The organism is Planktothricoides raciborskii GIHE-MW2 (assembly GCF_040564635.1).
GTDB lineage: Bacteria > Cyanobacteriota > Cyanobacteriia > Cyanobacteriales > Laspinemataceae > Planktothricoides > Planktothricoides raciborskii.
In genome coordinates, this window is sequence record NZ_CP159837.1 from 4,903,891 (window position 1) to 5,019,233 (window position 115,343).

86 protein-coding genes, 1 tRNA gene and 1 other annotated feature (2 of these 88 only partly in view) are annotated in these 115,343 nt (G+C 43.5%); of the genes, 48 read left to right on the forward strand and 39 right to left on the reverse strand.

Features of this window, described 5'->3' with window-relative positions; translation table 11 throughout:
- On the forward strand, positions 1-1,202 hold the 3' portion of the coding sequence (locus ABWT76_RS21055; RefSeq protein ID WP_354634905.1) for a trypsin-like peptidase domain-containing protein. The gene continues 289 nt to the left of window position 1, outside the view; 1,202 of the gene's 1,491 nt are visible here — the last part of the coding sequence; its start codon lies off the left edge, out of view; its stop codon occupies positions 1,200-1,202.
- 471 nt (positions 1,203-1,673) lie between these two features.
- Here the strand turns inward: ABWT76_RS21055 and ABWT76_RS21060 are convergent, their stop codons facing one another.
- From ABWT76_RS21060 to ABWT76_RS21070, 3 genes are all read right to left on the reverse strand, one after another.
- Positions 1,674-2,024: a DUF5615 family PIN-like protein gene (locus tag ABWT76_RS21060; RefSeq protein WP_190878584.1), complete on the reverse strand. Its 351-nt coding sequence runs from the start codon at positions 2,022-2,024 to the stop codon at positions 1,674-1,676.
- A 6-nt stretch (positions 2,025-2,030) separates the two neighbouring features.
- Positions 2,031-2,360 carry a DUF433 domain-containing protein gene (locus tag ABWT76_RS21065; protein ID WP_190878586.1) on the reverse strand — a complete coding sequence of 110 codons (330 nt, stop codon included), beginning with the start codon at positions 2,358-2,360 and terminating at the stop codon, positions 2,031-2,033.
- 290 nt (positions 2,361-2,650) lie between these two features.
- Positions 2,651-3,577, reverse strand: coding sequence for a serine protease (locus ABWT76_RS21070; RefSeq protein WP_354634906.1), 927 nt, complete (start codon positions 3,575-3,577; stop codon positions 2,651-2,653).
- Positions 3,578-3,693: 116 nt separating this feature from the next.
- Between ABWT76_RS21070 and sixA the strand changes: the two genes are divergently transcribed.
- Together sixA and ABWT76_RS21080 are read left to right on the forward strand one after the other, a co-directional pair.
- Positions 3,694-4,194, forward strand: a complete 501-nt coding sequence (gene sixA, locus ABWT76_RS21075) for a phosphohistidine phosphatase SixA (protein ID WP_054466838.1) — start codon at positions 3,694-3,696, stop codon at positions 4,192-4,194.
- 90 nt (positions 4,195-4,284) lie between these two features.
- The gene (locus tag ABWT76_RS21080) at positions 4,285-5,472 is read left to right on the forward strand and encodes a citrate synthase (protein ID WP_354634907.1); all 1,188 of its coding nucleotides are present in this window, start codon (positions 4,285-4,287) and stop codon (positions 5,470-5,472) included.
- A 333-nt stretch (positions 5,473-5,805) separates the two neighbouring features.
- Here ABWT76_RS21080 and ABWT76_RS21085 read toward each other — a convergent pair whose 3' ends face one another.
- Positions 5,806-6,711 carry a hypothetical protein gene (locus ABWT76_RS21085; protein ID WP_054466836.1) on the reverse strand — a complete coding sequence of 302 codons (906 nt, stop codon included), beginning with the start codon at positions 6,709-6,711 and terminating at the stop codon, positions 5,806-5,808.
- Between the two features lie 726 nt (positions 6,712-7,437).
- Here ABWT76_RS21085 and ABWT76_RS21090 point away from each other — a divergent pair.
- The 3 genes from ABWT76_RS21090 to ABWT76_RS21100 all read left to right on the forward strand — a co-directional run bounded on the left by ABWT76_RS21090 (position 7,438) and on the right by ABWT76_RS21100 (position 9,675).
- A complete protein-coding gene (locus ABWT76_RS21090) occupies positions 7,438-8,217 on the forward strand; it encodes an HAD family hydrolase (protein WP_054466835.1) in 780 nt (259 codons plus the stop codon).
- 106 nt (positions 8,218-8,323) lie between these two features.
- On the forward strand, positions 8,324-8,752 hold the full coding sequence (locus ABWT76_RS21095; protein WP_190878592.1) for an EVE domain-containing protein: 429 nt from the start codon (positions 8,324-8,326) through the stop codon (positions 8,750-8,752).
- A gap of 131 nt (positions 8,753-8,883) precedes the next feature.
- Positions 8,884-9,675 carry a PD-(D/E)XK nuclease family protein gene (locus ABWT76_RS21100; protein WP_190878594.1) on the forward strand — a complete coding sequence of 264 codons (792 nt, stop codon included), beginning with the start codon at positions 8,884-8,886 and terminating at the stop codon, positions 9,673-9,675.
- A gap of 260 nt (positions 9,676-9,935) precedes the next feature.
- On the opposite strand, the gene rnc (ABWT76_RS21105) is transcribed toward ABWT76_RS21100, so the two are convergent.
- From rnc (ABWT76_RS21105) to acpP, 4 genes are all read right to left on the reverse strand, one after another.
- Positions 9,936-10,622 (reverse strand): ribonuclease III, encoded by a 687-nt coding sequence (gene rnc, locus ABWT76_RS21105; RefSeq protein WP_054466832.1) that lies wholly within the window; start codon positions 10,620-10,622, stop codon positions 9,936-9,938.
- 455 nt (positions 10,623-11,077) lie between these two features.
- Positions 11,078-13,081: a transketolase gene (gene tkt / locus ABWT76_RS21110; RefSeq protein WP_054466831.1), complete on the reverse strand. Its 2,004-nt coding sequence runs from the start codon at positions 13,079-13,081 to the stop codon at positions 11,078-11,080.
- A 455-nt stretch (positions 13,082-13,536) separates the two neighbouring features.
- Positions 13,537-14,787, reverse strand: coding sequence for a beta-ketoacyl-ACP synthase II (gene fabF / locus ABWT76_RS21115; RefSeq protein ID WP_354634908.1), 1,251 nt, complete (start codon positions 14,785-14,787; stop codon positions 13,537-13,539).
- A gap of 60 nt (positions 14,788-14,847) precedes the next feature.
- Positions 14,848-15,102, reverse strand: coding sequence for an acyl carrier protein (gene acpP, locus ABWT76_RS21120; RefSeq protein ID WP_054466871.1), 255 nt, complete (start codon positions 15,100-15,102; stop codon positions 14,848-14,850).
- Between the two features lie 1,211 nt (positions 15,103-16,313).
- On the opposite strand from acpP, the gene ABWT76_RS21125 reads away from it, so the two are divergent.
- The 4 genes from ABWT76_RS21125 (at position 16,314) to ABWT76_RS21140 (ending at position 22,359) form a co-directional block, all read left to right on the forward strand.
- Complete coding sequence (locus tag ABWT76_RS21125) at positions 16,314-17,237, forward strand: CoB--CoM heterodisulfide reductase iron-sulfur subunit B family protein (protein ID WP_054466828.1); 924 nt, start codon at positions 16,314-16,316, stop codon at positions 17,235-17,237.
- 336 nt (positions 17,238-17,573) lie between these two features.
- Positions 17,574-17,819: a photosystem I iron-sulfur center protein PsaC gene (gene psaC / locus ABWT76_RS21130; protein ID WP_007355303.1), complete on the forward strand. Its 246-nt coding sequence runs from the start codon at positions 17,574-17,576 to the stop codon at positions 17,817-17,819.
- Positions 17,820-18,317: 498 nt separating this feature from the next.
- On the forward strand, positions 18,318-20,231 hold the full coding sequence (gene glmS / locus ABWT76_RS21135; RefSeq protein ID WP_054466827.1) for a glutamine--fructose-6-phosphate transaminase (isomerizing): 1,914 nt from the start codon (positions 18,318-18,320) through the stop codon (positions 20,229-20,231).
- A 229-nt stretch (positions 20,232-20,460) separates the two neighbouring features.
- Positions 20,461-22,359 (forward strand): tetratricopeptide repeat protein, encoded by a 1,899-nt coding sequence (locus tag ABWT76_RS21140; protein WP_190877461.1) that lies wholly within the window; start codon positions 20,461-20,463, stop codon positions 22,357-22,359.
- Positions 22,360-22,575: 216 nt separating this feature from the next.
- On the opposite strand, the gene ABWT76_RS21145 is transcribed toward ABWT76_RS21140, so the two are convergent.
- Entirely contained in the window at positions 22,576-23,220 is a 645-nt protein-coding gene (locus ABWT76_RS21145) for a L,D-transpeptidase (protein ID WP_242052959.1), read from the reverse strand.
- A gap of 477 nt (positions 23,221-23,697) precedes the next feature.
- On the opposite strand from ABWT76_RS21145, the gene ABWT76_RS21150 reads away from it, so the two are divergent.
- The 3 genes from ABWT76_RS21150 to ABWT76_RS21160 all read left to right on the forward strand — a co-directional run bounded on the left by ABWT76_RS21150 (position 23,698) and on the right by ABWT76_RS21160 (position 27,796).
- Complete coding sequence (locus ABWT76_RS21150; protein WP_354634909.1) at positions 23,698-24,258, forward strand: hypothetical protein; 561 nt, start codon at positions 23,698-23,700, stop codon at positions 24,256-24,258.
- Between the two features lie 226 nt (positions 24,259-24,484).
- On the forward strand, positions 24,485-26,518 hold the full coding sequence (locus ABWT76_RS21155) for a caspase family protein (RefSeq protein WP_054466824.1): 2,034 nt from the start codon (positions 24,485-24,487) through the stop codon (positions 26,516-26,518).
- Positions 26,519-26,686: 168 nt separating this feature from the next.
- A complete protein-coding gene (locus ABWT76_RS21160) occupies positions 26,687-27,796 on the forward strand; it encodes an agmatine deiminase family protein (protein ID WP_199317261.1) in 1,110 nt (369 codons plus the stop codon).
- A gap of 294 nt (positions 27,797-28,090) precedes the next feature.
- Here ABWT76_RS21160 and ABWT76_RS21165 read toward each other — a convergent pair whose 3' ends face one another.
- Both ABWT76_RS21165 and ABWT76_RS21170 read right to left on the reverse strand, forming a co-directional pair.
- Positions 28,091-28,750: a Crp/Fnr family transcriptional regulator gene (locus ABWT76_RS21165; RefSeq protein ID WP_054466823.1), complete on the reverse strand. Its 660-nt coding sequence runs from the start codon at positions 28,748-28,750 to the stop codon at positions 28,091-28,093.
- 176 nt (positions 28,751-28,926) lie between these two features.
- Positions 28,927-30,015, reverse strand: a complete 1,089-nt coding sequence (locus ABWT76_RS21170) for a CHAD domain-containing protein (RefSeq protein WP_354634910.1) — start codon at positions 30,013-30,015, stop codon at positions 28,927-28,929.
- A 1,030-nt stretch (positions 30,016-31,045) separates the two neighbouring features.
- Here ABWT76_RS21170 and ABWT76_RS21175 point away from each other — a divergent pair.
- Positions 31,046-33,766, forward strand: coding sequence for a PAS domain S-box protein (locus tag ABWT76_RS21175; RefSeq protein WP_354634911.1), 2,721 nt, complete (start codon positions 31,046-31,048; stop codon positions 33,764-33,766).
- Positions 33,767-33,801: 35 nt separating this feature from the next.
- Positions 33,802-35,004, forward strand: coding sequence for an ATP-binding protein (locus ABWT76_RS21180; RefSeq protein ID WP_354634912.1), 1,203 nt, complete (start codon positions 33,802-33,804; stop codon positions 35,002-35,004).
- A 67-nt stretch (positions 35,005-35,071) separates the two neighbouring features.
- Here ABWT76_RS21180 and ABWT76_RS21185 read toward each other — a convergent pair whose 3' ends face one another.
- A complete protein-coding gene (locus tag ABWT76_RS21185; protein WP_354634914.1) occupies positions 35,072-37,438 on the reverse strand; it encodes a DUF1565 domain-containing protein in 2,367 nt (788 codons plus the stop codon).
- A 317-nt stretch (positions 37,439-37,755) separates the two neighbouring features.
- Entirely contained in the window at positions 37,756-39,225 is a 1,470-nt protein-coding gene (locus tag ABWT76_RS21190) for a DUF1565 domain-containing protein (RefSeq protein ID WP_054466819.1), read from the reverse strand.
- A gap of 118 nt (positions 39,226-39,343) precedes the next feature.
- Between ABWT76_RS21190 and ABWT76_RS21195 the strand changes: the two genes are divergently transcribed.
- Positions 39,344-39,502: a hypothetical protein gene (locus tag ABWT76_RS21195; RefSeq protein ID WP_156331797.1), complete on the forward strand. Its 159-nt coding sequence runs from the start codon at positions 39,344-39,346 to the stop codon at positions 39,500-39,502.
- A 114-nt stretch (positions 39,503-39,616) separates the two neighbouring features.
- Here ABWT76_RS21195 and ABWT76_RS21200 read toward each other — a convergent pair whose 3' ends face one another.
- On the reverse strand, positions 39,617-40,102 hold the full coding sequence (locus ABWT76_RS21200; protein WP_054466818.1) for an allophycocyanin subunit alpha-B: 486 nt from the start codon (positions 40,100-40,102) through the stop codon (positions 39,617-39,619).
- A 201-nt stretch (positions 40,103-40,303) separates the two neighbouring features.
- On the opposite strand from ABWT76_RS21200, the gene rlmD reads away from it, so the two are divergent.
- The 3 genes from rlmD to lpxD all read left to right on the forward strand — a co-directional run bounded on the left by rlmD (position 40,304) and on the right by lpxD (position 43,802).
- On the forward strand, positions 40,304-41,749 hold the full coding sequence (gene rlmD, locus ABWT76_RS21205; protein ID WP_190877457.1) for a 23S rRNA (uracil(1939)-C(5))-methyltransferase RlmD: 1,446 nt from the start codon (positions 40,304-40,306) through the stop codon (positions 41,747-41,749).
- 109 nt (positions 41,750-41,858) lie between these two features.
- A complete protein-coding gene (locus tag ABWT76_RS21210) occupies positions 41,859-42,179 on the forward strand; it encodes a YkvA family protein (RefSeq protein WP_054466867.1) in 321 nt (106 codons plus the stop codon).
- Between the two features lie 573 nt (positions 42,180-42,752).
- Complete coding sequence (lpxD, locus tag ABWT76_RS21215) at positions 42,753-43,802, forward strand: UDP-3-O-(3-hydroxymyristoyl)glucosamine N-acyltransferase (protein ID WP_054466817.1); 1,050 nt, start codon at positions 42,753-42,755, stop codon at positions 43,800-43,802.
- A 175-nt stretch (positions 43,803-43,977) separates the two neighbouring features.
- Here the strand turns inward: lpxD and ABWT76_RS21220 are convergent, their stop codons facing one another.
- The gene (locus ABWT76_RS21220; protein ID WP_156331796.1) at positions 43,978-44,370 is read right to left on the reverse strand and encodes a hypothetical protein; all 393 of its coding nucleotides are present in this window, start codon (positions 44,368-44,370) and stop codon (positions 43,978-43,980) included.
- Between the two features lie 238 nt (positions 44,371-44,608).
- Between ABWT76_RS21220 and ABWT76_RS21225 the strand changes: the two genes are divergently transcribed.
- Positions 44,609-45,025: an AbrB family transcriptional regulator gene (locus ABWT76_RS21225; protein ID WP_054466815.1), complete on the forward strand. Its 417-nt coding sequence runs from the start codon at positions 44,609-44,611 to the stop codon at positions 45,023-45,025.
- A gap of 704 nt (positions 45,026-45,729) precedes the next feature.
- Here ABWT76_RS21225 and ABWT76_RS21230 read toward each other — a convergent pair.
- The 5 genes from ABWT76_RS21230 to ABWT76_RS21250 all read right to left on the reverse strand — a co-directional run bounded on the left by ABWT76_RS21230 (position 45,730) and on the right by ABWT76_RS21250 (position 50,813).
- Positions 45,730-46,215: a hypothetical protein gene (locus tag ABWT76_RS21230; protein WP_156331795.1), complete on the reverse strand. Its 486-nt coding sequence runs from the start codon at positions 46,213-46,215 to the stop codon at positions 45,730-45,732.
- A 190-nt stretch (positions 46,216-46,405) separates the two neighbouring features.
- Positions 46,406-47,134 carry a hypothetical protein gene (locus ABWT76_RS21235; RefSeq protein ID WP_054466814.1) on the reverse strand — a complete coding sequence of 243 codons (729 nt, stop codon included), beginning with the start codon at positions 47,132-47,134 and terminating at the stop codon, positions 46,406-46,408.
- A 396-nt stretch (positions 47,135-47,530) separates the two neighbouring features.
- A complete protein-coding gene (gene bchD, locus ABWT76_RS21240; RefSeq protein WP_054466813.1) occupies positions 47,531-49,597 on the reverse strand; it encodes a magnesium chelatase ATPase subunit D in 2,067 nt (688 codons plus the stop codon).
- A gap of 169 nt (positions 49,598-49,766) precedes the next feature.
- The gene (locus ABWT76_RS21245; protein WP_197285307.1) at positions 49,767-50,504 is read right to left on the reverse strand and encodes a Fic family protein; all 738 of its coding nucleotides are present in this window, start codon (positions 50,502-50,504) and stop codon (positions 49,767-49,769) included.
- 78 nt (positions 50,505-50,582) lie between these two features.
- On the reverse strand, positions 50,583-50,813 hold the full coding sequence (locus tag ABWT76_RS21250; protein WP_197285306.1) for a hypothetical protein: 231 nt from the start codon (positions 50,811-50,813) through the stop codon (positions 50,583-50,585).
- Positions 50,814-51,178: 365 nt separating this feature from the next.
- On the opposite strand from ABWT76_RS21250, the gene ABWT76_RS21255 reads away from it, so the two are divergent.
- From ABWT76_RS21255 to ABWT76_RS21275, 5 genes are all read left to right on the forward strand, one after another.
- Positions 51,179-52,486, forward strand: coding sequence for an AAA family ATPase (locus ABWT76_RS21255; RefSeq protein ID WP_190877453.1), 1,308 nt, complete (start codon positions 51,179-51,181; stop codon positions 52,484-52,486).
- Entirely contained in the window at positions 52,486-52,785 is a 300-nt protein-coding gene (locus ABWT76_RS21260) for a hypothetical protein (protein WP_231636802.1), read from the forward strand. Before ABWT76_RS21255 ends, ABWT76_RS21260 begins: the two co-directional genes overlap by 1 nt.
- 431 nt (positions 52,786-53,216) lie before the next feature.
- A complete protein-coding gene (locus tag ABWT76_RS21265) occupies positions 53,217-55,910 on the forward strand; it encodes a DNA methyltransferase (RefSeq protein WP_354634915.1) in 2,694 nt (897 codons plus the stop codon).
- A 671-nt stretch (positions 55,911-56,581) separates the two neighbouring features.
- Complete coding sequence (locus ABWT76_RS21270) at positions 56,582-57,628, forward strand: 3-deoxy-7-phosphoheptulonate synthase (protein ID WP_190877449.1); 1,047 nt, start codon at positions 56,582-56,584, stop codon at positions 57,626-57,628.
- 25 nt (positions 57,629-57,653) lie between these two features.
- Positions 57,654-59,294, forward strand: coding sequence for an ABC exporter membrane fusion protein (locus tag ABWT76_RS21275; protein WP_190877447.1), 1,641 nt, complete (start codon positions 57,654-57,656; stop codon positions 59,292-59,294).
- A gap of 200 nt (positions 59,295-59,494) precedes the next feature.
- Here ABWT76_RS21275 and ABWT76_RS21280 read toward each other — a convergent pair whose 3' ends face one another.
- The 3 genes from ABWT76_RS21280 to ABWT76_RS21290 all read right to left on the reverse strand — a co-directional run bounded on the left by ABWT76_RS21280 (position 59,495) and on the right by ABWT76_RS21290 (position 64,167).
- Positions 59,495-60,208, reverse strand: coding sequence for a DUF1176 domain-containing protein (locus tag ABWT76_RS21280; RefSeq protein ID WP_054466808.1), 714 nt, complete (start codon positions 60,206-60,208; stop codon positions 59,495-59,497).
- A gap of 87 nt (positions 60,209-60,295) precedes the next feature.
- On the reverse strand, positions 60,296-62,245 hold the full coding sequence (locus ABWT76_RS21285; RefSeq protein ID WP_354634916.1) for a bifunctional serine/threonine protein kinase/MFS transporter: 1,950 nt from the start codon (positions 62,243-62,245) through the stop codon (positions 60,296-60,298).
- A gap of 89 nt (positions 62,246-62,334) precedes the next feature.
- Positions 62,335-64,167 (reverse strand): serine/threonine-protein kinase, encoded by a 1,833-nt coding sequence (locus tag ABWT76_RS21290; protein ID WP_054466806.1) that lies wholly within the window; start codon positions 64,165-64,167, stop codon positions 62,335-62,337.
- Between the two features lie 256 nt (positions 64,168-64,423).
- On the opposite strand from ABWT76_RS21290, the gene ABWT76_RS21295 reads away from it, so the two are divergent.
- A complete protein-coding gene (locus ABWT76_RS21295; protein ID WP_354634917.1) occupies positions 64,424-69,931 on the forward strand; it encodes an AAA family ATPase in 5,508 nt (1,835 codons plus the stop codon).
- Between the two features lie 153 nt (positions 69,932-70,084).
- Here the strand turns inward: ABWT76_RS21295 and ABWT76_RS21300 are convergent, their stop codons facing one another.
- Positions 70,085-73,336 (reverse strand): type ISP restriction/modification enzyme, encoded by a 3,252-nt coding sequence (locus ABWT76_RS21300; protein WP_354634918.1) that lies wholly within the window; start codon positions 73,334-73,336, stop codon positions 70,085-70,087.
- A 353-nt stretch (positions 73,337-73,689) separates the two neighbouring features.
- Here ABWT76_RS21300 and ABWT76_RS21305 point away from each other — a divergent pair, with 353 nt between their 5' ends.
- Positions 73,690-75,093, forward strand: coding sequence for a cytochrome ubiquinol oxidase subunit I (locus ABWT76_RS21305; protein WP_054466804.1), 1,404 nt, complete (start codon positions 73,690-73,692; stop codon positions 75,091-75,093).
- Positions 75,094-75,376: 283 nt separating this feature from the next.
- Here the strand turns inward: ABWT76_RS21305 and ABWT76_RS21310 are convergent, their stop codons facing one another.
- Entirely contained in the window at positions 75,377-75,994 is a 618-nt protein-coding gene (locus ABWT76_RS21310) for a TetR/AcrR family transcriptional regulator (protein WP_054466803.1), read from the reverse strand.
- Between the two features lie 303 nt (positions 75,995-76,297).
- Between ABWT76_RS21310 and ABWT76_RS21315 the strand changes: the two genes are divergently transcribed.
- The 3 genes from ABWT76_RS21315 (at position 76,298) to ABWT76_RS21325 (ending at position 82,947) form a co-directional block, all read left to right on the forward strand.
- The gene (locus tag ABWT76_RS21315; protein WP_054466801.1) at positions 76,298-78,250 is read left to right on the forward strand and encodes an HlyD family efflux transporter periplasmic adaptor subunit; all 1,953 of its coding nucleotides are present in this window, start codon (positions 76,298-76,300) and stop codon (positions 78,248-78,250) included.
- A 687-nt stretch (positions 78,251-78,937) separates the two neighbouring features.
- Complete coding sequence (locus ABWT76_RS21320; protein ID WP_054465492.1) at positions 78,938-82,276, forward strand: efflux RND transporter permease subunit; 3,339 nt, start codon at positions 78,938-78,940, stop codon at positions 82,274-82,276.
- A gap of 281 nt (positions 82,277-82,557) precedes the next feature.
- The gene (locus ABWT76_RS21325; RefSeq protein WP_054465491.1) at positions 82,558-82,947 is read left to right on the forward strand and encodes a 6-carboxytetrahydropterin synthase; all 390 of its coding nucleotides are present in this window, start codon (positions 82,558-82,560) and stop codon (positions 82,945-82,947) included.
- A gap of 22 nt (positions 82,948-82,969) precedes the next feature.
- Here the strand turns inward: ABWT76_RS21325 and recJ are convergent, their stop codons facing one another.
- Positions 82,970-85,459 carry a single-stranded-DNA-specific exonuclease RecJ gene (gene recJ, locus ABWT76_RS21330; RefSeq protein ID WP_354634919.1) on the reverse strand — a complete coding sequence of 830 codons (2,490 nt, stop codon included), beginning with the start codon at positions 85,457-85,459 and terminating at the stop codon, positions 82,970-82,972.
- A gap of 358 nt (positions 85,460-85,817) precedes the next feature.
- Here recJ and ABWT76_RS21335 point away from each other — a divergent pair, with 358 nt between their 5' ends.
- The 5 genes from ABWT76_RS21335 (at position 85,818) to ABWT76_RS21355 (ending at position 92,525) form a co-directional block, all read left to right on the forward strand.
- The gene (locus ABWT76_RS21335; protein ID WP_190877433.1) at positions 85,818-87,446 is read left to right on the forward strand and encodes an NYN domain-containing protein; all 1,629 of its coding nucleotides are present in this window, start codon (positions 85,818-85,820) and stop codon (positions 87,444-87,446) included.
- Between the two features lie 89 nt (positions 87,447-87,535).
- Positions 87,536-88,771 carry a ribonuclease III gene (gene rnc / locus ABWT76_RS21340; RefSeq protein WP_354634920.1) on the forward strand — a complete coding sequence of 412 codons (1,236 nt, stop codon included), beginning with the start codon at positions 87,536-87,538 and terminating at the stop codon, positions 88,769-88,771.
- A gap of 187 nt (positions 88,772-88,958) precedes the next feature.
- The gene (locus tag ABWT76_RS21345) at positions 88,959-89,471 is read left to right on the forward strand and encodes a helix-turn-helix domain-containing protein (RefSeq protein WP_072160701.1); all 513 of its coding nucleotides are present in this window, start codon (positions 88,959-88,961) and stop codon (positions 89,469-89,471) included.
- 209 nt (positions 89,472-89,680) lie between these two features.
- On the forward strand, positions 89,681-91,654 hold the full coding sequence (gene ftsH / locus ABWT76_RS21350) for an ATP-dependent zinc metalloprotease FtsH (protein WP_054465488.1): 1,974 nt from the start codon (positions 89,681-89,683) through the stop codon (positions 91,652-91,654).
- Positions 91,655-92,123: 469 nt separating this feature from the next.
- Positions 92,124-92,525 carry a Fur family transcriptional regulator gene (locus tag ABWT76_RS21355; RefSeq protein ID WP_054465504.1) on the forward strand — a complete coding sequence of 134 codons (402 nt, stop codon included), beginning with the start codon at positions 92,124-92,126 and terminating at the stop codon, positions 92,523-92,525.
- Between the two features lie 160 nt (positions 92,526-92,685).
- Here the strand turns inward: ABWT76_RS21355 and ABWT76_RS21360 are convergent, their stop codons facing one another.
- Entirely contained in the window at positions 92,686-93,240 is a 555-nt protein-coding gene (locus ABWT76_RS21360) for a plasmid pRiA4b ORF-3 family protein (RefSeq protein ID WP_054465487.1), read from the reverse strand.
- 135 nt (positions 93,241-93,375) lie between these two features.
- Entirely contained in the window at positions 93,376-93,633 is a 258-nt protein-coding gene (locus ABWT76_RS21365) for a hypothetical protein (protein WP_156331607.1), read from the reverse strand.
- A 116-nt stretch (positions 93,634-93,749) separates the two neighbouring features.
- On the opposite strand from ABWT76_RS21365, the gene pdxA reads away from it, so the two are divergent.
- The 3 genes from pdxA (at position 93,750) to ABWT76_RS21380 (ending at position 97,327) form a co-directional block, all read left to right on the forward strand.
- On the forward strand, positions 93,750-94,817 hold the full coding sequence (pdxA, locus tag ABWT76_RS21370) for a 4-hydroxythreonine-4-phosphate dehydrogenase PdxA (protein ID WP_354634921.1): 1,068 nt from the start codon (positions 93,750-93,752) through the stop codon (positions 94,815-94,817).
- Positions 94,818-95,656: 839 nt separating this feature from the next.
- Positions 95,657-95,788 carry a hypothetical protein gene (locus tag ABWT76_RS21375; RefSeq protein WP_255353163.1) on the forward strand — a complete coding sequence of 44 codons (132 nt, stop codon included), beginning with the start codon at positions 95,657-95,659 and terminating at the stop codon, positions 95,786-95,788.
- A 222-nt stretch (positions 95,789-96,010) separates the two neighbouring features.
- Positions 96,011-97,327 carry a D-alanyl-D-alanine carboxypeptidase gene (locus ABWT76_RS21380; protein ID WP_354634922.1) on the forward strand — a complete coding sequence of 439 codons (1,317 nt, stop codon included), beginning with the start codon at positions 96,011-96,013 and terminating at the stop codon, positions 97,325-97,327.
- Between the two features lie 92 nt (positions 97,328-97,419).
- Here the strand turns inward: ABWT76_RS21380 and rplL are convergent, their stop codons facing one another.
- The 8 genes from rplL to rplS form a co-directional block, all read right to left on the reverse strand.
- Entirely contained in the window at positions 97,420-97,812 is a 393-nt protein-coding gene (rplL, locus tag ABWT76_RS21385; RefSeq protein ID WP_054465484.1) for a 50S ribosomal protein L7/L12, read from the reverse strand.
- A 284-nt stretch (positions 97,813-98,096) separates the two neighbouring features.
- Positions 98,097-98,642, reverse strand: a complete 546-nt coding sequence (rplJ, locus tag ABWT76_RS21390) for a 50S ribosomal protein L10 (protein ID WP_054465483.1) — start codon at positions 98,640-98,642, stop codon at positions 98,097-98,099.
- A 58-nt stretch (positions 98,643-98,700) separates the two neighbouring features.
- Positions 98,701-98,863: a sequence feature (ribosomal protein L10 leader region), on the reverse strand.
- 70 nt (positions 98,864-98,933) lie between these two features.
- On the reverse strand, positions 98,934-99,653 hold the full coding sequence (rplA, locus tag ABWT76_RS21395; RefSeq protein ID WP_054465482.1) for a 50S ribosomal protein L1: 720 nt from the start codon (positions 99,651-99,653) through the stop codon (positions 98,934-98,936).
- An 82-nt stretch (positions 99,654-99,735) separates the two neighbouring features.
- Positions 99,736-100,161 carry a 50S ribosomal protein L11 gene (rplK, locus tag ABWT76_RS21400; protein WP_054465481.1) on the reverse strand — a complete coding sequence of 142 codons (426 nt, stop codon included), beginning with the start codon at positions 100,159-100,161 and terminating at the stop codon, positions 99,736-99,738.
- Between the two features lie 17 nt (positions 100,162-100,178).
- Positions 100,179-100,817, reverse strand: coding sequence for a transcription termination/antitermination protein NusG (gene nusG, locus ABWT76_RS21405; protein WP_054465480.1), 639 nt, complete (start codon positions 100,815-100,817; stop codon positions 100,179-100,181).
- Entirely contained in the window at positions 100,817-101,041 is a 225-nt protein-coding gene (gene secE, locus ABWT76_RS21410; RefSeq protein ID WP_054465479.1) for a preprotein translocase subunit SecE, read from the reverse strand. The genes nusG and secE overlap by 1 nt, the downstream gene beginning before the upstream one ends.
- Before the next feature lie 244 nt (positions 101,042-101,285).
- Positions 101,286-101,358: transfer RNA gene (locus ABWT76_RS21415), tRNA-Trp, on the reverse strand.
- 108 nt (positions 101,359-101,466) lie between these two features.
- On the reverse strand, positions 101,467-101,829 hold the full coding sequence (rplS, locus tag ABWT76_RS21420) for a 50S ribosomal protein L19 (RefSeq protein WP_054465478.1): 363 nt from the start codon (positions 101,827-101,829) through the stop codon (positions 101,467-101,469).
- Positions 101,830-101,867: 38 nt separating this feature from the next.
- On the opposite strand from rplS, the gene ABWT76_RS21425 reads away from it, so the two are divergent.
- The 10 genes from ABWT76_RS21425 (at position 101,868) to ABWT76_RS21470 (ending at position 112,089) form a co-directional block, all read left to right on the forward strand.
- Positions 101,868-102,083 (forward strand): hypothetical protein, encoded by a 216-nt coding sequence (locus ABWT76_RS21425; protein WP_190877427.1) that lies wholly within the window; start codon positions 101,868-101,870, stop codon positions 102,081-102,083.
- A gap of 694 nt (positions 102,084-102,777) precedes the next feature.
- A complete protein-coding gene (speY, locus tag ABWT76_RS21430) occupies positions 102,778-103,992 on the forward strand; it encodes a deoxyhypusine synthase (RefSeq protein WP_054465503.1) in 1,215 nt (404 codons plus the stop codon).
- 383 nt (positions 103,993-104,375) lie between these two features.
- Entirely contained in the window at positions 104,376-105,728 is a 1,353-nt protein-coding gene (locus tag ABWT76_RS21435; protein WP_231636686.1) for an inorganic phosphate transporter, read from the forward strand.
- A 301-nt stretch (positions 105,729-106,029) separates the two neighbouring features.
- The gene (locus ABWT76_RS21440) at positions 106,030-106,512 is read left to right on the forward strand and encodes a type II toxin-antitoxin system antitoxin SocA domain-containing protein (protein WP_354634923.1); all 483 of its coding nucleotides are present in this window, start codon (positions 106,030-106,032) and stop codon (positions 106,510-106,512) included.
- A 3-nt stretch (positions 106,513-106,515) separates the two neighbouring features.
- A complete protein-coding gene (locus ABWT76_RS21445; RefSeq protein ID WP_354634924.1) occupies positions 106,516-107,124 on the forward strand; it encodes a type II toxin-antitoxin system PemK/MazF family toxin in 609 nt (202 codons plus the stop codon).
- A gap of 237 nt (positions 107,125-107,361) precedes the next feature.
- The gene (locus ABWT76_RS21450; RefSeq protein WP_354634925.1) at positions 107,362-109,827 is read left to right on the forward strand and encodes a dynamin-like GTPase family protein; all 2,466 of its coding nucleotides are present in this window, start codon (positions 107,362-107,364) and stop codon (positions 109,825-109,827) included.
- 226 nt (positions 109,828-110,053) lie between these two features.
- Positions 110,054-110,398: a KGK domain-containing protein gene (locus ABWT76_RS21455; protein ID WP_354634926.1), complete on the forward strand. Its 345-nt coding sequence runs from the start codon at positions 110,054-110,056 to the stop codon at positions 110,396-110,398.
- A gap of 338 nt (positions 110,399-110,736) precedes the next feature.
- Complete coding sequence (locus ABWT76_RS21460) at positions 110,737-110,919, forward strand: KGK domain-containing protein (protein WP_354636432.1); 183 nt, start codon at positions 110,737-110,739, stop codon at positions 110,917-110,919.
- Between the two features lie 187 nt (positions 110,920-111,106).
- On the forward strand, positions 111,107-111,340 hold the full coding sequence (locus tag ABWT76_RS21465) for an HNH endonuclease (RefSeq protein WP_054465473.1): 234 nt from the start codon (positions 111,107-111,109) through the stop codon (positions 111,338-111,340).
- Positions 111,341-111,405: 65 nt separating this feature from the next.
- A complete protein-coding gene (locus tag ABWT76_RS21470; protein WP_072160699.1) occupies positions 111,406-112,089 on the forward strand; it encodes an HAD hydrolase-like protein in 684 nt (227 codons plus the stop codon).
- 230 nt (positions 112,090-112,319) lie between these two features.
- Here the strand turns inward: ABWT76_RS21470 and ABWT76_RS21475 are convergent, their stop codons facing one another.
- The 3 genes from ABWT76_RS21475 to recO form a co-directional block, all read right to left on the reverse strand.
- A complete protein-coding gene (locus ABWT76_RS21475) occupies positions 112,320-113,519 on the reverse strand; it encodes a glycosyltransferase family 4 protein (protein WP_054465472.1) in 1,200 nt (399 codons plus the stop codon).
- Positions 113,520-113,684: 165 nt separating this feature from the next.
- A complete protein-coding gene (locus ABWT76_RS21480) occupies positions 113,685-115,232 on the reverse strand; it encodes an MFS transporter (protein ID WP_082348784.1) in 1,548 nt (515 codons plus the stop codon).
- A gap of 96 nt (positions 115,233-115,328) precedes the next feature.
- On the reverse strand, positions 115,329-115,343 hold the final stretch of the coding sequence (recO, locus tag ABWT76_RS21485) for a DNA repair protein RecO (protein WP_054465471.1). It continues 885 nt past the right edge of the window; the window shows 15 of its 900 coding nt (coding positions 886-900); its start codon lies beyond the right edge, outside the window; the stop codon is at positions 115,329-115,331.

The window sequence follows — 115,343 nt, forward strand, 5'->3', positions numbered from 1 at the left end:
CTGTGCCCAATGTGGATTTAGGGGTGTTGACTTTTACCAGTGACAAAAGTTACCCAGTGGCGAAATTGGGAAATTCGGAAAAGATGGTGGAAGCAACTAGCGTTCTTGTGGTGGGTGCTCCTGGGATTATTGGAAGAATTAAGACTCGGACTCTGTTGTTTAATTGGGGCAAAATTATTGGGAGAGTACCGCAACCCAAGGATGGTTATAGTTTAATTTATGATGCGAATACTGAACCAGGAATGAGTGGCGGACCGGTGCTCAATAACCGAGGGGAAATTGTCGGGGTTCATGGACAAGGAGACCGGGATGAAAATAATATTAAAACTGGGTGGAATTTAGGGATTCCGATTCAGATATTTCCCAAGGAAAAGAAAAATGATGATGATTATATCGGTAGATTAATCACTCGGATCAACTGGCAAAAGATCGCTATGCTGTTAGTAACAATAGCTAATTGGGGAATCATTTTTGTTATTGTTGTGCGGGTTTTTGTTTGGATATATATATATACTATCATTCACTTATTTCCCGGTGATTATATCGATAGATTAATCACTCTGCTCGACTGGCAAAATATCGCTATACTGTTAATAACAATAGCTAATTGGGGAATCATTAGATTAATCACCCTGCTCAACCGGCAAAAGATCGCTATGCTGTTAATAACAATAGCTATTGGGGGAATCATTTTTGTTATTGTTGTGCAGGTTTTTGTTTTGATATATATTATCATATATACTATCATTCACTATAACCGGCGGGTGGAATATAAAAAACCAGAATTTAAGTCAGCAGCAAATTCTACCAAATCTATAAAAACAGATAATAAATCTGCTGCGGATTATTATAATCAAGGATTAAGAAATTATAACTTAAAAAAATATGATTTAGCGATCGCTGATTACAACCAGGCGATCGCACTGGATCCGAACGATTCTGCGGCTTACTATAATCGGGGTATTGCCTACTCTGACTTAAAAAAATATGATTTAGCGATCGCTGATTACAACAAGGCGATCGCACTGGATCAGAACTTTGCTAACGCTTACTATAATCTGGGTTTGATTGCTGAGATTACTGGAGATGTTCAAACGGCGATAAAGAATTATGAAAAAGCTGCCGCATTGTACCAGCAACAAGGGGATGATATCTGGTATCAAAATGCGATGAATAATTTAAAAAGATTGAGAGGAGATTAGGTTGTTGTTCCGAAAAACCCATAAAATTAATCCCATCCTGTAGGGGCGAAGCATGACCGCAGGAGAAACCGGGTTTCTGCAACAATTTATGCTTCATACCGAAAACTTGATTAAGAAACCCGGTTTCTGAAAACCATAAATTTAATCCGGCCATGCTTCGCCCTAACCCCGACGATTGATTCATGGGTTAATCTATTTTTTTATGGCCTAAATATTCGGGCGAAGCATTCCGGTATAGAGGTTATCTTTTAAAACCATAAATTTACTGCCGGAATGCTTTGCCCCTACATTCGACGGTTGATAGCAAGAAAGAAACCGGGTTTCTGTGGTGAATTATGTAGGGGCGAATGGCCATTCGCCCCTACTGTGTAAGCAAGAAAAGAAACCCGGTTTCTGTGGATTTAACCACAAAGACACAGAGGACACGAAGAGGAAAGAAGAGAGGTGATAGGCGATCGCACCCCGGATATTTTATAGGGGTAAATAGAGCACAATTCCTTGCCACTCTACTGGCTGACTACAGCTTACAATTATTAGCAGATCATCGATCGCTTGTCTAATCGGCATCCGGTCATTAATCACAAACAAACCGGACATTTTTTCCCCGTTCAAGATGCGGTGATATGCAAAATCAGGCATCGTTGCTCGATCGTGGGTTAAAACAATGCGATCGTGATTTGCTGCCCAGTCTAAAATTGCTGGGTCATCAACCTGCCGCAGTCCAACCTCTTGAACGCGGATTAAATCCAAATTGGGTTCACGGAGAAAAAGTCCGCGAATAATGTCCCGATTGAAATTCTCATCGCTTAAAAAAGATAACATGACTAATTATGATTGTTTTTGCTGCAATAAGCGCGATCGAATATGACTCAAATCCGGTTGAATATCCGATAGCTTTTCCTTGACAGCTTCGGCTACTTTTTCCCTGCGATTTAGATAAGCATCGAGGGAATCTCGGTGGCGAAGATAGTAGCCAATTGTCACATAAACATCAGACAATGACAAGGTAGAATATCTCTGGACAATTGACTCAGGAGAGGCTCCATCCTGAAAAGCTCGAATAACTAATTCTAGCAATACCCTTGAATTGCCAACTCTAATCGCTCCGGTTTCATCCTCTTGAAGCGGAGGAGTTTCACATTCTAGAACTAAACTCATTCATTAATCTCCGATATGAAATATTTGCTGACTATATTATAGCTTAATAATAGCAGCAAAGAAACCGGGTTTCTGTGGTGGATATTACAGCGTTTTTATATTAAATATACCACAAATCCCTGTAGGGGCGAAGCATTCCGGCAGACAAATTAAGTAGGTGAACATAATTAATTGCACTTTTCGTTCCCCGCCGATAGGCTGTGGATTCCCGCCTTCGCGGGAATGACAGTTTTTTTCTGATATGGTATGTGGTGCATTTATTTCTGCCCGTCTACTTATTGCTGAAAATATTAACCCAAATACCGGAAGGCTTCGCCCGATCGCGGTTTAGTAAGAAAGAAAACCGCTGTAGGGTTAACTGTTGGTGGCAAAAAAGAAACCCGGTTTCTGGGTTTCTCAGAATCAAGAAACCCCAATACGGTTTCTATGGGAATGCCCCAACTTAATCGTTCCATTTGCTTAAACTCTGACCAACGGGGAAATTTACCATCAGTAAATTTAAAAGTGTCAATCCCCCCTAAAGGATATTTTAACCGACCATTAATTCCCACTAAATAACCATGCTGATTTAAAATCGGGCCGCCACTCATTCCTGATTCAATCTCATTAGTATAACCGATTTGATATCCTTCTTCTAGGGGACGGTCTAATTGCATGGCTAATCTGCCGGTGGTTAACCGAAATGCTTTTAATCCCCAGTCGCGAGTATTGTTAATTCTGGTTTGGGTTTCGTCATGCCATTGCCAATTAGGAAATCCGGCAGCGTAAAGCAAATCTCCGACCCAAAGTTGCCGATTTTCCAGTAATTTAACTACGGGATAAGACCGGGAACTGCTAAATTTAACTAGGGCAATATCTAAGTTGCCAAATTTCTCTGGAGAAATCCATTGGGCGGGATGAATTGCCCCATCTTGGGTTAAAATATGATAGTCAGTACCCGTTGAATCTTCTACTACATGGCGATTGGTTAATACGGTATATAATATGGTAGAATTATGCTGTTGCTGTTGAATAATTACCCCGGAACCAGCACTATCTTTGGTGAAAATTCTGACGGTGACTTGTTGGGCGATTTCTGCGACGCGATCGCTGCCTATTGGTGGTGATATAGTTGGTAAATTGATGCTGAGTTTAAATTCGGTAATTTCTAGGAATAGCCAGAAGATAATCGAGAGGAATATTCTGATTAGTAGCCGGATGGCAAATTTTCTGGTCATCGGGAGATTGTCACAGTGATTTGATGATTTGGATATTTGTGATATTTTCTTCACATAGATTATCAACAGATGCCAATAATTTGTATCATGGGTAAGTAACAAAGAGGTAAGCACTGATGCAACTGTATATGATTCGGCATGGGATTGCTGCAGATGCGACGGAATTTGTCAAAGACGCAGACCGAGCATTGACCCCAGAAGGCGATCGCAAAACGGCAAAAGTCGCCAAACAATTACATAAAATGCAGATTCACTTCGATCTGATCTTAACCAGTCCCCTACTGCGAGCCCAACAAACCGCAAAAATACTTCAAGAGGCTGGTTTGTCAGCAAAAATTGAAGAATCTCCTCACCTAGCGCCCGCAGGAGAAATCAAAGATTGGTTAAAGTGGCTAGAACCCAAGAAAGAAAAAGGATGTAACTCTTTGGCGATCGTCGGGCATCAGCCAAATTTAGGCCACTGGGCGGAAATTTTACTCTGGGGAGAAACTGCCGATGCTTTAGTGGTGAAAAAAGCGGGAATTATCGGCTTAACCTTGCCAGACCTGGGTTCGCCGATCGCTCGGAGTGAGTTATTTTGGTTCACTTCGCCAAAATTGTTAATTTTTGATCCGTAAAAAGCAAAAAGATCATTATGAAATCAGAGATAGCCAAAAGTTTCTGGTAAGTTACCTTCATATTCAATTAAAGATGAAAGAGATTTAACCATGACGGGCGACAACGCTAAAAGAAATCTCGAGTTCAAACCTGGCCTAGAAGGTGTCCCAGTTACTCTCTCCGGTATCAGTTTCGTGGATGGACTTAATGGGATTTTGGAGTACCGGGGAATTCCCATTACAGACTTGGCTAACCATAGTTCGTTTGTCGAAACTTCCTATCTATTAATTTGGGGGCATCTGCCCAACGAGCAAGAACTCAAGGATTTTGAGCATGAAATCCGTTACCACCGACGGATTAAATACCGGATTCGGGACATGATGAAATGCTTTCCCGAAACTGGTCATCCAATGGACGCACTGCAAGCTTGTGCCGCCGCCCTGGGCTTATTTTACTCTCGGCGAGCCTTAGATAATCCCCAATATATCCGGGATGCGGTGGTGAGACTATTAGCCAAAATCCCGACAATGGTCGCCGCTTTTGACATGATGCGGAAAGGGAACGATCCCATCCAGCCCCGTGATGATTTGGATTATTCCGCCAATTTTCTCTATATGTTGACGGAACGGGAACCAGACCCACTCTCCGCCCAAGTATTTGATATTTGCTTAACCTTGCACGCGGAACATACCATTAATGCTTCTACGTTCTCCGCTAGAGTCACCGCCTCTACCCTAACTGACCCGTATGCGGTGGTAGCCTCTGCGGTAGGAACTTTGGCAGGCCCATTGCACGGTGGGGCGAATGAAGAAGTGCTGACAATGTTAGAAGAAATTGGTTCGGTGGAAAATGTTCGCCCGTATGTGGAGAAATGTATCGAAACCAAATCTAAGATTATGGGATTTGGACACCGAGTTTATAAGGTGAAAGATCCTCGTTCCACGATCTTACAAAACTTGGCCGAAAAATTGTTTGAAAAGTTTGGCCATGATGAGTATTACGAAATTGCCCTGGAACTGGAAAAAGTCGTTCACGAAAAAATGGGACAAAAGGGCATTTATGCTAATGTGGACTTCTATTCTGGTCTGGTTTATCGCAAATTAGGAATTCCATCGGATTTATTTACCCCGATTTTTGCGATCGCCCGTGTCGCTGGTTGGTTAGCCCACTGGAAAGAACAACTGAATGAAAACCGGATTTATCGTCCGACCCAAATTTACACAGGTTCTCATAATGCCGAATATGTGTCACTGCATGAACGCCCAACAGGGAACGATCGCGATTCGGTCAATTTTTGAGGCAGCATCATCGAGGTGACTCTGACCAGTCATCTCGATTCTGGTAATCTGCCGATCGCCAAGAGATATTTGTCTTAAACACCTATATCACCAACCGGGTTTCAGTTGGCAAAATTAATATCATTCAGTGCCGAAACTCATCGGCATTAGTCCGTTGAAATCCGGTTTGTTAATCGTCAGGATTTTTTAGCAACAATCAACCGACAACGATTAACAATTGTTTGCTTTTTATCCAGACACGCAAAAGGCAGGCAAAAGGCAGGCAAAAGGCACGCAAAAGGCACGCAAAAGGCACGCAGTGAAGATTCAATTGTCAACAGTCAACCCGATTAATTAGCGGTTTCCTGTTGCTTTGGATTTATCCGGTGCTTTTGGTTTTCGGGCAGTTTTCGTAGCGGGTTTTGTCTGTTTAGTTTGACCAGTTAAATCCCCAGTCGAACTCTGTCCATCTCCGGTATCACCGGCGATCGCATTGGTTGCCGTTCTTCGGGTAGTGGTTCTGAAGGTGACATTCACTCCTTCATTAGATTGCTCCAATACCAACAAAGGTGTAGGTTTGGCTTTTTGATCCCAATGAATATAAGCAACTCGACCTTGAATTGTTGGCTGCCAAGTATCGTGATCTTCTTTAGTAGTTAAATAGGTTTCCAAGCAATCAATAATTTGACTAATAGTTTTGGAGGTAGCTTGAGTTGGCAGTTTAGTTAGTTTAATTTGTACGCGGAATAATACTCGCTTTTCCGGTCTTTCAATTTCTCCGGCTTCATATTCCACATCAAAAGTTTCCTCAACCAAACGTCCAGCCCCTCGATTGTCAATATTGGGACGTAAAGCCAGGGTAATTTGCTCTTTAACTTTCACTTTAATTTGGTTGACAATGGCAAAATGGAAATTTTCTTCCTCCATCCGCAACCGTAAATAATCTAAGTTAAACTCTCTAGAGTGTATGAGGTCTGGATTTTTCTCCATTTTACTAATGGTAGAAAGAGCCATTTTCATCTTTTTGTTCATTTCTTTATTTTTAAAATCTTCAAACTGCATCTTTTTTTTCATGCTTTTTATTTGCATATTTGCATATAAAAAAGATAGCAGCATCAACACGAAAAACACTCCAGAGGTTCCCATCCAAATTCGGTAGTCCGTGAAAAGATTATTCACCGGAGCTTCTGCGGGGGGTTTGCTGGTCTGGGCTTTGGTCTGGGCTAATATTGGTTGAATTGGGATAAGAGAGTTTGACATAGGTATAATCTTTAAAAAGTGACTGGTCAGAGACTCGGAGAAAAGTTACCAATTTTACTTAAAAAATCCGGTTTAAAAAAGGCGGACAGCTATCAGCCATCTATCACCAGATAGTTTGTGCCTAAATTGGCATTTTACTGGCAAATCAGAGATTTTTTGGCTCGGAAAATTTAACATAATAATCACTTCGCTCCTTTTTGTCTATTTTTACATCAATTTTTGATCGATGCCCAGACCCAAAATATCCATGATTTTTTTAGGATCGGCTCTTTTCGCTCAGAAATCTCGATCGCCTCTAAGTTTTTATGGGAGAGAAGACCATCAAGCACCTGACTTCTATGATATCAAATTCCGTTGCATAGTTGCAATTAAAAGTGAGAATACCCATCACTGAGCCTTTAACGGTTATTTGTTGTTAGTTATTTGTTGTTAGTTGTTTGTTTTTAGTTATTGGTTAGTTGTTTGTTATTTGTTATTTGTTAATTATTGGTTATTAGTTTATTGTTATTTGTTATGCGTGATTAACAACAAAGAACCAAAGAATCCCTACCCAAAGAATCCCTACCCAAAGAATCCCCCCAACCCCCCTTCAAGGGAGGGACAACCAACCAACAACCAACCAACAACCAACAACCAACCAACAACCAACCAACAACCAACAACCAACAACCAAATTTGTTAAGGTTAAATCTGACCAAAGTCAATATTTCTAGTAGATTCGACCTAATGACCTGTTTACCTTTATCGGCAGCGATCGCCTGTAATTTTCATCACGATGTCCGTTTAGTGGCAACGGATTTTGATGGCACTTTGACAAAATGCGGGAAAATTACCGCTGATTTACTCCAAAGTTTAACAGATTTGGCCGATGCGGGATTTTCGGTTTTGATTGTCACGGGGCGATCGGCTGGGTGGGTGAATGGGTTAGCAACTTATTTGCCCGTCATAGGGGCGATCGCCGAAAATGGCGGAGTATTTTTTTCCCACCGAGACACGGATCCGCCAGTGATTTTAAGTGCGATCGCTGACCTGTCAGAACATAAACTCAAGTTAGCCCAAACTTTTGCCAGTTTGCAAGAGAAATTTCCCCAAATTCAAGAAAGTGCCGATAATCGGTTTCGTTTAACCGATTGGACATTTGATGTTCACGGACTTAGCTACGAAGATTTACAAAGAATCAATGCATTCTGTCAGCAAGCTGGTTGGGGATTTACCTACAGTTCTATTCAATGTCACATTAAACTCGCTACTCAAGAAAAAGGCAGCGCTTTACAAAAATTATTATCCTTACATTTTCCCGAATATTCACCCCAACAAGTTCTCACCGTGGGGGATAGTCCCAACGATGAAAGCTTATTTAATTCGTCGTTATTTCCCCTTTCCGTTGGGGTGGGGAATTTGTGGGAATATCTGCCTCGTCTCACCCATACACCCGCCTATATAACTCAGGAAAAAGAAGTGGAAGGATTTCGGAAGTTAGTGCGATGTTTAACTAATGCTTCTTAGGTTTTGTTGCCGATAAAATCCCAAATAGTTTAAAAAATTGGCAGCAAATGGTGAGATAATGGTGAGATAATTAATTCTAGCAAGTTTTGATCGGAGTATTGATGTTATGGCTTACTGGCTATTTCAAGGAAATCCTAAATATTATAAAGTGACTCAGGCGATTCAAGATTTTGAGGAAATGTTATGGTTAGTGACTCGTTACGGGAAAGAAATTGCCGTGGGTGATGAGGTGATAATTTGGATGGCGGGAAACGATGCGGGAATATACGCGATCGCCGAAATTATTGAACCTGCCCAATTCCGTTCTGAAGTGAGCGATCGCGACTATTGGCTGGATAAAACTCGCATAGGAATTAAGCCCCAAGCGAAAATTCGTTTCACCAAAAAATTCTTAGAAAAGCCTCTATTACGCAGTACATTAAAAGAAGACCCACTATTGCAAAAGTTATTAGTTATCCGTGCCCCAAATAGCACCAATTATAAGATTAATTCCGACGAATGGCAAGCAGTGATGAAGTTACTTTCTGTTAAATAATTGTTAATTGTTGTTGGTTGATTGTTCTTGGTTATTGGTTCTTTGTTATTTGTTCTTGGTTCTTACTGTTCGCCAACCAACAACCAACCAACAACCAACCAACAACAACCAACAACCAACCAACAACCAATATGCTAATTCGCCTATCCCAAACTTATCTCAATCATTTAGAAACTTGTCCAAGAAAATTTCAGCTAATTTATCTAGAACAACTCAGTTCGCCTATTAGTCCAGACCAAGAAGAAAAGTTAGCTTGGGGAAAACAATTTCACTTGCTAATGCAGCAGAGAGAATTAGGTTTATCCGTAGAACTTTTATTTCAGGCTGACCCAAAAATGTGGGAGTCTTTTCAGGCGATCGCCCAAGGGGCGCCGGAGATTTTTTTACCCAGTCCTAATTCTGCCACTTTTCGCCAAGCTGAACATCTCAGAACCTGGAAAATTGAGAATTTTTTATTAACAGTGGTTTATGACTTATTAATTGCCGAAGAAAGCAGCGCCCAAATTATTGATTGGAAAACCTATCCGCGTCCCCCAGTCCGGCAAAAAGTGGCGGAAAATTGGCAAACTCGTCTCTATTTATTGGTGTTAGCAGAAACTAGCGATTATTTGCCAGAACAGCTATCAATGACTTATTGGTTTGTGGAGTCGGCAAGAGACCAAGGCAGTGAGAAAAATCTTCACGATCATCGTGATGGGCGATTCCCTCCGGGATCGCTGCGCGAATCGCGGTCTAGCCAATGTTTAAAATTTATCAGCGATCGACAACAACACGAACAAACCAAACAAGACCTCAGCCAACTTTTAACCAAGTTACAACGCTGGTTAAAAGACTATGAAAACGGCCAACCATTTCCCCAAGTTCCCGAAAATTCCGGCAAATGTCAAAATTGCCAATTTTCTGTCATTTGTAAGCGCGATTAAGTTCCTGTATGGGCGAAGCATTCGGGGTAAAATATCGGGAAAAAATGTTTACTTTTTCCCATACATACCTCTCAGGGCGAAGCATACTCTTCGAGAAGGCTTCGCCTACGGGTACAAAATTTTGATTACTTCCCATAAATTATTTGCCCAAATGCTTCGCCCCTACAGCCGCAAATAACCAACAACCAATAACCAACAAAAGAATCCCTACCCACCAATAACCAACAACCAAAGAATCTCTACCCAACAACCAACAACCATTAACCGTCAACTTTCAAATTTTTCAGGGCATTTTCTGCGGCATTTTTTTCCGCATCTTGTTTACGACGACCTATTCCCGACCCATAAACCTTACCCTTCACCCGCACTTCCGCCGTAAATTCCTTAGCATGATCAGGCCCTGACTCTTTAACAATCACATACTCAGGATTTTTCCCAAATTTGTCCAAAGACCATTGCTGAAACCGATTTTTAGGGTCAATCAAATGTTTGGGATTTTCATCAACTTGGGGCAAGGCAATGCTTTTTACTACCGGAGTAAATAGCCGTTTAACATAAGCCCGAACGGATGTAATATTAGAGTCCAGATAGTAAGCGCCGATCATCGCTTCAAACGTATCACAAAGTAAAGAAGGATTATCCCTGGCTCCATCTTTAATTGCCCCTTGACCCAGGCGCATCTTTGACCCTAATTTTAGTTCCCGTGCTAAGGTCGCTAATTGCTTTTCCTCCACTAAAGCGGAACGCATCCGAGTTAATTGGGCTTCGCTCATATCGGGATAATTTTTGTACAAAAAATCGCCAATCAGAAAACCGAGTACCGCGTCACCGAGAAACTCTAGCCGCTCATTATCTTCCGCAATTTCCGGGTGTTCGTTCACATAAGAACGGTGAGTCAAGGCTTGATCTAATAGTGACTGATTGTTAAATTTAGGCAGTTCTGACATTTTTAGTGCTTCTGTTTTAGTGCTTTTGTTACTGAATAGATTAAGCGATCGCCAATGATAGCAAATTTATCCGCGTTGCATATATCCCACATTCCGCACTTCAAAATGTAGTATATGAGACTAATAATTCAAAGCTTGTTATTATAAAAGCTTTGAAAACTATAAGTAAAAATACATCATCAATTATTGACATTACTTGTCAATAGCCGAAGCTGTAACCCAATTCGTTGAAAAACCTCTTAGTCGTGCGGAATATGGGGTGCAAAGCCGAAAATTTTGGCAGTTGTCAATAGTTATTGGCAGAAATTTTGTCACTAAAAAAAACACAAAAGACACAGAGAAAATCTCTTTGTGTCCTTTGTGTTTTTATCACAGCGTTTCTGTGGTATTTTCTGTGACGCTAAATTAATTAGCTGGTAATTAGCCTGGCTTCAAACCCAGCTAATTACTAAGTTTTAGAGAGCCTTAGCTTTCGCCACCACATTATCCACAGTGAAGCCCATTTTGTCCATGATAATATCACCAGGAGCGGAGGCACCGAAACCATCAATAGTCACGGTAGCACCGGCAGAACCCACATAACGACACCAGCCAAAGCTAGAGGCAGCTTCTACCGCCAAGCGCTTGGTCACGGCCTTGGGCAGGACGGATTCGCGATAAGCTTCGTCTTGCTCGTCGAACAGTTCCCAGCAAGGCATAGAAACCACGCGAACTTTATGGCCTTCAGCGGTTAACTTCTCAGCAGCATCCACACAAAGGCTGACTTCGCTGCCAGTGCCGATCAGGATAATGTCAGGGGTGCCATCGCAGTCCACGACGATATAAGCACCTTTAGCCACACCTTCAATAGAACTGCCAGCCAAGTTGGGCAGATTTTGCCGGGTCAGGGCCAACAGGGTGGGACGCTTGCGATTTTCGATCGCCACCTTATAAGCGCCAGAGGTTTCATTACCATCAGCGGGACGCATCACCAACAAATTGGGAATCACGCGCAGGGAGGCAATGGTTTCTACGGGCTGGTGGGTGGGGCCATCTTCACCCAGGGCGATGGAGTCGTGGGTCATCACCCAAATCACGCCCGCTTCAGACAGGGCAGACAGACGGATGGCGGCCCGCATATAGTCAGCAAACACCAAGAAGGTAGCACCGTAAGGAATTAACCCAGAGTTGTGCAGGGCTAGACCATTACAAATGGCACCCATGCCATGCTCGCGGACGCCAAAGCGGAGGTTACGATTGTGGTAGGCACCTTTTTGGAAATCTCCAGAGACTTTCATTAAAGTCAGGTTGGAGTGGGTCAGGTCAGCGGAACCACCAATCAGTTCAGGAATTGCCGGGGCTAAAGCATTCAGAGTAATTTCCGAATGTTTGCGGGTGGCCACTCCCTTGTCTGCGGGGGTATAGGTGGGTAGAACTTTTTCCCAGCCTTCGGGTAACTTGCCAGCGATCATGCGCTCGAATTCGGCAGCATCAGCAGCATACTTGGCTTTATAAGTGGCAAAAGTTTGACTCCACTCAGCTTCGGAGGCAGCACCCCGCTCGATCGCCTTACGGAAATGGCTCAGTGCATCTGCTGGCAACTCAAAGGGTTCGTATTCCCAACCGAGGTTTTCGCGGGTAAATTTGACTTCATCGGCACCGAGGGCAGCCCCGTGAACGCCAGCGGTATTGCCCTTGTTGGGGGAACCGTAGCCGATGGTGGTTCTGACTTTAATTAAAGAAGGCTTGTCGGTGACGGCTTTAGCGGCGGCGATCGCTTTTTCAATGGCGGCCAGGTCGGTATTGCCATCGGCGACTTCTTGAACGTGCCAACCATAAGCTTCAAAGCGCTTACCCACATCTTCGGTAAAGGAGATACTGGTATCACCGTCGATGGAGATATGGTTATCATCGTAGAGGGCAATCAGTTTGCCCAGGCCGAGGTGTCCGGCCAGTGAGCAAGCTTCTCCAGAGACACCTTCCATATTGCAACCATCACCGAGGATGACATAGGTGTAGTGGTCTACAATAGTGCAATCTGGCTTGTTAAACTTGGCGGCTAAATGAGCTTCCGCCATTGCCAAACCCACGCCGTTGGCAATTCCTTGTCCCAGGGGTCCGGTAGTCACTTCCACCCCAGGAGTTTCAAAGTTTTCTGGGTGTCCGGGAGTTTTGGAACCCCATTGACGGAATTGCTTAATGTCGTCAATGGTTACGCTGTCGTAGCCAGTGAGGTAAAGCAAGGCGTATTGCAACATACAGCCATGTCCGGCAGACAGGACAAAGCGATCGCGGTTGAACCATTGGGGATTTTTGGGATTGAACCGCATAAAACGATCCCAAAGCACAAATGCCATAGGAGCGGCACCCATTGGCAGACCTGGGTGGCCTGACTTCGCCTTTTCTACCGCGTCAATGGCCAGAAAGCGAATTGAATTAATACAAAGTTCTTCGAGTGATGGTTTAGTTGCAACGGCCATAATATCTGATTGGTAACGACGATTTTAACATAAATAAGGTGGGCTGATTGCCAAAATTTGTCTTTCAGCACACCAGGGAACAAATTCGCCCATGTTCTGAGCGAAGATTAACAGATAAAGGGATGCCCCCCATCGGTTAACACCATGATCCCACTAGGGGTATTTCTAAGCAAGGGGTAAAAAATAAAAATACAGAGAAGCAGGGGTGCGGGGGTGCGGGGGGGCGGGGGGGCAGGGGGGCAGGGGGGTCTGCCATCGGCAGGGGAGCCGGGGGGCGGGGGGGCGGGGGAAAGTGAAAAGTCGTAGGGGATTTCTGGCCAGAAAGCCCGTACAAAAGAATTATCACTATTCACTATTCACTATTCACTCTCCCCTCTGCTCCTGAAGCTCCTCATCTCCTGAAGCTCCTGAAGCTCCTGAAGCTCCTGAAGCTCCTCATCCCCTCTGCCACACGATCACTGGTACTTTTTAAACACCAGGGTGACGTTGTGACCGCCAAACCCAAAGGAATTAGACAGGGCAACGTCAACTTTCATCGACCGACTTTGATTAGGTACATAGTCCAGGTCGCATTCGGGATCTGGATTGTCCAAATTAATGGTCGGTGGGACTTCATCCGAGGCGATCGCCATTGCCGTAGCCACCGCTTCTATACCACCGGAGCCCCCTAACAAGTGGCCGGTCATAGACTTAGTGGAACTAACAGCCACTTTTTTGGCGTGTTCCCCTAAAGCGGTTTTAATGGCTGAGGTTTCGGTGGGATCGTTAGCGGGGGTACTGGTGCCGTGAGCATTGATATAGCTCACTTGGTCTGGGGTAATGCCCGCATCTTTCAGGGCCAAATTAATCGCACGACTGGCGCCTTCGCCTCCGGGAGAGGGAGAAGTAATATGGTGAGCATCACAAGTCATGCCATAGCCGACGATTTCCGCATAGATTTTGGCACCACGGGCTAGGGCATACTCCAACTCTTCCAAAAGTAAAATGCCTGCACCTTCGCCCATGACAAAGCCATCGCGATCGCGATCGAAAGGACGACAAGCTTTTTTGGGGTCATCATTGCGAGTTGACAAAGCGCGGGCAGAGGCAAAACCGGCCACAGACAAGGGAGTCACCGCTGCTTCGGCGCCGCCGCAAATCATTGCCTGAGCATAGCCTCCTTGAATCAACCGAAAGGCATCGCCTACCGCATGAGATCCGGCAGCACAAGCAGTCACCGTGCAAGTATTCGGGCCTTTTGCCCCGGTGTGAATTGCCGTCAAGCCTGCGGCCATATTAGCGATCATCATCGGAATCATAAACGGACTACATTTAGACGGCCCTTTATTCAAATAAACCGTTTGCTGATCTTCGAGGACCTTAATCCCGCCAATGCCGCTGCCAATAATCACACCCACCTGTTCCGCGTTCAGGTCATTGATCTTGAACTGTGCATCAGCGATCGCCTGCAAACTGGCAGAAACCCCAAACTGGGCAAATCTGTCCATCCGTTTAATTTCCTTGCGATCCAAATATTCACCTGGATCAAATCCCTTCACCTCACCGGCAATGCGGCAGGCATGATTAGATGGATCGAACAAGGTAATTCGGTCAATACCATTACGCCCTGTCAGTAACCCTTGCCAATACTCTTCCAGGGTATTCCCAATGGGCGTAATCGCACCGAGACCCGTAACAACAACACGTTTCCGTTCAAAATTGGTCATAATTCAGATTCAAGAGCTTTCATACCAAAAACGCAGAACATAGGTGTCGGAGGGACAGAATTATGCTTTGGCTGCCACTTGTTCTTTGATGTAGTCAACTGCTGCTTGCACCGTGGCAATTCCTTCCGCTGCTTCGTCGGGGATTTCGATGTCAAACTCTTCTTCTAAGGCCATCACCAACTCAACCACATCCAGGGAGTCGGCGCCGAGATCGTTAGCGAAATTAGATTCTGGCTTGATCTTGTCAGAATCTTCAATTGACAGTTGATCGGCGACGATTTCTTTTACTTTTGCAAAAATGTCATCTTGACTCATTAGCTGGGTTCCTCTTTGCGTGCCGCAGTTATAATAAATTAAATCCGTACCTTTGCATTGATTCATTTTCATCAAGTCGCAAAGGATTTTGCCTTAACCAATCGCTCATATCGGCCATAAATTTACTCACCAACGCTTCATTCACCCAAAAAGTTAGGGTGATGACCGCTTCGGTCAGAAACCGGGTTTCTTGGAAAAATCTCGGCTCGATGACGAGAAATCAAGGGTAGAAACCCGGTTTCTATCCCGCCGAAGTCTGTCTTGGGTTGCTGTACCCGCATTTATAAGTAAGTGTCCGGTGGCAGCACCGGCATGACTGTTCCCGACTAGGACTGACTGAGGCATTTACAAATCAAGGCTTTGAGATTTTAGCATTGCGGACACACTGTCCCAATGCCCTTTCTCAAATAGGGAAAAAATTTCACAGACTCACTCTCGTCAGCCCTATTAGATGATCCTCAGAAGCCACTGCAGTCTTGGGGTCTCCCCAAGTAGAGAAGCCACTGCGGTCTTGGGGTCTCCCCAAGTAGAGAAGGCACTGCGGTGAGCCAGTGTGGTCTTGGGGGTTTCCCCCATGAACAACTGGCGAACCATGAACGGGTCTTGGGGTCTCCCCAAGTGAAGAAGCCAGTGCGGTCTTGGGGTCTCCCCAAGTAGAGAAGCCAGTGCGGTCTTGGGGTCTCCCCAAGTGAAGAAGCCACTGCGGTCTTGGGGTCTCCCCAAGTAGAGCAAGTGGCACCAAGTGGCGTCAACTGGCGTCAAGTGGCGTCAAGTGGCGTCAACTGGCGCCAAGTGGCATATGTTTTCGCTTTTAGAGAGGGATTCGGGAAAATACCTGCGAGGTAAGTGATATTTTTAGGACTGTTTTATCTTATCTGATAGGGGTGACAGATTTAGCAATGTGCCTGGTTTTTTCTCCAGTTGCGTTGGTCACGGGCTTGTGTTGCGAGTTCTTCTGGATCGCTGCTGACCCAGGATTCAATTATTTTCAGTTGCTACGTCTCAATGGGTTTCTGTAGAGGGTTCGCGAAAGTGGCAGCAAGTCAGCAACTATAACTATTAAGTAAATACAACAAATTCGGTCTTGGGGGGGTGTGATAAGAGATGATATTGCCATGAATGAGTTTGTGCGTGAAGCTTGCGCCCCAAAGCGCTGCTTGAATCGCGATGATGGCTCATTCTAATGCAAACGCTCTGTAAATAAAGCTGCTATGCCATCTCCAACCTTGAAATATGCCTATTTTCCCGGCTGCGTTTCCCAAGGGGCAGCCCGAGAGCTTTATCAGTCTACTGCCGCACTGACCGAAGCCCTCGGTATTGAACTAATTGAATTAAAAAAAGCTTCTTGCTGCGGTTCTGGCACCTTTAAAGAAGATTCTCGGTTGCTCGAAGATACGGTCAATGCCCGCAACATCGCTTTAGCCGAGCAACTTAAACTGCCCCTATTGACTCATTGCAGCACTTGTCAAGGGGTAATCGGTCATGTAGACGAACGACTGAAAGAATTTCAGAGTACAGACCCCGCTTATGTAGAAAAAATTAACGGTTTACTAGCTAAGGAAGGCTGTGCCCCCTATCAAGGCACTACAGAAGTCAAGCATCTACTCTGGGCTTTAGTCACAGATTACGGACTCGAAGAATTACAAAAACGAGTCAAGCGATCGCTCGTAGGGGCGAACGGCCGTTCGCCCCTACGATGTGCCGCTTTCTACGGCTGCTATCTCCTGCGGGCACAAAAAACCCTGCCCTATGACGATCCTTATGCACCGGAATCTATGGAAAATGTGTTTCGAGCGATCGGGGCTGAACCTATTTATTACCGAGGCCGAATTCAATGCTGTGGCTGGCCAATTTCCAGCTATGCCCCGGAAAAATCTTTTAAAATGGCCGGGACTCATCTGCTAGAAGCCTTGGAAAAAGGCGCTGATTGTATCGTCACTCCTTGTCCTTTGTGTCATCTCAACCTAGACTCCCGTCAACCAGAAGTGGCTAAGGCGATCGGACAGACCTTAGATTTGCCCGTATTACATTTGCCGCAATTGGTCGGACTGGCGGTAGGAATTGAACCAAAACAATTAGGCTTAGACCGTCATGTGGTTTCCACCCGGTCAGTTTTGGACAAGCTAGGCTTCTAGAATTTGACCCATCTATAGATTCCCGCCTTCGCGGGAATGGGGAATAGTTCGCGGGAATGGGGAATAGTTCGCGGGAATGGGGAATAGTTCGCGGGAATGGGGAATAGAGGATCCAAATCCGCTGCCCTAAAAATATATTGAATTGGCCATCTGGCGCCCCGTTTTTCTAAAAAACTATTACGAACTTTTAAGTTATGTGCGGTTTTATGAGAAGACGGGGAACGACTGCGATAAACTAAGCCAAGATTTCTGAAACCGGAACGGTAAACGCTGCCGTGAAGGGAGCAAATTGCAGATCCTACATACTGTCGAGAACACTTTGGGAGCCTTTATAACATGTCTCATGCCGTAAAAATCTATGACACCTGCATTGGTTGCACTCAGTGCGTTCGTGCTTGCCCTCTAGATGTTTTGGAAATGGTGCCCTGGGATGGCTGTAAAGCTGGCCAGATTGCTTCATCTCCCCGCACAGAAGACTGTGTTGGCTGCAAGCGGTGTGAAACTGCCTGCCCGACCGACTTTCTGAGCATCCGCGTCTATCTAGGAGCCGAGACTACTCGCAGTATGGGTCTGGCTTATTAATATCATAACTGACATTGTACTGTCAGTTTTGTCGCTCATGGCATTTTGATATTTTTTGGGATTGAGGGGGTTGAATCAACCCCCTTATTTTTTTGTTGGGTGTGGGGTCTAGGGTGTAGGGCCGCCATCGGTGTAGGGTGTAGGGTGTAGGGAAGAGTGAAGAGTGAATAGTGAAGAGTGAATAGTGAATGTTGAATAGTGAATTGTGAATAGTGATATTTCTTTTGTACGGGCGAATGCGCTCGTCGCCCCTACGACTTTTGTACGGGCGAATGGCCATTCGCCCCTACCACTTTTCACTTTTCACTTTCCCCCCCCCACACCCTGCACCGATGGCAGCCCCACACCCTTTCTTTCCCCCACACCCTGCACCGATGGCGGCCCCACACCCTAGACCGATAACCTGTAAAAAATACTGAGCGCTATCCTAATAATTGAATAGTTTTTTTAAACGAGTAAAAATTAGATCAACCCTGTTAAATAAGGAGTGATGAAAAAATGTGTGGGATTGTTGGTTATATCGGCACTCAAACCGCGAGTGATATTTTAATCGCCGGATTGGAACAACTGGAATATCGGGGTTATGATTCTGCGGGGGTGGCGACGATTTGGGAAGGAGAGGTGAGTTGCGTTCGGGCTCAGGGGAAATTACGCCATCTGAAAGAAAAGCTGAAGCTGTTGGAAAACCCTAGCCAAATTGGGATTGGACATACCCGCTGGGCAACCCACGGGAAGCCAGAAGAACGCAATGCCCATCCCCATTTGGATATGGCGCAGCGGGTGGCGGTGGTGCAAAATGGGATTGTGGAAAATTATCGTGAGTTGCGAGAACTGCTCAAAAGTAAAGGGTATGAGTTTCGCTCCGATACGGATACGGAGGTGATTCCCCATTTGATTGCTGATTTTTTGGCTGAGGAGAAGAAAGAAACTACACCCAAGACGGCGGCTGGTTTTGCGTCTGAGTTTTTGGAGGCAGTCCGAAAGGTGGTGAATGAGTTACATGGGGCGTTTGCGATCGCGGTGATTTGTGCGGATTATCCCGATGAGCTTATTGTGGCGAGACAACAGGCGCCCCTGGTGATTGGTTTTGGCCAAGGGGAGTTTTTCTGCGCTTCGGATACTCCGGCGATCGTGGCTCATACTCGTGCGGTGTTGCCGCTGGAGAATGGAGAAATCGGCCGCCTGACTCCGTTGGGGGTGGAGATGTATAATTTTGCGGGCGATCGCCTGAAAAAATTGCCCCACCTGCTAGACTTGAGTCCCACCCTGGTGGAAAAACAAGGGTTTAAGCATTTTATGCTTAAAGAAATCTATGAGCAACCGTCCGTTGTCCGCTCATTTTTGGAACAGTATTTTAACCATGATTGGCAACCAGGAACGGAAGGGTCAAAACCAGTGAATCTGGGAATAGCCCCAGAACTTTATCAAAATTTGCAACAAGTGGAAATTTTGGCTTGTGGCACCAGTTGGCACGCTGGTTTAGTGGGGAAATATTTAATTGAACAGGTAGCCGGAATTCCCACATCAGTCCATTATGCTTCAGAATTTCGTTATGCTCCTTCACCGATTACGCCAAATACTTTAACTATTGGGATTAGTCAGTCAGGAGAAACTGCGGATACTCTGGCGGCTTTGGCAATGGAACAACAGCGCCGATTTGGTTTGTCGGCGGAATTTCAGCCGCGACTTTTGGGGATTACTAATCGCCCTGAGTCATCGTTAGGTCATTTGGTGCCAAATATTATTAATACCTTGGCGGGCATTGAAATTGGCGTGGCGGCTACGAAGTCGTTTATGGCTCAGTTGATTGCTTTTTATGCCCTGACCATTGAGTTAGCTTATTACCGGCAAAGTGTGCCGGTAGAAAAGCTGAAAGAATTGGTGAAAAGTCTGCATCAATTACCGGGACAAATGGAATTAGTTTTGACCAATCAAGAAGGAAAAATTGATGAGTTAGCCCATCAGTTTGTGGATACTCAAGATTTTATCTTTATTGGTCGGGGAATTAATTTCCCTATTGCTTTGGAAGGGGCGCTGAAACTGAAGGAAATCAGCTATATTCATGCAGAAGGATATCCCGCAGGGGAAATGAAGCATGGCCCGATCGCGCTTTTGGATAATAAGGTGCCGGTGCTGGCGATCGCTATGCCAGGTTCTGTGTATGAAAAGGTGATTTCTAATGCTCAAGAAGCGAAAGCCCGTGATGCTCAATTAATTGGGGTGACATCATCTAGTGATGGGGAAGCTGGGGACATTTTTAAGATTATTTTTTCCGTGCCAGCAGTCGATGAGTTGATTTCTCCACCTTTGGCGGTTTTGCCGTTACAATTGTTGTCTTATCATATTGCCGCCCGACGCGGTTTGGATGTGGATCAACCCCGAAATTTAGCTAAGTCTGTGACGGTGGAATAGTTCCATGTTTGATTAATAAAAAACCAATTTTATTTAATAATAAAGAACGGTTTTTGATTAAAATCCCGGTTTCTTCAAATCCGGGATTTTTGTTTATTGTAGCCAGAATAATTATTACAATTAAATAAAAATTATTTGAAGATAAGTTAATTTTTTAGTATAAAGGATGAATATAGAAGTACAATAGACAAGATAAAAACAATTAGATGGGAGCAATCATTTAAGTTGTATGGCTGAAGCTACTTCTATGCGCGATCGCTATTTGGGGTTAATTGAGAAGATTGTCGAGACAACCCTGAAGGGAAATATTCGCTCAAAAGAACAGGTTTATCGGATGTTAGTCCGAGACGTGACCCCAGGGACGGGGGAAATTTTTGAACGCTGTCTGAGCGAAAGACTGACAACGACTCAAGAGCAATTGAATCAGGAAATTGATGAGTTGAAGCAAGCGAAAGTGAATCGCATTTTGCGAGCGTTACAAACGATCGCGGGAGAGTGGGAACGTTGGCAGCAAGAAAATCGGGTAACGGAGGCGATCGCCCAAACCAGTCAACAAATTATCACCGCTGAACCAGGAGAGCGTTTAGGGGTTTTGTTGCGAGCGATCGATCCCAACCAACCACAACCTTTAACCCTGGAACAATTACAAGAACTGGGGAAAAATTTGGCCGCTGCTAAGATTAATCAGACGGAAACAGATCCAGAAATTGCCCAACTGGTAGAAGGGATTCAAAGGGGTTTAAAATCCTGGGAAAAATTGGCCCCGGATTTAGTGAGTTGGATTTATGACCAAGGGCGATCGCCACTGGGATTTGAAGGGACTTCAGCACAGGGAGGCCCTTGGGGGGTTTGGGCAAAACAATTAGATCCGTCTTGGGCAAAAACTTTGTTTCAAACGATTGCAAACAATCAATCAGTGATTGATTTGACTCGACAAACATCGGCGATTCAAATCAGTGATTTACTAGAAGTTACTGTGATTTTACAGTGTTTACAGCGGGGTTTAGTCACTTGGTTTGACCGACTAATTTATGATGCCAAAGTGGGGGCTAAGTTATCAATTTCTACGTTTTTAACTTTTGCGGTGATTTGGTCGCAATTGGCGAATGGGTTTAATCAATCTTCAGAAGGACGCTTATTTAGCGATGCTTGTTTTCAAGGGACGTTACAAATTTTGCGGACTTTTTCTCAGCAGTCATATTTTCCTTTATATGGCGGAATTTTTGCGTTGTTTGGGGGCGAATATTTACGCAATGCTTTGTCCTATTTAGATGAGCCATTAAGCCGAGTAGAAGGCACTGAAGAAAAAGCCCGAATTTTGACTATGTTAGGCTATTCCCTGCGCTCGTTTGGTGAATATAACCGGGCGATTCAGTTGCACCAAGAAGCGTTGGAAATTGCCCAAAAAGCCGGGGATTCTCTGTGTGAAATTGCTAATTTAAATCATTTGAGTCGGTCTTATTTAGGGCAGAAAAATTATGAGGAGGCGATTAATGCGAGTCAGCGGGCTTTAATTCTGGCTCGACAAGGAGGCGATCGCTTGGGACAGGCGAATGCTTTGGCCAATCTTGGTTATAGCCAAGTGTTTCAAGCGCGAGAAATGACACAAGTGGATGCGGATATTTATGAAACTTATGAAACGGCGATCGGGTATTTAGAACAAGGGTTACAATTATCTACAAATTTGGCGGATTTACCGGCAGACGCTTTTACTTATCGGCAGACCGAGGCACTTTGTGCCAGTAGTTTAGGCATTGCTTATGTATTATTAGATAAACCCCAAAAGGCGCTGCCAAACTTAGTAGTCGGATTTAAAGCGGCTGAATTTTCAGGAGATTTATATTTACAGGGTTTAAATTACGCTTATTTGGCTCAAACTTATTGGAGTTTGAACCAGTTTGAACCGGCGATGGTGACGGGATTTTTAGGGATGTATATGTTAGAACAAATTGGCTCTAATGAGTGGCGACAACCGGCTGCTTTGCTGACAATTTTACAAGGTCAATCTGGAGCAAATGCTTTTAATGATTTTTTGCAAGAACATCGGAAAAACTTTATTTCGGTGATTGGCGTAGATGGTTTCGATCATCTTGGGGTATTGTTAGAAAAGTATCAGCGATCGCTGTAATTTTAGTCTCCCTATGTCACCAGAAATACCCGGATTTAATCGATTAGAAAAGAAAGCTTTCCTACCTTAGAGATACCCCCAAACCCCCTTAAAAAGGGGGGGCTTTGTAGATCTAACCTGGGAAAATTAGGACAAATTTTCCTCTCTGTGTTACTTTGTGCCTCTGTGGTAAATTTTCATTAGCCTCCTAAGCAGATGAAACATTCGCTGATGCTTTTATTTTTCTGCTATTGGCTCATTTTTCACAATCACAGTAGTGCCGATTTCGACTTGTTCAAATAAGGCCACTACATCGTCATTTTTCATGCGGATACAGCCGTGGGATACAGCTTGCCCAACTAGGTCTTCATTGGGGGTGCCATGAAAGCCAATAAAATTGGTGCCATCAGTCCAAAAACCTATCCAACGAGTTCCCAAGGGATTATCTTCTCCGGGGGGCACAATTTCTCCCGTCCAGGGATGTTCCCAATAAGGATTTGCCAGCATTTGTAAAACATTAAATTGACCTGTGGGGGTTTCCCAGCCTTCTTTACCGATCGCAATTGGATAACTGATTTTTAATTCTTCATTTTCATAGAGATGAACTTGGCGATCGCTTAAAGAAATGACCAAATATTTGCTCTGAGTAATCGGTGCTGGTTCAACTTGATGCAGAGGAATATAGTTTTCTAAACTGCCTAGGGGAGGTAGTCGGACTGCGTTGTCTGCTGAGACTTTGATCGGTATGATGGGATTGACCGGCTGAGGACTCGATGCTTGAGAGAGTTGCTGGACCGACAACAAAAACATCAAAATACTAGAGGTCGCCAGCATGAGGCGTTTAGTAAGCGATTGCGATTTCGTTTTGAGTTGCCGCATCATGGGAAGATTCTTGGCCACCGTAATTGTACAAAGGATTAGATATGGAATATTATAGCGGGTCGAGCGGGGTTATGTGCAGATTTGGGATCGTCAAGCCAATCAGTTTAATTTTTCGTCAAATACTTTTCCTGATTTAAAATTTGTTAAGAAATGTTGAATGTTAAGATGATGCCTATTTTCGGCGGATTTTGCTGGATTATATAGTATATACGCTTAGGCTGTTTTTTTGTGGTTCCAGAACCGATCGCGGATGGGACTCAATGATGGTTTCTGGTAGAGAGGCAAGGAGATATGAGTAATTCTCTAGTAATTCTTTGGACTTCTAAACACCAAGCCGAAACTCTTTATGCTATTTTGTGAAGAGTCTTGTCAGTGCATCCGGTTCAAGAGACACTCGGTTTTTGCTAGAACAATTCTATAACAACGTGAAATCAGTGTCTTCGTCTATTTTTCAATCAAAATATGTGTGAGGTAAATATGCGGTTTGGAACACTGAAAGTTTTTACGGGAAGCAGTTTGTTTCTGCTGCTCTGCGCGATCGGCTCCCCTGCGAGCATTGCTCAAGAAATGCAGTTGGCTCAAAGACCGCCGATGAATCGAGCAAATTGCTCAGAAGCCTACCGAGGGAACGTGGTTCGGATTAATAATGACCGGGTGGCGATCAAAATGCCCAATGGGGAAAGAAGACTGCTGAATGTTCCCCGTACCCAACAAGCATTGCTGGGAGTAGCCCTAGGGAATGAGTTGGTGGTTTGTGAAGATGGGACGGTGACGGTTCCTGTGGAAAACATGGAAGCGATGGGTGATGATGGAGGCTTGCGCGATCGCATCGCTGAGACTTTCCGCCGTTTGGAACAGGAAGAGGCAGCACGTCGTGAAGCCGCCGCACGGGAGCTAGAACAAATGCGAATGGAGCAGATGCGAACTCAGCCCGTCCAGACTGCCCCCGCTACGACGCCGATTCCCATGCGCGAACCTGTGAGAGTGGAGCCAGCGCGACCGGCTCCCGCGCCTCAGCCAGTTCGGGCTCTGTGGTAGTTTATGTTGATGAGTGATTGGTGATTCCTGGAATTTGGGAAGTATTAATCATCAATCAGTGTAACCAACAGGTTTGGAGGGCGGACAAGATTTTGCCCGCCCTCCAAATCACAAGTAACTTATGACTTATGATAAATAATGATAAAAATCCTCGACTGTCCCCAATCAGTTTATATTATGTGTGATTATCTTTGGAAAACACATCCGTCTGGTTTAGGGAGGGGCAATGAAACATCACGCAGGGATAATTATTGGGATTAATCATTATCAATTTTTACAACCTTTAAGTTTTGCACAACAAGATGCCCAGGAATTACATCGATTTTTGGTTGAGGAGGGGGGTTTTTCGTCGGATTTATGTGTAGAAATGACGGAAACTTCACCAAATTTGGTCGATCGCTCCACCTATCCCACGAAAGCGAATCTTGGTTGGATCATCGATCATGTTTGTCGGCATCAGTTGCAACCCGGTGATGTGTTGTGGTTTTTTTTCAGTGGTTATGGTGTGACCTGGGAAGGTGAAGACTATTTAATGCTGATCGATGGCAATCCCAATGATATTCGAGAGACTGGGTATGGGATGCGATCGCTTTTAGAAACGTTAAAAAAATCCGGGGCAGAAGTGTTTGTGCTTTTGGATGTTAACCGGGCTCCGGGCTGTGTGAATGGGGAAGGAATGGGTCAACGAACTATTGAGTTAGCCAAGGAGTTGCAAATTCCCACGGTGCTTTCTTGTCAAATTGACCAATTTTCCCGCGAAACCGCTGCTTTGAAATTGGGATTTTTTACTAGAGCTCTTTTGGATGCATTGCAAACCGGATCTAAGACTCTGGAAAGTTTAGAACAGTATTTAACTAATTATCTTCCTCAATTAAGTGAACAAAATTTTCGACCGCGACAAAATCCTTTATGGGTGGTGTATCCGCCAGGGAAGTTAGCCCAAGCGGTTTTGCCGGCAGAAATTCCGGCAGAAATTCCGGCAGAAATTCCGGCAGAAATTCCGGCAGAAATACCGGCAGAAATACCGGCAGAAATTCCTTTTGTTGAAGCATTTAACCCAGAGATGTCAGCAGATATGTCAGAGGCGATCGCCCCCAATCAACCGAGTCAACCCGATGAAACCCGTGAAACCGAGGCGCAAATACCAGACAGTCAAACCTCAGAAGCAATCTCAGAAGTAATCTTAGAAGCAGCTTCAGAACCAGCCTTAGAACCAACCTTAGAACCAGCCTTAGAACCAGCCTCAGAAGCAGAAACAAGAGACGAAACAACCACGCGGGAAGCCAAGAATGAAATAGTCAGTTCCCCAAGCACTTCTGATACGGTTCCCCGTGGGAAGAAGTCACAGAGTCTTTGGGATGATGAAAGCAAATTATGGCTGCCGATGGTGGTTGTGGGGGTGGTGATTATTTTGGCGGCGGGAATTGGTTTAGCCAAGTTGAATCAATATTTGGACGAAAAAGACCCCCAAACGGCTCCGTCTGGGAACAATACCACGGAACCCGCGAATCAGTTAGTGTCGGAGGCGTCTGGATCGGGGGGTTCTGCCGCGACTCAGCCTACACCAGGAAAGATCGAGGCAACAGGGGCGGCAATAGCCACCGAACAGAGTGATAGTGAGAGTGAGACATCGCTGGTGGCAAATGGGGTAAACTTGACGCCATCGGTGACTGAGGTGAAACAGCCAGATAATAATCGGATGGTGGCGATTTCTAATGCTCAAGCCTCAACATTTTTGGCCGCTATTCAGCAAGCGCGGCAAATTCGTCCCAGCGATCCGAACTATTCACAAGCACAAGATCAAATTAAGGGTTGGAGTCAGGTGATTTTAGAGATTGCTAAAGTGCGGGCAGTTAAGGGGAATTTTGCGGAGGCGATCGCCGCTGTGAAAATGGTTCCCAATGATGCCTCGGATGTTTATGCCCAAGCCCAAGAATTGCAGGGTTATTTGACTGAGCAATTAGCTTTGAAAAATAATTATCAAAAACTGTTGGATCAAGCGGATAATAGTGTCAGGTTAGGAGATGCGTCTTCTTACGTTCAGGCGATCGCCAGTCTTCGTCAAATCAAAGCAGGACAACCCCTTTACTCTGAATCTCGGGCGCGGATTGAATGGTGGAGTCAGCGGATTTGGGAAATTGCCAGCGATCGCGCTCGTAATGGACAAATCAATTTAGCCATTCAAACTGCACGTTTAGTCCCTGAAGATAGCGCAGTTTATCCTGAAGTACAAAAAGCGGTGGAACAGTGGCAGCAGTAAACTTAAATATCTCATCCCCAATCTCATCCCCAATCTCATCCCGAACCCAACAATTTTTTAGTTAGGGAAAACCAAGATCGGCAGAGAGCAATCCGCACAATTAACGGGTTGCTTCTCTATTTATTACGTTATTACGGATTATTGATCGCTCAAAAAAGGAGGAAATCATTGACTACCCCAAACCATCAAATCAGTGAAAAATTAACAGGAAATCATTGGCATCAACCGGCGGAATGGGAACGCCATGATGCTTGTTGGTTGGCATGGCCAAGTCACGAAAAAGAATGGCTTAATGATTTGGAACCAGCGCAACAGGAATTTATCAATTTATGTTGTGCGATCGCTGGTCAACCTGTTGAACAGAAAAATCTGATTTTTTATCCCGCGACCATGCAAAACAATTACCAAAGTGAACGATTAGAAATTCTGGTCTTGAATGAAGCGGTGAAAAATACCGCCGAAAAAGCCTTAAAAGGAATTAACGCCAAATTACATCTGATGCCATTTGGGGATATTTGGCTGCGGGATATTGCCCCAATTTTTGTCAAAACTAAGCAAAAAAAATTAGCCGCTTTACGGTTTAATTTTAATGGCTGGGGTGGCAAATATATTATGCAGGGAGATGATGGAGTTGCCCGCAATATTATCGAAGAGTTAAATTTCCCCGAAATGTATTTTCCTATTTACTTGGAAGGAGGGGCGATCGAAGTAGATGGTCAAGGCACTTGTTTAACCACTCGACAATGTTTACTGAACGAAAATCGGAATCCGGGGGTGAGTCAAGAGGAGATAGAAACCACCTTAGAATCCGCTTTTGGAGTTAGCAAAGTTCTCTGGTTAAATCAAGGGTTACTTAACGATCATACCGACGGACATATTGACACCATTGCTCGATTTGTCGCCCCTGGGGTGGTGCTTTGTATGCAGGCAGTTGATCCGGACGATCCTAACCGAGATGTGCTGGAAGAAATTGCCAAAGATTTAGCCAGTTTTACCGATGCCAAAGAACGGTCTTTAGTGGTACACCGGATTCCTTCTCCTGGGAAAATTTTGAACAGATACGGGGAAATTATGCCCGCCAGCTATCTGAATTTTTACATTAGCAATACTACGGTAATTGTGCCGATTTACGGTTCTCCCCATGATCGCAAAGCTGTTCAATTAATTGCGGAATATTTCCCCACTCGTCATACAATTGGACTCTCTGCCAAAGCAATTTTAACCGGGGGCGGTGCGTTTCATTGTATTACCCAACAACAGCCCGCTGTGAGGAATTAATTAGTTTTTTAATTAGTTTTTCCCGTATGGGCGATCGGGGCAATTATTACAGCGGTTTTCAGATTACTAAACCACCCTAGGGCGAAGTCCAAGCGGTATTTAATTTAATATTTTCAGTATTGTAGGGGCGAATGGCCATTCGCCCCTACACTGCCGGAAAGATCACGCCCCTACAGGTATTTGTGGTTTACTCGCGGAGAAAATTGCTGTAAATTGCCCCGACATTGGTATATTTCCTACAAGTAAATAAAAGCCTATTCCTGACCCGCCGATCGCTGACAAATAATGGTTGACTTAACTCGCATTGGATTGGAATGGGTCAAAATCAGAAGATGGGATACAAAGGCTTAACTTTCCATGTCGAATAATCAGATGACGTTGACTGTCAAAACTAATCACACCTTTTTTCTTGAATTGTCCCAAAAGTCGGGTGACGGTGACGCGACTGGTGTTAATCGCGTTGGCAATATCTTGATGGGTTAAACGCACAATTATCCGAGTCCCTTCGGCAACATTTTGGCCGATTTCTTGCTGCAATAATAATAAAAGTTGCCGCAAACGTTCTTCGACTCTTCGGTATCCCGCGATCGCCAACATTCCTTCTACTTGTCGGAGTCTTCGGGTCAACTGGGGCAATATTTCTTTGGCCAAAGTAGGCGAATTTTCAATTTCCCCGATAGAATACCAGATTAAATAAACATCGGAGAGAGCTTTAGCTTGATAAGTCTCCAAACTCGTTAACCAGAGACTAAAACACATCCCAGAACCGACCCACCCTAGCAAACCTTCTTCCCCATTGGGATACAAGGTACTTAATTGTACAATTCCCTGACAAACGCGCCAAACTCCTTGAGATCCGGTGGGAATATTTTCGCCTTTGGCATAAAAATGTAATCGGCGTTCTTCACGATTCAAATGAGTGTGAGGGATTAGTGTGGTTAAACTAGGAGTCATAGTTTTGGGTGTTGATCTCGATAAGGTCAAGCAAACTTGACCTATATCTAACTCCACAAGGTAAAGCCCAGGTAATCTTTCGATTACCCTTGGGCTAAAATTGACAGATAGAACTTACAGATAGATCGAAAATTAATTTCGGCAACGATCGCCAATTAATTTTCCTGGGGCTGTTTTTAATCGGAGGTGTCTGATGGGCGATCGCTTTCATCCCCATTCTCTGTTTTGCCTTCCAGAGATTCCTCTGGGGTCGTATTTTCGACAGCAGTATGACTCTGTCGATGGTTAGCGATCGCTGAGTTAGGATGAAGCAAAGTTAGCCGAAATCCTTGACGAGTTTCCGGCTGAAGATAGCGATCGCGCAACGGTGCCCAATCTTGCCATAACTGATAACGAGTAGCAGCCAATTGTGCCGCTAAATTTGGCAGAACCAGGTCAAATTTTTCTCCTAACACATTGGTCAAAGTTGCCCCTAAAACTTCCGTATCTTGGATATATCCCAAAATATCTTGGATCATTTTCATATCTGCCAAATATGCCTGATAATCTGGATCGTAAAATTCCGTAAATAGGCTCATTTGGTAGCGAACCCGTTTCGCTTGCTTGCGTAAATTATGCAGATTTCTGCCTTCAGCGGTTAACGCTTGTTCGACTTTTTCCTGATCGAGTTCTATATGAAAACCTCCGTCTCCTGGAGTCACCGTTGCTCCCACCATCCAACCGGCTTGTAAGAAAAACCGATTCACTTCTGGTAAGAGTAAATCCGGCAAAACATCATAAATATCCATCACTGCCAGGGGTTTATATGTGGGTTCTTTCAACCACTGGTTTAAGCTTTCTTTAAAGTGAAAATAGCGATCGCTTTTTAGGGTTTTCTTGATTTTTTTAAAGATGGTACTACGATGTTTTGCCAAAGTTGTCAAAGCCGCCTCAAGGGTGGCGCGTTCTTTTTTCGGCGATATGGGTGCATATTGGTCGGTTAATGCTGCCATCAGCACATCCAGGTCTCTCAGTTCTCCTAAAGTTCGGGCAATTTGACCAATCTTTTTTTCTTGAGCCGGTTTTGGCAATTCTAAAGCTGGGGCAAACCCGGTGGCAGCGGAACGCAAACGGCGCATTCCCACACGCATTTGATGCAAATTTTCTGGATCTTGGTCTTTAAGGACATCGTTTTCATATTTGATGGTTTTGTAAAAATGTTTTTCAATGGCTAAATAAGCCCAGTCTCCTAATGTTTTTGCGTTGTTTTGGGTGACGTTTTTCATATTCATTAAGCGAATGGTTTAATATTTACATGATTTGACCGATATACACCGTTTTAATTAGGCTGGCTTTACCGATGATCTAGTATTTTCACCTGAACCCCTAGATTGTTTGTTAAAATTTCCCTAATTTATGACCCTGGGGCAATCTATAAATAACCGCTATTTTTACCGAAATAATCTATTGTCAGCCTCTTTATTATACCATATTATTGGCAGAATAAATAAAAAAAATCATTTTTACTCCTGGAATTTATTGATTAATTTATAGATTCAATCAAATATCAAACATTCTCTGGTTAATTAATAGCTAGACCAGAAACCTGATGCGGTCACGGTCATAATGTCGCCCGGAGCAATTTAGCCGCGATCAAGAATAAAAGCCACCTCCCGGCGCCCGTAGCGCGATCGTTTTTCCTTAAGAGAGTCTTTTTACCAATATGAGTAAGAATATCAGTGGATCCCTGGAACTGGTCATGGGTCTGTGAAAGTCGTTGTCGATCTCAGGCAGTTAAGTCATCTGCTTCAAATTTGCTAAGATGCTAGAAAATGGCGATCAGTCTACCCGTTAATCTAACTCGTTATGCTTAAAATTAGGTTAAGCTGAGTGAAATTAGCCAATTATCAACAGTTTCGAGCTTAAGTTTCGAGCTTAAGTTTCGAGGCTATTAGAGTACAAACAACCCAAGTCAGATCAGTGCCGTTGGGAAAATTGCCGCACTCTTGTAAAAACAAGGATTCACAGAAAATAACTACCGCTATTCAATAAAATTTGCTCAGAAAAAAATTAAGTATAATCTAAACTAATAATTCAAGCAAGCAATTCTCAGGCGATCGCTTAAACCTTCCCGGAAAAATCTGGATTGGCTGGATGGTTATATCAACCACTTACGGAAGCATAACCAATCAAATTAAAAAATCTTGGCTTTGACTAAGGTTCAGCATTCAATTGCAGAAAATATTCACACGGTTATTCACACGGTTAGTCCAAAAAACAGCGATCACCCAAAACAACCCATAAACAGGTTCAGACATGATCAAACAACAGTCAGAAATCTCAGCGAAGAAAGCGATCGCGCAAAAACTTTTTTCCCAAATTTCCAATCTCTGCTTCCAACTCAACCTGGATGGCAAAATTATTGGCTGTTATCTAGAAAATGAGGCGGATCTGCCCATATCACCCAGGGATTTTTTGGGGTTATCGATTTCGCATTTATTTCCCGAAAGCATTTGGCAAGAACTTTTAAAAGAGATATTCCTGATGAGTCAAAATCAGCAATTAAGAATACTGCGATATTCTTTAAATAGATTACATGGTTTTGACCCCACACCACAAAACTATGAAGTGAGATTAATTCCCGGTATGGGCAGTGAATTGTCAGAATGGGTGAATTTGAATACAACTGAACATCCTTCAGCACTCAACACCGGTGGCAAAGACTATGTGATTGCCTTCATATCTAATATTACAGAACAACAGCAAGCAATTAAAAAAATCCAACAAAATAACCAAGATTTAGAAAAGGCTCTCTCTGACCGTACTTATGCATTGCGCCTTGCTAATGAACAACTATGGGAAACAATTTTTGAACTACAAAAAGCTCAAATTGCTTTGGATATTCAAGCAGAGCAATTCAATCTGAGTAGTTATAAAGATCGAGTAGGTTTGTGGGATTGGGACTTAAAGGAAAATATAATTTACATGGATCCGATATTAAAGTCTTTGCTGGGTTATCGGGATGAGGAAATCGGCAATAATTGGGATGATTGGCAAGCAAAAATTCATCCGGAAGATGTCGATCGCCTCTATGGTGCTTTATCTGACTATGGCTTGGGTGAAACTGACCAGTTTGAAGTGGAATATCGAATGTTTCACAAAAATGGCACAATTCGTTGGTTTTTATCGAGGGGCAGCGCGATTAAGCGGGACAAACTTTTGCCCGATCGCCTGATTGGAAGTAATACGGATATTACCGATCGCAAAGCGATTGAAGAAGCTTTGTCTGAAAGCGATCAACGATTTCGCAGCATTTTTAACCAAGCCGCTATTGGCATTGCCCAAGTTAGTTTAAATGGACAATATTTGCAGGTTAACCAAAAGTTATGCGAAATTTTAGGCTATTCCGAGGAGCAATTGTTAGGGCAAAGTTTCTTAAAGTTTGTTTATAATGAAGATGTAGAAAAAGGAAAACATCAAATCAAGGCAATGGTCAGGGGAGAGATTTCTACTTACTCGTTTGAGCAACGTTATCTCCATCGAAATCGTCAGGTGGTTTGGACAAATATTACGGTGTCTATCGTCCGGGACGTTTCTGGGCAACCGAAATATTTTATTCAAGTCGTCCAAGATATTAGCGATCGCCGCAAAGCGGAATTTGCCCTGGAATATAGCGAAAGTCGTTATCGGGCGATCGTGGAAGACCAAACAGAACTGGTCTGTCGCTTTTTCCTCGATGGCACCTTAATATTTGTGAATGATGCTTATGCCAATTATTTTCATCAGTCTTATAATGAACTAATCGGCACCAGTTATTTTTCTTTACTTCCCGATGCCGAACTGCAACTTCATCAACAAAGTTTAGCGGAAATTACCCCCGAAAATCCGATTAAAACTCTGGAATATTCCCTGAATCACCCGAACGGTAAAGTTTGTTGGCAACAGTGGAATATTCGCGGTTTTTTCAGTCCAGAGGGAGACCTGCTGGAATTCCAAGGAGTCGGACGAGATATTAGCGATCGCGTGCAAGCGGAAGCCGAACGCGATCGGTTTTTTAGTTTATCTTTAGATTTGCTATGTATTGCCAGTTTTGATGGCTATTTTAAGCGGCTCAATCCCGCTTGGACGACTACCCTAGGCTACAGCATTGAAGAGCTTTTAGCCAAACCTTTTGTTGAATTTTCTCATCCCGACGATCGGGCTGCGAAATTGGCTGAATTTGAAAAATTAAAACAAGGAATTAGCAGTGCTTACTTTGAAAATCGTTATTTATGTAAAGATGGATCTTGTAAATGGATCGCTTGGAGTACGGTTCCCTTTCCCGAAGAAGGTTTAGTCTATGCTGTCGGTCGGGATATTACGGAGCAAAAAAAAGTAGCAGCGCAAATTCAAGCATCTTTAGAAGAAAAAGAAGTGCTACTGAAAGAAATTCACCATCGAGTCAAAAATAACTTACAAATTGTTTGCTCTTTGCTAGAACTCCAGTCTCAGTTTAGTCGGGATGCACAAATGATTGCCATGTTCAAAGAAAGTCAGGCACGCATTCGTTCCATGTCTCTGGTTCACGAAATTCTTTACCAGTCTAATGACCTGGGAAATTTAAATTTTAGTGAATATATCCGAGAAATTTCTCTAAATTTATGTATTTCTTACGGCTATAGTTCAAAAAATTTGCAGATTCAGTCTCACCCAGAGACAATTTTTATTAATCTTGACACGGCGATTCAATGCGGCTTGATTCTGAACGAATTATTAACAAATGCTTTTAAATATGCATTTATTGAAAAACAATCTGCTAAAATTAAAATAGAACTTTATCTTTTAGATTCTGGTAAAATGTTGTTAGTTGTTGAAGATAATGGCATCGGATTACCGGGAAGTTTTAATGTTGAAAATACTCAAACATTAGGGTGGCAGGTAATCCGTGCTTTGGCTCGAAAACTGAAAGGAGAGCTAACAATTGTATCAGAAAAAGGAACAAAAATTATTTTAAACTTTTCAAAAGTTCAACAAAGATCCGCCAAAAGTATTTCTTAACCTCAGTCTAACTTATCTCTTAGGAATCTCTAAAAATGATTAATTCAAAAATTTTAGTTGTTGAAGATGAAATGTTGGTAGCAGAAGATATTGCGGGACGATTAAGACGTTTAGGATATGAAGTCACGGATATCGTTGAATCGGGAGAAGAAGCGATTCTCTCTGTGTTAAATAATCCCCCGGACTTAGTGCTAATGGATATTGTCTTAGCTGGGGATATGGATGGGATCGAGACGGCGGAAACCATTCGCCAACATAAACAAATCCCGATTGTATATCTCACTGCTTATGGGGATAAAAAAACCTTAAATCGTTCTAAAACCACCGATCCTTATGGCTATGTTGTTAAACCTTTTGACGAACAACAGTTAAATACCACCATTGAAATTGCTTTAAATAAATATCAAGCAGAAGATAAAATTCGTAAATCTTTGGCTGATTCAGAATCCGCCCGTAAACTGGCGGAAGAAATCGTCGAACTTAAGAATCAGTACATTTCTATGATTTCTCACGAGTTGCGCCAACCCATTTCCCAAATTCTGCTGTCCGCAGAAACCTTAGAGTTAAGCCACGAAAAATTTGACGATCGCAAAAAAGCTCAATACCTTCAGTTTATTCAAAATGCCGCTGAGAACATGGAAGAAATGGTGCGGGATATGCTCTTTCTAGGTCGTTCAGAAAGTGGACATTTTCAGGTAAAACGGCAAATTATTAATCTAGAAATTTTCTGCCAAAACCTCATCAAGCAACTGCAAATTAGCCCTGATCAAAGTCCCGCTCAAGAGTCTCAGATTATTTTGGCGATCGCCCCGGATATTTCTTCTCATCTATTATTAGATAAGCAATTACTCGATCGCATTCTCACCAACTTGCTCTCCAATGCCATTAAATATTCTCCTGATGGAGGTAATATCTCCTTAGTATTTTATCTGGAAAAAGTGGCTACAACCGCAGATTTTTCCAGTTTAATTAATCCTGATTATTCTCATAAAAATAGCATTTATGAACAACTAATTATCCAAGTTCAGGATAGTGGTATCGGCATTCCAGAAGCAGACATTGAGCGATTATTTGAACCCTTCCATCGATGCAGTAATGTGCAGCAAATTAAGGGGAATGGTTTGGGACTCTCGATTGTGAAAAAAGCAGTGGAATTGCAAGGCGGAAAGATTAGCGTTCAAAGTGAAGTAGGATTGGGTACGACATTTACGGTCAGCTTACCTCTAATTCGGGGATAAATGATTATGCTTTGTAAATGCTTTTTGAGTAATAAAACAGGCATATAAAAATCATAGTTAAGATAAATTATGGTTTGACAAACCACAACCCTGGGGGTGATTGTAACCGTTCACTGAGAAATTGCAAAGGCGCGATCGCCTCTTCTTCTAATTGTTGCACCGGATTTCCTTGTTGGGCTATGGGAAAAACCAGTAAATCCCGGAGTCGCTGAATCCGATTAATTCTCTCCTGATTTATTTGCAGGGGAAATAGCATATTATTCGCTTGACAATTAGACTGCCAGTCGGACACCCAACAAACCACTAGGGAATTATTGACTCGACCAGTTTTTAAGAATAAATTGTCTAAAGGATTTTCCACCTGGGCAACAATTCCATTTAACTTACCCGCTACACTTTGGCAACGGTTCGTGGGTTGGAGTAATTCCGGTGGCCACAGAATCATCGGTTGCGGAATGGAGGTGTTGCCATTGCTTACCCAAGTGGCTAAACCCGCGTCATATTCTAAACAACCAAAGACTAAAGATGGGGATAATTCCGCTGGTAATGGTAAACCCCATTCATGGTTTTTCACGGCTAATTTATTACTTAGGGGGTTGCCCCGAATTTGATTATTACTGGCAATTTCTGGGTCAGCAGCAGACAAACTAAGTACGCCATATTCTCGATTATTTTCAATGATATTACTGTTTAATTTAGGATGAGCTTGTTCCGTCAAAATCAAGCCAATGCGATGGCCGTCAAACTGGTTTTGGGTGAAAAATGGTGCCGCATTGCCCGCGATCACAACCCCAAATTCACTATTTTTAAATATATTGCCATGAATTTCTCCACCGGCTTCATTGCTGATAGAAATTCCATTGCTGATATTGTCAATAAATTGATTATTGGCGATCGCTGGACTGGCGTTATCTCCAATAAAAATTCCTTCGCGATTATTTTTACTGAAAATATTATCACGAATTATGGGATTGCCTGTTTCCACCCAGATACCTGTGCCATTTCTCAGAGGATTACTCACCGTCACGCCACTAATTTGACTGCGATCGCTGGCGACAATGGTCACATTTTGCTGACCCCAACTCCGAGTCGTAGTAAAGTCACCCCCAACAATTAAAACTTCTCGGATAGCTTCTCGATTATCTTGATTTTGATTCCCGGATTCTGGCATATTGCCTTGCAAAATCACCCCTGTGGGTAGCTTGAAGGGAAAGGTTTCATTACTACTATTATAAATCCCTGGGGCTAAGTTAATTACTGTACCCGGTAGCAATGAACTTTGCAGCAGATAGCTAATACTTTTAACCGGAGTTTCTGGAGTTTTCCCCGCCGTGGCATGATTGGTTCCGGTCTGGGGATTGACATAATAAACAGGCGAGGATTTCTGGGCATTCGCTGCTGCGTTCATCGGATTGCCGCTGTCATTATTTGCCGCATTAACCGAGGTAGAATTGATGCTGGTTTCGGGATTAGGCAATGCTAAGGTTGCATCAAAATTTGGGTTAATTACGGTTCCTAAAACTGTTAATGGCCATCGATCGCCCTGGATGCGATCGCTCTGCCCGCGATACCGTAAACCATATTGAATTATTTCAATACTTACAGGATTTTGATTTAATGGTAAAGAGATTTTTTGGGCAGCAATTTGCGGCAATAAGGGGAAAATTGGCATTCCACAACTGTGGTTTAAATTCATTTCTGGACTGCTGCAACGATTTTCAATGCCGCGTCCTCTGCCATGAATGCCAATTAATTCTCCATCGCCGTTAAAAATTGGCCCGCCACTCATGCCGGATTCGGTTTCATTGGTATATAAAAAACTGTAACCGCCATCAGCTTGAGGCGGATTAACAATTTGACGCAAATTGCCAGAATTGAACAGGCGATCGCGCTGAATATTACCTAAGTTTAATGGGTTTGGCCAACCATTAATAAAAATTGGTTCTCCGGGGTTGGGTGGAGTTGTGGCAATGGGGGCAACCGCATAATCGCGATCGCTGACAAATTTGAGAATGGCTAAATCTAAACCCTCAATAGTTTGACCCAACTCACCAACAAATTTTCCCAAGGGAATAATCCGATCACTCATGGGATTTGCCTCTACATAATACACCGCCCCATCGGGCATCGCGATCGCATGAAATCCCCCTTTTTTGGCTACGACGTGCAATGCGGTCAATACATAATAAGTATTGCTATAATTATCGCCATTTAAATTCCGTTCTCGACCAATAATCACCCCACTGCCTGTTTTGCTACCCGGAATTAACAATCGATCTCCTTTCGCGGTCAAATTCGGACTAATTAATACGGAAACTTGCCACGCGATCGCTTCTACTTCTGTCGCAGTCAAAGCGATAGTTTTAATCGGCGGTAAAGTAATCACTAATACCGCCGTGGTACTCAGTAAAAAACGTAAAAGCGATTGAAGCATTTTTGTGATTAGTTGTTGGTTGGTGGTTGTTGGTTATTGGTTGGTGGTTGGTGGTTGTTAGTTGGTAGTTGTTAGTTGATGGTTGTTAGTTGTTAGTTGTTAGTTTTTAGTTGGTGGTTGTTGGTGGGGAGGGATTCTTTTGGTGGTCGGTGGTTGTTAGTTGTTGGGTAGGGATTCTTTGGTTGTTGAACAAACAACCAACAACAATCAACAATCAACAATCAACAATCAACAATCAAAGAATCCCTACCCAACAATCAAAGAATCCCTACCCAACAACCAACAATCAACAATCAACAATCAACAATCAACAAAAATTACGGTAATTCAACAAACCATAAACCTAATTCTGGCTGTAAATTTTCACTGACTGGACGCAGAGGGGCGATCGCTTCTGGGCCAACCTCCTGCACCGGATTCCCACCTCCTTGAATAGTAAAACCAATCAAACGTCTCAAAACTTCGGCAGAATTATCGGCATTTTGCTGACTCAGTTTAAACACCATATTTTTCGGCTGACAACTTTCATAAACATCTGTCACCAAACACACCGCTTTATCATTATTCACTCGTCCGGTGGCAAACATCATCTTGTCTAATTTTCCGCCATTAGCAACCACTAACTGATTTAATTTTTCCGTACTTTGGATGCAGCGATTTTCTGGAGCATCAAATTCATAGGTTTTCCAGATGATCATTGGCTGAGGAATTGATGCCATTGACCCTTGAGCGATGGTAGCAAATCCATCCCCATAAGGCTGACAAGAAAAAAAAGTCGCAGCGGTGGTCATTGTAGTGCCGTTCCAACTGTTTGTGGTGCCGTTTGTGCTGCCGTTTGCTTCTGGTAACGGGGGCATTCCTTGTGGTTGCCGAGACACTAGCCAATTTTCCCGTTCATTATTGCGAAAAATGTTATTAGCGGCTACTTCTGGTTCCGCTTGGGCAATTACTGCCATACCATATTCGCTATTATTTTCAATCAAATTACCCTGCAAAGTTGGCCGAGCATTTTGCGTAATTACCAAACCAATGCGGTTTTGCCGAATTTGGTTATTTAAAATTAGTGGGGTAGAATCATGGCCAATTGCCAGAGCAAACCCAGTATCGATAAAAATATTGCCTTTAATTTCTCCACTGGCTTGACGAGTGACGGAGATGCCATTGCCGCCATTGTACATAAACTGATTATTTTCAATTACCGGCGCCCCGGTTCCTGAAACAAAAACTCCTTCGCGATTATTATTGACAAAAGTATTATTCCGAATCAGCGGATTGGTATTTTCCACCCAAATTCCCGTGCCTCTGGTGTTAGGGTTGGTGACAGTAATGCCGCGAATTTCTGTATTTTCATCGGCTAAAATCGTCACATTTTGGGCAGCCCAAGACCGGCTAATATGTTGCCCACCTCCCGTAATCACCACGCCTTCTCCGTGATTGGTTTCCTCGCCGCGAAGTATCACCCCAGGTTTGAGGTTTAAAGGAAACATTTCTCCAGCACTATAGCGTCCGGGGGCTAGTTGAATTACTGTCCCCGGTTGGGCTTGTTCCAAAGCAGCGGTAATCGTTTTTAAAGGATTATTCTGGTCTTTTCCGCTGCTGGCTGAGTCAATCCCCCGCTTCGGATCGACATAGAGAATGGTTTGCTGGGCGACTAGCTGAATTGAGGACAAGTTTTCGGAATTTTGGACAGGGGGAACTGCCCCGGATTGACTCTGTTGAATCTGGAAAGCGGCTATATTGATCAGAGCAAAGCTGGTTCCAAGGAGTCCATATAAGTATTGTTTCATTGAAACGATCTCCTGACTATGGCTAAATGATTTAATAGCAATTTAATTAAATCTTTTGCCTACATTAACTGGCAGTTTTTTCCCGATCAGGATTTTTTGCCTGGAAAAGATATTAATTATGCTATCAATTCATCAGAATTTCTGGGCATTTCTGGGCATTTCTCGGCGATCGCATGACAAAAAAAGCAGTGAGCTTTCCGTAGCAGAAATTAAAATAAACTGGCTCAAAATTTTAAGTTTTGTAAAGATTAATGACATTTTGAAATATATTCAGTAATCGCCTCCTAACTGCTCAAAAAGCACCATAAGCAAATATACTTAATAAGTCAGCGGAAAAAAATACCCCCCAGGAAATTCCCAGGGGGGCTGCGGGTCATGTCGTTACAAAATGTTAAGACATGTACTGAGCAATATAGTCAAAATAAGGGCCTGCGATCGCGGCTTGGGATTCATTCAGTAGTTGTAAGGATGCGTCTTTTAAACAGCGGATTGATTCCACCATTCCGGGCATGGGGACGCCAAGGGCATTGTACATTTCCCGTGCGCCAATTAAACCAATTTTTTCAATGGGATCGGTATCACCGGCAATTAGACCGTAAGTCACCAGACGCAAATACCAGCCAAAGTCCCGCAGACATTGGTTGCGCTGCTTTTGCCCGTAGGCATTTCCCCCAGGAGCAATGAAGTCAGGGCGTTTTTTCCACAGACTCTTACTGGCGCGATCGACAATCTTTTTTTCGTTTTCCGCAAGCATCATGGCAATCTCTAGCCGCATTTCGCCGGTATTAAAAAAGTCTTTGATGCTTTGGAGTTCCCCACTGCTGGGGTAACGCAGATCATCATCTGCTTTGAGAATAACTTGGCTAACTACAGTCATAATTTATCGATGAGGTCTAAAAGATATCTTATGTAGTTTACCGATTCTAGGGAACATAAAGAAAGAGTAAATCAGAGAATCTGAGATTTTTTTTATTTATTGGTTATTTGTTGCTTGTTATTTGTTGTTTGTTACTTAAACTAAATTAAATAACGTATAATTAATGACAAATAACGAACAATAAATCACGAATCAACACAAATGAACAGTACAAATCAAGATTGGCAAGCATCTGGGCAAGCATCTGGGCAAGCATCTGGGCAAGCAGATTGGCAACAGGGTGCTTTGGTGGAAGTGACGGTCACGGATCTGACCGATCGCGGTGAGGGAGTGGGTCGAGTCGGGGAACGAGTGGTCTTTGTCCCGGATACAGTCCCCGGCGATCGCGCTTGGGTCAGACTGCTGCGAGTCAAAGCGAATTATGGCGACGGCAAATTGCACGAACTCATTGAAGCTTCCCCCCACCGTTGCCGTCCCCATTGCATTGTGGCGGACAAATGTGGCGGCTGTCAGTGGCAGCATATCGACGCGGCTTATCAACGGCAAGCCAAACAAAACCTGGTGATTCAAGCGCTGCAACGCATTGGCGGCATTGCGGAACCCCCAGTCGATCCCGTCCTCACGGAAGCGATCGATGGTTCCCCCTTGGCATCTCTGGGTTATCGCAATAAAGCCAGTTATCCCCTGAGTATTTCCGCTCAAGGTCAGGTACAAGCGGGCTACTACCAAAAAGGCAGCCACTCCTTGATTAATCTGAATCGTTGCCCGGTACAAGACGATCGCCTCAATCCCCTCTTGGCAGAAATCAAACAAGACATTCAGCAACAAGGCTGGTCTATTTATAACGAAGCCCGTCACACCGGCTTACTGCGTCACTTATGTATCCGCATTGGGCGACGTACCGGGGAACAACTGCTCACTTTAGTTAGTACCAGTGAGAAATTGCCCGGAATCAAAGCCCAAGCGGAAACCTGGTTGCAACGCTATCCCCAATTAGTCGGAGTTTGTCTGAATCTGAATTCTAGTCGTACCAATGTCATTTTTGGCCCGGAAACTCGTTGTTTGGCCGGATTGCCTTACTTAAAAGAGAAATATGCCGGTTTAGAGCTTCACTTAAAGGCCGATACCTTCTTTCAAATCCATACGGAAGCCGCCGAAGCCCTATTGCCAATTATCCGCAGAGAATTAAATTTACAAGGCCATGAACTGTTGGTTGATGCCTACTGTGGAATTGGCACATTTACCCTGCCTTTGGCTTCACAAGTGCAGTTAGCCATTGGTATAGAATGGCAATCCGCAGCGGTGGAACAAGCGGAGAAAAATGCTCAGTTAAATCAGGTGAGTAACGTTAAGTTTTATCAAGGTAAAGTCGAGACATTGTTGCCGGAATTGCAGCTTAACCCCGATGTGGTTTTGCTGGATCCGCCCCGAAAAGGGTGCGATCGCGCCGTAATAGAAACCCTGTTAAAAACTCAACCAGAACGCATTGTCTATGTAAGTTGTAAACCTTCAACCTTAGCCCGAGACTTGAAAACTCTCTGTACTGGTGGCTATCAGTTAATTCGCGTACAACCTGCGGACTTTTTCCCCCAAACCTCCCATGTGGAATCCGTGGCTTTTTTGCAGCGATCCACCGGCAGCAATTAATTTTACCGAAACTCCCCAGTAGCATTCTCCCGACTAATTTAGGGAGGATATCTCCCCTGACAACTTGGCGGAAAATTTGCCACGATTAGAAAAAGTCGAGGTAATACTGATGAGCTTTTCTATCCAGTCTCTTTACAATTGGTATCGCAACACAGTCCGCAATCCTAAATACCGTTGGTGGGTTGTCCTAGCTACCGTAGTTTATTTGTTAAGTCCCTTTGACATTTCCCCCGATTTCCTGCCAATTGTGGGACAAATTGATGATATTGCCTTGGCGACTTTACTGATTTCTGAACTATCCCAGATGGCGATCGAATACTTTAAATCCCGTCAGAGTCCCCTGGGGAACAATAAAGTTCCTGGTGTCCATGAATCAGAAAATCCCACCACCAATCCTACCGTCGATGTGGAAACCACTCCCATAGAATAGTTCAAAGGCCAAATCCTGCCGATCTAGAAACCCGGTTTCTTCAAGAAACCGGGTTTCTGCATCAAGAGTCCCCGGAAAAGTTGGATCGGATTGAAATCAGAACCCCTCTAAAGGAGAGAGCGGATGGAAACCAGAACCCCTCAATGGTTGCTACCGTAGTCGCAGGCTTGTATAGAAGTAAAAAATTTATCGCTGCTGACTCTATATATTAATAGTGTCACCACAAGAGTTAGCCCCCAGCCTATCACCCCAATCCCCTGGGAGTAAACCCAGAAAATTTATCCGAGTCAAATCTTAACGATCTTTTCTTATTTTAATAAAAGTGGTATTTTAAGTAAGTATTGACTGCCATCATCTTGCTGATCGTCCACCAAGGGCTTATTTTCTTTTCAAGTAAGACCATTGGTGACTTTTTGCCAATTTCCCGAGAAACCCGGTTTCTTAGAGAAAGCTGGTTTCTGTGATGCCCACCTCATGCCCCCCTTCTGCTGAAAAAAATCAGAATTTTTAGGTCAAATTCCTGGATCTAGAGGTTTTTTTGGTCGAAGGGTCCTATGAAAAAAGACTTAGATAATGAAATTTAACGAAATTTTACAAAAATTAGGCGATGCGGCCAACTGTAATAGCTTGAGGAATGATCCGGCTGTCAATCCAGAAATTACTGGAGTGGCTCCCATTGATGATGCCACAAATGGAACATTTAGTTACATCGAAGGTGACAAATTTGTTCCCTTTGTTGCTACCACGGATGCGAGTGCTTTAATATTGCCGATGCTTCCAGAACTGCAAACACAAGCCAGTGCCAGAGGAATGGCTTGGATTGCTAGTGAAGAACCTAGATTATTATTTGCTAAGGTGATTAGTCTTTTATATCAACCTTGGCGACCAAAACCAGGAATTGATCCCACCGCAGCGATCGATCCATCAGCCCAAATTGGTGCAGATGTTTATATTGGTGCAAATGTGTCGATCGCCCCTGGAGTCACCATTGGACAAGGGGTACAGATTTACCCCAATGTGGTAATTTATCCCCAGGTATCCATTGGCGATCGCACAATTTTGCACGCCAACTGCACGATCCATGAACGCTCTTCGATTGGTTCAAATTGTGTGATTCATAGTGGGGCGGTGATTGGTGCCGAAGGATTTGGATTTGTTCCTTCCCCAACAGGTTGGATCAAAATGGAACAATCGGGTCACACAATTTTAGAAGATGGTGTAGAGGTGGGTTGTAATAGTACAATTGACCGTCCTGCTGTCGGACAAACTCGGATCGGTGCCAATACAAAAATTGATAATTTAGTCCAAGTTGGTCACGGTTGTCAGATTGGCAAAAACTGTGCTTTGGCCGCTCATGTTGGGTTAGCCGGGGGAGTTAAAATCGAAGATAATGTTATCCTCGCGGGTCAAGTTGGTGTGGCTAATCGAGTCACAATCGGCTCAGGGGCGATCGCTACCGCCAAGTCAGGAATTCATAGCGATGTTCCCTCTGGGGCGATCGTCTCAGGATATCCGGCAATTCCCAATAAAGTTTGGCTGAAAACTGTGGCAATCTCCAATCGGTTGCCGGAAATTTATCAAGCCTTTAAGCAACTGAAACGCCACTTTAGCGATCGCACCTAAATCCTTTCCCTTGGGTTTTGGGGGTTAACTTTTCGAGCGTTCACCAGTATTCACCCCAGTCTTTCACCCCCTCAGTGCCAAACATAAATCACCCAAACTAGATATCCCATGATTAATCTATACATTGGGCATAATCTTGGGCATATTGGGCGATCGTTCGGAAAATTGTCCGCCTCTATGCAAAGTCCCAAAAAATCCTAGGTAAACCATAATCATTCCGGCTTGAGCCAATTTGAAGGGAGATAATTACACAGATTTCTTCCGCCGATTCGTCAGCAATTTTCCCAAGCCCACGGGAGAGGCGGAAAATTTTGACCCGGATCCGTTGGATTCTGACTGCAACAATTCCGCCTATTTTTTCCCGGCAATTTTTCCCGGCAATTTTCCCCGGCAATTTTCCCCGGCAATTTTCCCGGCAATTTTCCCGGCAATAAAACCCCTCCGTTGGCGATCGCAGTTCTTTTCTGAGCAGTGAGATTTTCCTCCTCGGACATTCTCCAATGCTCAGACCGGAGAAATTTTCTTTTTCCCCGGATAGGCGATCGGCTTTCTTTCCGCAGATGTCCATCAATCTATTTGGGGTCTTTTATACGGAGATATGCCAAAAAGGGCTGATTTTAGGGACTTTTGTCAGGCAGATACCCCGACCTTAGACCAATAAAATTAACTCATGTCAGCCTTCGATCTAAAAATATTCAAAAAATTTGTTCAAATTGACAAATTTAAGGGTATATTTTTTACAAGGCCGAAAATGAATATCGGACTCAAATTACATTACTATAGAGTGAAGTAACTTCACTAAGACAATGACTGAAACTACAACTCAACCCCTAACGGGTAAAGCACTGCTTCAAAAAGTAAAAGAACTATCACATTTACCACGGCGTGAAACAGCAAAGCGCTGCGGCTACTACACCACCACAAAAGGCGGCCAAACTCGCGTCAACCTGACCGATTTTTATGATGCGGTCTTAGGAGCGAAGGGCGTTGCTTTAGACCCAGAAGGAGCCAAAGATGGTCGCGGGCGTGAACCCACATATCGGGTCAGCGTTCACAAGAATGGTCAAATTGTGATTGGCTCAACCTATACCGCCGCGATGAACTTGAAGCCCGGTGATGAGTTTGAAATTAAACTGGGCTACAAGCATATTCACTTAATCCAAGTGGATGAAGATAAAAAACTAGGTGGAGATTTTGACGAAGGGGATGATAATGAGGATTAGTTTGCCCCTGAAAGCAAACTTTTTGTGGATTTTTAAAATTGCCTTTAAAAATGGGCACCACTCAAGCTTATCCTCATTTTCTCTTTCCTTTATGGTTGTCTAGTTGGCCCACGATCTCTTGGATCTCTTGGGCCAAAGTACAACCTTTTGAACTAAACCAGAATTACCTAAAAAAGCCGGGGTTATGCTCACTTAAGTGAACATAACCCCGGCTTTTTGCATTTTTAAAAACTCACTCAAGTAATTTTAAACTTATGTGAGATAAAGGATGGATGATTGTTGCAAAATTAAATAAAACTTAAATAAAACTCACTATTTATACCAAATACGGTTGTCATAGATAGACTGACTATGATCATCACCTAAAACGCTTGTGGATTCCCGCAGGAAGTAAACCCCCGCGAAGCCTGCCCCCATGCAGCCTCCCCCCGCGAAGGCGCGAAGTCTGCGGGAAGTGCGCTTAGGGGGGGAAGGCGGGGGGCAGCCATCAGCGGTTCGGGACAGATGACCTTATAAACGGGTTTTGACAACCGGATTTGGTATTACAGCACACGCCCTAGTAATACATACCCTGAAAAAAATACGCAAGAAAAAGCCAACCCTCCCTGCTGGAGCCGGGAGGGTTGGATGAGGTTCTCACCCCAAGCATTTTACATTTCCAGTCAAAACGCTATATATCGTATAAAGGATGATTTAGCTAACTACTACTCCGCAGTTTCATCATCATCACCAGCGTCAGCGTCATCACCCGCGTCATCACCCGCGTCAGCGTCATCACCCGCGTCATCACCCGCGTCAGCGTCATCATCAGCGTCATCACCAGCGTCAGCGTCATCATCAGCGTCATCACCAGCGTCAGCGTCATCATCAGCGTCATCATCATCACCCGCGTCAGCGTCATCACCCGCGTCAGCGTCATCACCCGCGTCATCATCAGCGTCATCTTGCGCCATGATCGGATCGGTTTCCCTGAGAATGGGTAATGAAATCCGATGTTTACCTGGAGTTGGAATATAGGCTTGAGTATTTTCCTCAGCCTGGATATTTTCCACTTGACCAGTTGCTTCAATTCCATTGCGATCGGCAGCAGCATTCGCGGGAGCCTCAGTTTTTAGCACCAACAGTACCGCCACAAATAAAACTGTGCCAATGATTTGATGAGGAAATAACTTTTGTATTGCTGAAAACATTTTTATGATCAAATCTCCTGAAATGAAACAATTAATTGCCCTGACTGAATGTAGCACAGATTTTTTTTGCCAGTCAATTAGGATAATACTTAGGATAATACATCGAAATATATAGGCGATGCGTTGAGGCCAATTAACCGTTAGAAAATACTTTTCCGGTGGGCATTTGCCCACCGGCTTGATTGATAGTTTATTTGCTCATTAGAGGAAAAAACTCTTTGGTTTCTGGGGAGTAAGTCCAGGCAACTCCAGCGGGATCCTTTTTCCGAGTCCAGGAGATAAAATCTGGTTTGGTTTTGTTTTTGCTGATGGTGGTACTATGCACTCCTAACCTTTCCGCGAGTTGGGATTGGTTCACGGGTGAAAGTCTGGAGGCGGAACTTTGGGCAGGGAGTTGTTTGGGGGTGTTTTGAAGGGGTTCGCGGAACGATCCGCTTTCACGAAATCCCCACGATTCATTATTCCCAGAATGATTGTTTTCCGCTTGGGACTGAGACTGGGACATAGTAATCGAAGTAAAACAATAGAGAATTCCCCCAGCGTCGGTGATATCAAATTCTGCCCCAAATTCTTTCGCCCTTTGTTGCAAAAATTCTTGGGCTTCCACTCCCGTAATATTCGCCGCGATCGCCAAATCTAAGGTAGTAATTTTACCCTGATGTTTTTGTAAGGTTTGATAGAAAATTACATTTAACCACTCTTGGCGTTCCTGCTGTTTTTGTTCATAATATTTCCACAGTCCTCCCAGGGCGGATAAAACCCCAAATACAATTAACCAGCGCCATGCATAGACGATTAAGCCTAGACACAAAGCTATGGGGAAAAGGAGCACCAGACTGGATGGGCGCTCGCTTTTGGCTTTAGTCTTAGCGAGCGCGCTTGTTTGAGTTTTCAACTGCTGTTTCGTCATCTGACTCATTAGAATAAATTGACCGTTTTTCTGTTTAGTTTAGGATACTTTTAATCCTAATCAAAGGCGGATTAAAAAAACCACAAAGACACAAAGAACACAAAGGATATAAAGATAACCATTCAATTAATGGCTAACTAGGTTTATTTTGCTCTTTTGGGTCATTGTGTCAAAAAACTAGGCTCATTGTTATAGCAATTTTCATAGTTATGAATTACAAAAAAAACTGTCATTCCCGCCGATGGCGGCCTTCGCGGGGGTAAAGGCGGGAATCCGCCGTGAGAATGGCCTAATTAAATTTTCATGGTTATTTTCAGGGCATATTAAAACCACAAAGACACAAAGACCACAAAGAAGAGATAACTTTGTGTTCTTCGTGTCTTTGTGGTGAGTTTCCCGAATTAATTACCGAGATTTGATATCCGCGATCGCACTTTGGGCCATAGCCGCGATCGCCTGATCCGTCGCTTTGGGTAAATGATAATAAGTACCGCCCGCATTTTTCGCCATTTCTTTGGCAAATCCGGTGGAAACAAACTTATTCTCCGTATCAATTACTAAAAGCTGGATGCCTAACATTCTAATTTTGCCGCAAACTTCCAGCAATTCTTCCTTAATATTGGGCTTTTCCCCATCAATATCCGGTTCACCCAGGGAACGGGATAAGGGAATATTCCCCCGACCGTCGGTGATAGCCACAACTACCACCTGACCAATATCCCCGGACTGCATGGCATTGAGTCCCACCCGTACCGCTGTAGTCAGCCCGTGGGCTAGGGGGGAACCGCCGCCACAGGGCAAGCGTTCTAACCGTCGCCGCGCCGTAGTAATGGAACGAGTGGGGGGCAATAAGACCTCCGCTTGTTCCCCTCGGAAGGGAATCACGCACACTTGGTCGCGGTTTTGATAGGCTTCGGTGAGTAACCGCATCACCGCACCTTTGGCGGACTGCATCCGGTTAAGGGCCATTGAACCCGACGCATCAACCACAAACACCACCAGGGCACCGGCTTTTCGGGCTAAACGCTTCGATCGCAAATCTCCCCGTTCCACAATTACCTTGCGGTTGGGTTGCCGTTCTCGGCGGGCTTTCTGATAAGGCGCCGCCGCCCGTAAAGTCGCATCGACCGCCACCCGCATTACCTTGCCTTTGGGTAACATGGGCTTCACATACCGTCCGCGATCGTCGGAAAAAATTACCGTCCGGCTGCCAGACTTCCCTTGCCGTTGGGCGCGTTGGGCAAAATAGAGGATTTCCGGATCCATAATCACCCCTTCCGGGTCGAAAATAAACTCCTCTGGGATGGTGGCTTCTTCTTCCTCTTGTTGTTCCGGGGGTTCGTCTTCCGGTTCTTCCTGGTCTTGGTCGGAGTTGTCCTCTGGGGGCGGTGGCGGCGGTGGGGGTGGCGGTGGCGGCTGTTGTTCTTCGGGCGGCGTCTGAATCACTGTGGCGCGAGGCACAATTACCAGTTGCACCGCATTGCGTAAATCATCGGCGTTCACCGTGGTGCGACCTTCCAGGGCGGCGGAAGCTTTGGCCACTCGGACGGCAAAAAGTTCGGCGCGATGGCCTTGAACCCCGCCCCGTAGGGCTTCTTGTACCAGGTAGCTAATCTGGTCTTTGGTAATTTCTACATCTTTCAGCCATTCCCGCGCCAAAATAATCTGGGTTTTCAGACTTTCGATATCTTCCGCATATTGTTCGAGAAAGTCTTGGGGGGAGGAACTGTAAGACAAGGCTTGGTCTACGGCTTGGACTCGTTGATCGATGCCCAAAACCCCGTCCGCAGAGAGGCTAATGGCAATGCGATCGAGCAAATGTTCTCTTAACGGCCCTTCCTCCGGGTTGTAGGTGGCAATAAAAATCGGTCGGCAGGGATGCTGGAAACTAATCCCCTCCCGTTCAATTTGGTTGCGACCTTCGGTGAGTACCGTTAGGAGTAAGTTGCTGATGTTGTCATCCAGCAGGTTAATTTCATCTACATAAAGGACGCCTCGGTGGGCTTGGGCAAGTAAACCGGGCTGAAATACGCTGTCACCGAGTTTTACGGACTGTTCTACGTCTACGGAACCAATTAGCCGGTCTTCGGTGGTGCCTAGGGGAATTTGTACGAAAGGGCTGGGAATGACTGCGGTGGGGACTTCGCCGATAGTCTGACCATTTTGGCCATTTAGTCCCAATTCCATTAAGAGGCGATCGTCCCACTCTTGGGGGCGTTCGGGGTCGCAGTTGCTAATAGAACCTTTGACCACTTCTATGGGGGGCAGGAGGGCATGGAGAGCACGGGCCATCACGGATTTGGCGGTTCCCCGCCGCCCAGCGATCGCCACCCCTCCCAAACCCGGATCCACCGCTGCCAATAATAGCGCTAGTTTGATGGCTTCCTGACCGACAACGGCTGCCAGGGGAAACGTGGTGATTGTAGTGCTAGGTGCGTTCGCGGTAGCGTTGCGGGGCAATATCGCAGACATGGTTAGTAGTTATGTTGAATCAACATTCAGCATACCAGACCAGTTATCACCAGAAACCGGGTTTCTTTGTTCCAAAGGCGATCGCTGCCAAACCGGGCGCTAACAATATATTAGTAATTCTTATATAGGTACTATGGGGGGTTCAGTACCTATATAATCGGCATAGTACCTATTTCTTTTGCCAACGAGCATTAGGCCCACGCCCCAGAGATACCAATCGATCTGCATCCTTTTCCAGGCGAAGAATTCGCCGAATCAGGTCAATGCCCACGGTAGGACATTTGTCCTGGATATCGCGAATCGAGAAGTCTCCAGACAGATGGTTAATCACTTCTAACACCATTGCCGTTTTTGCGCCTTTGGATGAAGCCACCAATCCGACACGCTGTTCAAACTCCCGATAAGCCGACAACAAGACTACTCCGAGAAAATATGAGTACCAAGGTAATAAACTATGCTGTTTTTGGTGCCAATTTTGTGAGGACTGGTAGAGAGTATCGTAGTAACTTTCTTTGGTGTTTTCTACAATTTTTTCCAAACTGATAAACCGACCCACTTCATAACCTGCTTGATAAAGTAATAGCAGCGTTATTAACCTCGCCATCCGCCCATTTCCATCTAAAAAAGGATGAATGCATAAAAAATCCAAAACATAGCTAGGAATTAGTAACAAAGGTTCGACTTGACCCGATTCCCAGAGATAATTAAACCGCTGATGCAAATGAGCCATAGCATCGGGAGTAGCCGACGCACTTACGGGTTTAAACCGAATAAATTGGGTGCCGTCAGGCCGAGTTTCAGTAATTTCATTATCAAGGGTTTTCCAGCGTCCCCCTTGTCCTACAGAAAATTGATACAGATCCCGGTGCAGTTGTAGCACAATATTCGGAGTGAACGGAATGTGCATTGAACTGTTATGAATTGTATTTAATACATCCCGATATCCGGCAATTTATTGTTCGGAGCGATCGCGGGGAATAGTCTTTTATGCCACCAGTTTTCTAATTCGTTCTAATGACGCAGTAATCCCCTCAATTCGGTTTGATGATTCGGTACTCTGGACGATTGCCAATTGACGGAGAGTTGCTAAGGATTGCGGGGATTGTTGTTTGAATAACTCTTGCTTACCTTTATATTCACCAAGTAAACGAATGGTTTGCAGCAACGTTTGTGTGATTGGCTGCCGCTCAATAAAATTTGCGTCAAATGAGTTCATTTTTACTCTACCTTGTCACCAATTTAAGTGACGATCGCTATTTAGATTAATATCAACATTCAGCATACCAGACCCGTCCTCACCAGAAACCCGGTTTCTTGAAGAAACCGGGTTTCTTAATCTCGCGAGGGGGGTGGCTTTCGGTGCTGGGGTGCCTTGGGGATGAGAAAAAGAGCGATCGCGCCTAGCAAAAGTCCTATATTTTGTTACAATATTGTCAGTATGTGACTGGAATGTGACTGGACATTTTATGCTGTGGAAACATATCGAAAATTTATCATATAATTGGCAAAAATTAGCTATTATTGACCTGCCACCTTTAGTCAATTAGTCAATATTTTAGATTGCCAACGGAGTCAAATACGATGATTACAGAAATAGAGTTAAAAGATTTCAAAAGTTATAAATCGGCGACATTGCACTTAGGGCGACTCACCGTATTAATTGGAGCCAATGCCTCCGGTAAAAGTAATGTCATTGAAGCCTTGAGTATTTTATCTCGAATCGCCACTGGGGAAAGACTTGTATTGCTCAGAAATCCGCAAAAAAAAGGAGATAATTTCTTTCGAGGTAATGTCGAACATTTGGGATACCGAGGAAAGCAGAATTTTCAACTAGCTTGCTTGACAAATCATCCAGATTGGGAACGTTTTGAGATTCAACTCGTACTCAGTTCATCCAACCATTTGCAGGTCACACAAGAACGGATTACCAGTTCAACTTCTAAAGTTCCGTTGTATGAAATCACCAGTGAACCGCAAGGGGCAGGAAGTGATATTTTTGTGAGTTATAATAATTTTGCTAGAGGCGGCAAAAAAACGAGCCGGGTTTGTAGTAGTCACATGGCAGTTTTTACCCAAATTTTAAGTGAAATTAGATTTAGACCAGAAAATACCAAAAGTCGAGAAATTATCCCCAAAGTTTGCGATAAATATGTGCGGTGGTTAAGTGGAATTGTGTTCTTAGAGCCAGAACCCAGCTTGATGAGAGAGTATGGTTACAAAACTGATTTTATTTTGCGAGAGAAAGGGCAAAACTTATCGGGAGTTATTTATAATTTATGCCAATCCAAGACCTCTAAGCAGGCGGTTTTAGACTTTGTTTGTAGTCTCCCAGAACAGAATATTGAGGATATTAGTTTCCTAGAAACACCTCGTGGTGAGGTGATGTTACAACTCACTGAAACTTTTGGCGGGTTAGCGACTCCTTATGATGCCGCACGATTGTCTGATGGAACTCTTCGAGTTTTATCCATTGCAGCGGTATTACTTTCTGCACCCCAAGAAAGTTTAGTAGTTATTGAAGAAATCGATAATGGTGTCCACCCCAGTCGTGCGAGTGCTTTACTGTCTCGGATGGCTGAAATTGCTCGAAAACGTAACCTCCGTATTCTGATTAGTAGTCATAATCCTGCTTTATTAGATGCGCTTCCTGATGAGGCAATTCCTGAGACTGAATTTTGTTATCGCAGCCCTGATGATGGGTCAAGTCAGTTAATTCGTTTGCAAGATATTCCCGATTACCCGGAACTAATTGCTCAGGGTTCAGTGGGTCATTTAATGACTCGTGGACTGTTAGAACGTTTTGTCAAACAGCATCCAGGATCGGAGATCAAAAAACAACAGGCCCTAGACTGGTTGACTTCGCTTAATTCGATGGTGGGGGCTCAGTAATGGCGGATGTTTCGATTGTCGATACTTCGGTTTTCTGTAATGTTCTGAATATTCCTAAATTGAATGATGAGCGAGGAGTAGTCATGGAACAACTTAGGGATTTTTTGGAAAAAGGAACCCATTTGCTGTTACCAATGGCTGTTGTTTATGAAACCGGAAATCATATTGCTCATATCAGTGATGGTCGTTCTCGCCGACAATGTGCTGAATCTTTTGTCAAGCAAGTTAAAATGGCGATCGCTGGGGAAACCCCTTGGACGGTGATGCAGGTTCCCACATTGGATGAAGTAAAAGGTTGACTGATTTCCCAAATTCAGCAACCCAAGGGAAGGGTATGGCAGATTTATCAATTATTCAGGAATGGGAAAAATCGAGGCGCTTGTTTCCCAATCGGCGGGTGTTTATCTGGTATTTAGATATTCACCTTCAGGGGTATGATTCCCATCCATAAAAGGTTTAAGAGTAAGGCAGTAATAAGAGCGAGGTTGCTAAGATGCATTGGGGATGAGAAAAAGAGCGATCGCGTTTCATATAGTCCTAATGAAGGCTGAGAAGCAATCAGAAACCGGGTTTATTTGGCGAAGAAATTACTAAAAACCCGGTTTCGCCGAATAACCCGGTTTCTGTCGTTAACAAGCCAAAAATATGAGAAAATTAAGTCTGTGCTCAAGAAACCGGGTTTCTCCAAGAAACCGGGTTTCTGAGAAAGTTTCAACCAAGGTTTCGATCTATGTCCTCCACCTCAGAAAGCCTGCAAATTTTTGTCCAGTTTTGTCAGCAACATATTAAAGGGGATGAAAAAGGAGAGACCCAGACATTTTTAGATCGCTTTTTTCGGGCATTTGGTCACGAAGGAGTATTAGAAGCTGGGGCAACTTTTGAAGAAAGGATTCAAAAAGGCAGTAAAAAAGGAAAAACCGGATTTGCGGATCTGGTGTGGAAACCTCGCGTATTAATTGAAATGAAAAAGCGCGGAACGGATCTCAGTAAGCATTATTCTCAAGCTTTTGACTATTGGCAACGGGCTGTCCCCAACCGTCCCCGCTATGTGTTGCTATGCAATTTTGACCAGTTTTGGATTTACGATTTTGATACCCAAATTGATACCCCGATCGCTACAATTTTACTGAAACATTTGCCCGATCAAGTTAGTGCGTTTGGGTTTATGGAAAAGCGGCAGCAAAACCCTATTTTCCAGAATAATCAAGTGGAAGTCACTGAGAAAGCAGCGCGGCGCATGGGTGAACTTTTGCTATCCCTAAAAAAACGCAAGATTGATGATTTGGTGGCGCAACGGTTTGTGTTGCAATGTGTTCTGGCAATGTTTGCCGAAGACCGGGGACTTTTGCCCGATAGTTTATTTATTCGCTGTGTCCAAGATTGTTTAAATGGGGAAAGTTCTTATGATGTAATTGGGCGGGGTTTGTTTCAAGAAATGAATCGTCACGGTCAGACCCAATCCGGACGATTTAAAGTGGTGGAATATTTTAATGGGGGATTGTTTGCTACGGTCGATCCGTTGGAACTGAATAAAGAAGAGTTGAAAATTCTGGAAACTTCGGCATTACTAGACTGGAGTCAGATTCGCCCCGCAATTTTTGGCAATATTTTTGAGGCAGCGATCGCATCTAAGGAACGGCATAGTTATGGCATACACTACACCTCAGAAGCGGATATTATGAAAATCGTTCGCCCGACCATTTCTCGGTATTGGGAAGAACGAATTGAGGCGGCAAATACCATTGCTGAACTAAATTCGCTAACCCTAGAATTACAAAATTATCGAGTTTTAGATCCCGCTTGTGGTTCCGGTAATTTTCTTTATATCGCCTATCAAGAGTTAAAGCAAATTGAACAAAAACTGCTGGATAAAATAGCCGAACGGCGGCGATCGCCTCGGGAACAAATGCAGATCGGATTTGTCACACCGTTACAATTTTATGGAATTGATAGTAATCCTTTTGCGGTGGAATTAGCGCGAGTAACATTAATGATTGCCCGCAAAGTAGCGATCGACCGCTTAGGGTTAAAAGACCCGGCGTTACCGTTGGATATATTAGATCAAAATATTGTCTGTAAAGATGCATTATTCACCGAATGGCCAGAAGCCGATGCGATTATTGGCAATCCGCCATTTTTGGGAGGCAAGCATATCCGATTAAACCTCGGCGATGATTACGTCGATCGCATTTTTCAGCAATATCCAGAAGTAAAAGATTCCGTAGATTTTTGTACTTATTGGTTTAGAAAAGCCCACGATCACATTCAACAAAAAGGTCGGGCTGGTTTAGTCGGCACAAATTCCATTAGCCAAGGGAAAAGTAGAATCGCCAGTTTAGATTATATTACCCAAAATGGCGGATATATTCACGAAGCCATCTCCACTCAGCCTTGGTCTGGGGAAGCAAAAGTTCATGTGAGTATTGTCAATTGGATTTATCAGGAACCGACGGCTTATTATTTAGATAATAAACCCGTGAAACAGATTAATTCTGCATTAACTTCTTTAACAGATGTTTCTAAGGCAGTGAGACTATTGGCAAATCAGAATAAGTGTTTTCAGGGAGTGATTCCGGTAGGCAAAGATTTTATTATCACCGCAGAACAGGTAGAAAAATGGATTGAGGCTGACCCGAAAAATCAGGAAGTTTTAAAGTTATTTTCAATGGGGGCAAATTTAGCCCAATATCCTCACGGATTACCAGATCGTTGGATTATAGATTTTAATGAGATGAGTCTTGAGGATGCTAGTGATTATACTTTACCCTTTGCATGGGTAAAAACTTATGTTAAGCCAGAACGAGATAAAAATCGGCGAAAAGTTACTCAATTAAACTGGTGGAAATATGGAGAAGAACGACCCTCAATGAGAAAAGCGATCGCCCCTCTTTCTCATTATTTCACCGTTCCCAGAGTTTCCAAATGGGCAATATTTATTCCTGCCCCGATCGACTGGCTACCGGGTGATTTAAATATTGTTTGTGCCTCCGATGACTTTTATATACTAGGGATTCTCACATCTCAAGTTCACAGACTTTGGGTAAAAGCGCAAAGTTCTACTTTAGGAGAAACAACTCGCTACACCCATAATACTTGCTTTGAAACCTTTCCCTTTCCGCAAACACCATCCCCTAAACTTAAACTGGTAGAAAAAATCCGCGCTGCTGCCGTCAGCCTCCATGAATATCGCCGTCAAATTATGGAGCAAAAACAATGGGGGATTACCAAACTTTACAACACCTATTTTAATGAACCCGCCAGTCAACTTTATAAACTGCACCAAAACCTGGATAACTTAGTCATGGAAGCATACCGCTTTACTGCCGAGGATAATATTTTAGAGAAATTATTAAACCTGAATCAAGAACTAGCTGAAAAAGAAAAGCAAGGTGAAGCGGTGGTTGGCCTAATGGCTCCGTTTTGATCCCACAAAATCCCCTAAAAAAGCTAATTTTGTCGTGAGTTTTTTTGTGGTAAAAATCATTATTTTATATCTTAACTTTAATTTTTTTGCCATGCTTTTTGTTCGCAAAAATTGCGAGTAAATTAAATTCGTAATTGTAGCAATTTTTTTAAATTAGTATTTAAAAATTGGGATGGTTTGATGCAAAATAATAACTACATAATGGTAAAGTTAATATAACATTTTCATATCGAGTCCGTAGGATATAAAAATAACCGAGATATCATTGAAAAAATCAATTGAAAAGAAAAGAAAAAGTCGGAAAAATTTAATCAGAAAAATTCAGTCAGAGGCGGACAGAGGCGGATTTATTTTGTGGTCACTTGATGCAATATTGATTCAATAGCGATTCCCTAGGCATCAGCCCCTCGTCCTCTGGGAAATTGTCAAGAAACCTTAACGAAAAGGTGGCTAAAATTTTGGCAGGATAAGCGATCTCCCACCGGGGGGTAGATCCACAGGCAATTGAAAGTATGTTCAACTCTCGGTCTTCAGTGGTGGGCGATCGCGGAGAAGCGAACCGGAACCAGAAAGCGATCGGCTATCCGGCCAAAATTTAGCTCATATTAGCCCATACTAGCCCATAGACGATATAATGATAAGTTGACCGAAGTACAAAAACGCCTTATGTTATGCTTAAAGAAATATTCAACACACATATTGAAAGTTCACGAGTTTTACTCACTCCCCAACAAATTAAAGAAAAGTTACCGTTAACTCTGGCGGCGGAAAAAACAGTCTTAGCCTATCGTTCGGAACTGAAAAAAATTATTTCCGGCCAAGATTACCGCAAATTTATTGTAGTTGGCCCTTGTTCTATTCACGATATTGATGCGGCAGAAACCTACGCGCAAAAACTCAAAGTATTAGCCGATCGCGTCCGGGATAAAATGCTGCTAATTATGCGGGTTTACTTTGAAAAACCTCGGACAACCGTGGGCTGGAAAGGATTAATTAATGACCCAGATATGGACGATTCTTTCCATATTGATAAAGGCTTGATTCTGGCGCGGACATTGTTGCTAAAAATTGCTGAGTTAGGATTACCCGCTGGCACGGAAGCCCTGGATCCGATTGTGCCACAATATATTGGTGAACTGATTTCTTGGGCGGCCATTGGCGCTCGCACCATTGAATCACAAACTCACCGGGAAATGACTAGCGGACTTTCTATGCCGGTAGGCTTAAAAAATAGCACCGATGGCAGCATTGAAGTGGCGATTAATGCGATGCAATCTGCTAAAGAACCCCACAGTTTTTTAGGGATTAATCAACAAGGACAAGTTAGCTTGTTTAAAACTAAGGGTAATCCTTACTGTCATATTATTTTACGGGGCGGCGGTGGCAAGCCTAATTATGATGCGGCTTGGGTCAAGTTTGCGGAAGAACGCTTAAAAGCGGCGGATTTACCGCAAAGAATTGTGATTGATTGTAGCCACGGCAATTCTAATAAAGACCACCGGAAACAAACAGCCGTGTTTGAGAATGCGATCGAGCAAATTTTAGATGGCCATGATTCAATTGTGGGCATGATGTTAGAATCAAATTTGTTTGAAGGCAATCAAAGTATTCCCAAGGATTTGAAGGATTTAAAATATGGGGTGTCGGTGACGGATAAATGTATTGGCTGGGAGGAAACGGAAAAACTGATTATGGCCGCCTATGACAAACTAAAGTAATAAATTCAATCATATTTAAGATTTTATGGGTGAGGGATTTAATAGCAATCGGCCAGAAACACCAGAAACTCAGGAACAGCCGAGTTCAACTGCTTGGTCATCCAGCCAATCCGATGCTGGTAAAACTTTAGGAGTTTTGTTTAACGGAACAAAGCGCAGAAGTTTAATCCCCACCTGGCTGATTGTATTGGTGGTCTTGGGTGCGATCGCCACTGGCGCTTTTTCTCTTTATATTCTGATCAATTCCCGATCAACTCTGGGAGAAAAGTTCTTTTCCACCCCAGAAACTTTACCTCCTTTAATCTCTGACAAATCCGTTTCTGGTTTGGGGCGAATTGAACCCAAGGGAGAAACGATCAAATTGTCAGCGCGAGGGGGTCAAGGAATGGGTCAACCTTCCGATAAGTTACAAGAATTATTTGTGGAAGTGGGCGATCGCGTCCGAGAAGGGCAAGTAATCGCTATTTTGGATAGTCGCGATCGCCTTTTACAAGCTTTGGAAGTAGCCAAACAGCAAGTAAAAATTGCCCAAGCAAATTTAGACAAAGTAAAAGCGGGGACAAGAACTGGTGACATTGATGCCCAACAAGCAGAAATTGCCCGACTGAAAGCTCAAATTCCCAGGGAGTTGGAAGCGCAACAAGCGGCGATCGCTCGTCTCCAAGCCCAACGACGAGGAGATGATCTGACCCAGGAAGCGGCGATCGCTCGCTTAGAAGCCCAACTCAAAGGCGATATCGCCGCCCAAGAAGCGACAATTCAACGTTTAGAAGCGGAACTAGAGGGAAATGTTCAGGCCCAACAAGCGACCCTAGACCGCTTAAATGCTGAATTAGAAAATGCTCAAACCGAATATTGGCGTCACGAACAACTGTATCGAGAAGGGGCTATTAGTCAGTCATTATTTGATACGAAACGACTAGCAGTCCAAACGGGTGAGGAAAGACTAAAAGAAGCTGATGCCGTACTCCAGGAAATGCTCACCACAGGTCGGGAAAAAATTAATGAAGCACAAGTTACCTTAACCCGGATTATGCAAACGGGTAATAAACAAATCGAAGAAGCTAAAGCAAATTTAGAACGAATTAAAACCACGTCTAACGCCGAAATCGCTCAAGCCCAAACCAACTTTAAACGAATTTTAGAAACCGGCAATGAGCAAGTTAATCAGGCTAGTTCGATTTTGAATAGTTTAATGGAAGTTCGCCCCGTGGATGTCACCGTGGCGCAAGCGGAAGTGGATCGAGCGATCGCCGCTGTTTCCCAAGCGCAAGTAGACCTGGATCAAACCTATATTAAATCCCCGATTAATGGCCGGGTTTTGGATATTTTTACTCGTCCCGGTGAGTTAATTAGTAATGATGGGATTGTTGAGATTGGGGAAACCGATCAAATGTATGTGGTGGCGGAAATTTATGAGACAGATATTTCCCAAGTACGTCTGGGTCAACGGGGGACAATTACCAGTGGTGCGATCGCCTCTGAATTGGAGGGAACTGTAGCTGAAATTGGCTGGAAAATTGGCAAACGAGATATTTTAGATACAGACCCCACCGCTGATGTGGATGTGCGCGTGGTCGAGGTAAAAATTCGCTTAGATCCAGAAGATAGCGAAAAGGTTTCTGGGTTAACCAATTCACAGGTTGAAGTGAAAATTGATATTTAAATGGGATATTTAAATTGCTACGCCAGAGCCAGAAACCGGGTTTGGGCGATAATTTTTGCCCCGTTTTCTATCCGAATTTTGTAGGGGCGTTGCATGACCGCAATAAATTCCGGGTTTCTCGCAATAATTCATATGCCGGAATGCAACGCCGCCCTTGATTTCCGAAAATATCCCGTGACTATCTGCCTTTACGGAAAAATTTACGGAAAAATTTGCGGATATTTTTCTGGGTCGATCGCATTGCCATCACAGGCAAATTTCGCTTGATATTTTACCAGTTGAAATTCACCGTCTTTTAGTTGATAGTTGGCCAAAGATCCACAGTCACCCACTCCTCTAAATTTGGTAAAAATAGTCAGCGATCGCGTTTCTGGATTATAGGTCGGCATTCCCCCTACAGTTCTCACATTCTCTTGAGTCGGTTTTCCCGATGGGTTTTCGTTAAATACAGTCAGAGTCATTGGCTTAAATTCACCCCCCGATGCTTTTTTCTGATAGGTCAAAAATTCAAAACTAGCTTGATAAGCGGCTAAACTACATTGTAAATGCACTAAATAAGTTTCTGCGTCTAAAGCAAAGACTTGTGATTCGGTTTGGGAATAGTTTTGATCCAAGAAACCATCGCAGAGATTTAATGCCTTTTGCTGACTATAAAGTTCCGTTAAAATTTGCTGGCGAATTTCCGGGGACACTGCTGCGGATTCCCCGGAAGTTGCTCCGGAAGTTGCCGATCGCTGATTGGCCATATCTGCCGGGGGAGTTGTGGGAACGGGTAATGGGTTACTGACCGGATTTTCTGCGGCTGGAGGGGGCGAAGTTGATGCATCCGTGCGATCGCTTTCCCCGGAATTTGAACAGGCAAATAAGCCAAGCATTAAGGGAAAAACAAGCCAAAAAGTTGCGCGGTTTTTCATAGATCAAAATTCTCCTTCTAGGGTTTTATTTGAAATAAACTTATGGACGGCAGATTTGAATGACTATTGATTATATCAGGTTTTACCCTAGGGTTTAATCAACTGCAATATATTTTTTTGATAGGTTCTAATTAAGCGCGATCGCTTAGTGGTGGGAGAAATCATTTTACCCAAACAAACGGCGATAATGATTGCCGAAAATAACATCGACCACCAGCCCCAGAGGAAGACCATACCCAGTGTTATTCCCAGACCAATAGTTAACAAAGAAAAAATCACAGACCAGGGAGGAGTAAAGTCGTCTAGGAGCAAATCACACACCACTATCCCCGCAAACGCGCTCACCAACATTCCCAGAATTAACCAGAGTGGAATTCCGATATCTACTGGAATGTAATATGTGTCATGTTTTATGTCAGAGAAAAACACAGTAAGTGCCGCCATTGTACCGGCGATCGCCCCAGCTAATACCTTGGCGATTTTCGGGGCTGGAGTTTGGTTAAACCGCCAACTAACTATTTCTGTAATTGCCCCGGAATTAGCACCCAAATAACCTGCCAATACCATCATTACCATACCTTGATTAAGGTTATTCAAAGCAAGATTACCTGTCACCAAGGCGATCGCGGCGGCCATTACTAATCCGGTCAATGCACCAATTTTTCTCCCCTGTCTTTCTTGACTTAATCTTTGTTCCAGGGTCAGCCATACCATCATAATTAATACCAATAAAAAGCCAGAAGTACGAAAAATTCCATAAAATATCATAGCCCCGAACAGATCCAAGAAACTTCGCCCACAGAAAAGAAAACTCAAGCCAAATAATGTGGCGATATGGCCGTAGGGTAGCTGACTTTGTTTGGGCAATGACGCCGTATTCACTCTCAGGGGAATTCGGTATGGTTCATTACTAGCATTAGTGATTAATAAAATTTCTCGTTCATAAGTTGAATCTGCTTGTAATTTTTTCGTAGATATGGTAAGATTACACTCAACTTGATTCTGTTTAAAATGACGAGGACTGATGTGAATCCAAGCATGACCGGGGGGCTTTACTTTTGGGTCGTTAGGATGGGGCGCGATTTGTAATCGACCCGTGAGCATCGTCCCCCGAATCGGATTCTGAATCACGATCTGAGAGTTCAATTGCTCTGAAAATTCACGAGCGGTGACTTCAACAATTTGAACACTACAATTAACTTTTGGCGTTGGCCGCACTTCTAGGGGCTTCAGGGCTTCTAAGGCAGTATTAGCATCAGGAAAACGCTCTTTCGGTTTCGGCTCCACCATTTTTTCTAGCCAGTTAATTAAATCTGGATTAATCCGCCGAATTTTAGATTTAATTTTAGATTTAAAATTAATCCGATAGTAAGCATCAATTAAATTGCCAATATCCACAGATTTGGTCTTAGTTAACAAACAAATCAGGGTTGCCCCGACTCCATAAAGGTCTGACCCCAGGGTCAATTCTTGGTTAAATAACTGTTCCGGTGGCATAAAGCCCAAGGTGCCCTTAACCATGCTACTCATGGCCACTTCTCCCTGACCAATATGGGCAAACCCAAAATCGACTAAATAAACATTTAGTTCCCCATCTACTAGGATATTTTCTGGCTTGATATCCCGATGAAATACCGGAGGTATTCTATTTTGCAAATAGGCTAATATTTCTAAGATCGCGATCGCAATTTTTTTAATATCTTTGGCTACCCAAGCATTCTCAAGCGATAAAGGTTGGGCATTCTTATATTCTTGCACTAAACAAAAACCTTGGGCGGTTTCAAAAGAGTCTAAATACCGAGGAATACCCGGATGATTTAATCCCTGCAATACTTCTATTTCTCTTTGGTAAGCGTCATAGTCAGCCCAAGAATTTACAGCATTTTTAGCAAATTGAAATTCTTTGATGACGACTTTTTCTTCAGTATCAGTTGATGCTAAAGTTGATGCTAAATAGGTGACTCGACCACCGGCATGATTATGGCCTAGTTCTTCGATAATGTGGTAGCCTTTTTGGGAAAAATCAGGGAAGTTCATTATGAATAGCTTGTATATTTGGGTTATTCTTTATTTGTTATTTGCAGATTTGCATAATAAATGCATAATAAATAAGAAATAACAAATAACTAAGATTCAATTAAATGTTGCTCCGATTGCCGATATTTGGCAAGGCGTCGCCGATCGCTCGCGGGCAAAATTAGAATTAAAGCGAGCACCGGGGCAGTGGTGGCAAGTGCTAACAGCCAGGGAGAGGCTAGTAATTGTAATTTTAAACCCAGACCGAAAGTAATGCCGCAAATTGCTGTGAGCAAACAAAGGGCGATCGCCCACCCAGTACCGAAATTTTTTCGCACTCCCGTGGCAGTTGCCAGCAAGGTTGCCGCTGTTGCCACCGTCACCGCAGCAGCGATCGCCGTTGTCCACAACCCGGTCGCAGTCGCCCCAAGTGCAACCCCAATCCCAAATCCGGCAATTCCCGCCACCACCATTGTAGTCAAAAAAGCTACAAGCACTTTCAGCCAATGGTTTCGACTGCCCAAAATCCGCGAAAGACCCGCCCAAGTCACAAAACCCGCGATCGCCACCGTCACCAAAGTCATCATGGACTCCAAAGCCACCACAGAACCACCGGCAGCCACCAAAAACAGTAATCCCAAAAACCGACGAGGCAATTTTCGCACCGCGATCGGCACTGGCGCCGTCTGCACCGTCAAGCTGACCGTCTGAGTTTCCGGCACCCCATTCGTATGTAACAACAATTGGCGATCGTAAACCTGACCCGTTCTCAGCTTGCGCGTATTAATCAAAATCTCACAAACCACGCGATTATCTGCAAATTTTGACGGACTAAAACTAATCCAAGAATGACTTAATAAAGGGGGCTGGGGGAGATCATTCTCCCCCTTTTTTAAGGGGGGCTGGGGGGGATCATTCTCCCCCTTTAATAAGGGGGGCTGGGGGGGATCGTTCGGATGCGGTGCCACCTCCCAGCATCCCGTCAGCAAGGTTTCTGGCACATAATTTTTTATTAGCACCTGCACCCGCAACATTTCCCCAACCTTGGACGCGGCTAACTCAATGGGAGACGGACTCAGCTTAACCTCTGGGGTTCGGTTAACATAAATTGGTTGCAATGCCGCCAAAGCTTCCGCCGCATTTCCATAGCGATTTTTCGGATCTGGCTCGACCATTTTTTCCAGCCAAGAAATCCAACGCCGACTCAATTTAGGCAGCAATTCTCTAAATTCAAAATGATAGTTTTCATCCAATAACTTACCCACTTCCATCGATTTAGTTGCCGTCAGCAAACAAATTAAAGACGCCCCCAAACCATAAAGATCCGATGCGGGAGTTAAGGTGCGATTAAACAACTGTTCCGGTGCCATAAAGCCCAGAGTACCTTTCACCATACTACTCATCGCCACTTCGCCTCCGCCCATTTGAGCAAAGCCAAAATCAACCAGATAAACCTTTAATGAACCTGCCGCATCTTCCGCCACTAAAATATTTTCTGGTTTGATATCCCGATGAATCACCAACGGGTTTAAACTTTGTAAATAAACTAAAATTACTAACAAGTCTAGGGCAATTTGTTTAATCTGTTCTGGCTCAAAACTGCGTAATATCCCCAGAGAATTTGCTTCTTTATATTCCTGCACCATACAAAAACCCGTGGGCGTCTCGAAAGAATCCAAATATTTAGGAATTCCTGGATGATCGAGGCTTTGCAAAACTTTAATTTCTCGCTCATGGGCTTTAAAATCTGACCAATTGGCGCTCGTTGTGGCAAACTGAAATTGCTTAATCACTACCCAGTTTTCTGAATTGTCTTGAATAGTTGATAAATTCTGGGTTAAAATCTGGTTGGCCAAATAGGTAATCCGCCCTCCGGCCACATTCCGACCCAATTCGCGCTTTATTTGATAGCCGTATTTGCTAAAATCAGGAAATTCTGCCATAATTTTATTGTTGGTTGATTGTTGATTGTTGATTGTTGGGTAGGGATTCTTTGATTGTTGGGTAGGGATTCTTTGATTGTTGATTGTTGATTGGATCAATTATTAAGATTTTTTACTAATGGAACATGGTTTAAGGATACAAGGTATTATAACTTAGTAACTGCCTGAAAGTGGTTGGATTTCATAATTTAACCTAAAATTACCCTGATGACAAATTCTTAGCCTCAATATTAGCCCCAATTCACAGGAGTTGACGATGATGATTTCTTTAAGTGGATATCAGATTACCGAGGCCATTAGCGCCAACGAAAAAAATCTCATTTATCGAGGAATTCAACAAATCAGTCAACAAAGCAGTGAACAAAGCAGTCAAATCCCGGTGATTATTAAAACATTAGCCTCTAGCAATCCCACTTTAGAAGAAATTACCCGACTCAAACAAGAATATACCTTGATGCATTCCGTGAATATTCCCGGAATTGTTCAAGCCTATGAACTGAAACGCTACCAAAATAGTTATGCGTTAATTTTAGAGGATTTTGGCGGACAATCCTTGCAAGAATGGATCGCTAATCAATCGGTGACAATTCAGCAAGGGTTAGAAATTGCGATCGCCCTGGTTAAAATTGTCGGACAGCTACATCAAGCCCGGATTATTCATAAAGATATTAACCCGTCTAACATTATTATTAACCCGGACAATAAAGAAGTCAAACTCACAGACTTTAGTATAGCCTCACGCCTAGATCGAGAAAACACTGACTTGACTAATGGCAATTTATTAGAAGGCACTCTGGCGTATATGTCCCCAGAACAAACGGGCAGAATGAATCGTTTTTTAGATTATCGCACGGATTTCTATTCTTTGGGGGTGACATTTTATCAACTATTCACAGGTAAATTGCCTTTTAACACCACGGATCCGATGGAAATGGTTCACTGCCATTTAGCCGTTGAAGCGATTTCTCCACAGCAACATCGACCCGAACTTGATGCCACTATTGCGGCGATTATACTGAAACTTTTAAGTAAAACCGCAGAAGATAGATATCAAACCGCAGCGGGACTGCAAGCGGATTTAGAAACTTGTTTATCTGAGTTACAAACTACCGGGATGATTAATTCGTTCCCCCCAGGAATGCGCGATCGAGCCAGCGTCCTCCTCATCCCGCAAAAACTATACGGAAGAGAAGCAGAAGTTCAGACTCTATTAGATGCATTTGAACGAGTCAGCAAAGGGACCAGCGAAATAATGCTTGTGAGTGGGTATTCTGGGGTCGGTAAAACCTCAGTAGTTTATGAAATTCATAAACCCATCGTCAAAACCAGAGGCTATTTTATCGCCGGTAAATTCGATCAATACGAGAGCAACATTCCTTATGCAGCAATTATTCAAGCTTTTCAACAATTAATTCGACAACTGTTAACGGAACCTTCGCAAAATCTGAAGAATTGGCAACAAAAAATCTTAGGTAGTCTCAAGCAAAATGCTCAAGTCATTATTGATGTCATTCCCGAACTCGAACTCATTTTAGGGGAACAACCTCCCGTCCCTCAATTGGGTATTTATGAAGCGCAAAATCGATTTCATCGGGTTTTTCGAGAATTTATTAATGTATTTTGTCAAGCCGAACACCCTTTGGTGATTTTTTTAGATGATTTACAATGGGCAGACCCCGCTACTTTAAAATTACTCGAATTTTTGATGACTGACCCAGACCATCAATATCTATTTGTGATTGGGGCTTATCGAGAAAATGAAGTCAGTCCCACGCATTTAACTATGCAAACCTTGGAAACCATCAAGGCTTCTGGAACATTCATTCATAATATTGAATTAAAACCCTTATCTCATCAGCATATTCGCGAATTGATTGCGGATACCCTCAAGGCCGATCCAGAAAATCACCATATTTGTCAGTTGGCATTACTGATTGAGAATAAAACCCAGGGAAATCCTTTCTTTTTAACTCAAATATTGAAAACTCTCGCGACAGAAAAATTATTAAATTATGACTTAACCTTAGCCAAATGGCAGTGGGATATTGCGAAAATTCAAGGGATTGGCATTACCGATTATAATGTCGTCCAACTGATTGCCCGTAACTTAAGTAAACTGCCCGAAGATACCCAAAAAGTTTTAAAGTTTGCGGCTTGTATTGGCAACCAGTTTAATTTAGATACTTTGGCAATTGTCAATGAGCAATCAACCACTGAAACCGCTTTAAAGCTTTGGAATGCGCTGGAGTTGGGGCTAGTCCTGCCTTTGAGTGATGCATATAAAATTCCCATGCTTTTAGACAGTGATAGTCCGTTAATTCCAGAACACCAGTGGGCAGAAAATTATCGACAAACAATCCTGGGCGATCGCCAAAATAGCTTAAACATTGATTACAAATTTTTACATGACCGAGTACAGCAAGCCGCTTATTCTCTGATTCCTGAATCGGAAAAACAACTCACTCATTTAAAAATCGGTCGTTTGCTGCTGGAAAATTTACCTCCTGACACGCAAAAAAATCAGATTTTTCTTTTAGTCAATCAACTAAATTTGGCCATTGACTTAATAGAAAATTCATCAGAAAAATACGAGTTAGCTGCTTTAAATCTCATGGCGGCTAAAAAGGCTAAGTCAGCCACGGCATATAAAGCGGCTTTGAACTATTTAAATATTGGCTTAAATTTATTAGAAGCAGATAGCTGGGATCGCTATTACGATTTAACTTTAAATCTCTACGTGCAAGCGGGGGAAATCGAATACTTAAGTGCGAATCCAGAGCGAGGAAATTTTTTAGCGGCAGTAGCGATCGCGCAAGCTAAGTCAATTTTAGATATTATTCCCATTTATGAAGTAAAAATGCAGTTCTATGTTAATCAGTCTCAGGCACAAAAAGCCCTAGAAACTGCTGAGGATATTTTGGCTCAATTAAAAATTCAATTTCCCAATAGTAAATCACAGATTTTAAAAGAGATTCGGTCGCTGAAAGAAGAATTATCCAGTAGACTTCCGGCAACTGCTGATTTAATCAACTTGCCAGAAATGACCGATCCTTATCATCTAGCAGCCATAAGAATTCTCCAAAGTGCTATAGGAGCAGCTTTTCATGTGAATTCTTTGCTCTTAGAGTTAGCGATTTTGACAATGGTTAAGCTTTGTGTTGTTAACGGTAATTCACCATTAGCGACTTATGTTTATGTCAATTATGCCATGATTTTGTCGGGATTTTACGGGCAACTTGAAAAAGCTTATGAATTTGCTCGGTTATCCCTCGCTCTGATGGAGCAATACCAGGATTCTGAGTCGAAAATTCGCTGTAAAGTGATGGACATTATTTATGTCTTGATACTTCCCGTTCATGTTCATCTTAAAGAAACTATAGCACCGTTGTTTAAAGCCTGGGAAATTGGCATGAATGACGGAGATTTAGAATATGGCTTTTATTGCATTGCCCAACACACAAATCATATGTTTTTTAGCGGCAATCCGCTCAATTTATTAATCATCCAACAAAAGCATTACTTAGAATTAATTAAAAAATATAAGCTAGAGTTTCATGTTTGGTTTAGCCAGTTATCTTATCAAATGGTGTTTAATTTAATTCATGCTTCAAAATCACCGTTGTGTTTAGGAGAATCAAGCCATAAAGAAGCCGAAATTGTTCAGTTATTTGAGGAAACAAATAACATTACTTTATTGTTTATGATTAATCATTATAAAACCATACTGGCTTATTTATTTAAATTTTGTGAACCAGCGGCAAATTTTGGCGAATTAACCGATAAATATAAAAAAGGTGGTGTAGGATCATTTCAATACTATGCTCACAATTTTTACTATTCTTTGGCACTGTTGGCTAATTTAAAGCGGATTGATGTACCGAGCAAAAAACGCTATTTGAAAATAATATCAGCCAATCAAAAACAAATGAAATTGTGGGCTGCACATTGCCCGGAAAATTTTCAGCATAAGTATGATTTAGTGGAGGCAGAAAGGGCTAAATTCCGGGGGAGAGATACTCAGGCGATCGCTCATTATGAAAAGGCGATCGCTGGAGCCCGTCAGCAAGGTTATATCCAAGAAGAAGCCCTCGCCAATGAACTAGCCGGGGAATTTCATCTGTCTCGTGGTCGAGAAAATATGGGACGTTTTTATATAACCGAAGCCCATCAAGGTTATCTTCGCTGGGGTGCGATCGCCAAAGTTAAACAACTGGAAACTCAATATCCAGAAATACTGGGACAAATTGCTATTTCCCCCAGTCAAAGCACTGAAATAACTCGCACCAGAACCACAGCGCCTACAGGTTTAAATCTGCTAGATTTACCCACGGTGATGAAAGCAGCCCAGGCGATATCCAGTGAAATTGTCCTGAGTAATTTGCTGGAAAAATTGATGACAATTCTTTTACAAAATAGTGGCGCTCAAAAAGGGGTTCTCATGCTCAATGACAACAATAACTTGACGATCGCCGTTATGGGGGAAGTGGATGGCGATCGCATCAGGGTATTGCAATCTTGCCCAAAAGAAATGAGTGACACTGTACCAATGTCAGCCTTAAATTATGTGCAAAGAACGCAGCAAAGTTTGGTGGTCAATAATGCCATTGATGAAGAAATACTTGCCCATGATACCTATATTCTCAAGCACCAACCCAAGTCTGTATTATGTATTCCGATTAGTGCCAGAGGACAGGCGATCGGTTTACTTTACTTAGAAAACAACCTAACCACCGGGGCTTTTACCAGCGATCGCCTAGAAGTTTTACAATTGTTATCATCTCAAGCCGCGATTTCCTTAGAAAATGCTCGCCTCTATAGCAATTTAGCCAATGCCAATCAGCAGTTAGAAGATTATAACAATAACTTAGAACAAAAAGTCGAGCAGAGAACCCAGGAGTTACAAGCCACTTTGAAGCAACTGCAAAAAACTGAAGCTCAACTCATTCAGACAGAAAAAATGTCTTCTCTCGGTCAAATGGTGGCCGGAATTGCTCACGAAATTAATAATCCCATTAATTTCATTGCCGCTAATTTAGACCCAGCCAATGATTACATCCAAGACTTGTTAGAACTTTTAGACCTTTATCAAACCAAGTTCCCCAAAGTTCCACCGGAAATTGAAGCAAAAATCGAAGATATTGACCTGGAATATTTAAGTGAAGACTTGACCAAAATTTTGTCTTCTATGAAAAACGGGAGCGATCGCATTCGTGATGTAGTCCTGGGGCTACGCACATTTTCTCGGTTAGACGAAGCGGAAATAAAACGGATTGACATTCACACAGGTCTAGACAGCACCTTGATGATTTTACAGCATCGATTAAATAATATTAACTTAATTAAGCAATATGGCAAACTGCCTTTAGTCCAGTGTTACGCTGGAGACTTAAATCAAGTATTTTTCAATATTCTAGACAATTCTATCTATGCTTTAAGTTTAGCCGCATCTCCAACCAATAACCAGAAGATTAACTCCGAAAACCAGACAGTAACCATGCCAACAATTTTGGTCGCCACTGAACAAATAGATCGAGACTCGATTTCCATCAAAATTCGGGATAATGGCCCGGGCATCTCACAAGCCTTATGTGAGAAAATTTTTGAACCATTTTTTACTACCAAACCTGTGGGCAGCGGCAAAGGATTAGGTTTATCAATTAGCCACCAAATTATCGTAGAAAAACACCACGGGCAACTAATTTGTCATTCCTCCCCTGGAAATGGGGCTGAATTTACGATTATATTACCCATTCAAGCCGATTAATTTTTCCCCTGATATAGCTATTTCAATAATACTTGAGAGAAAGCATCAGGGGCGATCTTAGGGGCTTTTTCGTGGCAATGCTTGCGCCCCTGGCTACGTCCAAGCGCCCCTAATGTTTTGTATCAAGCACGTTAAATTGAAATGACTATATTATTAATTAATCGGAAAACCGCCATATTCGTTAATTAGCGCATCAATTTCTTGCATCAAAGTTATGGTTTCTGCCAAAGCCGCGACGATATTTTGATAATGGGTTAAATCGTCATAATCTAAGATTTTGCCTTGGCGGTCTTTTAGCCATTTCTGACAAACTTGGTAGCCACCGATATAGAAATGCCAAACTGCTGGGGGTATTCCCTCAAAGTATTGAGTTTTGTTAAGGTAAACTCGTCCGGGCTGATTGTTTTTCGGGTCAGTATAAAAGACTTTTTCTACTTGATTATCTCCCGGTTCGGGATATGTCACCCGTAAAGAACCCGTTGCTTTCATTAAATGCAAATTGACTAAGCGATCGCCTTTTTCACATAGTCCTTGAAATAGACCAATTTGGGAAGTTAATGGAACGCGAGGAAAGTCTATTTTCAGGAATTCGGCGTAACGTTCGCGGTAAGTTGGAGAGTGAAACACCCCATAAATATAGTGAAAAATATCTTCAGGCCCAAAAGTTTTTAGCTTGTCTCCTTTACCATCAGGGATAAATGCTAATCCTAAGCGAGTTGCGAAGTCTTGGGTAAAGTTCTCTGCCAAGTTAGGATAGCGTCGCCCTGGTGCATTAGAGGTTTCTAGGTCGAAAAGGGTGGTTTGATTTGTCGGATATAAATAGAGAGGGAAAGAAGTAGATGCACCTCTTGAACAAGCAAAAGCCCGATCAATTGCAGGAGATGTACAAGCTAACACATGAGAGTATGGGGTAGCATCTTGCATTTGCCGAATCAGTAATAAACATAAATTGTCTTTTCCTGCGACATGATCGAGCAACTCTCGTCTAGGTCTATCCATTGCTACTGTACTAAAGTAGCAATAACGAGTATCAAATGGTCGATATAAACAAGATATGATTTTTGAGTCCCAATCCTCATCATTACGAATGCTTGTGCGTGCCGTATTTAATTTCCAACTATTAGTATCTTTAATTTGGTATTTTTCTGCATACTCTCTATCATTAAGATTATAATCACGCATTTCCAGAAATCTTTGATAAATCACTTTTGCATCAAATTCAATAGCAAAATTATCGCGATGAGTTTTAAATCCATTAGAGTGAATTGACATCACTTCATTTATTTTCCATCCGGTTTCATATTCTGGTAATAATTCAGCATTTTGCACTTTAAAGAGATAAAAGGGTGATTTGGGTTTTATTGTTTTCCATGCTGTGGAACTAATATCATTTTCCGCTAACCAGTGGTATTTTCCCCCGATCGGTTCTTTCCCTTCCTCTATTTCTCGATAAATTTCTCGCTTTCCCCATAAATCAGCATGATAAACCGTTGCCAATTTTTGGGGGTTATTGGCAGATTTAATAAAAATACCAATTGCCACCCCTTGCTGAATATCAAACACATTCTGGTCGGGGGTGCGATCGGGACAAACTTCTTTCTTCTTACTATTTCCATGTAGGTCTAACAGATAAATCTCATCAAAGGTTTGCATCAAACTTTGACGCATTCCTTTAAATGTAGGATTATCTAAATAACTATGATTGGTAATGAATGCTAACACTCCATAACCAGTTTGCTCAATCCGCCATTGACTAAACCGAATAAATTTCACATAATCATCATTCAAAAATTTTGGATTGTGTTCTTTTAAAGGTTCGCCATCAACTTCAAAATAATTCTCGGTCGGTGTATTAGAGGTAATATCTTTTCCTCTCAAAAGCTGTTTAATCCATTCTCCCTTATTCACCGAATGTCCCGAATAAGGAGGATTACCGATAATCACCATCACGGGATGCTCTTGTTTAACTTCTTTCGCCGCTTCAGCTTCCTCTTTGATGCGGGAACCAAAATTAATTACCTGGTCTGATAATTGAAACGCTTCTTGCAGAGTATTGGTCAGATAAATTCTTAACCGTTCATCAGAACTAAAATCATAACCCAAATCCTGCAACTGCAACCCCAATTTCATGTGAGCAACCGTATAGGGTGCCATCAACAACTCAAACCCAAATAACCGAGGTAATAAATGCTGACTCACATAACTCGACCACATCCCCTTTTGCTGTTTAAAACTCTCATAAATATGGTCGATCGCCCCATGTAAAAATGTCCCCGTTCCCACTGCCGGATCCAGAATTAATACTTGATGGATTTCTGTAGGATTTTCTCCATTAGCATTAGATACTTTAATTTTCCGCGCATCTGCTAATCCCCGACTAATGCCAAACTTTTGTTTCAGAACATAGTCAACACTACGAATAATATAAGACACCACAGGTTCAGGAGTATAATAAACCCCGCGTGACTCCCGCATTGTTGGGTCGTATTCTGCCAGAAACGTCTCATAAAAATGCACCACCGGGTCTTCTTGCCGAGTTCGCTGACCAAAATTTTTCAGAATTTCCGCCATATCCGTTAATCGCAAAATCGTCGCCAAATCATCCACCGCCCAAACAATTCTGTCATCTAAATCTGGTCCGGCAATTTGGCCAAAAATACTCCGCAGAAAAGGATTAGTTTTCGGTAGCTGAAACGCGGCAGTCTCTCGCGAAAAAGTTGCCGGATTATCAATATTACACCGTGCGGCAAATAGCCCATAACAAATGGTCTGCGCGTACATATCCGCAAACTGACTCGAAGTTAAATCTTTAATCAAAACTTTCTGAAAAGACTCTAATTGATCCCGCAACATTCCCCCTTTCTCTGTTTCTGCCAATGCGGTATTAATCGCATCGCGAATTAGTTGGGCTAAACTAGCCATCCGTTTGGCTAACTCTTTGGGACTGCTAACTTGAGGCGTAGTGATTTGCAAAAATTGGGTCAAAAGTTGCGCCAATTTATTGATTTCTGCTGGGTTGGGTTGCAGTTGATTTTTTTTGCCAACTTCAGCAATTTTTGCCGTTAACCTCAATTCTCCGTTCACATACCAGCGAAATTCTAAATAGTCGGTTAAAATTAGGTTAGGTAAGGCGTTAAAATAGCGCTTAAGTTGCTGACTTTTCGCTTCTTTAGTCAACGACACCCCAATATCTTTGGCTTCGATATGTCCTTGGGTAATTTGTCCAGCGGTAATGACAAAATCCGGGGCACCGCATTTAATCCGCTTCGGTTCATTAACCGCTATAATCCCCGAATTAAAAGACTCCAGTAAAGTTTTCAACCCAGGGCGATAAGTATGTTCAGTGGCGTTTCCTGACTGAAGTGAAGTTTCAATGGCTTTGATGTAGTTTGTGAATGTCTGCATGGTGGGCGATCGCGTATTTAGTCGTGAATGCTATAATAATTCTAGCAATTTGCGATTTATTAAATCATTAAAAAAATATTAAATTTATTTAAATCAAAAAAATAAATTCAAAGCCTATAAAAAATATCCCATAAAATTACATGGCTAACAAAATATATCTCTAGTATATCTATATATTATCTATTATTATTTATAGCCTGTCCCCTTTCCCTTTACCCAAAGCTTTGGGCAGAAAATGGCGAACCTAAACCCCATTGCCCACAAATTCGGTCAGACAAATTTTCTGTTAATTTCCCATTTCCTTATATATGTAGTATAATCCATAAATGTTGATCTAAATCATCAAGGCAATTATGGACTTTCTCTCAGACACCGTAGTGCTTTCGCGGATGCAATTTGCACTCACGGCTATCTTTCATATGCTATGGCCTGTATTGACTACAGGTATGGCCATTTATTTGGTAATTGTCGAAGGACTCTGGTTAAAAACTCGGAATCCTGACTACTATCATCATGCCCGTTTTTGGGCAAAACTATATGTGCTCAACTTTGGCATTGGGGTAGCTTCTGGAGTCCCGATGGAATTTCAATTTGGCACGAATTGGGCGCCGTTTTCTGAAGCAGTTGGGGACTTTTTTGGCAGTGTTTTGGGCTTTGAAGCTTCTATGGCATTTATGCTAGAAGCGGGCTTTCTAGGCATTATGCTATTTGGCTGGGAAAAAGTCAATCCAGCGATTCATTATTTTGCTACAATTATGGTAGCTTTTGGCGCTAATCTCTCAACATTTTGGATTATTGCGGCGAATTCTTGGCTACAAACTCCCGCTGGTGGCGAACTGGTGAATGGCAAATTTGTGGTTAGCGATTATTTTCAAGCAATTTTTAATCCTTTTATGCTGAATAGCGTCCTCCATATGTTTTTTGCCACCTTGGAGACTTCGTTATTTGTGATTGGCGGAATTAGCGCTTGGTATATTCTCAAAGGTCGCCATCAAGGGTTTTTCAGTAAGTCTTTCAAAATTGTTTTAGCTGCCGCGATCGCTGTTGCCCCATTGCAAATTTATATTGGCCATTTAAGTGCCGAACAAGTCTATCAACATCAACCGGCAAAACTCGCCGCAATGGAAGCCCAATGGGAAACAATTCCCGCTGGCAATGCTGCCCCTTGGAGTATGATTTCTCTCCCCAATGAAACCGCTGAAAAAAATGATTGGGAAATCGCCATTCCTAACGCTTTGGGCTATATTTTGGAACTGAAACCAACCCTCTCAGAACCTGTAAGGGGTTTGAAAGAATGGCCGCCGGAAGATCGCCCGCACATGGTGGGATTAATCTATTATTCTTTTCGGATTATGGTGGCGATCGGTTTTTTCTTAGTCGGGTTAATGTTTTGGACTGTAGTGCAGTGGATACGCGGTCAATTAGCTGAAGATAAAATTGGTCAACAACGTTGGTTAATGGCAACCTGGATTTTTGCCGCACCTTTAGGATATATTGCCGTAGAATCTGGCTGGATTGTTCGCTGTGTGGGACGCCAACCTTGGACACTTTACGAGCAAATCCGTACCGTAGATGCGGCCAGCAATTTGCCCCCAACGAATGTTTTAACCTCTTTAACTCTCTTTGCGGTGGTCTATTCGATTTTGTTTGTTTGCGCCTTATTTTTTGGTAGCCGAATTATTCGCAAAGGCCCAAATTTAGACCTACCAGTTCCCGGAGAAGCAGAAACAGCAGAAACCAGTCTTAAAACCACTTAAATAAAAGTAAAGACTGGTTTTTAGCAGCCTTTTTCTGATTAGAAAACCACAAATATTTGTAGGGTTTTGTAGGGGCGAAGCTTTTCCGTAAAAAATTTACGTTTCTAACTCATAAATTATCTGAAAGCGAGACGGCTATCGCCCCTACAATCTGCTGCGTTAAAAACGACCAATATCTGTAATTTATTCAATTTAATCGAAAATAGCCGTAATTTTGGTAATTTTGACAACGGTGTAAACCCAAATTCGCCATTACAGCGCTTGCTTGGTGATATATGGATTTTTATTTGCCAAAGGCTTTAAGAAAAGTTGTTACCGCCCCGTCCGCAACTCGCTGAATTTCCGCTGTTGTCGGATTGGTTTTGATGCCCAGCAATTGTTTATAAAAGAGGTCGGCTTTACAGAGTTCAATAAATTGGTCAGCGGCTAATTCTAAATCCGCGATCGCCAATTCTCCCTTGGCCATTGCCCCTGCCATCACATCCATTAAACGCTTTCTGCCCACCTCTGAACCAGAATTATAAAATGCCCGACCGAGTTCAGGAAATCGCGGGGTTTCCGCGATCGCAATTCTAAATATATTTTGGGCAAAAGGAGACAGGAGTAATTCCACAAAATGAAGGGCAATATCACGCAATAAAGTTTCTATGTCTTCCGTATCTTGATCTACCTTAAAAATCCGTTGGGTTTGCTTTTGGCATTCCCCATGTACCACGGCGATAAACAACGTCTGCTTATCTGGGAAATAATTATAGATTGTGCCTTTAGAGACTTGGGCGCGGCGAGCAATTTCTTCGACGCTTGTGCCCTCATAGCCGAGTTCCAAGAAGGCGCTTCTTGCCCCTTCCAGAATTTGACAAGCCTTGGGGCTGGTTAAATCGAGTGATTGTAAACTTTCCATGTTTTTTCTCTGACTCTTGTCATTTCCTATACTAAACGGTTCGGGAAATCTTGACAGTACCCAGTTTTTCGCTTATGATTAAAAAAATGACTGAACGGTTCGGTCATTTTTGGCAACGAGGCAACAGGGAGCCCGCCGTCGGCAGAGGAGCAGAGGAGCGGGGGGGCAGAGGGACCCGCCGTCGGCAGAGGAGCAGAGGAGCGGAGGGGCCGCCAATCGAGCAGGCAAAACAATTATTAATTATTAATTATCAATTATCAATTATCAATTATCAATAGACTAAAGTGAACAATCATCAAAACTATGAACAACCACAAATCACCCCCAAAATTATCATCGAATGGTTCCAGCAAAAATATCCATAATTATCTGATGGTGGATGAAGCCCGCCATGAGAGAAATGGTTCGGGTAAAATTGCGACTTATCCCACTGAATTGATTACAAAAAGTAGCGAATTTCCTACAGATTTAACCGACGATCCAGTCAATATAGAAGAGACTTTTACTGTTGACGATCGCCCCTTTGAAGTATCAGAAAAACCAGCGGCTAAAAAGTTTTCTGTATTCAAAATAATGCTCTGGGCTTTGCCATTATTAGCGATCGCCCTGGGTATTGGCGTGTTTGCGTCTCGGCGCATTTCCGACCCAGTGGCAGTCCCAGAACCCACCCCAGTCACCATTCCCGCAGGGGCAAGCAACGGCAACGGATCGCCCCTACCTGTGCGGGTGGTGCAAGCTAAGTCAGGGGCGATTCAGGAATGGGTGCATAGTGATGGGTCTGTGTCTGCTGTCCGGGGCAAACATTTGCGCTTTGAAGTGCCAGGAACGATTACTTATATTAAAAAGGTCGATGGCCGGGATTTGCGGGAGGGAGATTATGTTTATGAGGGCGAACTCTTGGCCCAAATCGACGATCGCAAACTCCAAGCGGATTTGGTTCAGTCCAATGCTGCTATCTGGCAAGCCCAAGAACAACAAAGCGTGGCGATGGCAAATTTAGCTCAAACGAAGGCTAATTTAGGCCAAGCCCAAGCCACGGTGGAACAACTACAAGCGAATGTGGCTCAAGCAAAGGCAAAATTAGGGCAAGTTCGGGCGGGTTTGGCTCAAGCAGAGGCCAGAAAACAAGCCAGCATCGCCAATGTTCGGGAAGCGAAAGCTAATCTGGAAGCGAGAATGGCCGATCGCGACTTAGCAGAGGTGGAACTGCGGCGACGACAAGAACTTTATGATGAAGGGGTGATTTCCGCCAGCGATCGCGACGTTTACCAAAACAAACTCGACAACGCTAAATCTGCGGTCAATGCCACCCAAAGCCGCATTCAAGCCGCTGAAGAGGAAGTAACCGCAGCGGAGAGTAACATTCAAGCCACCGAACAAGATATCGCCGCAGCGGAAAGCCAAGTGCGGGCAGCGGAAAGCCAGGTGCGGGCAGCGGAAAGCCAGGTGGAAGCCGTGCAGGGCAGTATTGCCGCCGCTGCTGCCCAAGTTGATGCCACCAGCGCGGGAATTGAATCAGCCCGGGCGCAGTCAAATCGCGCTAATGTCACCTTAGAAGATACGGAAATTAGAGCGCCCTTTGACGGCATGGTGGCTTTTTTGAATATTCGGGAAGGGGATTATTGGTCGCCGCAACAGTTAAGCAGCCAGACGGCGCAAAATGTGGTGGAAACGGTGCCAATTATTTTGATTGACCCCAACGAGTTTGAAGTCCAAATCGAACTGCCCGCTTTTGACGGCACCCAGGTCAGCCCCGGTCAAACCGCTTTTGTGGTCTTGGATGAGGACTTAAATAGCGCATATCGCGATTCTTTGAATAACGAAACTCTGATTAGTGTTGCCAGTGCTGAAGGCGAGGTGTTTTCTGTTAGTCCTTCGGTGACTCCTGGGGGTCGGGCGGTGAATGTTAAAGTCAGAATTAACCGTATTAACCCAGAAAAACGCGATCGCGGAGCGTTGCGGATGCAATCTCGCCTCCGCAACGGCGCCCGTGTTTCCGCCTGGATTGCCGTAAAAGAAGCGGCAAATACCACCGTGATTCCTGCAAATGTCATCGTTTACCGGGATCAAAAACCATTCGTCTTTGTTGTCCAAGAAAAAGACGGCAAACAATTTGTCGAACAGCGCCCAGTTACTATTGGTATTAAAGGCATTTCTCAACAAGAAATTCTGGAGGGAATAAAACCGGGCGATCGTCTTGTCACCGACGGCAAAAACCTCCTGGTCAATAATGCCCCAGTGGATGTGGTTGATTAGTTGGTTGTTGGTTGTTGGTTGTTGGTTGTTGTTGGTTGTTGGTTGTTTGTTGTTGGTTGTTTGTTGTTTGGGTAGGGGCGAAGCATTCGGGCTAAAAATATCCGGGAAAAACCGACAATTTATCTACCCGAATGCTTCGCCCTGTAACCCATAAATAAAATTTCGGAATCAATCGGCAAATATTTGGGCGAAGCATTCGCGGATAAAAATTGACGATTTTACCGAGAAATTTGGGCGCGAATGCTTTGCCCCTACAATGGGTAAACCGGGCAGAAAATTTCGGAATCAATCGGCAAATATTTGGGCGAAGCATTCGCGGATAAAAATTGACGATTTTACCGAGAAATTTGGGCGCGAATGCTTTGCCCCTACAATGGGTAAACCGGGCAGAAAATTTCGGAATCAATCGGCAAATATTTGGGCGAAGCATTCGCGGATAAAAATTGACGATTTTACCGAGAAATTTGGGCGCGAATGCTTTGCCCCTACAATAGACAATCTGAAAAAATATGGGCGAAGCATTCGCGGATAAAAATTGACGATTTTACCGAGAAATTTGGGCGCGAATGCTTTGCCCCTACAATAGACAATCTGAAAAAATATGGGCGAAGCATTCGCGGATAAAAATTGACGATTTTACCGAGAAATTTGGGCGCGAATGCTTTGCCCCTACAATGGGACACTGCTATGACTAAAACTCCTCCCTCTCCTCCTCCTTCCCCTGTGGCCAAATTCTTTTTTCTGAATACGGTATTTGGCCTATTGTTATGCTTTTTATTTGTGATTGGGGGACTGATCGGGGTTTCTTCAATGGTTAAAGAAGGCGACCCAGATATTAATATTGCGATCGCCACTATTCAAACTTTATGGCCTGGGGCTGACCCAGAAACCATTGAAAACCAAGTCACCGACAAAATCGAAACCCAACTTAAATCCCTCAAAGGGCTCAAAGAAATCACCAGCGCTTCTTTTGATGGGATGTCATTAATTAATGTGGAATTCCAAGCGAATGCCCCGATCGCCGAATCGATCGCCCAAGTTCGGGCAGAAGTAGACGAAGCCAAACCGGACTTAACCTTGGAAGCGGAAGAACCCAAAGTCACCCAAGTCTCCGTTCAAGATGTGCCCATTCTCACCATTGGTTTATATGGTGACATCGATATAGCGGTGCTCAGTCGCGCTGCGGAGGAAATCGAAGATTTATTAGAAAAAGTACCCAATGTCCGGGAAGTCAACGTCGGGGGTCAACGGGATGAAGTGATTCATGTGCAGATGATGCCCAACAAACTCACCGCTTTGGGGATTTCTCCTACCACCGTCGCCCAAGCGATTCAAAGAGGCAATATTGATATGCCTTGGGATCAAGTAGAAAGTGATGATATTGGGTCGCAAGTTCGTTTATATGGTCGCTTTCGTACCTTAGAAGATTTAAGCAATTTACCCATAACTCGGATTTGTGGCAGTGATAAATGCGAGTCAGAAGATCGGGTGGTGCGCTTAGGGGAAATTGCCGAAATCCGACGGGACTTAGAAAGAGAAAAAAATCGGGCTTTTATTAGTTTTGCTGGGGCAGAATATCAACCGGCTATTAATATTGATGTGATCAAAGTGCCAGGGTCAGACACGATCAAAGTAGTGGATGATTGTTTAGAGGCGATCGCCCAGATAAAACAAAACCCTAACATCTGGCCATACAGCATGGAATACAAAGTCATCGCCACTGACAAAGATACTATTTTGTACGACTTAAATCAGTTATTTCAAAATGGCTGGCAAGGAGTTTTATGTGTATTTTTAATCTTATTAGTAGCCCTGACTTGGCGTGAAGCAATTATTGCCGGTTTATCGATTCCTTTAACGATTTTGGCAACTCTGGCGATCGTCTGGTTACTGGGCAATACCCTGAACAAAATGGTGCAAGTTGGCATGATTTTGTCCTTGGGATTACTCGTTGATGTGTTCATCCTGATGATGGAAGGAATGCACGAGGGGTTATTTATTGAAAAGTTAACTTTTAACCAAGCCGCCCTCAAAACTGTCAGAACTTTTGCTATCCCCGCGTTATCCGGGCAATTAACAACAATCTTGGCAATGGTGCCGTTAATGGCGATAGGTGGCCTGATGGGTAAATTTATTCGCTTACTTCCCATTACGGCCATCATTTGTTTATCCATGAGTTATATTATTGCCCTATTTGTGGATATTCCCCTATCACGATATTTACTTGACAAAAAATCCCCGGCGCAGATTCCCGGTTTTTTCAAAAAACCGGGAATCTCTTGTCGCGGGAATCTGCCGCAGGGATCGGCGGTATCGAAGAGGGAAAAGGAAAAAGCCAGCTTAATCGATCGCCTCACGAAAATTGTCACCACCAAATTTACTCTCTGGCTTCAACGATTTACCATTCCCAACAAATTCATCGCCTCCCTGTGGGTTTGTGGCGCGATCGGTCTGTTTGTTTTTACCACTACTCTCGCGGGCAGCGTACCCGGAACCCTGTTCCCTGACGCGGACAAAACAGCCTTAAGCGTCAACGTGGAAATGCCGCCTACTGCCACCTTGGAAACTTCCCAAAAAGTAGCCGATGACCTGGGAGAAATTCTCCGTTGCTTTGTCGGGGCGAATGATTCGGCAATCAACTCTTCAACGAAACAAACCAGTAATTGCCCCAATGCTTCGCCCCTACTTTTTGAAAGCGTAGTTAAATTAGTAGGTCAACGCAGCAACCTAGTAGCAGAAACTGGTCTTAAACCGAGTGATGGGAGCTATTTGCTGGGTTTCTCCGTCGCCTTTGTCCCCAAAGAACAACGGGAAAAAAATTCTTTTGAATATTTAGATCAAATAAGAACTGAGTTAAATGCCGCAATGCGTAAATATCCCGGTGCATCTCTAGTGGTGAATGTCGAGAAAGCCGGAGAAGGAGGAGATCCGATCGCCATTGAAATTACCGGCACCGATATGGACGAATTACGGCGCATCTCTGGAGAGGTACAAATGGCGTTGCGAGGCGTTCTTGGGGCTGTAGACGTGCGGGATGACCTGGGTTCTTTGCGTCCTGATATCAAATTCCAGCCCAAACGGGAAGCGATGGATTTTTACGGCATTGGGGCTAATGACTTGGCCATGCAAGGACGTTATCTGATGACCGACAACGATATCGCGGATTTTCCCATTGGCGGCGGTCAGGAAGATTTGGAAATTCGCCTGAGTACCGCATGGCCTTCGCGGGGCGGCAGCGTCGGTGGCCCAACCCGCCCGGATGAACTGGCGATGGTTCGTTTGATTACTCCCAATGGCCCAATTGCGGCGGATCAAATCTTAGAACAAGTTCCGGGGATGTCCCCGTTATCGATTACTCATAAAAATGCCCAACGCACGGTGATGGTATTAGCGAAAACTAAAGACCGCACCGTAGGGGAAATTTTGGCGGATTTAGAACCAAAATTAACCGAAATGAAACGCCAATGGCCAATCGGTTATAACTACAACTTTGGTGGCGAAGCGGCAACTACCGAGGAAACGTTTGGTTCGGCCAAAAAAATGGCGGTTGTGGCGTTATTTTTAGTGTTTGCAGTCTTAGTGATTCAGTTTGGTTCGTTTACTCAGCCGTTTATTATTATGTTGGCCATTCCCTTTGGGTTAATTGGCACTTTTAGCGGTTTTTTCTTATTGTGGATTCCCATTTCTTTTCCCGCCGTGATTGGGATTATTTCTCTGACAGGAATTGTGGTGAATAATTCCATTGTGATGGTGGATACGATGAATACTTATCTCAAAGAAGGGATGGATTTACGGCAAGCGGCAGCCAGAGGTGCAAGCGATCGCCTCCGTCCCATTCTCAGCACCACCTTGACCACCATTGTGGGGGTTTTACCAATGGCCTTTAGTGACCCTATGTGGTTTCCTCTTTGTATGGCGATCGCCTTTGGTTTAACCTCATCTACTTGTATTGGCTTATTGGTGACACCGGCTTTATACTTACTCCTGACGCCTTCAGATAAAATGAGGATAGAAGAGAGAGGATAGAGGAAAGAGAAAAGAGAAAAGAGGATAGAGGATAGAGAAGAGAGGATAGAGGATAGAGGATAGAGAAGAGAGGGAAGAGAGGGAAGAGAGAGAAGAGAGGGAAGAGAGGGAAGAGAGGGAAGAGAGGGAAGAGAGGGAAGAGAGAGAAGAGAGGGAAGAGAGGAAATTTTCTTCCCACACCTCGATGGCGGCCTCCCACACTCCTATGCATCTCTTTTCTCTATCCTCTTTTCTCTTCCATTGGGATTTGCTATCTTAATTAATGCGGGAGGAAATTAATCATGCCTAAATGGAAATTAGTGACGGAGTACACATTCGACAGCGCCCATTTTATTCGGGATTATGATGGCCCTTGTGGGCGAATGCACGGCCATACTTATAAGGTACGCATTGAAGCGTCATCCCAGAAACTCCACTCTTCAGAATATTGTCCCCATGAAGTGATGGTGGCGGATTTTAAAACCCTACGTTGGGCGAAAAAAGATGTCACCAAAGGAGGGCTAGATCACTGCTTTTTGAATGACGTGATGCCCCCCGATTATGATACTACGGCGGAGATGATTGCTAAGTATATTTATGAGGAAACTAAGCGGAGAGTTCCTCCAGGAGTTGATCTAAAAGTAGCGGTTTCAGAAACCCCGAATTCTTGGGTAGAATATGAGGATGATTAAATTCATTTTAGATATTTGTTGATTAAATCTGCGCGATCGCCTCAATAGTGGAAACCGGCACCTGACAAAAATATTGCCGATAAAATTGTTCTTCTTGCAAAGCCGCAATAAAATAATCTATAGGAAAATAATTCGCGGTTATTGTGGCTTTTTTATCGGCAATCCGCCGAAAAGTTATCCCGGTTTCTAGTTCAGATGCTTCTTGGTTAAAACTAATCTGAAAACCGAGGAATGTTAAGGTATTTAAGCCAATGTCTAAGGCGCGATCGCTGATAGTTAATTCCTGGCAAAGTTCCTGACGAGAAATGCTTGCCCCGGTGTGGCTGAGATGGTCAGCAATTGTGATCAATTTTTGACATATTTCTTGGGGTTGGGGAATATTATCGGCATCATAAGCTAAGACCACAACCGGCAATTTGTGGTTAATAAATTGGGAGTCAAGCGCTAACTTTAACCCTTGTTCTAAATCTTCCCAACTGGTGGGACATTGGCGGATAAAAATGGCCGAATCGAGAGACTCATCTACTGGCAATTCTCCCCCTAGACCATTATTACGGTAATCCAAAATTTGTAAAACTTTACTTCCCGAATTTACCACAGTTATTTGCCTAGTTTCATTCACCTCTCTAACGGCAATTAACCGTAATTCATACTGTTTTTTGTAATTATTATAATCCAAAGTCGCGATCGCATCACAAAGCGCCTGAGATGGATTCTCTGCCTTCTGAGGAATATCTTCTTTATAATGTCCCCACCAAATCCCTGGAAAACCCGAATCACTGGAATCATCCTTGATATTAAAATAGGTTTTAATATAGCCCAATTTTCGACCAGTATTATCTTTAACTTTTTCATTCCATACTCTTTCAAACCAACAATTTTTAATCAATATTTGTGGCGATGGGTTGCCCATGCCGCAAGGTTCGAGGATTTTCAATTCTCGGAATAAATCTAGACCCAAATCCGCCACTTTACAAATAATGTCCGCCTGAATTATTGGTATTCCTAAGCGGTTAATTTCGCCAATTTGTTGCCGCAATTCCCGGTTAATTGCTTCGGTAAATAGGGGAATATTTTCTACCGGCAAACTCAACCCAGCGGCCAAGGGATGACCGCCAAATCGGTCTAATAAATGGGCTTGGTTTTTGACTAATTGATACAAGTCAATTTGATGTACAGAACGGGCAGAACCACGGGCTAAAACTGGGGTAGTTTCTCCACTTCCTGACGATCGCATTGCGTCCCTACTATTTTCCAGACTTTCCTGGGTTTGATCGGTGGTTAATAAAATTGTGGGACAGCCGTATTCTTGGGCAATTTGACCTGCTACTAAACCCAGGACACCCACAGACCATTGGGGGTCTTCGAGGACGATGACTTTAGTAGTAGAAAGGTCAATTTTTTCTAGTTTAGTTTTGGCTTGGGCGAGGACATTTTTTTGCAGTTCTTGACGACGGGCATTGGCTAATTCCGCTTCGCTGGCGAGTTTTTGACAAAGGTTGCGTTCGCGGCTGGTGAGTAATTCCACACAAAAAGCAGCATCCCCATGAATGCGACTCACCGCATTAATTCGCGGCCCAATACCAAAGGAAATATCTGTGGGGCGATCGCCTGTTTTCTTGCACAATTCTAATAATCTACCTAGTCCGGGACGCCGCCATTGTGACGGATGTTGTTTAAATTCTTTTTCTAAATGTTTCAGACCAATTTGGGCTAAATAGCGGCAATCTCCTTTTAATTCCACCAAATCCGCAATTAAACCAATTGCCACTAAATCTAACAACTGTTCTAAAGGTGCTTGGGGAATATTTGGCGCCGCTAAATAAAGGGCTTCAATGAGTTTATACGCCACCGCTACCCCCGACAGATAAAACATAGAATGGTCTGGGGGCAAATAACGGGGGTTAATAATTGCCACTACTGGGGGGCGATCGTCCAGCAAAGTATGATGATCCGTAATAATTACATCAATTCCTAACTCATTAGCATGGTTAATTTCTGCTAAGTTAGTGCTGCCCGTATCGCAAGTAACAATTAAACTAATCCCTTCTTTAGCTAGGCGATCGATTCCGGCAACATTTAACCCGTGGGAGTCGGTGAAACGATTGGGAATATAGTAAGTTAATTTAGTATTCTGGGGGAAAAATTCTCCCAGTCCATCCCACAACACGCAGGTGGAAGTAATGCCATCAGCATCAAAATCTCCCCAAATTGCCACTTTTTCCCCACTACTGGCAGCATGGAGAATTCTTTCCACTGCCCACTGCATTTCCCAGCCAAATTCAGAAGGACTAGAAGGCTTAAAGTTTTGGGGATCGATAAATTTGGCCAGAGTTGCCCCATCTTGAATGCCCCGTTGCCAAAGCAGTTGGGCCGCATAACGCCCCGAAGATCCGGAGGTATATGCTTGGATATATGCTTGCACTTGTTCCAGAAACCAAGTTGGAGGTTCAATTTGGGGTTGGAGAATCCATTCAATCTCAAAATTTTTTTGGGGGGGCAGATCGCTCATCAGAAACCAGGTTTTTTTAGCAGTTTATTCAATTTTATCAGGTTACAAAACTTTACAAACTGGGTTTTTCCTGGATTTTCGCCTATCTCGTTCCCTGAGAAAAACCCCGGTTTCTGAATTTCTGGAATTGTGACGAATTAACTTGTGGTTTATTTTCAGGATTATTGGTGGCCAATTCCCAAAAAAACCTAATATAGCGTTTCTCATCTATAAAAGGCACTTATTTTTCTCTGTCATTCCCGCGAAGGCGGGAATCCACAGATGTACTACACCTCACAAAATTGAAAACTGCTATATCATTTAATCACTGAGATGCTCCAGTGGTTCGTATATTGTCATTTCATCCTAAATCAGTCAAATGTCACAAAAACTCACCGTCAGTCTTTATGTTGACAACCAAAACGTCAAAGTAAATTTAGAACTCGCTAATCTATTGCTAGTATTTGCCAAAATCCAGGGCATTGTCAAGCAGGCCAAAATTTACGACTTTTGGCCGAACGGCAAAAATGCAGTCTTAGAGAGTTTAGCAAATCTAGGATTTCAGGGTATTTCGGTTACTTCACCGATTAAAGACTGTGCGGATTATCAATTAGTCTTTGACTGTTTGACTGATTTCGACGCAAATGGCTGGCCAGACCTGGTAATTTTAGTCTCAGGAGATGGTGACTTTTGTCCCTTTGTGAATCACCTGAAAAAAATCGGCATCAAAACGATCATTTTTGCCAGAAAAGGCAATGTCAAAAAACAACTGATTGACTTAGCGGATGAATTCCACTTTATCGATCAACTGCCTGAGTTAGTGGTGATTCAGGATGCCCCAGAAAATGAGGTTATCTCGGAACTTGTGGCACCAAAAATAGATAATTTATTGAATAAATTACCAGAGATTAACCCGCAAGTATATTCGTTACAGGAGCCGGATTTATCCGCTGAGTATATTACTTACGATCAAGCCATTGACTCTCTAATTAAAGCCATTAAGAGCGCATCGTTCCAAGGTCAACCTACTACTTTCAGTGTCCTGAACATTTTGATGCGTAATAATCCCGATTACTACCCCATCTATAAAGGTGTAGCTTCTATCCGCAAACCTGATGGCAGCAAATTTAGCAAATTTACTAATTTTATGGAGGCTGCGGTAAGTGATGGTAAAGTCAGAGTTCAAAAAAATGGCAATATTCAGGAAGTTTTTTTAATCGACCCAGCCCCCTCAGAAATATCCTCAGAAGTGGCTGATAATTCTGAGCATCAGACACCGGCTGATTCTATTAATACTCAAGAGAATACTCAGGGGAATACTCCAGGAACATCGGCTGATTATTCGGCTGATTATATTCCTTATGATGAAGCGGTGAATTGTCTGCTGGAAGCGATTAATACTTGCTTACTTGAAGATCACATTACCAATTTAAGCTATATTTCTACATTAATGCGGTACAACCATCGTTTTCCCAATTATCACGGGGTGAGTTCTATCCGCAAACCTGATGGTAGCAGCTTTACCAAATTTGGTGAGTTTATTGATGCGGTTGCACAAGATGGGAAAGTTCGCCGCAAAAAAACTAGCAAAATGGCAACAGTGGTTTTAGTCGAAGAAAAAGATGGCGAAAAAACTGAGACTACTTCAAGTTATAAAAAGTCTAAAAAGTCTAAAAATAAGAAAAAGAAAGCCTCTCACAACATTAGTTACCATGATGCGGTTAAGTGCCTGATTTCAGCAATTAAAACCGCATCTAAACAAGGTAAAGAAGCCGATCCAGGATCCTTGGATCGACTGATGCGAGAAAACAAGCGGTTTCCCAACTATCAAGGAGTTAAGTCTATTTTTAAACCCAATTCTTGCCAGAAATTTTCTAAATTTATTAAGTTTCTTGACTTTGTAGAGAAAGATGGAAAAATTTACACTACTAGAACCAGAAAAAAGATTACATCTATTAAGGCGATCGATCCACAAGCGGTTTTTAATTTTGCCGACTTTTGTGAATAGTAGTTATGCGTAGGTTGGGTTGATGAACGAAACCCAACCTACAATCGAAACAAATGATGATGACCAATCACTATGGAGTAATCAAACAAATGATGATGAGTAATAGAGATCGAATTAGTAAAGGTTTAGAGTTGCTAAATGAGGGATTATATCCTTATTTTGAACAGCAAATGGAACAAAAATATGGTGATAAATGGGAGGATCAGGCAAACAAACACTTGCAAAACCATACAACGATGAAAAAAACTAAGGTTAAAGATAAACTTCGTGAGGATACTGGTGAGCTATTGAAGGCTATGTCGAACGAATGGAAAAAGGTATTCAAAGATAATGAAAATCTGGATAATGGGGAAAAGGGAATTGTAGAAGAATTACTTCAATTTCGCCATAATTATTCGCACAAAAATAACTATGCCTTTTCCGCAGAGGATACTTATCGCGCTATTGACAGTATAGTGCGACTACTTAAAGCAGTCAATGCAGAAGAAAAGATTATTCAAGAATTAGAAAAGCACAAGAAAGAACTGTTTCAGATTATTGGGCAAGAGGAAAATCGCCAGAAAAATCCCCAAACTACAGCTAATTTAGAGCGAATTCGAGTTAAATTAGCTGAATTACTCGGAAAACTCCCGTTTCAGGATGTGTCTTTGCTGCAAGATGCTTTAACTCATCGTTCCTATCTTTATGAAAATCCTAAAGAAGCGAAGACTGATAATGAGTTGTTGGAGTTTCTCGGTGATGCGGTACTGAATTTTCTTAGTGGCGAATATCTTTATGAGAAGTATAAGGAAGAAAAAGATGAAGGTGATTTGACTCGGTTGCGGTCTGCTTTGGTAGAAGATAAGCAGTTGGCAAAATTTGCCGAGCAATTAGAACTCGGTAAATGGATGCGGTTAGGAAAAGGCGCGATCGCTGATGGGGCAAAAGATAATTTATCCGTATTGAGTAATACCTTTGAAGCGATAATTGGCGCTTATTTTCTGGATTCACAAATGAATGCCGTCCGAGATTTTGTGCGATCGCTGTTTGATTCGGTCATAGAGGAAATTATTGCTGTTTCGCCTCAAATCGATGACTATCAAACCGATACACCGCAAATTGCGATCGATCCGAAAAATCAATTGCAACAATGGGTACAGAAAAACCAAGGCGCAATCTTACCTCAATATCGCGTCATTAAAGAAGAAGGCCTCCCGCACGACAAAACATTTACAGTGCAGGTTTCCATCAATGGTAAAGTTTACGCCCAAGGGACAGGTTCTACCAAAAAAGAGGCGGAAAAACAAGCGGCTGGAAATGCACTAAAAAAATTAGGGCTGTTATGACAGGAAACTCCCCAGGATAACATCCCGACATAAATTTTCCTGTAGGGGCGAAGCATGACCGCAGATCCCCCAAAAAGAAACCCGGTTTCTTCGCCCTCGCAGACAACCCAGAAACCGGGTTTTTTTTATTGACATCCCCTAAAAATCCTGCTATCGTACTATTACGATGTAGAAAAGAGGCAAAAAAATGAGCAGCCCAACCAGCAATCCAACCCATATCGGCACCACCGAAGCCGCCCAATACCTAGGTATTTCCACCGTGAGACTCCGCATCCTACTCCAGCAAGGGCGGGTAAGAGGAGCCGAAAAGCAAGGCCGCAACTGGGTTATCCCCTTATTTAACGGAATGCCGGTCATCGAAGAACGCGGCAAAGGCCCGAAAGGCACCTGGTACAAGCGCCGCCGCCAAGTTGAAACCTGCATCTTGGTCAACCGGCAAATTATTGGCAAAAACGCCAAAGAAAACGAGAACGAGCCGCCGATTGTGGTCAAAGAAGGCAAAAATCAGTACAACTGCCACGAACTAGAAATTAATGGCCCATGCCGCCTGGTGTACACCCCCCATGAAACTGGCCCCTGTGGTGCTCGCCTGTGGATTGAAGCAGCGGCTCATGTGCCAGTAATCAGAAAGACTTTTGCTACCTATCAGCCGGTCAATCAGCCAGTCAGTCAGCCGGTTAAAGCCCCTTTTGAGCTTTAGTGATTGGTGATTGGTGACTCGTGTGAAATAAACCAAATAGCAATAAAAAAATAGCAAACAACAGATAGCAAATAAATATTTCATTATAAAAAAAGTCACGTTAAACTAGATGTCAAAGCGATTTTCTTTTTCACCGCAGATTCGGTGGAACCTAGTAGATAGATATTTTTCTACTGGACGGCAAATTACAGCTAAAAGGCATCGGATATATGAATGGTTTTTGGAAAATATGGATCGATAAGCTGAAGGCAACTTCGGCAGTTTTAGGCGATCGCACCTCTTCTGGGCAGAAAACCGATCGGCCCTGGGCAAACTTACCGTTAAAACGGTTGAGTTCATTGGTGGCCAGTTTAATCATTGCTCAAGGAGCGATTTTGGCAACCCCAGCCCTGGCGCAAAAAAGTGCGAAAGAAAGCCTAACCTATGGCGAACTTTTAGAAAAAATTGACGCTGGAGAAGTCCAAAAGGTCGTGCTGGATCCGGCTAAGGGCAATGCCACTGTCACTTTAAAGGATTCTGCGGAACATCAAGTCACTCTGTTTGAGCGATATCCAGAGCTATTTCAAAAAATCCGGGTTGCCAATAGAGATGGGGAACGGGTTAAGTTAGATATTCAGCCCTCAGCCGATCGCGCTGAAGCCCTGGGTATTGTCGCTAACTTATTGCTGATTACGTTATTAGTGGGCGGCTTGGTGATGATCCTGAAACGGTCATCACAAGTAGGCAACCAAGCGATGAGTTTTGGTAAATCCAGAGCTCGCTTTCACATGGAAGCGAAAACCGGGGTGACTTTTGATGATGTGGCGGGAATTGAAGAGGCCAAAGAAGAACTCCAGGAAGTAGTGACATTCCTCAAACAACCGGATCGGTTTACAGCGGTGGGGGCGAAAATCCCCAGAGGGGTGTTGTTAGTCGGTTCCCCAGGAACGGGAAAAACCCTACTGGGCAAGGCGATCGCGGGAGAAGCGGGGGTGCCGTTTTTCAGTATTTCTGGTTCTGAGTTTGTGGAGATGTTCGTTGGGGTCGGGGCTTCACGGGTCAGAGACTTATTCCACAAAGCCAAAGAAAATGCCCCTTGTATTGTCTTTATTGATGAAATCGATGCGGTCGGTCGGCAGCGTGGTGCGGGAATTGGCGGGGGGAATGATGAACGAGAGCAAACTCTCAACCAGTTGCTCACAGAAATGGACGGTTTTGAGGGCAACAGCGGCGTGATTGTGATTGCTGCCACCAACCGCCCGGATGTGCTGGATCTGGCTTTGTTGCGACCGGGACGGTTTGACCGACAAGTGGTTGTGGATTTGCCCGGTTACAACGGTCGCCTGGGGATTTTGCAGGTTCATGCTCGGAATAAAAAACTCTCTAGCGATGTATCTTTAGAGGCGATCGCCCGTCGGACTCCGGGATTAGCGGGGGCTGACTTGGCCAACTTACTCAACGAAGCGGCCATTCTCACTGCCCGTCGGCGCAAAGACGCTATTACACCAGAGGAAATTGACGATGCTATTGACCGAGTAACCATTGGTTTAAAATTAACGCCTCTCCTGGATAGCAAGAAAAAGCGGATTATCGCTTATCACGAAGTCGGCCATGCCCTATTAATGACCGTATTAAAAAATTCTGACTCCTTAAATAAAGTCACCATTATTCCTCGTTCCGGAGGAATTGGTGGTTTTGCTCAACCAGTCCCCAATGAGGAGATGATTGATAGTGGCTTAGTCACCCGTGCGTGGCTGATGGATCGAATTACTATGGCCTTGGGTGGTCGCGCAGCGGAAGATTTGGTATTTGGGGATGCGGAAGTGACCAACGGCGCCAGTGGCGATATTCAAATGGTAGCCAAAATTGCGCGAGAAATGGTAACTCGTTATGGAATGTCTGACCTCGGTCCGTTAGCCCTAGAAATAGAACAGGGTGAGGTGTTTCTGGGTCGAGACTTGATGGCGCGATCGGAATATTCCGAAGCGGTAGCCATTCAAATCGATCGCCAAGTCCATGAAATAGTCTCCCACTGCTATCAAGAAGCGCAGCGAATTCTGAACGAGCATCGCCACGTTATGGAAAAACTGGTGGAAATTCTCTTAGAGCAAGAAACCATTGAAGGAGAACAATTCCGAGCAATTGTTTCTCAATACACAAACTTGCCGAAGCAGCAATTAACCTCAGCAGTTCTTTCCTCGTAGTTCTTGCCTGGATGAGGGGCGGAGGGGGAAGCCGCAGTCGTGTAGGGTGTAGGGTGTAGGGGAAGAGAGGATGCATAGGATGCATAGGATGCATAGGATGCATAGGATGCATAGGAAAATTCTCTATTCTCTATTCTCTTTTCTCTATTCTCTATTCTCTCTTCCCCCCACACCGATGGCGGCCGATGGCGGCCGATGGCGGCCGATGGCGGCCGATGGCGGCCGATGGCGGCCCCACACCCCTGCTCCTCCGCTCCTCTGCACGAAGCGCTATATGTTTTTTCTGCGGAAGATTTCTGTTATAGTGCGGTTAAAAATCAGCCAGCATTGGGCAAGAAAAACTCCCTAAAACTCTCTAGATGAAACCTCTTTTGATTAAAAAGCGTTTCATCCCCGATATCCATCATTAGGTTACTATCGAAAGCACCGAGATTACCGATTGATTTTATTAATTGATTTTATTATTGGAATGAAAGTTAAACGCACCCGTTCTCAGGATCGAATTCTCACTCTCCTGAAAAGTCTTCAGCAAGCGGTTTCGGCTCAAGATATCTATGTGGAAATGCGCCAACGAGACCAAGCCGTTGGCTTGGCAACTATATATCGATCTTTAGAAGCGTTGAAACTTGAAGGGGTTGTACAAGTGAGGACTTTGAGTAACGGTGAGTCTGTTTATAGTTGCATTAAAGAAGATCGTCATCATTTAACTTGCTTACATTGTGGGGATTCGATCGCCATTGATGAATGTCCGGTTCACGATTTAGAAACGGAACTGGAAAAATTACATCATTTTAAAGTTTTTTATCATACCCTGGAATTTTTTGGGATGTGCGATCGCTGTCAGCTAGGTTCCAACCCCCATCAACAATAATTAATTGATATTTGTTTATTAATTGTTAGTTGTTAGTTGTTAGTTCTTTGTTATTAGTTGTTAGTTATTAGTTCTTTGTTATTAGTTTTTAATCACTCATTAAAGGATATGCATACAAAGAACCAACAACAAAGAACCAACAACAAAGAACCAAGAATGTCTAACGAATATGTTTCAACTCGTGATTGATTGCTTCGAGATCGAAAGCGTTGGGATCAAAATCTCCTAGCCATTCCACAGTGCTTTCGTATTCGGGATCTTCTGGGTTTTGCAGAATTTCTAACAAATCCTTATAACCAAGAATACCCCCACAATCTTCTGGAGGACAAGCCCGTTCTCCTTCTAAACAGAGAGGGTAATGCACTTTTGGAGTTGGGGCAAGAATTTTTTCCACCAACATAAGATGTTCCCATTCTTCATCGAGATTATATTTGTAAATAAACTCCGTGTTTTCTGTGGGAACCAGATCGTCTAACTTCGCCCGTCTTTCGGTTTTCATCTCCAAGCCATATTCTGGGTGAGATTCACCATAGGAAGTGCCATTGATAATAAATTCATGGAGATGAGAATTTTCCCAACCCATGACAATTTGCATCACACGCTGCAATCTATACAGGGTGATATGACTGGGAACTTGGATTCTTCTCCAAATCGGTGGGTCACTATCCTTTAGGGTTACTTGTATTTGATAAATAAACTCACTGTCAGTTTTCATTTTTTTGAGTTTTTACCGTTAAAATACAACCATAAAATCTTGGTTACTTTTGGAAAATTAACCAATTGACGAGAAATAACTGTCATTTATAAATCGTATCATAGTTATGGAAAAATATTAGCAAGCATTTAGCCTTCAGTTATGAGGGAACGGGGTGTGAGGGGAAGCCGCCGTCGTGTAGGGTGTAGGGTGTAGGGTGTAGGGTGTAGGGTCTAGGGTGTAGGGTCTAGGGTGTAGGGTGTAGGGTGTAGGGTGTAGGGTGTAGTGAATAGTGAATAATAAATAGTAAATAGTAAATAGTAAATAGTAAATAGTGATATTTCTTTTGTACGGGCGTCCTTGCGAAGCCCATGCCGTCAGGCTATATGGCCATTCGCCCCTACCACTTTTCACTTTCCCCCCCCCACACCCTACACCCCAAAAGCCCCACACCCTACACTGTGTTGTCCAAAGCTATCAATTTATTAAGTTATTAAGACTTTTGGCATTAAAAAAAAGGAAGTTTAGCCATGACGCCAAATATAGAGACTGCCGAGATGAAGCTGCCAGCCCCTCGACTGGCTTTGACCCTGGGGGATCCAGCGGGAATTGGCCCAGAGGTGATTCTCAAAGCGTTAAGCAAGTTGACAAAATTAGACGAAATTACCGTGGTGGGAAGTCGGCAGATTTTGCAGCAGACTTATCAGCAGCTAAGGGCTTCTACTATTACGATGCAGAAGGCGATTGATCCAGAACAGCTACAGATGATCGATATTGATATCGATGTAGATAAAATAACCCCCGGTATGGGTAATGCGGCAAGTGGGGCGGCTAGTTTTGCTTATCTGGAAACCGCGATCGCCCATACTCTAGCAGGAGAATTTGACGCGATAGTCACAGGCCCGATCGCCAAACATTGCTGGAAAGCTGCCGGTCATCATTATCCCGGACAAACGGAACTCTTAGCCGAACGCGCTGGAGTCAATCGGTTCGGGATGTTATTTGTGGCTAAGTCCCCCCATAGTGGCTGGACAATGCGGACATTGTTAGCGACCACCCATATTCCCCTGCGTCAAGTTCCGGACACCCTCAACCCAGATTTATTAAGTCGAAAATTAGACTTATTTGTGGAATGCTTAGAGCAAAACTTTGGCATTCAAACACCCAAGATTGCCATTTCTGGTTTAAATCCTCACAGTGGCGAAAACGGACAATTGGGTACGGAAGAAAAAGACTGGTTAATTCCCTGGTTGGAGGAAATGCGCGATCGCTATCCTCATGTCCAACTCGATGGCCCAATTCCTCCCGATACCCTCTGGGTGAAACCGGCACAAACTTGGTTTGGTACAGGCAATTATGGCCATGATGGTTACTTAGCATTGTATCACGATCAAGGGTTAATTCCGGTTAAATTAATGGCCTTTGATCGAGCAGTGAATACAACAATTGGTTTACCATTTCTTCGCACCTCTCCCGATCATGGCACTGGCTTTGATATTGCCGGAAAAGGGTTAGCAAATGGGGCAAGTATGAAAGCTGCTTTAGAGTTAGCGATGGATATTGTACCACATAACTCTGCAGCACAGAAAAAGGGTTGATGATGGTCTCTGTGTTTCTCTGTGTCTCTGTGGTTAAGAGGTTAATATTTCACCACAGAGACACAGAGGACACAAAGAAAACACAAACAAGGTTGATGATGGTCTCTGTGTTTCTCTGTGTCTCTGTGGGTAAGAGGTTAATATTTCACCACAGAGACACAGAGGACACAAAGAAAACACAAAGAAAGTATTAATATTATTCGTAGGGTGCGTTAGGCGCGGCAATAATTTGACGGCAAAAACCCAGAACTGGGAAGCCGCGCCGTCGTCCCACCAAAACCATGATTACAGCAATTTTATATTGCATAAACCAGAAATATCTGTAGGGGCGAAGCATTCCGGCAGAAGCTCGATGCTGAAAATATTAATGTAGGGGCGAATGGCCATTCGCCCCTACGGAATGCTTCGCCCTACGGTGGTTCAGTAGGGGCGAAACCGCTGTATTATACCCAGTATAAAAAATTATTGCTACAATAAATCAGTATTGATATTTTATGATAAATATTTTTAATAAATTTTTAGGAAAAACCTGTGCTCAAACTATTATTAGCTATGGGGATAAACTCCGTTTATAAATTGGTGATCGAATTGCTTGCCAGTCGAAAGCGATCGCAGGTCAAGAAGAAAGAGAATGGGAATTTGCTACTAGGGGTACAGACCGGCAATTAATTGCTGCCCCCGGAAATATCCTAACCAGTTCCGCCGAAAATGTTGAATTATTTAAGTCAAAAGTAAAAATCCTTGAAGGTACAACTATTACTAAGTTTGAAACCCACTATCCCGACTTAGTGTTAACTATTGGTTTTAGCAATGGTTGTGAGTTCAAACTATTCCCAAACTTGGCAGATGATTGTGATGTTTCTTTCTGGGAATTTTTTACTCCCGATAATATGCTGTTGACTTTAGAACCAGGAGGAATTTGGACTTATACCCGGTCTGATGTGCCAATGGGTGAGAAAATCAATGGGTGAGAAAATCAATGGGTGAGAAAATCAATGGGGAATGATTGACCTTGCTTCCCCTCGGTTAACTCATAGAACCAGAGACTCACCGAAATCCTGATATTAGGCTAAAATTTCCAGAAAATTGTTCACTGGCAAAGGCGCGATCGCCTACTGCTGATAAATCATCCTTCAAACCACATGGTAATTTTCAACAATCGACCAAAACTAGCTCTAATCTCCCTGACATTTTTGGCATTAATCACTGGATGTACCCCCCAAGCAGAACCTCCTCAAAATAGTTCTTCTCCCCCGCTCCCCAACTCCTCTGCTCCCCAAACTCCGCAACCAGAACCCCCGAAAGCACCGCCTAAACCCTTACTCGTATCCCCAGACAACCCAGATCCAACCACCAACGCCAAAATCCAGCAATATATCAACAATTTAGCCGCCCAAGGATTTGCCGCAACGGATCAAGGGGTTTGGATGCAGTCGGGTACAACTTTATTAGCCAATCATCAAGGAACCGTCCCCCTCTCTGCCGCTTCCGTCACCAAAATCGCCACCACGATCGCCGTATTACAAACCTTTGGCCCCGAACATCAATTTAGCACCGTAATTTCTGCCACTGGCCCTATAGAAAATGGCCAACTCAATGGAGATTTAGTCATTCAAGGCGGTGAAGACCCATTTTTTGTCTGGGAAGAAGCGATCGCCCTTGGCAACGTCCTCAACCAAATCGGCATCAAAAAAATCACCGGCAACCTAATCATCACCGGCAAATTTTACATGAACTATGAATTAGACCCCGAAGCCTCCGGCAACCTCCTCAAACTCGGACTGAATAGCAACATTTGGCCAGAAGAAGCGGAAACTCAATATCTCACCTTACCTCCAGACACCCCAAGACCCCAAATAGAAATTCAAGGGGCGGTCCAAGTCATCCCCGCACCTCCGGCAAACCTTCAGCCCCTAGTCCGCCACTATTCCAAACCCCTGGGCGAACTGGTCAAACTAATGAATATGTACAGCAACAACATGATGGCGGATATGCTGGCAAACGCCGTCGGTGGCCCACAAATCGTCGCCCAAAAAGCCGCCCAAGCCGCCGAAGTTTCCCCTCAAGAAATTCAACTCATCAACGGTTCTGGCTTAGGAGAAGAAAATCGCATTTCCCCTCGCGCTGCTTGTGGAATGTTTCTCGCCTTAGAGCGTTATCTTCAACCTTATAACATGACGATCGCCGATGTGGTTGCCATTGTCGGCCAAGACTTAGGAGTATTAGAAAGCCGCAACATTCCCAAATTTTCTATTATTAAAACTGGCAGCCTAGATCGTGTCAGTACCTTAGCGGGAGTCATCCCCACCCAAAATCAGGGCAATATCTGCATGGCAATTATGAACATCGGCGGCGAACTTGATGGTTTTCGCAATCAACAAGACAACTTACTTCAAGGACTTTTAACTCAATGGGGATCCGTCGCATCACCCCCACCAGAAGTCAGTCCTACCGCTTGGAAAAACGGCAAAAACTCAAAATCAGAAATTATCAAACCATCCGGGACTTAAACGCAAAAAAAAGAAAAAGGAGCCTTTTTTAGGCTCCTTTTTTCAAGCTTTGGTTAAAGCTTTTGTTCAAGCTTTAATAATTCAACTCAAGCTTACTTAATGCTGACCTTAGCACCAGATTCTTCCAGTTGCTTCTTAGCATCTTCAGCGGCTTCTTTAGCCACAGCTTCTTTAACTGCTTTTGGTGCAGATTCAACTAAATCTTTAGCTTCTTTCAGACCCAAGCCGGTCAAAGCCCGCACCACTTTCAGAACAGCAATCTTCTTATCAGCGGGAACTTCTTCCAGGATCACATCAAACTCGGTTTTTTCTTCTTCTGGTTCAGCAGCGGCAGCACCAGCACCGGGGGCCATCATCATCATGCCACCAACAGGGGCAGCAGCGCTAACACCAAAAGTTTCTTCAATTTGCTTAACCAGTTCAGCGGCTTCCAGCAGGGTCAAACCTTTTAGCTTTTCCAAAATTTCATCAGTTGCAGCAGACATTAGATTAACTCCTTAGATAGTAATTTTTTCGGGTAATGGTTATTAGTTTTTTGTTGTTTGTTATTTGTTGTTTGTTATTTGTTATTTGTTGTTTGTTATTTGTTATTTGTTGTTTGTTATTTGCCGTTTGTTCTTTGCCGTTTGTCTAATGACTAATGAGCAAACAAGCAAACAACCAACCAACAAAGAATCCCTACCCAACTAACAACCAACAACTAACAACTAACAACAATCAACAACCAACAACTAACAACTAACACTTAACAACCATCAACAAACAACAATTAAGCTGCATCGCTTTCTTGTTTGTTGTCTTTGTCCGCATAAGCTTGCAGACCACGGGCGATCGAAGCCGGAACTTCTTTGATGCCAATAGCAACCTTGGCGGTAACTGCATTGAGAGCGCCAGCGATTTGGGCGTAGAGTTGCTCTTTAGAGGGCAAGTCACCGATCGCCGTCACATCGGCTTCAGTCAAGAGTTTTCCTTCTAAAACCCCACCCCGAAGTTCGGTTTTTTTGGTAGTTTTTTGGAACTCTTTATAAGCCTTAATAGCCCCACTCAAATCATCTTTGAGCAGCAGGAATGCCGAAGCATCTTTGAGTAATGGTTCGATCGATTCCCACTTTTGATCACCATCAACAGCCCGTTTCATTAGGGTATTTTTGGTGATTTTGCAAACTGCGCCACTGGGTCGCAAGCTGCGGCGCAAATTGGTAATCTCAGCAACGGAAAGTCCTTTGTATTCGATGACAACTGCCATCTGGGACTCACTCAAAAGCTGTTTTAGATCGGCCACAATGGCCTGTTTATCTTCCTTTGTTCTGGGCAAATGTTTTCACCTCCTCGTCGGCTGTTTTTCAGACTTTCAGATCCCAAAATTTTATCGCCTCCAAAATCAAAAACCCCAGCGATGCTGCCAGGGTTACACATAATTCTGGTGCGATCTGGACAATCAACTCCGGATCGCGTTACCTAGAAATTCTCGCATAAACCTCGGCAGGCAATTAAGCTTTTGGCTCCTGCTTTTTTCGGCTGCTTTTATTTAATTGGAATCAAATTTTTGCTGTAATTGAACACTCCGAAAATATGCCAAAAATATGCCAACAATATGCCAACAATATTAGGCAACAGTCGCTTCTGCTTTTAGGTCACGCAAGAGGGCAATATCCACTTCAATAGATGGACCCATTGTGGCGGATACATACAAACTGCGCCAGTAGCGACCTTTAGCCCCTGAAGGACGGTTACGATCAATACAATCTTGCAATGCCTTCAGATTGACTAATAAATCCTCCGCTGAGAAGGATGCCTTGCCAAATAGAACGTGGACAATCCCCGTGCGATCGGCGCGGAACTCTAGTTTACCAGCTTTAAACTCATTAATCGCCGCCGCCAAATCAAAAGTAACGCTTCCACCTTTGGGGGATGGCATCAAACCACGCGGACCGAGTAATCGCCCTAACTTAGCCACTTGGGGCATCACATCCGGGGTGGCAATTAGCTTATCAAAGTCCATCCGGCCTTGCTGAATTTCATCAATCAGTTCTTCTGAACCGACAACATCAGCACCCGCATTCGTGGCTTCTTGGACTTTTTCCCCACGAGCAATCACGGCTACACGCACCGTTTGACCAGTTCCTTTTGGCAGGACTACAGTAGTCCGCAATTGTTGGTCGGTATATTTCGGATCAATTCCTAAACGAATATGCGCTTCGGCAGATTCAGGAAACTTGGCTGTTGCCGTTTCTTTTAACAGTTTGAGAGCTTCTAAAGGCTCGTAAGGTTGCTCCTCAACTTTTTTCTTGAGGGCTTGTAGTCTTTTAGATACTTTTTTTGGCATTTATCTCTCCTGGGGTCACTAGCGAGTCAGGGACTCTCCCCCTAAATTTTCAAGGGAATTTGGGTTGTTAACTCTGAGTTGTTTAATCAACAACGGTTACACCCATATTTCTCGCAGTACCTTCCACAATTCGGGTGGCTGCTTCAATATCATTCGCGTTTAAGTCGGGCATTTTGGTTTGGGCAATTTCCTGGAGTTGCGCTCTGGTAATTGAGCCAACTTTTGTCCGGTTTGGTTCGCCCGAACCTCTGTCAATCCCGATCGCCTTGCGAATGAGAACCGATGCTGGCGGGGTTTTCAGAACAAATGTGAAACTGCGGTCTTCATAGACACTGATTTCCACTGGCACCACTAGACCTGCTTGATCCGCAGTTCTGGCGTTGTATTCTTTGCAGAACATCATAATATTAACGCCATGCTGACCCAAAGCCGGGCCGATTGGAGGTGCTGGGTTGGCCTTTCCCGCCGTAATAGCCAACTTAATTACCGCAACAACTTTTTTTGCCATTGATTGTATTTGCTACTTTAGCTCAATTTGCGAACTTGATTAAACTCCAGTTCCACTGGCGTATCCCGTCCGAAAATAGAGAGTAGGGCCTTGAGTTTACTACGCTCAGGGCTGACTTCAATAACTTCGCCGTCAAAGTCTTTGAAGGGGCCTGAAATCACCTCAATTTTTTCTCCGGGAGCCAGGGAAGTTTTAACAACTGGCTCGGAGTCTTGCCGTTGTTTAAAGATGCGTTGCACTTCAGACGGAGAAAGGGGCATGGGTTTAACATGGCCACGTCCTCGACCATAGCTGCGCTTCTGTTCGGCTCCGACAAAGTTAATCACATGGGGGGTATTTTTGACAACCTGCCAGCTTTCATCGTCCATCGCCATCTTCACAAGCACATACCCAGGAAATATTTTTTCCTCTGTGGGCATCCGCTTGCCATCTTTACGAATTTTGACAGCAGCTACCTGCGGAATCTCTATCTGAAAAATTCTGTCACCTATATCCAGGGTTTGAATCCGCTGTTCTAAGGTGGCTTTTACCCGCTTTTCACAGCCGGAAGCGACCTGAACGGCATACCAGCGACCCTGATTGACTGGGGTCACTGATTCTTGATCCAGACTTTCCTGTTCTGGTGAATATCCTGATTCGTCCGATGCAAAAGTCATCAGAACACCTGTTTAGCTGCCCAATCGAAAAAATTATCAACTAGATATATTAAGCTTGCTGAGAGAATCACCATTAATAGGACGGCAACAGACTCACTAATGACCTGTTGACGGGAAGGCCACACTACTTTAGCGAGTTCCTCTTTAGTTTGATCAAAAAAGCCTGCTGGGTCAAAGCCGCTTTTTTGGGTATCTTGAATTTCTGCTTCGGTTTTCTTGGCCACAATTTTTTCCCTCTTCCAGTTAAGAGTCCCAAGACTTTTGGTTTTTTGTTGATTCCGGCTTGCCGTGATTCACGGCAGACTGACGGACAAATTACCCAAGACTTTTGACTTGATGATCCTTAAGTGTTTTTTGCGCTTTTGAACCAACGCGATCGCCAATCTGCCCGAAAGTATTGGTTGTTGTTGACTAGATGACCTAGCACTTAACACACTTTCGGGCAGACTTTATAGAGCGATGGTTCAGCGCGCCCTGGAGGACTTGAACCCCCGACATCAGGTTTTGGAGACCTGCGTTCTACCAACTGAACTAAGAGCGCACACGCTGAATTCAATTCAACCGTAGCTCAATGTTTCCAGTTTAGTATAGACTTGCCCGATTGTCAACGATCTAATCAATAAATTTGATCGTTTTATTTCAGTTAAGGTTATACAGGGCGATCAAAGCGCTGTTTCAGACGAGTTGCCTTACCAACGCGATCGCGCAGATAGTAAAGTTTGGCGCGTCGGGCTTTACCGCGACTCACCACCTTAATACTTTCAATGCGAGGTGAATGGAGCAGGAATACCCTCTCTACACCAACACCTTGGAAAATCCGTCTGACGGTAATGGTTTCATTAATGCCACCATTGCGAATGCCAATCACTGTCCCTTCATAGGGTTGGATTCTTTCCTTACCGCCTTCACGGATTCTGACGCCAACCCTTACGGTGTCACCGACATAAATGGTCGGCAGATCCGATTTAAGTTGCTCCGCTTCAATGGAACGGATAATTTCTTGAGCGTGCATAATCCTAAGTAAAACTCACAGTCTTCCATTATATATCGGTGAGTGACAGAAAGTCTAGTAATTTGCCAAAAGTTTTCGATAATTTCTTTAGCACCATCTCTAGCACCATCTCTAGCACCATCTCTAGCACCATCTCTAGTACCAATTTTGTCGGAGCGGATCCAGTCAAGAGTTTAAGGGCGATCGTCCCTGATTTACAGGGAATTTCCAGGGAATTTCCCGCCAAATCGAGCCAAAATGTCGTCAATCCTTGACTATATGATGTAAAATTTAAAAAATTATGCAAAAATTACCATTGCGTTTAGGAATCAGATAGAGTATATTGGACATCAATTTGTTGTTCATACAAGGTGGCAGAAACACAGTTGAAAATTGCAACGTTAATTGGCTACCCTTGGAGATCCTTATGGTATCTGGATCTTCAACTCAAGCGGAAAAGACATTTCGACCCGGCGCTCTCCTGGACGAATCGGTGTGAGGCGCCTAGTATGTGACTGATCAACCTACTAGGAAAGGTTGGTCAGTTATTAGTGCAATAGTTCCACTGGTGAGATGACTCTGAACTCAACAGCAATGCAAAGAGACGAGAGTTGATCCAGACCTAAAAATTTTCTCATTGATGCTCAAAGCCCTGATTAGCTTTTGAGTCCCATACTATGTTTTTGCTGGGGATTGCGGGTTATCGCAAACCCTGGAAAGACTCTGGCTTCATAAGTTCAAAATCACTTCAGAGCAAGCGGCAGACGCAAAAAACCGCGACTCGGAAACAAATCGGAAACGAAATGGGTGCTTGTTGACCTTTGACTACAAGGATAATTCCGTCCTTAGAGACAGTCAGCGATCAATTTTGACCCGTGATGATGAACCGTTATGAACCGGCAAAAGTGTGGATTCGCGATCGGTTTGAAACCAACTCAACTGTTTGTAGCACTATATCTGAGGTTGAATATGTCACCGAATTTTGGCTTGAAAATTGCCCCCGCTCCCATGTCGGAGCAAATTAATATTGTCGATTTAATTGACAGCTATTTTACCGCTTACAACTCTGCGCGTTTGCGGGAAATTTGCCATTTGCTCCAGCAAAAAGTATTTCGCGAAGGTGTCACCGTCGGGCTGAGTCTGTCTGGTGCCATGACTCCAGCGGGTTTTGGGGTTTCTACCTTAGCGCCGTTGATTCGTCACGGTTTTATTGATTATATCATTAGCACTGGGGCGAATTTGTATCACGATATTCATTATGGCTTGGGTTTAAGCCTGTATAGTGGCAATCCATTTACGGATGATATCAAGCTGCGGCAAAGCGGACAGATTCGGATTTATGACATTATCTTTGATTACGATGTCTTGCTGGAAACCGATGCATTTATTCGTCGCCTGCTGATGTCTGAATCTTTCCAAAAACGGATGGGAACCGCTGAGTTTCACCATTTGTTAGGCAAGTATATTTGGGAAACAGAGAAACAATTAGGAATTAAAAATTCTTGCTTGTTGGCTACGGCTTATGAATGTGGCGTACCGATTTATACTTCCTCTCCTGGGGATAGTTCTATTGGGATGAATGTGGCAGCAGTGGCTTTAGAAGGTTCTCAGTTGATTATCGATCCAGCGGTGGATGTGAACGAAACCGCAGCGATCGCCTACTCAGCGCGGGAAACTGGCACGAATGTCCCTGGTAAAAGTGCGGCGTTGATTCTCGGTGGTGGCAGTCCGAAAAACTTCCTGCTGCAAACCCAGCCGCAAATTCACGAAGTGTTGGGTCTGGAAGAACGGGGTCACGACTATTTTATCCAAGTCACCGATGCACGTCCAGATACCGGAGGTCTGTCTGGTGCCACTCCGAGTGAAGCGGTAAGCTGGGGCAAAGTAGATCCCCATGAATTACCGAATACGGTTGTGTGCTACACCGACAGCACGATCGCCTTACCGTTGATGACCGCGTATGTGATGCATCAATGCGCCCCTCGTCCGCTGAAGCGTCTTTACGATCGCCGCCCGGAAATGGTGACTAAACTGAAATTGGATTATCTGATGGCTAAGGCTGAACAGGCGAAAAAGGAAAAATCCCCAGAAAAATCTTTGGCCAAAGTTCTGCAAAATGGACACAGACCAAAGCAAGTCGCCACTTATCCTTGCGGAACCCCCATCCGTAATGGTCATACCTAGCGTTGTGATTCGGTAATTTTGATCGTAATTTCGATCTAAATAAGCCCTCTTGTCTGAAGATAAGAGGGCTTATTTTGTGATTTGGTTAACAAGGGGAATGGGAGGGTGTGGGATGTGGGGCCGCCATCGGCCGCCATCGGTGTGGGGGAACAGGAAAGAGGAAAGAGGAAAGAGGAAAGAGGAAAGAGGAAAGAGGAAAGAGGAAAGAGGAAAGAGGAAAATTCTATGCATCTCTCTTCTATGCATCTCTCTTCCCCCTACACCCTACACCCTACACCCTACACGACGGCGGCTTCCCCCTACACCCTACACCCTACACCCTACACCCTGTTGCCTTATGAGTAGTATTGTGCTGAACAGTAGACGCTTTTGAATTGATAAATATGACTGTAGATTTTTTGACTTTATCGTTGCCAATGTTGCCAATGTTGCCAATTTTATTGTTAGGAATTTTAGCCTTTTATGTGGCGGCGAATTTGGGCGCCAATGATGTGGCTAATTCAATGGGTACGTCGGTGGGTTCTAAGGCTTTAACCCTAAGACAAGCGTTGATTGTGGCGGGGATTTTGGAGTTTACCGGGGCGGTGATATTTGGTCACGAAGTGGCGGAAACTTTGGCGACCCAAGTGGTGAATACCCGGTTTTTTGTGGGTCAACCGGAAGTGTTGTTGCTGGGGATGGTGTCGGTGATGGTTGCTTGTGGTTTGTGGCTGCAAATTGCTACCAGTTGGGGGTTGCCAGTGTCTTCCTCTCATGGGGTGGTGGGGGCTTTGGCTGGGTTTAGCTGGGTGGCGGCTGGTTTTCAGGCAGTAGACTGGCAAACTATTGGGGTGATTTCTGTGACTTGGTTGGTGACACCGTTGGTCAGCGGGGCGATCGCGGCTGGTTTTTATGGGGTAGTGAAATATTCTATTTTAGATCGTGCGGCACCGATGCAACAATTGCAAGAATGGACTCCTTGGTTAAGTGCGGCGTTGTTTGGCATTTTTGGGGCGATCGCCTTGCCGACTGTAACTGCACCTGTGAATCATTGGATCGGCGATGAATTTGGTGTAATTTTACCTCCCCAAGATTTACCGTTACTGTTAGGAACGTTTGCCGCTGTCACCGTGACGGTGATGATTTGGCGTAGTGCTGAAGCCGGGAAAAATATAGATAATAATATAGATCATAATTTAGATAATAATTTAAAAAAAGATGGCAAAAATGCCAGTGCTAATCGGTGGTTAGTCGAGAAACAATTGGCTAAATTTCAGGTGATCAGTGCTTGCTTTGTGGCGTTTGCTCACGGGTCGAATGATGTGGGAAATGCGATCGCGCCTTTAGCGGCCATATCCTATATTTTGCGAACAGGAGAAATCCCTGGGGCTAATTTTCAGATTCCGGTATGGATTTTAATTCTTGGCGGGACTGGGATTGTCACCGGGTTAGCAATTTGGGGCAAAAACGTGATTACCACCGTGGGAGAAAAGATTATTTCTTTACAACCTAGTGGCGGATTTTGTGCGGAATTAGCCACAGCAACCACCGTATTAATTGCTTCCCGTTTAGGCTTGCCGGTGTCCACTTCTCATGCCTTAGTTGGTGGAGTAGTCGGCATTGGTTTAGTGCAGAACTTTCGGTCAATTCGTTTAGAAACCATGCGGTCAATTATCTTGGCGTGGTTAACTACTGTGCCTTTTTCTGCGGGATTAGCTGCGGCAATTTTTTGGTTGTTAAATTGGTTAATTTATTAATCATAAACATAAGAAACCGGGTTTCTGAGGGCGCATCTTACCGTTAACTCTGATATCCACAACAGAAACCCGGTTTCTCATAGTAGTTGGCAGCGGATAGGTTGACTATTTGGTTTTGGAATAGTAGTTGGCAGCGGATAGGTTGAACCCCAGAAACCGGGTTTCTTTGTCGTACCCTACCGTTAACTTTGATATCCACAGCAGAAACCCGGTTTCTCAGCCCCTTTAACCCCATTAGACTGATTAGGGTTAAAAACAATGCTATACTGAATATATTGCCCTAACACTTAGGAGTCTAATTATGTTAGACAAGCTGATTAAATATTTTGTCTATGAAACCAAGGGCTATATTACTAAAACACAGCTAGTAAAATTTTTGTATCTAGCTGACCTTTATGCGGTCAAATGGACAGGAAAACAACTGACAGACCTTGATTGGTATTATTACAGTTTTGGCCCTTGGCATGAAGATATAGACGCTGCTTTAAAAAAAATGGACGGACAAGAGATTATTCAAGAATCTCAAGGAAATTCAATCCTGCTCAAACTTGGCTCGAAAGCGGGTACTTTAGCCGACCTGGATTTACCGATTGGTCTGAAATTAATGTTGGACAATATTAGAAGAGAATGGGCTGGTTTAGGACAAGATCGCCTGGAACAATTGTTAGAGTATGTGTATAATACTGCCCCAATGTTAGAGGTGACAAAAAACCATAAATTTGATGAAAAAGTTCGGCTAAATCTTTTAGCTGAAAATGAAAAATTAGTTAATGAATTAGGATGAAAAATGGCTGGACAAAAACCTCGACAAGGGTGGGTTTATCCAATCAACCCTTATAGGGTATCTTTGCGGTGCAAACAAGGTCATATTCACATTTATGATTTAGCTGAACCAGGAGAGGTACAGTGCAAGACAAGTTTTTGTAATTTGAGCATTAATTCCAGTCGAGTTTTTCGGGGGATACATCCTCATATTATCTGGACAAGCGATCGCTTCCAGGATGAGTCTAGTTACATTACCACTTTTACAGTAATTCCTCTGACTTCTCAAGAAACTTACAGAGGCTTACCAACGACTTATCCTGTGAAAGCTACTACTAAAAATAGTCTCGATCGCAATTCATTCGCCCTAATTCACCAAATTTATACGATTGACGCTAACTGCTTGAAAGACTCATCTGGAAATTGGTTTGAACGAATTGGACAACTGGATAAATCTGACAAAGAGGCGATCGCAGAACGTTTAAATTATTATTTAGGTATTTCAGATGATCCTAGTGAGGACTGGTTTCTGAAAAATGCCTCTCCAGATTTAGTCAAAAAAATATTTGGCTATCTTTCTGAAGCAGATAAGCAGTCAGTGATTTCTGAATTAATCGATGATTTTGATTTTTGAATAATTAGAGTCCCAGAAACCGGGTTTCTTTGTCGCATCCCACAGTTAACTCTGATACTCACAACAGAAACCCGGTTTCTCAGCCCCCACAACCCAATTGGCAGCGGATATATTTGGGCAACGGATGGGATAACGGTTTTGTCTCTCTCGTCTCTCTCTTTGTGTCCTCTGTGTCTCTGTGGTAAAAAACAACGTTTCCTGGTAAAATAAAATATTCCTATTAACCAGCGGAAAAATATGACTGTTAATCATCCCGAATGTGCTAACTTGAAAGACCAAGTTAATGCCTTGTTAAAGTTGCTCCAGCAAGAACCAAAACTGCGATCGCAATACAATACTATCGCTGTTGAACATTCCTTAAATAAAGCTATTTCACCTCGCTTTGAAATTGTGTTTGCCGGGGCATTTAGTGCCGGAAAGTCGATGTTAATTAATGCGCTGTTAGAACGAGAATTATTATACAGTGCCGAAGGACACGCGACGGGAACCGAATGTTATATTGAATACGCAGAACCCAATCAAGAACGGGTGGTTTTAACGTTTTTAAGTCTAGGGGAAATTCACGAGCAATTCGGGATGATGTGCAAGAATCTGGGATTAAGTACCTCTATAGATCCAGAAAATATCGATCGCCCCGAAGTAATCGATAAGTTACAAGAAATATGCCAGGAGATTATTAAAAAAGAGGGGGGAGAAAGTAAGTCTGAATATGCCAAACAAGCTAAAGCGTTAAGTTTACTCATAGAAGGTTATCAGCATAACCGCGATCGCATCAACTCGGTTCATAATGCCATCTATTCTATGGATCAATTGGGGTTTTCTAACCTGAGTAAAGCGGCAGATTATGCGCGACGGGGTAGCAATAGCGCGGTGTTGAAACGGTTAGAGTATTACTGTCATCATCCCCTGTTAAAAGATGGGAATATTTTGGTTGATTTGCCGGGAATTGATGCACCAGTAAAAAAAGATGCCCAGCTAACTTATCAGAAAGTGGAAAATCCGGATACTTCGGCGGTGGTGACGGTTTTAAAACCAGCGGCTGCGGGAGATATGACCACAGAAGAGACGGAATTACTGGAAAAAATGAAGAGTAATCCCGGAATTCGCGATCGTGTATTTTATGTGTTTAACCGGATTGACCAAACTTGGTATAATGCTCAATTACGACAACGGTTAGATCAACTAATCCAGACTCAGTTTCGCGATACCAACCGCATTTACAAAACCAGTGGCTTGTTGGGATTTTATGGCAGTCAAATTAAACAAACCAGTGGGCGCGATCGCTTTGGTTTAGACTCCATATTTACCGAAAGCGTTAAAGGACTTGGGGGACAAGAAGAAACACCCCAATTTGTCAGCGAATTTAACAACTATTGTGCCAACTCTGGGAAACTTTCCCGCAGTGAATTTCGGGTTTCCGTGAATGGGTATGAAACCCCGAATGAGAACTATGTGCGGATTTTGAGTGAGTGGGGGACACCTTTAATGGATCAACTCATTCAAGATAGTGGGATTGAGACATTTCGGGAAGCGATTACTCAGTATCTTACGAATGAAAAGCGCCCCCAACTGTTTACTACTCTGGCTGACGATTTACAACCAATTTGTATCGGGTTAAAAGATTACTATAATAGCCAACGGCAAAACCTAGCCAGTCAACCTCGCGAAATCGATGCGATGAAAGCGCAAGAGTTGGATCGACTCAACCAGCAATTGCAAACCATTGGCAGTGAGTTAGAGCAATATTTGGCGAAAAAAATTAACCTAATTATTGCCGAAGAAGATCCAGATTTTGAAAATGATTTTAATCGGCTGAAAAAACAAATGGTCGTGCGACTTGATGAGTTACTGCATCAGTTTTCTGTGCTGGAAGCTTATAAAAAAGCAACGGGTAGCCATAGTCGGAATGCCACGGCGCCTTTTTTGGCGGTTTTGGTGGAAGCATTATACTATCTTGCCAATGAATTAGAGGATGTTTTGGTGGAATATGCTCAAATGGTGGTGACAAATTTCTGTCAGCGTCTTTTGGACTCCGTGAAAAAAACCGATAGTTATCTGAATTTGTATCGGTTGTTGGGTAAAGATGGGGGAATTGAACAGCAGTTTAAAAAGTTAGAGGAGACTTTGTTAAGTTTGATTGCTAATGAAGCGCGGCGAGAATGCGATCGCTATGTGCGGGAAAGTCCCCGATTTTACGATGAAGGCACTTTTTCTATCTATCAGTTTCGCCAAACCTTGCAACAAACTTCTCAAAGTTATGGGGCTGAAAGTATCATCAAGGCAGAACCGGCAATTCGCCAATTACTCAAGTTAGATTTTGAGCCCAAAGTTTCTGCCACTATTCGCAGTCATTTCCGGCAAGGGATGAACCAAACTCTGAAAACTCAAGTGTTACCTTTGGCGGAACAATACAAGTTAGATATTCTCCAAAAGTATGATGTGGCGCGGGCTTATTTAGAGAAAAGCTTGGAAAAGGAAGCAGAGTTAAAGATTGCTCAAAATCAAAAGAACCTCGATGTTGTTGAAGAAAAAATTGCCGCTTATAATCAGGCGGTTCAGGGGATTAATGCTTGTTTACAATCGATGAATTTATACGGTCAGCAATTGCCGGTGATTTCTGACAATGTTTCTGGTGATGAGTTTGCCGATGCCGGTGAATTACGGGAAAATCCTGACACGATTTCAGCCGATTTAATCGGTTAATTTTAGAGAGTTCAGTAAAACTACAGAGACACATAAAACACGAAGAAAAATGTGATAGGAGGGCAACTCTTTGCCCTCCTACTGTGATAGAATAAAACCACAGAGACACAGAGATCGCAGAGAGAGAAAATAATGGTAGGGTGTGTTAGCGATCGCGTAACGCACCACTTTTTTATGCTGGTTCTATGGTATTCTAGTTTCATCTACAATTTTGTCGGTATTCGCCATGAATCAACAAAAATTTCAAGCTTTGACCAATGAAGAAGATGTCATCTCCGTTAAAGAAGACAATATGCATAGTTATGTTATGGGTTCTCCCATGTTTAAACTGGTCGATATGGTGAGAAAGTTATCTGTTAAGTTGGTCGGGATGAATGAAATCGATTGGGATAAATCAAATTACCAGAAAAAAAAATGGATTACTGATGGAGTAAAATGTGAAGTATTAAGTGTCAGTGAAGGAAAATGGAAAACTGGAAAATTGAGAATTAAACTCGTATTTGAATTTTGCCCTGATGAACCTAAGTCGAGTACGGCTAGTAAGTCACCTCTGGATGATTTACGAGGCTAAAGCAATTTACTCTTTGAAAAATGCTTGTTGAATCAGGCAATATAAAGAAGAAAAACCACAGAGACACAGAGAACACAAAGAAAAATGTGATAGGAGGGCAAACCCCTGCCCTCCTACTGTGATATAATTAATTATCTCATCTAAAAATTTTGTCGGTATTCGCCATGAATGAAAATAAATTTGAAGCTTTAACTAATCAAGGAGATGTCATATTGGTTCAGGAAGAAGAAATGCGAGGCTATTTAGGTAATTGTTCCATGTTTAAACTAAGTGATATTGTGCGAAAAGTGTCTTGTCAGTTTCTAAATTTAAAGGAATAGTTTTGGTGGAAAGAAGATATAGCAAGAAGAAAATGGGTCAGTGATGGAATTAAGTGTGAAATATTGAAAGTAGGTGAAGGGATATGGAAAAAGGGAAAAATGAGAATTAAGGTTGTACTTGAATTCTGTCCCGATGAACCCAAGTCTAGTAATTCACTTCTTACGGCTAGTAATTCACCTCTGGATGATTTACGAGGCTAAAGCAATTTACTCTTTGAAAAATGCTTGTTGAATCAGGCAATATATATAAAGAAGAAAAACCACAGAGACACAGAGAACACAGCCTCACCTAAGCGTACAATTTGAGCCTAAAAAACTTAGCATCCATCTTTGTGTCCTTTGTGTCTTTGTGGTGAATTTCCTGTAACATATTTTAATCATAAAAACCATGACAAAAACACCTAGAATTAAAATTCCCCCAGAAGTGAGACAATTTGTGTTAAATCGAGATAATTTCCAATGTCGCAGTTGTGGCAGTCGGGAAAATCTTCAAGTAGATCATATTATTCCTCTTGCCAAAGGAGGGGCGAACGATTTGAGTAATTTACAAACCCTATGTTCTGTTTGTAATAGCCAAAAAAGCGATCGCCTCGATCCACGGTTTAAACGACTTTTTAGTTAAGTTAAAACCGATAAAATTCGCTATAATGATTAAACTAGCCAAAAACCACCAAAATTAATCAAAGCATGACTACTGTATTATTCTGGGATATCGACGGCACTTTAATTGATTCCTGTGGCGCGGGTCGGATCGCATTGACGGAAGCAGCCAGTCAAATGATTGGCGAATCCGTGGATTTATCCTCAGTGAAAATGGCCGGTTTAACAGAGTTGGCGATCGCCATCAGTATTTTAGAAACTTTGGGGTTAATGGCCAGTGAAAAAAATCTCAAGAAGCTGTTAAGCTTATATAAAAAAAATATTGCCCCTTGCTTGCATCGCACCCAAGGATATATTATTGATGGAGTGAAAGAAATTCTAGACAGTTTACAATCGTGCGAACAGGTAATTTCTATTTTATTGACTGGCAACTGTGAAACGGGGGCTTGGGCAAAGCTTGCTCACTATGGTTTAGACCATTATTTTAATTTAGGGTCATTTGGGGAGAACCATTGCGATCGCACCGAACTGGCTAAATATGCCTTAGCTTTAGCGCAACAAAAAGTAGCAAATCTCAACCTCGATCGCTGTTATGTGATTGGCGATACCCCCCATGATATTCGCTGCGGTCAGGCGATCGGGGCGAAAACCATTGCGATCGCCAATCAACATTATGGGGTTGAAGAATTAGCCAGTCATAATAGTTCATTAGTTTGGGAAAAATTTCCCACCCCTCCATCATTTATGGCGCAATTGGGTTTAATTCCATAAGCCAAGAATCAACCGGGTTTTTTATGTGAATCAATCTGTCAGAGAAAATCGCCAAAAACCCGGTTTTGAGAATATTTACAGATACTTCAGCAAATTTCTTTGTATTCAGGTACTATTCAGGTACAAAAAACCTCTAGATTCCCGCCTTCGCGGGAATGGCAGGTCTTAATTTTGTACGGCATAAATCCGCAAAACGCTGTATCACCAGTCCTTAGCCGCTGCTTTTTTATTTAAGCCAAGCCAGTCAAAGGCAACGGCTGAGGCATTTGTAACACTTGCTCATAAAGGTGTTCTAACTGGGTAATATTCCGACTCAGGGTATAACGTTCTAACACTCGTTGGCGGGCTTTTTGTCCCATCAACTGAGCTAATTCTGGGTGATCTTTAAACAGTGGTAACAAAGCTTTTAGCTGTGTGGTCACACCCTTGGTACTGAGAATTACCCCCGCCCCATCAGCGATCGCCTCCCCATCGGCCCCCACATCGGTGGCAATACAAGCCAATCCGCAAGCCATCGCCTCCAATAGTGAAAGGGAAAGTCCTTCGACCAAAGACGGCAGAATAAAGACATCACAGCCACGGAGAATTTCAATGCGCCGCTGTTCATCGGCCACATATCCTAACCAAATAATATTGTGTTCTAGGTTATAGGAGCCTTGCAAAGAAGTGGCATAAGGCCCATCTCCCATAATCAGCAACTTGCACTTTGGCCCCAAATTAGATTGTTTCCAAGCTTTCAGTAACGCTTCGACATTTTTTTCCAAGGCAATGCGACCTTGATAAACAAATAAACGTTCGCCTTGAAATTCATCTTTCACCGCAGAATATCCTGGGGAATACTTTTGTACATCCACCCCATTGGGAATCACCGCCACTCGTTCCGGTGGGACATTCAATTTCACCAAAACATCCCGTTGAATATCAGAAAAAACAATCGTCTGATTGTAATTGGCCAAAAAAGGCGCATAAAGCTGATAAGTCAGATGTTGGGTACTAGAGGTTAAAGTCCGGGGTTTGCGTTCAAAAGGGGGATGAAACGTAGACACCAAGGATATACCCAGTTCCGCACAGATTTCCGGCAGTACGAAATCCAACGGCGAAAGCGTCAGGGAGGCATGAACCAAATCCGGCTTGAGTTCTCGTAAAGCCCGTGTCAGGACTTTACTGGATTTCAGGGTAGGAATGGTATAAATTGTCGATTTGTACAAGCAAGGCAAGGGCACTTCAGAGACGATCGGCCACTGGGCTGTTTTGTTAAAAGCTTGCTGAGGACTTAAAGAAGGAATGACGTTTTGAGGTTCCGCAGACTCTTGAGCAAAATGGAGAAAACTAACCTCGTATCCCCGGTCAAGCAGGGCATTAGTTACTTCGCGAGAATAAGTAACATTTCCACAAAAGGGTGATTTTTTTCCCAACCAGGCAATGTGCATGCAACTTCTGATTCCCAAGGTTTGTAATGAATAATAACGCGATATTTGGTTTTAGCTAAACATAAAAAATCGCGATCGCCCGTCAATATCGCACATTCAACGGATATCTGTGCGATCGCGATCTAATCGCTACTGAACAAAGACATTCCACGAATCACTCGTTAATTAACGAGCGATCGTCAATTTGCCAGTTTGTTTACCCGAAATATACCAAGTTAATCCGCCTCCGGCCATGACAATTAGGGCCAAAGTCAAAAACACCACCTGCAATCCCACCAAAGCTTCCGCCACCCCAGCCACAGCCAAGGGCAAACTCAAAGCAATATTCACCACATTATTTTGTAAGCCAAACACTTTACCACGCATCTCTTCGGGGGTTTCCGCTTGAATAGTGGTTTGCATCGGCACCCCGACGATCGCCGCACCAAATCCCAAAAAAGTAATCAAGACTAAAACAAAGAATAGTTGCTCAGAAAACAAAGCCAACCCCACCAGAGATCCGGTCATTATAAATGAGCCAAACAAACTCAGTTGACGGTGGGTAAAGGCGGCGCCAAAATGACCCAAAATTGCAGCCCCAATTCCCATGCCTAATCCACCCGCAGCCAGCAAAAAACCAAACTGCTCTGACTCAATATTGGGAATCACTTCTGCCAAACGAACCGCCAAAACTGCCAGGGCAGCAAAAACGCAGAACAAAATCACCAATTGCAGCATCGCCGATCGCACCCGACGATTTTTCCCCAAATAAGCCACTGCATCGCGGATTTCCTCAAACACATGAACCGATTCTTGTTCTGGGGTCTTGGGGATTTCGGGAATGCGGATCAACAGCAGCAGAAACCCCGCAAAGCAATAACTCCCCCCAACCACCAATTCTCTGCCAGTAGTCAAACCATTACCCCAATTGGACAATAAATGGTTGGCAAAATTCAACACCGGCTCCCCAACGGCAAAACCAATAATCACCGAAGCCATCATGGTCGTGGTATAGAGAGAATTAGCGGCCAAGAGTTGCTGCCGCTGAACAATTAAAGGAATTACCGCTTGTTCTGCGGGGGCAAAAAATTGGGTCAGGGTAGAAACGAAAAAGGTAATTACCAGCATCAGACAAAATCCCAAAGGGAGCTTTCCGAGTTGCAGTCCTTGAGACATCCACAAAACTAATGGCAAGACCAATACCAACAATCCCCGCAACAGATTAGTTGCCACCAATACAGTTTTCTTTTGCCATCGATCGACAAAGGCACCGGCCAAGTAACCAAATAATACTGCGGGGATGGTAAAGGCAATCATAATCGCCGATACCCAACTGCTAATACTTTGTCCCGGTTGCTGAAACACACTGGCAATAATGGCAATCATCAATACCAGATAGACTTTATCCGCTAGCTGGGAAAAAACTTGACCACTCCAAAGGGCTAAAAAATTGGCATTTTTCAAGACTGGCCCAAATCCGGGCTGTGATTTGATCGATTTACCCTGGTTACCCTGGTGATGATGGTCATTGTCACCAGGACAATTGTGATGGTTGCGATCCTCATGCTCATCCGTTGGCTGCCGGGGATCCGGTGATGAGTTGCCATTAGGATAATGAATTCTATTGATTGGTTGATTACTGATTGCCTGGTCTATTCTCTGGTCATCCTGACTGAGAAAATGGTCAGGAGAATCCGAGGTTGAGGTTTTTGATGGAAAATCAAATAATTGCATTGTGTGAGTGATGTCTGAACAAGGTTTCGTAGTCAGAGCGAAAATATGTTCTGGTTTCGCACTGGTTCTACTGTATTCGTTTCCGAGGTAATTTTGCTAAAAAATTGATTT

Bases quoted from the DNA above. Each gene is read 5' to 3' on its own strand.
- ABWT76_RS21445 (WP_354634924.1), top strand. From the start codon at position 106,516: ATGGCTGGACAAAAACCTCGACAAGGGTGGGTTTATCCAATCAACCCT.
- ABWT76_RS21470 (WP_072160699.1), top strand. From the start codon at position 111,406: ATGACTACTGTATTATTCTGGGATATCGACGGCACTTTAATTGATTCC.
- ABWT76_RS21450 (WP_354634925.1), top strand. From the start codon at position 107,362: ATGACTGTTAATCATCCCGAATGTGCTAACTTGAAAGACCAAGTTAAT.
- ABWT76_RS21260 (WP_231636802.1), top strand. From the start codon at position 52,486: ATGGCGGATGTTTCGATTGTCGATACTTCGGTTTTCTGTAATGTTCTG.
- speY (WP_054465503.1), top strand. From the start codon at position 102,778: ATGTCACCGAATTTTGGCTTGAAAATTGCCCCCGCTCCCATGTCGGAG.
- ABWT76_RS21290 (WP_054466806.1), bottom strand. From the start codon at position 64,167: ATGGCAGAATTTCCTGATTTTAGCAAATACGGCTATCAAATAAAGCGC.
- ABWT76_RS21175 (WP_354634911.1), top strand. From the start codon at position 31,046: ATGATCAAACAACAGTCAGAAATCTCAGCGAAGAAAGCGATCGCGCAA.
- ABWT76_RS21060 (WP_190878584.1), bottom strand. From the start codon at position 2,024: ATGTTATCTTTTTTAAGCGATGAGAATTTCAATCGGGACATTATTCGC.
- nusG (WP_054465480.1), bottom strand. From the start codon at position 100,817: ATGACTTTTGCATCGGACGAATCAGGATATTCACCAGAACAGGAAAGT.
- ABWT76_RS21230 (WP_156331795.1), bottom strand. From the start codon at position 46,215: ATGTTTTCAGCAATACAAAAGTTATTTCCTCATCAAATCATTGGCACA.
- ABWT76_RS21305 (WP_054466804.1), top strand. From the start codon at position 73,690: ATGGACTTTCTCTCAGACACCGTAGTGCTTTCGCGGATGCAATTTGCA.
- ABWT76_RS21320 (WP_054465492.1), top strand. From the start codon at position 78,938: ATGACTAAAACTCCTCCCTCTCCTCCTCCTTCCCCTGTGGCCAAATTC.
- ABWT76_RS21185 (WP_354634914.1), bottom strand. From the start codon at position 37,438: ATGCTTCAATCGCTTTTACGTTTTTTACTGAGTACCACGGCGGTATTA.
- rplK (WP_054465481.1), bottom strand. From the start codon at position 100,161: ATGGCAAAAAAAGTTGTTGCGGTAATTAAGTTGGCTATTACGGCGGGA.
- ABWT76_RS21465 (WP_054465473.1), top strand. From the start codon at position 111,107: ATGACAAAAACACCTAGAATTAAAATTCCCCCAGAAGTGAGACAATTT.
- ABWT76_RS21195 (WP_156331797.1), top strand. From the start codon at position 39,344: ATGCTATCAATTCATCAGAATTTCTGGGCATTTCTGGGCATTTCTCGG.
- sixA (WP_054466838.1), top strand. From the start codon at position 3,694: ATGCAACTGTATATGATTCGGCATGGGATTGCTGCAGATGCGACGGAA.
- ABWT76_RS21090 (WP_054466835.1), top strand. From the start codon at position 7,438: ATGACCTGTTTACCTTTATCGGCAGCGATCGCCTGTAATTTTCATCAC.
- glmS (WP_054466827.1), top strand. From the start codon at position 18,318: ATGTGTGGGATTGTTGGTTATATCGGCACTCAAACCGCGAGTGATATT.
- ABWT76_RS21310 (WP_054466803.1), bottom strand. From the start codon at position 75,994: ATGGAAAGTTTACAATCACTCGATTTAACCAGCCCCAAGGCTTGTCAA.
- lpxD (WP_054466817.1), top strand. From the start codon at position 42,753: ATGAAATTTAACGAAATTTTACAAAAATTAGGCGATGCGGCCAACTGT.
- rplL (WP_054465484.1), bottom strand. From the start codon at position 97,812: ATGTCTGCTGCAACTGATGAAATTTTGGAAAAGCTAAAAGGTTTGACC.
- ABWT76_RS21335 (WP_190877433.1), top strand. From the start codon at position 85,818: ATGTCACAAAAACTCACCGTCAGTCTTTATGTTGACAACCAAAACGTC.
- ABWT76_RS21440 (WP_354634923.1), top strand. From the start codon at position 106,030: ATGTTAGACAAGCTGATTAAATATTTTGTCTATGAAACCAAGGGCTAT.
- ABWT76_RS21285 (WP_354634916.1), bottom strand. From the start codon at position 62,245: ATGAACTTCCCTGATTTTTCCCAAAAAGGCTACCACATTATCGAAGAA.
- rnc (WP_354634920.1), top strand. From the start codon at position 87,536: ATGATGATGAGTAATAGAGATCGAATTAGTAAAGGTTTAGAGTTGCTA.
- ABWT76_RS21360 (WP_054465487.1), bottom strand. From the start codon at position 93,240: ATGAAAACTGACAGTGAGTTTATTTATCAAATACAAGTAACCCTAAAG.
- ABWT76_RS21180 (WP_354634912.1), top strand. From the start codon at position 33,802: ATGATTAATTCAAAAATTTTAGTTGTTGAAGATGAAATGTTGGTAGCA.
- ABWT76_RS21325 (WP_054465491.1), top strand. From the start codon at position 82,558: ATGCCTAAATGGAAATTAGTGACGGAGTACACATTCGACAGCGCCCAT.
- ABWT76_RS21165 (WP_054466823.1), bottom strand. From the start codon at position 28,750: ATGACTCCTAGTTTAACCACACTAATCCCTCACACTCATTTGAATCGT.
- ABWT76_RS21085 (WP_054466836.1), bottom strand. From the start codon at position 6,711: ATGTCAAACTCTCTTATCCCAATTCAACCAATATTAGCCCAGACCAAA.
- ABWT76_RS21225 (WP_054466815.1), top strand. From the start codon at position 44,609: ATGACTGAAACTACAACTCAACCCCTAACGGGTAAAGCACTGCTTCAA.
- ABWT76_RS21065 (WP_190878586.1), bottom strand. From the start codon at position 2,360: ATGAGTTTAGTTCTAGAATGTGAAACTCCTCCGCTTCAAGAGGATGAA.
- recJ (WP_354634919.1), bottom strand. From the start codon at position 85,459: ATGAGCGATCTGCCCCCCCAAAAAAATTTTGAGATTGAATGGATTCTC.
- ABWT76_RS21475 (WP_054465472.1), bottom strand. From the start codon at position 113,519: ATGCACATTGCCTGGTTGGGAAAAAAATCACCCTTTTGTGGAAATGTT.
- psaC (WP_007355303.1), top strand. From the start codon at position 17,574: ATGTCTCATGCCGTAAAAATCTATGACACCTGCATTGGTTGCACTCAG.
- rnc (WP_054466832.1), bottom strand. From the start codon at position 10,622: ATGTCAGAACTGCCTAAATTTAACAATCAGTCACTATTAGATCAAGCC.
- fabF (WP_354634908.1), bottom strand. From the start codon at position 14,787: ATGACCAATTTTGAACGGAAACGTGTTGTTGTTACGGGTCTCGGTGCG.
- ABWT76_RS21255 (WP_190877453.1), top strand. From the start codon at position 51,179: ATGATTACAGAAATAGAGTTAAAAGATTTCAAAAGTTATAAATCGGCG.
- ABWT76_RS21080 (WP_354634907.1), top strand. From the start codon at position 4,285: ATGACGGGCGACAACGCTAAAAGAAATCTCGAGTTCAAACCTGGCCTA.
- ABWT76_RS21210 (WP_054466867.1), top strand. From the start codon at position 41,859: ATGAGCTTTTCTATCCAGTCTCTTTACAATTGGTATCGCAACACAGTC.
- ABWT76_RS21315 (WP_054466801.1), top strand. From the start codon at position 76,298: ATGAACAACCACAAATCACCCCCAAAATTATCATCGAATGGTTCCAGC.
- ABWT76_RS21070 (WP_354634906.1), bottom strand. From the start codon at position 3,577: ATGACCAGAAAATTTGCCATCCGGCTACTAATCAGAATATTCCTCTCG.
- ABWT76_RS21170 (WP_354634910.1), bottom strand. From the start codon at position 30,015: ATGAAAAACGTCACCCAAAACAACGCAAAAACATTAGGAGACTGGGCT.
- ABWT76_RS21275 (WP_190877447.1), top strand. From the start codon at position 57,654: ATGGGTGAGGGATTTAATAGCAATCGGCCAGAAACACCAGAAACTCAG.
- ABWT76_RS21455 (WP_354634926.1), top strand. From the start codon at position 110,054: ATGAATCAACAAAAATTTCAAGCTTTGACCAATGAAGAAGATGTCATC.
- ABWT76_RS21245 (WP_197285307.1), bottom strand. From the start codon at position 50,504: ATGCACATTCCGTTCACTCCGAATATTGTGCTACAACTGCACCGGGAT.
- ABWT76_RS21140 (WP_190877461.1), top strand. From the start codon at position 20,461: ATGGCTGAAGCTACTTCTATGCGCGATCGCTATTTGGGGTTAATTGAG.
- ABWT76_RS21435 (WP_231636686.1), top strand. From the start codon at position 104,376: ATGACTGTAGATTTTTTGACTTTATCGTTGCCAATGTTGCCAATGTTG.
- ABWT76_RS21200 (WP_054466818.1), bottom strand. From the start codon at position 40,102: ATGACTGTAGTTAGCCAAGTTATTCTCAAAGCAGATGATGATCTGCGT.
- tkt (WP_054466831.1), bottom strand. From the start codon at position 13,081: ATGGCCGTTGCAACTAAACCATCACTCGAAGAACTTTGTATTAATTCA.
- ABWT76_RS21150 (WP_354634909.1), top strand. From the start codon at position 23,698: ATGCGGTTTGGAACACTGAAAGTTTTTACGGGAAGCAGTTTGTTTCTG.
- ABWT76_RS21235 (WP_054466814.1), bottom strand. From the start codon at position 47,134: ATGAGTCAGATGACGAAACAGCAGTTGAAAACTCAAACAAGCGCGCTC.
- ABWT76_RS21145 (WP_242052959.1), bottom strand. From the start codon at position 23,220: ATGATGCGGCAACTCAAAACGAAATCGCAATCGCTTACTAAACGCCTC.
- ABWT76_RS21265 (WP_354634915.1), top strand. From the start codon at position 53,217: ATGTCCTCCACCTCAGAAAGCCTGCAAATTTTTGTCCAGTTTTGTCAG.
- ABWT76_RS21100 (WP_190878594.1), top strand. From the start codon at position 8,884: ATGCTAATTCGCCTATCCCAAACTTATCTCAATCATTTAGAAACTTGT.
- rplS (WP_054465478.1), bottom strand. From the start codon at position 101,829: ATGCACGCTCAAGAAATTATCCGTTCCATTGAAGCGGAGCAACTTAAA.
- rlmD (WP_190877457.1), top strand. From the start codon at position 40,304: ATGAACAGTACAAATCAAGATTGGCAAGCATCTGGGCAAGCATCTGGG.
- ABWT76_RS21155 (WP_054466824.1), top strand. From the start codon at position 24,485: ATGAAACATCACGCAGGGATAATTATTGGGATTAATCATTATCAATTT.
- bchD (WP_054466813.1), bottom strand. From the start codon at position 49,597: ATGTCTGCGATATTGCCCCGCAACGCTACCGCGAACGCACCTAGCACT.
- rplA (WP_054465482.1), bottom strand. From the start codon at position 99,653: ATGCCAAAAAAAGTATCTAAAAGACTACAAGCCCTCAAGAAAAAAGTT.
- ABWT76_RS21345 (WP_072160701.1), top strand. From the start codon at position 88,959: ATGAGCAGCCCAACCAGCAATCCAACCCATATCGGCACCACCGAAGCC.
- ABWT76_RS21125 (WP_054466828.1), top strand. From the start codon at position 16,314: ATGCCATCTCCAACCTTGAAATATGCCTATTTTCCCGGCTGCGTTTCC.
- ABWT76_RS21095 (WP_190878592.1), top strand. From the start codon at position 8,324: ATGGCTTACTGGCTATTTCAAGGAAATCCTAAATATTATAAAGTGACT.
- ABWT76_RS21250 (WP_197285306.1), bottom strand. From the start codon at position 50,813: ATGAACTCATTTGACGCAAATTTTATTGAGCGGCAGCCAATCACACAA.
- ABWT76_RS21300 (WP_354634918.1), bottom strand. From the start codon at position 73,336: ATGCAGACATTCACAAACTACATCAAAGCCATTGAAACTTCACTTCAG.
- ABWT76_RS21480 (WP_082348784.1), bottom strand. From the start codon at position 115,232: ATGCAATTATTTGATTTTCCATCAAAAACCTCAACCTCGGATTCTCCT.
- ABWT76_RS21190 (WP_054466819.1), bottom strand. From the start codon at position 39,225: ATGAAACAATACTTATATGGACTCCTTGGAACCAGCTTTGCTCTGATC.
- ftsH (WP_054465488.1), top strand. From the start codon at position 89,681: ATGAATGGTTTTTGGAAAATATGGATCGATAAGCTGAAGGCAACTTCG.
- ABWT76_RS21355 (WP_054465504.1), top strand. From the start codon at position 92,124: ATGAAAGTTAAACGCACCCGTTCTCAGGATCGAATTCTCACTCTCCTG.
- ABWT76_RS21220 (WP_156331796.1), bottom strand. From the start codon at position 44,370: ATGGACATCTGCGGAAAGAAAGCCGATCGCCTATCCGGGGAAAAAGAA.
- ABWT76_RS21295 (WP_354634917.1), top strand. From the start codon at position 64,424: ATGATGATTTCTTTAAGTGGATATCAGATTACCGAGGCCATTAGCGCC.
- ABWT76_RS21280 (WP_054466808.1), bottom strand. From the start codon at position 60,208: ATGAAAAACCGCGCAACTTTTTGGCTTGTTTTTCCCTTAATGCTTGGC.
- ABWT76_RS21270 (WP_190877449.1), top strand. From the start codon at position 56,582: ATGCTTAAAGAAATATTCAACACACATATTGAAAGTTCACGAGTTTTA.
- acpP (WP_054466871.1), bottom strand. From the start codon at position 15,102: ATGAGTCAAGATGACATTTTTGCAAAAGTAAAAGAAATCGTCGCCGAT.
- pdxA (WP_354634921.1), top strand. From the start codon at position 93,750: ATGACGCCAAATATAGAGACTGCCGAGATGAAGCTGCCAGCCCCTCGA.